At 55.4% G+C, this 115,343-nt stretch carries 97 protein-coding genes and 3 pseudogenes (1 of these 100 running past the window's edge); 66 read left to right on the plus strand and 34 right to left on the minus strand.

Going from position 1 to position 115,343, the window contains the following annotated elements; genetic code table 11:
- The 8 genes and pseudogenes from IXC47_RS19530 to IXC47_RS14455 all read left to right on the plus strand — a co-directional run.
- On the plus strand, positions 1 to 107 hold a 107-nt coding region (locus IXC47_RS19530), incomplete at its 5' end, for an IS3 family transposase (RefSeq protein WP_326838413.1).
- A gap of 121 nt (positions 108 to 228) precedes the next feature.
- Entirely contained in the window at positions 229 to 1,392 is a 1,164-nt protein-coding gene (locus tag IXC47_RS14425; RefSeq protein WP_195876069.1) for a DUF4365 domain-containing protein, read from the plus strand.
- 857 nt (positions 1,393 to 2,249) lie between these two features.
- Positions 2,250 to 2,582: pseudogene (locus IXC47_RS14430) on the plus strand (DUF932 domain-containing protein); the annotation flags it as partial.
- Positions 2,583 to 2,619: 37 nt separating this feature from the next.
- Positions 2,620 to 2,940, plus strand: a complete 321-nt coding sequence (locus tag IXC47_RS14435; RefSeq protein ID WP_326838409.1) for a RidA family protein — start codon at positions 2,620 to 2,622, stop codon at positions 2,938 to 2,940.
- Positions 2,941 to 3,122: 182 nt separating this feature from the next.
- Positions 3,123 to 3,677, plus strand: a complete 555-nt coding sequence (locus IXC47_RS14440) for a tetratricopeptide repeat protein (protein ID WP_195876071.1) — start codon at positions 3,123 to 3,125, stop codon at positions 3,675 to 3,677.
- A 177-nt stretch (positions 3,678 to 3,854) separates the two neighbouring features.
- Positions 3,855 to 4,370 carry a sigma-70 family RNA polymerase sigma factor gene (locus tag IXC47_RS14445; RefSeq protein ID WP_195876072.1) on the plus strand — a complete coding sequence of 172 codons (516 nt, stop codon included), beginning with the start codon at positions 3,855 to 3,857 and terminating at the stop codon, positions 4,368 to 4,370.
- 5 nt (positions 4,371 to 4,375) lie between these two features.
- Positions 4,376 to 5,359 (plus strand): FecR family protein, encoded by a 984-nt coding sequence (locus tag IXC47_RS14450; RefSeq protein ID WP_195876073.1) that lies wholly within the window; start codon positions 4,376 to 4,378, stop codon positions 5,357 to 5,359.
- A 128-nt stretch (positions 5,360 to 5,487) separates the two neighbouring features.
- Positions 5,488 to 7,869: a TonB-dependent siderophore receptor gene (locus IXC47_RS14455; protein WP_195876074.1), complete on the plus strand. Its 2,382-nt coding sequence runs from the start codon at positions 5,488 to 5,490 to the stop codon at positions 7,867 to 7,869.
- 156 nt (positions 7,870 to 8,025) lie between these two features.
- On the opposite strand, the gene IXC47_RS14460 is transcribed toward IXC47_RS14455, so the two are convergent.
- The 4 genes from IXC47_RS14460 to IXC47_RS14475 form a co-directional block, all read right to left on the minus strand.
- A complete protein-coding gene (locus IXC47_RS14460) occupies positions 8,026 to 10,185 on the minus strand; it encodes a TonB-dependent receptor (RefSeq protein WP_195876075.1) in 2,160 nt (719 codons plus the stop codon).
- A gap of 282 nt (positions 10,186 to 10,467) precedes the next feature.
- On the minus strand, positions 10,468 to 12,948 hold the full coding sequence (locus IXC47_RS14465) for a TonB-dependent siderophore receptor (RefSeq protein ID WP_195876076.1): 2,481 nt from the start codon (positions 12,946 to 12,948) through the stop codon (positions 10,468 to 10,470).
- Positions 12,949 to 13,037: 89 nt separating this feature from the next.
- A complete protein-coding gene (locus IXC47_RS14470) occupies positions 13,038 to 14,033 on the minus strand; it encodes a FecR family protein (protein ID WP_195876077.1) in 996 nt (331 codons plus the stop codon).
- Entirely contained in the window at positions 14,021 to 14,524 is a 504-nt protein-coding gene (locus tag IXC47_RS14475) for a sigma-70 family RNA polymerase sigma factor (protein WP_326838410.1), read from the minus strand. Before IXC47_RS14475 ends, IXC47_RS14470 begins: the two co-directional genes overlap by 13 nt.
- A 344-nt stretch (positions 14,525 to 14,868) precedes the next feature.
- Between IXC47_RS14475 and azu the strand changes: the two genes are divergently transcribed.
- Positions 14,869 to 15,321 carry an azurin gene (azu, locus tag IXC47_RS14480; protein ID WP_195876078.1) on the plus strand — a complete coding sequence of 151 codons (453 nt, stop codon included), beginning with the start codon at positions 14,869 to 14,871 and terminating at the stop codon, positions 15,319 to 15,321.
- 78 nt (positions 15,322 to 15,399) lie between these two features.
- On the opposite strand, the gene IXC47_RS14485 is transcribed toward azu, so the two are convergent.
- Complete coding sequence (locus tag IXC47_RS14485; protein ID WP_195876079.1) at positions 15,400 to 15,804, minus strand: group III truncated hemoglobin; 405 nt, start codon at positions 15,802 to 15,804, stop codon at positions 15,400 to 15,402.
- Between the two features lie 94 nt (positions 15,805 to 15,898).
- Positions 15,899 to 16,795, minus strand: a complete 897-nt coding sequence (locus tag IXC47_RS14490) for a LysR family transcriptional regulator (RefSeq protein ID WP_195876080.1) — start codon at positions 16,793 to 16,795, stop codon at positions 15,899 to 15,901.
- A 115-nt stretch (positions 16,796 to 16,910) separates the two neighbouring features.
- On the opposite strand from IXC47_RS14490, the gene IXC47_RS14495 reads away from it, so the two are divergent.
- From IXC47_RS14495 to tadA, 10 genes are all read left to right on the plus strand, one after another.
- Positions 16,911 to 17,651 carry an SDR family oxidoreductase gene (locus tag IXC47_RS14495; RefSeq protein ID WP_195876081.1) on the plus strand — a complete coding sequence of 247 codons (741 nt, stop codon included), beginning with the start codon at positions 16,911 to 16,913 and terminating at the stop codon, positions 17,649 to 17,651.
- 382 nt (positions 17,652 to 18,033) lie between these two features.
- On the plus strand, positions 18,034 to 19,710 hold the full coding sequence (gene cydD, locus IXC47_RS14500) for a thiol reductant ABC exporter subunit CydD (protein ID WP_230089576.1): 1,677 nt from the start codon (positions 18,034 to 18,036) through the stop codon (positions 19,708 to 19,710).
- Complete coding sequence (locus IXC47_RS14505) at positions 19,707 to 21,413, plus strand: amino acid ABC transporter ATP-binding/permease protein (RefSeq protein WP_195876083.1); 1,707 nt, start codon at positions 19,707 to 19,709, stop codon at positions 21,411 to 21,413. The genes cydD and IXC47_RS14505 overlap by 4 nt, the downstream gene beginning before the upstream one ends.
- A 57-nt stretch (positions 21,414 to 21,470) precedes the next feature.
- Positions 21,471 to 23,075 (plus strand): cytochrome ubiquinol oxidase subunit I, encoded by a 1,605-nt coding sequence (locus IXC47_RS14510; protein ID WP_195876084.1) that lies wholly within the window; start codon positions 21,471 to 21,473, stop codon positions 23,073 to 23,075.
- Positions 23,072 to 24,226, plus strand: coding sequence for a cytochrome d ubiquinol oxidase subunit II (gene cydB / locus IXC47_RS14515; RefSeq protein WP_195876085.1), 1,155 nt, complete (start codon positions 23,072 to 23,074; stop codon positions 24,224 to 24,226). Before IXC47_RS14510 ends, cydB begins: the two co-directional genes overlap by 4 nt.
- A gap of 72 nt (positions 24,227 to 24,298) precedes the next feature.
- Complete coding sequence (cydX, locus tag IXC47_RS14520; protein ID WP_012079865.1) at positions 24,299 to 24,424, plus strand: cytochrome bd-I oxidase subunit CydX; 126 nt, start codon at positions 24,299 to 24,301, stop codon at positions 24,422 to 24,424.
- Positions 24,425 to 24,626: 202 nt separating this feature from the next.
- Positions 24,627 to 26,258, plus strand: coding sequence for a Na+/H+ antiporter (locus tag IXC47_RS14525; RefSeq protein WP_195876086.1), 1,632 nt, complete (start codon positions 24,627 to 24,629; stop codon positions 26,256 to 26,258).
- A 203-nt stretch (positions 26,259 to 26,461) separates the two neighbouring features.
- Positions 26,462 to 27,097: a 7-carboxy-7-deazaguanine synthase gene (gene queE / locus IXC47_RS14530; protein WP_195876087.1), complete on the plus strand. Its 636-nt coding sequence runs from the start codon at positions 26,462 to 26,464 to the stop codon at positions 27,095 to 27,097.
- Positions 27,098 to 27,103: 6 nt separating this feature from the next.
- The gene (queD, locus tag IXC47_RS14535) at positions 27,104 to 27,553 is read left to right on the plus strand and encodes a 6-carboxytetrahydropterin synthase QueD (RefSeq protein WP_175625744.1); all 450 of its coding nucleotides are present in this window, start codon (positions 27,104 to 27,106) and stop codon (positions 27,551 to 27,553) included.
- Between the two features lie 8 nt (positions 27,554 to 27,561).
- The gene (gene tadA, locus IXC47_RS14540) at positions 27,562 to 28,041 is read left to right on the plus strand and encodes a tRNA adenosine(34) deaminase TadA (protein WP_195876088.1); all 480 of its coding nucleotides are present in this window, start codon (positions 27,562 to 27,564) and stop codon (positions 28,039 to 28,041) included.
- Here the strand turns inward: tadA and IXC47_RS14545 are convergent.
- Both IXC47_RS14545 and IXC47_RS14550 read right to left on the minus strand, forming a co-directional pair.
- Entirely contained in the window at positions 28,019 to 28,831 is an 813-nt protein-coding gene (locus tag IXC47_RS14545) for a YggS family pyridoxal phosphate-dependent enzyme (protein ID WP_195876151.1), read from the minus strand. The genes tadA and IXC47_RS14545 overlap by 23 nt on opposite strands.
- On the minus strand, positions 28,831 to 30,072 hold the full coding sequence (locus IXC47_RS14550) for a benzoate/H(+) symporter BenE family transporter (protein WP_195876089.1): 1,242 nt from the start codon (positions 30,070 to 30,072) through the stop codon (positions 28,831 to 28,833). The genes IXC47_RS14545 and IXC47_RS14550 overlap by 1 nt, the downstream gene beginning before the upstream one ends.
- 98 nt (positions 30,073 to 30,170) lie before the next feature.
- On the opposite strand from IXC47_RS14550, the gene pdxR reads away from it, so the two are divergent.
- The 7 genes from pdxR (at position 30,171) to nadC (ending at position 38,509) form a co-directional block, all read left to right on the plus strand.
- Entirely contained in the window at positions 30,171 to 31,679 is a 1,509-nt protein-coding gene (gene pdxR, locus IXC47_RS14555) for a MocR-like pyridoxine biosynthesis transcription factor PdxR (protein ID WP_195876090.1), read from the plus strand.
- Between the two features lie 87 nt (positions 31,680 to 31,766).
- On the plus strand, positions 31,767 to 32,567 hold the full coding sequence (locus IXC47_RS14560) for an esterase/lipase family protein (RefSeq protein WP_195876152.1): 801 nt from the start codon (positions 31,767 to 31,769) through the stop codon (positions 32,565 to 32,567).
- Between the two features lie 11 nt (positions 32,568 to 32,578).
- Positions 32,579 to 33,520, plus strand: a complete 942-nt coding sequence (locus tag IXC47_RS14565; RefSeq protein ID WP_230089578.1) for an alpha/beta fold hydrolase — start codon at positions 32,579 to 32,581, stop codon at positions 33,518 to 33,520.
- Between the two features lie 3 nt (positions 33,521 to 33,523).
- The gene (gene ldcA, locus IXC47_RS14570; RefSeq protein ID WP_195876091.1) at positions 33,524 to 34,483 is read left to right on the plus strand and encodes a muramoyltetrapeptide carboxypeptidase; all 960 of its coding nucleotides are present in this window, start codon (positions 33,524 to 33,526) and stop codon (positions 34,481 to 34,483) included.
- Between the two features lie 183 nt (positions 34,484 to 34,666).
- Complete coding sequence (locus IXC47_RS14575) at positions 34,667 to 36,268, plus strand: ABC-F family ATPase (RefSeq protein WP_195876092.1); 1,602 nt, start codon at positions 34,667 to 34,669, stop codon at positions 36,266 to 36,268.
- Between the two features lie 232 nt (positions 36,269 to 36,500).
- Entirely contained in the window at positions 36,501 to 37,640 is a 1,140-nt protein-coding gene (nadA, locus tag IXC47_RS14580; RefSeq protein ID WP_175625751.1) for a quinolinate synthase NadA, read from the plus strand.
- A complete protein-coding gene (gene nadC, locus IXC47_RS14585) occupies positions 37,637 to 38,509 on the plus strand; it encodes a carboxylating nicotinate-nucleotide diphosphorylase (protein WP_195876093.1) in 873 nt (290 codons plus the stop codon). Before nadA ends, nadC begins: the two co-directional genes overlap by 4 nt.
- A 705-nt stretch (positions 38,510 to 39,214) precedes the next feature.
- Here nadC and nadB read toward each other — a convergent pair.
- Positions 39,215 to 40,819 carry an L-aspartate oxidase gene (nadB, locus tag IXC47_RS14590; RefSeq protein ID WP_195876094.1) on the minus strand — a complete coding sequence of 535 codons (1,605 nt, stop codon included), beginning with the start codon at positions 40,817 to 40,819 and terminating at the stop codon, positions 39,215 to 39,217.
- A 413-nt stretch (positions 40,820 to 41,232) separates the two neighbouring features.
- Between nadB and IXC47_RS14595 the strand changes: the two genes are divergently transcribed.
- Positions 41,233 to 42,552, plus strand: a complete 1,320-nt coding sequence (locus tag IXC47_RS14595; protein WP_195876095.1) for a dicarboxylate/amino acid:cation symporter — start codon at positions 41,233 to 41,235, stop codon at positions 42,550 to 42,552.
- 21 nt (positions 42,553 to 42,573) lie between these two features.
- On the opposite strand, the gene IXC47_RS14600 is transcribed toward IXC47_RS14595, so the two are convergent.
- The 3 genes from IXC47_RS14600 to IXC47_RS14610 all read right to left on the minus strand — a co-directional run bounded on the left by IXC47_RS14600 (position 42,574) and on the right by IXC47_RS14610 (position 48,314).
- Positions 42,574 to 45,204, minus strand: coding sequence for a sensor domain-containing protein (locus IXC47_RS14600; RefSeq protein ID WP_195876096.1), 2,631 nt, complete (start codon positions 45,202 to 45,204; stop codon positions 42,574 to 42,576).
- A complete protein-coding gene (gene purT / locus IXC47_RS14605; RefSeq protein WP_195876097.1) occupies positions 45,204 to 46,424 on the minus strand; it encodes a formate-dependent phosphoribosylglycinamide formyltransferase in 1,221 nt (406 codons plus the stop codon). The genes IXC47_RS14600 and purT overlap by 1 nt, the downstream gene beginning before the upstream one ends.
- A 228-nt stretch (positions 46,425 to 46,652) precedes the next feature.
- The gene (locus IXC47_RS14610) at positions 46,653 to 48,314 is read right to left on the minus strand and encodes an MFS transporter (protein ID WP_195876098.1); all 1,662 of its coding nucleotides are present in this window, start codon (positions 48,312 to 48,314) and stop codon (positions 46,653 to 46,655) included.
- 262 nt (positions 48,315 to 48,576) lie between these two features.
- Between IXC47_RS14610 and IXC47_RS14615 the strand changes: the two genes are divergently transcribed.
- Entirely contained in the window at positions 48,577 to 49,011 is a 435-nt protein-coding gene (locus IXC47_RS14615; protein ID WP_195876099.1) for a PaaI family thioesterase, read from the plus strand.
- A gap of 31 nt (positions 49,012 to 49,042) precedes the next feature.
- Positions 49,043 to 49,945 carry an SDR family oxidoreductase gene (locus tag IXC47_RS14620; RefSeq protein WP_195876100.1) on the plus strand — a complete coding sequence of 301 codons (903 nt, stop codon included), beginning with the start codon at positions 49,043 to 49,045 and terminating at the stop codon, positions 49,943 to 49,945.
- 32 nt (positions 49,946 to 49,977) lie between these two features.
- Here the strand turns inward: IXC47_RS14620 and IXC47_RS14625 are convergent, their stop codons facing one another.
- Genes IXC47_RS14625 through ygfZ form a run of 3 tightly spaced genes read right to left on the minus strand, consistent with a single transcriptional unit; the run spans position 49,978 to position 52,081 of the window.
- The gene (locus IXC47_RS14625) at positions 49,978 to 50,712 is read right to left on the minus strand and encodes an NRDE family protein (RefSeq protein WP_195876101.1); all 735 of its coding nucleotides are present in this window, start codon (positions 50,710 to 50,712) and stop codon (positions 49,978 to 49,980) included.
- Complete coding sequence (locus tag IXC47_RS14630; protein WP_195876102.1) at positions 50,703 to 50,990, minus strand: DUF4936 family protein; 288 nt, start codon at positions 50,988 to 50,990, stop codon at positions 50,703 to 50,705. The genes IXC47_RS14625 and IXC47_RS14630 overlap by 10 nt, the downstream gene beginning before the upstream one ends.
- Before the next feature lie 41 nt (positions 50,991 to 51,031).
- Positions 51,032 to 52,081, minus strand: coding sequence for a CAF17-like 4Fe-4S cluster assembly/insertion protein YgfZ (gene ygfZ, locus IXC47_RS14635; RefSeq protein ID WP_195876103.1), 1,050 nt, complete (start codon positions 52,079 to 52,081; stop codon positions 51,032 to 51,034).
- Positions 52,082 to 52,195: 114 nt separating this feature from the next.
- Between ygfZ and mltG the strand changes: the two genes are divergently transcribed.
- From mltG to IXC47_RS14670, 7 genes are all read left to right on the plus strand, one after another.
- Positions 52,196 to 53,185, plus strand: coding sequence for an endolytic transglycosylase MltG (mltG, locus tag IXC47_RS14640; RefSeq protein WP_195876104.1), 990 nt, complete (start codon positions 52,196 to 52,198; stop codon positions 53,183 to 53,185).
- A 28-nt stretch (positions 53,186 to 53,213) separates the two neighbouring features.
- Positions 53,214 to 53,828 carry a dTMP kinase gene (tmk, locus tag IXC47_RS14645; protein WP_195876105.1) on the plus strand — a complete coding sequence of 205 codons (615 nt, stop codon included), beginning with the start codon at positions 53,214 to 53,216 and terminating at the stop codon, positions 53,826 to 53,828.
- A complete protein-coding gene (locus tag IXC47_RS14650; RefSeq protein WP_195876106.1) occupies positions 53,825 to 54,859 on the plus strand; it encodes a DNA polymerase III subunit delta' in 1,035 nt (344 codons plus the stop codon). Before tmk ends, IXC47_RS14650 begins: the two co-directional genes overlap by 4 nt.
- 10 nt (positions 54,860 to 54,869) lie before the next feature.
- On the plus strand, positions 54,870 to 55,247 hold the full coding sequence (locus IXC47_RS14655) for a PilZ domain-containing protein (protein ID WP_195876107.1): 378 nt from the start codon (positions 54,870 to 54,872) through the stop codon (positions 55,245 to 55,247).
- 39 nt (positions 55,248 to 55,286) lie between these two features.
- The gene (locus IXC47_RS14660) at positions 55,287 to 55,784 is read left to right on the plus strand and encodes a GNAT family N-acetyltransferase (protein WP_195876108.1); all 498 of its coding nucleotides are present in this window, start codon (positions 55,287 to 55,289) and stop codon (positions 55,782 to 55,784) included.
- Positions 55,785 to 55,861: 77 nt separating this feature from the next.
- Positions 55,862 to 56,641 (plus strand): TatD family hydrolase, encoded by a 780-nt coding sequence (locus IXC47_RS14665; protein ID WP_195876109.1) that lies wholly within the window; start codon positions 55,862 to 55,864, stop codon positions 56,639 to 56,641.
- A gap of 4 nt (positions 56,642 to 56,645) precedes the next feature.
- Positions 56,646 to 57,344 carry an ankyrin repeat domain-containing protein gene (locus IXC47_RS14670; RefSeq protein ID WP_195876110.1) on the plus strand — a complete coding sequence of 233 codons (699 nt, stop codon included), beginning with the start codon at positions 56,646 to 56,648 and terminating at the stop codon, positions 57,342 to 57,344.
- Positions 57,345 to 57,359: 15 nt separating this feature from the next.
- On the opposite strand, the gene IXC47_RS14675 is transcribed toward IXC47_RS14670, so the two are convergent.
- The 4 genes from IXC47_RS14675 to moaA all read right to left on the minus strand — a co-directional run bounded on the left by IXC47_RS14675 (position 57,360) and on the right by moaA (position 61,608).
- The gene (locus IXC47_RS14675) at positions 57,360 to 58,214 is read right to left on the minus strand and encodes an HDOD domain-containing protein (RefSeq protein WP_195876111.1); all 855 of its coding nucleotides are present in this window, start codon (positions 58,212 to 58,214) and stop codon (positions 57,360 to 57,362) included.
- Between the two features lie 252 nt (positions 58,215 to 58,466).
- Complete coding sequence (gene moeA / locus IXC47_RS14680; protein ID WP_195876154.1) at positions 58,467 to 59,786, minus strand: molybdopterin molybdotransferase MoeA; 1,320 nt, start codon at positions 59,784 to 59,786, stop codon at positions 58,467 to 58,469.
- A 59-nt stretch (positions 59,787 to 59,845) separates the two neighbouring features.
- Positions 59,846 to 60,442 (minus strand): molybdenum cofactor guanylyltransferase MobA, encoded by a 597-nt coding sequence (gene mobA, locus IXC47_RS14685; RefSeq protein WP_195876112.1) that lies wholly within the window; start codon positions 60,440 to 60,442, stop codon positions 59,846 to 59,848.
- A gap of 53 nt (positions 60,443 to 60,495) precedes the next feature.
- The gene (gene moaA, locus IXC47_RS14690) at positions 60,496 to 61,608 is read right to left on the minus strand and encodes a GTP 3',8-cyclase MoaA (protein WP_195876113.1); all 1,113 of its coding nucleotides are present in this window, start codon (positions 61,606 to 61,608) and stop codon (positions 60,496 to 60,498) included.
- A 213-nt stretch (positions 61,609 to 61,821) separates the two neighbouring features.
- Here moaA and apbC point away from each other — a divergent pair, with 213 nt between their 5' ends.
- The 16 genes and pseudogenes from apbC to IXC47_RS14770 all read left to right on the plus strand — a co-directional run.
- On the plus strand, positions 61,822 to 62,910 hold the full coding sequence (gene apbC / locus IXC47_RS14695; protein WP_175625773.1) for an iron-sulfur cluster carrier protein ApbC: 1,089 nt from the start codon (positions 61,822 to 61,824) through the stop codon (positions 62,908 to 62,910).
- A 473-nt stretch (positions 62,911 to 63,383) separates the two neighbouring features.
- Complete coding sequence (locus IXC47_RS14700; protein WP_195876114.1) at positions 63,384 to 63,902, plus strand: DUF3305 domain-containing protein; 519 nt, start codon at positions 63,384 to 63,386, stop codon at positions 63,900 to 63,902.
- Positions 63,892 to 64,506: a DUF3306 domain-containing protein gene (locus IXC47_RS14705; protein WP_195876115.1), complete on the plus strand. Its 615-nt coding sequence runs from the start codon at positions 63,892 to 63,894 to the stop codon at positions 64,504 to 64,506. The genes IXC47_RS14700 and IXC47_RS14705 overlap by 11 nt, the downstream gene beginning before the upstream one ends.
- 32 nt (positions 64,507 to 64,538) lie before the next feature.
- On the plus strand, positions 64,539 to 66,641 hold the full coding sequence (locus tag IXC47_RS14710; protein WP_195876116.1) for a 4Fe-4S binding protein: 2,103 nt from the start codon (positions 64,539 to 64,541) through the stop codon (positions 66,639 to 66,641).
- Positions 66,642 to 66,690: 49 nt separating this feature from the next.
- Positions 66,691 to 67,311, plus strand: a complete 621-nt coding sequence (locus IXC47_RS14715) for a TorD/DmsD family molecular chaperone (RefSeq protein ID WP_195876117.1) — start codon at positions 66,691 to 66,693, stop codon at positions 67,309 to 67,311.
- Between the two features lie 160 nt (positions 67,312 to 67,471).
- Entirely contained in the window at positions 67,472 to 67,672 is a 201-nt protein-coding gene (locus IXC47_RS14720; protein ID WP_195876118.1) for a hypothetical protein, read from the plus strand.
- Between the two features lie 15 nt (positions 67,673 to 67,687).
- Entirely contained in the window at positions 67,688 to 70,651 is a 2,964-nt protein-coding gene (locus IXC47_RS14725) for a formate dehydrogenase subunit alpha (RefSeq protein WP_195876119.1), read from the plus strand.
- Between the two features lie 66 nt (positions 70,652 to 70,717).
- On the plus strand, positions 70,718 to 71,347 hold the full coding sequence (fdh3B, locus tag IXC47_RS14730; RefSeq protein ID WP_124572458.1) for a formate dehydrogenase FDH3 subunit beta: 630 nt from the start codon (positions 70,718 to 70,720) through the stop codon (positions 71,345 to 71,347).
- Positions 71,344 to 71,571: a hypothetical protein gene (locus IXC47_RS14735; RefSeq protein ID WP_195876120.1), complete on the plus strand. Its 228-nt coding sequence runs from the start codon at positions 71,344 to 71,346 to the stop codon at positions 71,569 to 71,571. The genes fdh3B and IXC47_RS14735 overlap by 4 nt, the downstream gene beginning before the upstream one ends.
- 22 nt (positions 71,572 to 71,593) lie before the next feature.
- Complete coding sequence (locus IXC47_RS14740; RefSeq protein ID WP_195876121.1) at positions 71,594 to 72,739, plus strand: formate dehydrogenase subunit gamma; 1,146 nt, start codon at positions 71,594 to 71,596, stop codon at positions 72,737 to 72,739.
- Between the two features lie 12 nt (positions 72,740 to 72,751).
- Entirely contained in the window at positions 72,752 to 73,078 is a 327-nt protein-coding gene (locus tag IXC47_RS14745) for a hypothetical protein (RefSeq protein ID WP_195876122.1), read from the plus strand.
- A gap of 222 nt (positions 73,079 to 73,300) precedes the next feature.
- Complete coding sequence (locus tag IXC47_RS14750; RefSeq protein ID WP_195876123.1) at positions 73,301 to 74,146, plus strand: formate dehydrogenase accessory sulfurtransferase FdhD; 846 nt, start codon at positions 73,301 to 73,303, stop codon at positions 74,144 to 74,146.
- 119 nt (positions 74,147 to 74,265) lie between these two features.
- Complete coding sequence (locus IXC47_RS14755; RefSeq protein ID WP_195876124.1) at positions 74,266 to 74,970, plus strand: ABC transporter permease; 705 nt, start codon at positions 74,266 to 74,268, stop codon at positions 74,968 to 74,970.
- Entirely contained in the window at positions 74,970 to 75,635 is a 666-nt protein-coding gene (locus IXC47_RS14760; RefSeq protein WP_195876125.1) for an energy-coupling factor ABC transporter ATP-binding protein, read from the plus strand. Before IXC47_RS14755 ends, IXC47_RS14760 begins: the two co-directional genes overlap by 1 nt.
- Positions 75,636 to 75,971: 336 nt before the next feature.
- Positions 75,972 to 76,340 (plus strand): annotated as a pseudogene (locus IXC47_RS14765) (helix-turn-helix domain-containing protein); the annotation flags it as partial.
- A pseudogene (locus IXC47_RS14770) lies at positions 76,330 to 76,470 on the plus strand (ATP-binding protein); the annotation flags it as partial. The pseudogenes IXC47_RS14765 and IXC47_RS14770, both read left to right, overlap by 11 nt.
- A gap of 152 nt (positions 76,471 to 76,622) precedes the next feature.
- On the opposite strand, the gene IXC47_RS14775 reads toward IXC47_RS14770, so the two are convergent.
- From IXC47_RS14775 to IXC47_RS14800, 6 genes are all read right to left on the minus strand, one after another.
- Positions 76,623 to 77,222, minus strand: a complete 600-nt coding sequence (locus IXC47_RS14775) for a sensor histidine kinase (protein ID WP_195876126.1) — start codon at positions 77,220 to 77,222, stop codon at positions 76,623 to 76,625.
- Positions 77,223 to 77,224: 2 nt separating this feature from the next.
- Entirely contained in the window at positions 77,225 to 78,853 is a 1,629-nt protein-coding gene (locus IXC47_RS14780; RefSeq protein WP_195876127.1) for a tetratricopeptide repeat protein, read from the minus strand.
- A 99-nt stretch (positions 78,854 to 78,952) separates the two neighbouring features.
- Positions 78,953 to 79,714 carry a translesion DNA synthesis-associated protein ImuA gene (imuA, locus tag IXC47_RS14785; protein ID WP_195876128.1) on the minus strand — a complete coding sequence of 254 codons (762 nt, stop codon included), beginning with the start codon at positions 79,712 to 79,714 and terminating at the stop codon, positions 78,953 to 78,955.
- Between the two features lie 149 nt (positions 79,715 to 79,863).
- A complete protein-coding gene (locus tag IXC47_RS14790) occupies positions 79,864 to 80,526 on the minus strand; it encodes a hypothetical protein (RefSeq protein WP_230089579.1) in 663 nt (220 codons plus the stop codon).
- Complete coding sequence (locus IXC47_RS14795; RefSeq protein ID WP_195876130.1) at positions 80,523 to 81,506, minus strand: MlaD family protein; 984 nt, start codon at positions 81,504 to 81,506, stop codon at positions 80,523 to 80,525. Before IXC47_RS14795 ends, IXC47_RS14790 begins: the two co-directional genes overlap by 4 nt.
- 27 nt (positions 81,507 to 81,533) lie before the next feature.
- Positions 81,534 to 82,349 carry an MlaE family ABC transporter permease gene (locus IXC47_RS14800; RefSeq protein WP_195876131.1) on the minus strand — a complete coding sequence of 272 codons (816 nt, stop codon included), beginning with the start codon at positions 82,347 to 82,349 and terminating at the stop codon, positions 81,534 to 81,536.
- Between the two features lie 137 nt (positions 82,350 to 82,486).
- On the opposite strand from IXC47_RS14800, the gene IXC47_RS14805 reads away from it, so the two are divergent.
- A complete protein-coding gene (locus IXC47_RS14805) occupies positions 82,487 to 83,242 on the plus strand; it encodes a fused MFS/spermidine synthase (RefSeq protein WP_195876132.1) in 756 nt (251 codons plus the stop codon).
- A 64-nt stretch (positions 83,243 to 83,306) separates the two neighbouring features.
- Here the strand turns inward: IXC47_RS14805 and IXC47_RS14810 are convergent, their stop codons facing one another.
- The gene (locus IXC47_RS14810) at positions 83,307 to 83,744 is read right to left on the minus strand and encodes a PPC domain-containing DNA-binding protein (RefSeq protein WP_195876133.1); all 438 of its coding nucleotides are present in this window, start codon (positions 83,742 to 83,744) and stop codon (positions 83,307 to 83,309) included.
- A 381-nt stretch (positions 83,745 to 84,125) separates the two neighbouring features.
- Between IXC47_RS14810 and IXC47_RS14815 the strand changes: the two genes are divergently transcribed.
- Complete coding sequence (locus IXC47_RS14815) at positions 84,126 to 92,906, plus strand: GH36-type glycosyl hydrolase domain-containing protein (RefSeq protein ID WP_195876134.1); 8,781 nt, start codon at positions 84,126 to 84,128, stop codon at positions 92,904 to 92,906.
- Positions 92,907 to 93,107: 201 nt separating this feature from the next.
- On the plus strand, positions 93,108 to 94,040 hold the full coding sequence (locus tag IXC47_RS14820; RefSeq protein ID WP_195876135.1) for a methyltransferase domain-containing protein: 933 nt from the start codon (positions 93,108 to 93,110) through the stop codon (positions 94,038 to 94,040).
- 57 nt (positions 94,041 to 94,097) lie between these two features.
- On the opposite strand, the gene IXC47_RS14825 is transcribed toward IXC47_RS14820, so the two are convergent.
- Together IXC47_RS14825 and hisC are read right to left on the minus strand one after the other, a co-directional pair.
- Positions 94,098 to 94,313 (minus strand): DUF2970 domain-containing protein, encoded by a 216-nt coding sequence (locus tag IXC47_RS14825; protein ID WP_407651143.1) that lies wholly within the window; start codon positions 94,311 to 94,313, stop codon positions 94,098 to 94,100.
- A 108-nt stretch (positions 94,314 to 94,421) separates the two neighbouring features.
- The gene (gene hisC, locus IXC47_RS14830) at positions 94,422 to 95,489 is read right to left on the minus strand and encodes a histidinol-phosphate transaminase (RefSeq protein ID WP_175625796.1); all 1,068 of its coding nucleotides are present in this window, start codon (positions 95,487 to 95,489) and stop codon (positions 94,422 to 94,424) included.
- Positions 95,490 to 95,677: 188 nt separating this feature from the next.
- Between hisC and IXC47_RS14835 the strand changes: the two genes are divergently transcribed.
- Both IXC47_RS14835 and IXC47_RS14840 read left to right on the plus strand, forming a co-directional pair.
- A complete protein-coding gene (locus IXC47_RS14835) occupies positions 95,678 to 96,394 on the plus strand; it encodes a pseudouridine synthase (RefSeq protein WP_175626098.1) in 717 nt (238 codons plus the stop codon).
- 240 nt (positions 96,395 to 96,634) lie between these two features.
- Positions 96,635 to 99,043 (plus strand): DUF1631 family protein, encoded by a 2,409-nt coding sequence (locus tag IXC47_RS14840; protein ID WP_195876136.1) that lies wholly within the window; start codon positions 96,635 to 96,637, stop codon positions 99,041 to 99,043.
- A 6-nt stretch (positions 99,044 to 99,049) separates the two neighbouring features.
- Here IXC47_RS14840 and ppnN read toward each other — a convergent pair whose 3' ends face one another.
- Complete coding sequence (gene ppnN / locus IXC47_RS14845) at positions 99,050 to 100,420, minus strand: nucleotide 5'-monophosphate nucleosidase PpnN (protein WP_175625798.1); 1,371 nt, start codon at positions 100,418 to 100,420, stop codon at positions 99,050 to 99,052.
- Positions 100,421 to 100,597: 177 nt separating this feature from the next.
- Entirely contained in the window at positions 100,598 to 101,575 is a 978-nt protein-coding gene (locus tag IXC47_RS14850) for a DnaJ C-terminal domain-containing protein (RefSeq protein ID WP_195876137.1), read from the minus strand.
- A 301-nt stretch (positions 101,576 to 101,876) separates the two neighbouring features.
- Between IXC47_RS14850 and IXC47_RS14855 the strand changes: the two genes are divergently transcribed.
- The 3 genes from IXC47_RS14855 to IXC47_RS14865 all read left to right on the plus strand — a co-directional run bounded on the left by IXC47_RS14855 (position 101,877) and on the right by IXC47_RS14865 (position 103,647).
- Complete coding sequence (locus tag IXC47_RS14855) at positions 101,877 to 102,104, plus strand: hypothetical protein (RefSeq protein WP_175626099.1); 228 nt, start codon at positions 101,877 to 101,879, stop codon at positions 102,102 to 102,104.
- A 109-nt stretch (positions 102,105 to 102,213) separates the two neighbouring features.
- Positions 102,214 to 103,356 carry a methyltransferase gene (locus tag IXC47_RS14860; RefSeq protein WP_407651144.1) on the plus strand — a complete coding sequence of 381 codons (1,143 nt, stop codon included), beginning with the start codon at positions 102,214 to 102,216 and terminating at the stop codon, positions 103,354 to 103,356.
- Between the two features lie 69 nt (positions 103,357 to 103,425).
- Positions 103,426 to 103,647, plus strand: a complete 222-nt coding sequence (locus IXC47_RS14865) for a hypothetical protein (RefSeq protein WP_175625801.1) — start codon at positions 103,426 to 103,428, stop codon at positions 103,645 to 103,647.
- A gap of 26 nt (positions 103,648 to 103,673) precedes the next feature.
- On the opposite strand, the gene dbpA is transcribed toward IXC47_RS14865, so the two are convergent.
- Both dbpA and IXC47_RS14875 read right to left on the minus strand, forming a co-directional pair.
- Positions 103,674 to 105,068 carry an ATP-dependent RNA helicase DbpA gene (gene dbpA / locus IXC47_RS14870; RefSeq protein WP_195876138.1) on the minus strand — a complete coding sequence of 465 codons (1,395 nt, stop codon included), beginning with the start codon at positions 105,066 to 105,068 and terminating at the stop codon, positions 103,674 to 103,676.
- Positions 105,069 to 105,204: 136 nt separating this feature from the next.
- Entirely contained in the window at positions 105,205 to 106,374 is a 1,170-nt protein-coding gene (locus tag IXC47_RS14875) for a GGDEF domain-containing protein (protein WP_326838412.1), read from the minus strand.
- Positions 106,375 to 106,948: 574 nt separating this feature from the next.
- Between IXC47_RS14875 and aceA the strand changes: the two genes are divergently transcribed.
- Complete coding sequence (gene aceA, locus IXC47_RS14880; RefSeq protein ID WP_195876139.1) at positions 106,949 to 108,271, plus strand: isocitrate lyase; 1,323 nt, start codon at positions 106,949 to 106,951, stop codon at positions 108,269 to 108,271.
- 94 nt (positions 108,272 to 108,365) lie between these two features.
- Positions 108,366 to 109,964, plus strand: a complete 1,599-nt coding sequence (gene aceB, locus IXC47_RS14885) for a malate synthase A (RefSeq protein ID WP_175625805.1) — start codon at positions 108,366 to 108,368, stop codon at positions 109,962 to 109,964.
- A gap of 100 nt (positions 109,965 to 110,064) precedes the next feature.
- On the opposite strand, the gene chrA is transcribed toward aceB, so the two are convergent.
- Positions 110,065 to 111,393, minus strand: a complete 1,329-nt coding sequence (gene chrA / locus IXC47_RS14890) for a chromate efflux transporter (RefSeq protein WP_230089580.1) — start codon at positions 111,391 to 111,393, stop codon at positions 110,065 to 110,067.
- 157 nt (positions 111,394 to 111,550) lie between these two features.
- Here chrA and IXC47_RS14895 point away from each other — a divergent pair, with 157 nt between their 5' ends.
- The 4 genes from IXC47_RS14895 to IXC47_RS14910 all read left to right on the plus strand — a co-directional run bounded on the left by IXC47_RS14895 (position 111,551) and on the right by IXC47_RS14910 (position 113,898).
- Complete coding sequence (locus IXC47_RS14895) at positions 111,551 to 111,967, plus strand: MarR family winged helix-turn-helix transcriptional regulator (protein ID WP_195876141.1); 417 nt, start codon at positions 111,551 to 111,553, stop codon at positions 111,965 to 111,967.
- 46 nt (positions 111,968 to 112,013) lie between these two features.
- Positions 112,014 to 112,406: a tautomerase family protein gene (locus IXC47_RS14900; protein WP_195876142.1), complete on the plus strand. Its 393-nt coding sequence runs from the start codon at positions 112,014 to 112,016 to the stop codon at positions 112,404 to 112,406.
- A gap of 81 nt (positions 112,407 to 112,487) precedes the next feature.
- Entirely contained in the window at positions 112,488 to 112,880 is a 393-nt protein-coding gene (locus IXC47_RS14905) for a VOC family protein (protein WP_195876143.1), read from the plus strand.
- 118 nt (positions 112,881 to 112,998) lie between these two features.
- Positions 112,999 to 113,898, plus strand: coding sequence for a DMT family transporter (locus IXC47_RS14910; RefSeq protein ID WP_175625811.1), 900 nt, complete (start codon positions 112,999 to 113,001; stop codon positions 113,896 to 113,898).
- A gap of 10 nt (positions 113,899 to 113,908) precedes the next feature.
- On the opposite strand, the gene IXC47_RS14915 is transcribed toward IXC47_RS14910, so the two are convergent.
- Positions 113,909 to 115,343 carry the 3' portion of a monovalent cation:proton antiporter-2 (CPA2) family protein gene (locus IXC47_RS14915; RefSeq protein ID WP_195876144.1) on the minus strand. The gene runs 353 nt beyond the window's last position, so the window shows 1,435 of its 1,788 coding nt (coding positions 354–1,788); the start codon falls outside the window, past its right edge; it ends in the stop codon at positions 113,909 to 113,911.

Here is a 115,343-nt window from a genome sequence, read left to right on the forward strand (position 1 = left end):
ATTACATCGAGATGTTCTACAACGTCAAACGACGTCATAATCATGCTGACCGGCTTTCGCCCGTCAACTATGAAAAGCAGTACTTCGAGAGGCTTGCGAGTGTCTAAGAAACTCGGGGCGATTCAGGTTACGTTCATTTAGCTTGTTCGTACTAGTAAATTGGTGGTGGCTGATACATTTACACGATCAATAGTCTAGCCAGTTTTACTGGCCCCAAGATCTGTGCCAATGACTATCCTGATGGCACGGCCCTTGATACTTATCCAATCCGAGAAATATGAATTTACTATTATGAGCCCAGGTGAAAGAGCAATAAGGAAGAAGGAACAAATGCCCAACGAATACCCCATTCGTGCCGACACGCACATCTCCGAGTCGAAATCGCTTGCGCTGCTACGGCAATCCCTGCCGAGCCACTGGGTAATACGCGAGGTAGGTGAACGCGACTATGGCCTGGACGTGTATGTTGAAATTGTCGGAGCGGATAAGCGTCTACGCGGCGATCTCGTCGCTATTCAGCTAAAAAGCCAAACCGAAGTAAAATTCTCCAAACCGTCTCCCAGAAAATATACGACGCTCCATACGGTCAAACGCACCACGCTGAATTATTGGTTGGGTATGCCAATACCAGTGTTCCTATGTTTAGTATGTCTATCCACCGAGCGCTGTTATTGGGTGAATATCAAGCGGCGAAACCGCGAGGGCGCCTATTCCAAAACAACGCGTCCCCGAACAAGGCAGAAACCGACCGAGGCGCCTAATCCCATCATTCGAATCGAAGCGGTCGATATCTTCAAGGCAAGCCACTTAAGTCGCTTCCAGAGATCTTATGAGGTTGAGCGCCGTTGGCCGGAGATCGAGGTTGCTATCGAGAAGGGCCTGACGACATACACTTCGCTCGGTCCGTTGGTACTCATGTGTAAGCGTCGCGATCCGATGAAACATTGTTCGACCACGCTGCAATACCTCATTAACAGCTATTGGGAGACGTTCCAGACTCTCCACATGTACCTGAAGGGCCAGTCACAAGCCGATCTTTCCCATTGGTATAAGGAGAACTCTCGCTATGCCAAAGCGAATAGACTTCCGGAGTCATATACCCTTTACTTCCATACCGTGTCTGCCATGTTCAATGAGATGTTGAGTGATTATCGAGACTACCTTATCACGGTGTACGATATGGTAACTGCGACTCACAAGGAATATTTTGATCAGCGCTTTCCCTTATTGCGCTCACATTTAGAACATCGGCCTTTAACTTTCCTTGCGGACGACTGGTATCCCCGTTATTTCTTTGACGAGCACGAGAGCGAAACAAGATGCCCTGAAAAACTATTCTTCGAAGACTTCGCAGAATATGACAATATGCTGGACGATCTACTCCGCAGTTAAGCCTCGCTTTTGTGAAGACAATAAAATGTTAAGTTGGCCAGTTCTTTTTCGATTCGATCGGCAAACACGGTAACATCCCACCTGGCATACGCTACCGCTTTGCACATCTGCTTATTCAAGACCGGTTCGCCGGGCGCTTAAGTCGTGTTCAACGATGTGCGAGAAATTCTTCCAGTTGGCTTGGATTGGGTCTTTGCGCTCGAAATTGAGATCGAGATTAATGATCGTGCCGTTGATCGGTAATGCCCCAGTACCCTATTCGTAGTCATTCAGCTTGCGGCGCACCTGCACGCCTGAAATTTGTTGCGCCACGCCATGACGCCGAATCTGGAAGGCATGCTTCCTAACAAGTAACCTCGACGCTATCGGCCCACTGCGTTGTGCGTCTCCTGAACGGACCGCGCTGCTCCAGGTTCGCTATTCGCTTATCCCTGACGGCACTGGCTAGCGCCAGCCTTCCCCATCCCTGATGCCTACGGCCCGGATTCTCGATCCGGGCCTGCGCGCTTCGCTTGCGTGCGGTCGGCACACAGGGAGGGCCGTTGCCTGTCCAGCCGTCTCCCCTGACTCCATCACCTTGCTCGCGACTGTAGCCCGCGGCCGTGTGCCGTCAAGGCGCGCAGGGCCGTGTCCTCGGCTACGCCTACGGGCCGCACCAACCCTGCGCTTGTCTCCTTGACGGCCCCCGTCCACGGGCTCCCTTCCGTCGCGGGCGATGAACTCAGGAAAGACGGTGGCAACGAGGCCAACCGGGTTCTTCGTGCCGACCGCACCGAACAGCCGAAAGGCTGGGCTCCGAATCTTGGAACCCGGTGTGCGGTGTGAACAGCCAACCCTTCTTTGCCAGGAGAAAGACCATGCAACTCGCATCCCGTTTCGCTTCCCATTCCCCGACGCTGCGCAGCGATTACCCGCTGTCCGACGACCCAATCCGCCGCGTGGCCCCGTCTATCTTCGCGGACGCCCCGCACGAAAGCCGCTCCGAACGGTACGCCTACATCCCTACCGCCGCCGTGCTGGTAGAACTGCGCAAGGAAGGGTTTGAACCCTTCATGGCAGCGCAAACCCGTGTGCGCCACGACGACCGCCGCGACTACACCAAACACATGCTGCGCCTGCGCCACGCCAGCCAGATCACAATCGCATCAATTGGTGACGCCGAGTGCACAATTGCGCACTTTGACGGTACCAGGACAGGAAATCCCGGGCATATCCGGCGCGGTGGTGGTGCAAGATGGTTTGCTCTTGCTCAGTGGGCACGTGCCTGTTGCAGCAGATGGAAGTGTGTCTGCCACCCTGGAAGGGCAGCTTGAGCAGACCTTCCAGAATCTGGATGCGACCTTGCGCCATGCGGGTAGTAGTCCACAACAGATCGCACGTATGACTTTTTATGTAAGTGACTATAGGCCTGAACAGTTGGAGGCCATACGAACCGCTCGTGATCGCTGGTTAAAGGGGCATGCGCCAGCGAGTGCGTTGATTGGGGTGCAGGCTTTGTATCGGCCGGATGTGAAGGTGGAGATAGATGCGATTGCGGTGCAGCGTTGATGCCCCACAAACGACGGTAGCGACGGTAAGATAAAAGCTTGTGATCTTGCGGGTTTCTTTTTGTCAGGATTGGGTACGGATAGCCTGGTTAGATGATTTACACTCTTGAGAGTGTTGTAGTCTGAAGCATGATTTGTGAGCTATCAGAAAATTTTAATAATAAACCTTCAAAAAGGGTAATCATGAAACTGGCTTTATCTTCCGTGTTTGTGGCTATGTTGGTACTGGCTGGCTGCGCTAATCCGCTTAACCGGGTAACGTCTGATAACTATGCAAGAGATTGCAGTACGGCGGAGAGCAGGGGGCAATTGAAGGTTGCAGAGGAGGCCTGCTACCGCGCTTTGGTCAATGTTGATATTGGTAATCTCGGACAAGAGCTGAAGTCGCAAAGACTTTACAATCTGGCGCGCATCAAGCGGCAATTGGCAAAATTCGCAGAGGCGGAGCAATTGCTGAAGGAATCGCTGCTGATAGAAGAGAAACAGACCCCCGTTTCGGATCAACGTATAGGAAGACGTCTCGTTGAATTATCCGTCAATCTCGCTGGTCAGAATAAGTGGGATGAAGGAACGCAGTATTTACAACGCGTATTGCCGTTGGCAGGGCAATTTTCTGGTTTTGAGCGTGCATATATCGTCGAAGTGCTGAGTCAGTATGCGCAGCATTTCCGTACAAAGAAGAACTCTGCGCTGGCAGAACAATATGAGGCCCAGGCGGAGAAGCTGCGTAAGAGTTAAGTCTCTCTCAGGACGGTTTGAACTTGAAAACGGTTGTCACGGCAGCCGTTTTTTTTCGTCGCATCTTTGCATCATGCGCATCAGGTATAAATTGCTTCAAGGTCTGGCGTTGAATATAATGAGAATCATTATTATTTGAATGCCGCCGATTTAAGAGTGCGGCAAGCGGGAAATCCGATGCCGGCCCTTGAATCCAACCTGCAACAGCAGGTTCATCTCCTCTATAGCGACCACCACGGTTGGCTGTTCGGCTGGCTGCGCAAAAAAATGGGCTGCACGCATCAGGCGGCTGATCTGGCACAGGATGCATTCCTGCAAATCCTCGGGCGTCCGGAAGCATTGACCGAAGTACGTGAACCACGAGCCTATCTGACAACGATTGCGCGTCGGCTGGTGTTTGAAAGCTGGCGTCGGCGTGATCTGGAGCAGGCCTATCTGGCCGAGCTGGCAGCATTACCCGAAGACCTTGCGCCTTCGCCGGAAGACCAGGCGCTGGTGTTGGAGACTTTGCTGACGATCGATCGTTTGCTGGATGGCTTGTCTGTCAAGGCACGTACTGCCTTCCTTATGAGCCAGCTGGACGGGATGACTTATCAGGAGATTGCGACCGAGCTGAACGTTTCTGCCAGCCGCGTCCGGCAATACATGGCACAGGCGCTGACCTGCTGTTATGCAGCGGCATTGCCTGCATGAGTGCCATGGTCGCTACTACTGCTCCTGCTGCGAACGACCCTATAGTCGAAGCTGCCATAGACTGGATTATTTGCCTGCGTTCGGGTGATGCGAGTCAGGCCGAGCATGATGCTTTCAAACGTTGGCGCTTGCTCGATACACGGCATGATGCCGCTATCCGCCATCTTGAGCAGGTGCTGGGCACTTTCGATACCTTGCCGGTTGCTCCCCAGGTGCGCAGTACTGCACGGCGTGCTTTGCTGAACTCACCGGATCGCCGGAAATTATTGCGCAATACATTAGCCATGTTGCTGCTCGGATCGGGAACGGGTTTGCTCGTGCAGCGTGTTACACCGCTGGATACCATGACCGCCGACTTGCGTACCGCGACGGGACAGCGCAAACACATACACCTCGCGGATGGCAGTCAGATTTGGCTGAATGCACGCAGTGCAGCGGATATCGATTTTGACGAAGCGACGCGTCGCATCCATCTGCGTAGCGGCGAGATCATCGTCGACGTTGCGCCAGACGCGCAGCGTCCATTCGTGGTTCAGAGTGCGCAAGGAGGCATGCGCGCACTGGGTACGCGTTTCCTGGTGCGGCAGGAAGAGGGCAGCACGGTCCTCGCCGTATTGCATTCTTCGGTGCGTATAGACGTGGCGAGTGGTGCCAGCAGTACCTTGGTTGCTGGCCAGAGTGCACGCTTCGATCAGAAGCAGATAGAAGCGATTGATATTGCATCTGGCGATAGCGCTGCCTGGGTCGATGGTTTCATAGAAGTACATGACAGACCGCTCAGTGAAGTGATTGCGGCCTTGCGTCCTTATCGTTCCGGATTCTTGCGTGTGACGCCACAGGCCGGAGCCTTGCGAGTGACGGGCGCGTTCCCGCTCGATGATAGTGGCAGGGCGCTGGCAGCGTTGGCGGAAACCTTGCCGATTACCATCCGCAGTCGTACCGATTACTGGGTCAGCATAGAGTTGCGGGAGCCTGCCAAGTCGTCTTGACCATCCTGTCTTCCACCCGCAAAAAATATTTTCAAAATAATGGCGTTCAGCCCTGTCACTTTTTGATCTTCGTTGCACAAACCAGATGAAACCCTCGTTTATCTCGTTTGTATTAGCGGAGAATTACCTTGAATCCATTTTCTAAGCTCCCTTCATTGCGTCCGTCAGTCCTGGCGGTCTGCCTTGCCTTGAGCTCCCCTTTGCTCATGCATAGCGCATGGGCACAAAGCAGCAAATCCGCAACGCAGGTATTTGATATACCTGCGGGACCGCTGGACGTAACTTTGACCCGGATCGCACGGCAAAGCGGGCAGATTATTTCCATCCAGCCCGAGCAATTGCAAGGCCGCACAGCGGCGGCTATCAAGGGTGAAATGAATGCAGAGCAAGCATATCGCCAGGCCTTGCAAGGCAGCGGCCTTGAGTTGTTTGTGACGGGGAGTGGTGCGTTAAACCTGCGCCCGGCACCGGCGGCAGGAACCACTACTTTGCCCGAAGTGAAGGTGACGGCAAATGGAGGGCAGGAAACCAGCACCGGCCCCTTGCTCGGTTATGTAGCCAAACGTACGACGACCGGCAGTAAGACAGACACTGCCATCATAGAGATTCCGCAATCCATTTCCGTTATTACCGCTGACGAGATATCGGATAAAGGCATTACCACGTTGACGGATGCGCTCGCGCAAACACCGGGTGTGACAGTGAACCCGTATGGCTTTGATTCCCGCGCGCTGGATTGGGTGGTCTTGCGAGGTTTTGATGGCTGGTACACAAGTAATTATCGCGACGGTTTGATACAGAACGTAGGGATCAACTTCCTCGGCGTGCAGACCGAAGTCTACGGGCTGGAACGACTGGAAGTCTTGCGCGGACCTTCATCGGTGCTGTTTGGCAAAGGCGATGTCGGTGGTGTCGTGAATCGTGTCAGCAAACTGCCGAGTGTAGATGCACCGTGCGAGGTCGTTGTGCAGACTGGCAGCTTTGGCCGCAAGCAAGTCGCTGCCGACTTTGGTGGCGCACTGGATGACGAGGGAAAGTTTCTGTATCGGGTGGTCGGCGTGGGACTCGATACCGGGACCCAGGAAAAATATCCTAACGGTGAACGTATGGATCAGCAGCGTCAGTATCTGGCGCCATCATTACGCTGGCAGATCTCGCCGAGGACTTCGCTGGTGATGCAAGCCGAGTACTTGCGTGATGACTCATCTGATGACGTGCAGTTTGTGACGGCGAATGGCGTACGAACGAATGTGAAGGAGGGTGATCCCAACTACAGTCGCATCAAGAGCGGGACCGATGCGGTCGGTTACCAGTTTGAACATAAACTGGACGACGGATGGATGGTGCAACAAAAAATGCGTTATGCGCGTCGTACTATGGACAAGCATCATGTTTCCTGGGTACTGGATCCTGATGGCGTTACATTAAGGCGCACAGCGCGTCGTGATGTGGAATCAGTCAATGAGCTGACGATAGACACCTCATTGCAAGGTACGGTGCAGACCGGTTCGGTATCGCATAAGCTCTTGTTCGGACTGGACTGGGATAACAGTCGCGCTGATTCGCAACGATACAGCGGTTCGGCACCCAGTCTGGACATTCGTAATCCTGTATATGGTGTCTACATTCCTGAGCCGACCAACCAGAATACCGATGTGCAAATCAAAACTACGCAGTTAGGTTTGTATGTGCAGGATCAAATCAAGTTTGATAAACACTGGGGACTGACATTTGGTTTGCGTCGCGACCACGTCAAGACCGACACTTCGGATTATCTGAACGCAGAAAAAGCAGCACAATCCGACAAGGCAACGACGGGTCGCATAGGCCTCAATTACCTAGTAGGTAACGGCTGGGCACCGTACATCAGCTACGCAACATCGTTTGTGCCCAACGTCGGTATAGACACGGCTGGCAATAACTACAAATCCAGCAATGGCCGCCAGGTGGAAATGGGTATCAAGTACATGCCGGAAGGCTCGCCGATTTCATTTGCGGCAGCCTTGTTCAATCTCGAAAAGACGAATGTCCTGAGCTACGATCCTGCCGCCGATGAAACACGTCAGATCGGCAAAATCCGTTCGCGTGGACTGGAACTGGAGGCGAAGGCAGCCTTGTCGCGACAATTGCGTTTGACCGCATCATTTACAGCGCTGGACCTGAGCGTACGTGAAAGCGCCAATCCGGATGAAATCGGCAAGACACCGGTATTAACGCCTGAAGTGACCGGCTCGTTGTGGCTGGACTATGTGGTGGCAGATAGCAGCTTGCGTGGACTCAGCTTTGGTTCCGGCTTGCGCTACATCGGCAAGCGCTGGAATGAAGAAACGAACGTAACGTCCGAGCCATCCTATACACTGGTCGATGCGGCCGTGCGGTATGACACCGGGCCATGGCGTTTTGCTCTCAACGCCAGCAATTTGTTTGACAAGCAGTACTTCAACGGCGGCCGTAGTTACTACCGGGGAATGGAGCGCAGCATATTGCTGACTGCGCGTTACCGATTCTAAGGTGTCTTGTTTACACATCGTTGAATGTCGATGCGACGCATCGCATGTTCGTGCATACCTTGCGCTTCGTTGAAATTCTAAGTCTCTTAGACGTATAAAAAAGCCCCAATGACGAAAGTCATCGGGGCTTTTTTATACTCATGCAGTTGAATTGATTCAGAACAAACGATTCACACTCAACAAGAAGTTCCGCGGTGCACCTGGCATGCTGGTAGAGCGCCAGTAACGTTTGTCCGTCAGGTTGGTGACGGCAAGGGTAACTGTCCAGGGTAGCGCACGGTAGCCGACCGATGCATCCCAGCGTGTATAGCCGGAACGTCGCACTTTATTGTCATCGTTGGCATAGGTCGGACCACGATAAGTGACGCCGGTTTCACCATACCAGTTGGCAGTGGGTACGTAGCGCAGGAAGGCGTTGCCGTTCTTGCGTGCTATACCGCTTTTTTGATTGCCAACCAGAGTAGGATCTGCAAGATTCTTGGTGATTTCGGCTTCTTGCAAACCTATGCCGCTACGGATGTACCAGGTCTGCGCCAGCTTGCCCGTCAGGCTGGCTTCTATGCCGCGCGAACGCTCCTGGCGACCGGTCGCCCATGTGTAAGGATCATTGATGGCATCGGGTTGATAACGGATGTTGTATTTTTCCATGCTGTAAACGGCAAGTTGGCTGGAGAGGTTGCCGTTTAACCAGTCACTCTTGATACCGGTTTCTATCTGACGCGAGTATTGCGGTTCGCTATCGTAAATGGCGCTGCTGCCAGTTGCGACAGATATCATTCCACGGCCACCATACGGCGCAAAGTTTTTGCTATACGACAGGTAAATGCTATGTGCTTCTACAGGTTGCCAGATCAAACCTACGCGCGGACTTACGGTGTTGCCGCTGTATTCGCGTTGTTCGTTCTTGATCAGGTTGAGTGAATTAAACGTAAAGCGATCGAAGCGCAGGCCAGCCAGAACTTTCCATTGCGGTGTGATTTCGATCAGGTCCTGCAGATAGAGCGCAGATGCATCTGCTTTGTGGCGGTTCGCTGTTGTATAAGGGCCGGTTGCAGTCTTGTCATGTGTCCAGACAGGATTGTAGGGATCAACTCCGTAAGGGTAGCGGGATGGATTGGAGCCGCTGGCAGGAGCCGTTGTAAAACTTGGATTGCGGTTCTCTTTGGTGAATTCCAGACCGAGCAACACATCATGTTTGATACCGCCGGTCCGGAATTTGCCTGCGAGATCAAAGGAGTTGGTCAGTGAGGTGTTGTCTGCTTCTTGCCAGACGCGGGTAAAGGTTAGCTGGCGCGTTCCTGCATTATAGGTGCCTGCATACAAGTTATCGAAATTCTGGCTGGCCTCATGCAATGCTGAAGTCCATTTAAGCGACCAGTCGTTACCGAAGTCATAGCTCAGTACCGAGCGCAGCATTTGCATTTCATCTTCGATATAGTCTTGTGGATGGGCATAGGCGGTGCGGAAGTCTACGCCTGGTGGCAGTCTGTCGAACGACGGTCCCCGGTCTGGTCGACGCCATACTTTGTCGTAGGTGTACTGTGCCAGCCAGGTGAAGCCGCGCTTGTTGTCGTACAGGATGCTGGGAGAAATCATTTTGTTCTGATTGGCGATACCGCGGCGGAAGCTGTTGGCTTCTTCGTAATCGACGGTAAGGCGAGCGGCCAGATTTGGTGTGATGATGCGATTGAGGTCGATGGTGGTGCCGCGATTTTTCCATGATCCACCGCGCAGGCCGACGCTGCTTGGACTGTCGAAGTTGGCCTGTTTGCTGACGAGATTGACGACACCGCCCCCTTGTCCACGTCCATACAAAACAGAAGCAGGGCCTTTCAATATTTCTATGCGTTCTACGTTGGCAGTGCTACGTCGGATCTGTCCGCTGGCACGCGTGCCATCCCGATAGATATCGCCAGAGCTTGCTTCGAAGCCACGTATCGTAATGCCATCGCCACGCGTGTCGTAAGACGTATCGATGCCCGGTGTGCCATCCAGCAAAACACTTAAATCGTTTTGACCATACACCTTGGATTTGCTCATTTCCAGGGTGTCTATTGTCTGCGGAATATCTTTAATCTTCATCGCAGTTTTGGTCGCGGTACTCACTGTCTTGATGCGTGCATCGTCGTGATCAAGCACGTCCGGCGAGACATTTACGCTAGGAAGGATTTGGTGTGGCACCTTGTTTTTTTCCTCCGCTTCCTTATCAGAGGAAGGTGGTGTTGAGCTTTGTGCTGTCGCTGCAATGTGTACGCAAGCCAAGGTAACTGCCAGTACGATGCGCCTGGTTTTTAGATGTAAATGAATAGGATGCATAAGGTTTTCTCGGATCGTTCTTTAGCGGGGCGGGGCCTGTATCCTGGGAGGAGTGGCAGTTCGCTTTTTGCTGATTAAATCGAGTTATTAATAATGAGAATCATTATTAATAACTGAGTTGGAAATATATCTTGGATGGGTAGCCGGCGTGCTTGAGATATTTCCGTAAAGAGCGGCGAGGTATGTATGGTGATCTGGCGTAGTGGTGCTGAGCTTGACGCAAGCCCATAAAAAAAGCCCCAATGACCAGATGTCATTGGGGCTTTTTATGTCGTTGCTTGTTTACCAGCGATGCGTATAGCTAATCGCAAATGTCGCACCAGTTGCGGGCAGTCGGCTGTTGTTATTGCCACTGCGCATCAATTGGCTATAGAGCGGCAAGTAGTATTTGTTGAACAGGTTTTCTATGCCCAATGTGACGGCATCGTTTTTGTTCAGCTTGTAGCGTGAAACCAGATCCACGGTGTAGTAGCCGTCTACATCAGCACGTGCGAATTGCGTTTTGCCATCGGCCAGGCGATAGTCTTTCGACGCGAACCATGTGAATTGTGCGCGATTGCTCCAGCGTTCGTTGGGCTGATATTGCACATAGGCTGTCACTTTGACCGGTGGGATGCGATAGCCGGTCATTTGCTGATCCTGCTTTGCTCCTTGCGGCAATTCACGTCCCTGCATCCAGGTAAATGTGCCACCGCTCACCCATTTTTCGTTGTCGCTGTAGTAATCGACGGTAGCTTCCACGCCATTGATTTTTTCACTGGTGCGCGCGAGTACGAGTCCATTGTTGAATGATTGCACTGCGCCCAGATCCGAGCTGGAGCGGAATAGTGCGAAGGTGGCTACGGTGTTGCTGAAACGACCGCGCCAACCCAGTTCATAACTATCGGTTTTTACCGGTTCCAGTTGCGATGAGTTGATGTTGAAGCTGGCATTTGCATTGCGCAGGATCACACCGATATCAGGCAAATCAAAACCTTGACTGACGGACGCGTAGAACTCCTGACCTTTGACAGGTTTGAACGTCACTCCTGCATTGTGTACGACTGCGTCATAGCTGACCTTGCCACCTTTGATGGTTGCCGGTGTTGCCAGTTTGGACTGGGACAGGGGCTGGAAGTCATTGAAGGAAGCGCTGGCCTTTTCGTAGCGCAAGCCGCCTTCGGCCGACCATTGTTCATTGAATTTGTATTGCAGTTGCGCGAAGGCACCGATGCTGCGTGTGGTTAGCCACGGCATGTAGGTGCGTTGGCCGGTCTTGCGGAAGACCAGGCCGCCGCTGGCATCGTAAGCGGCTGGATCAAACACATCCAGCGGCATGTTGCTGCGCTCCTGGATGAAGTCGGCACCCCACAACAGCTTGGCTTTTTGGTCGCTGCCCAAAGGCGTGTCCATGGTCAGGCGACCGCCAAAGACTTTGTTATTTTGCATGACCTGGTCGATATTGTTGCCACGGTTAACATTGGCGCGCGCGTCGAACGGTGTGAAGCGCGTGAAGTTGTCGCGGCCATACAGCAAGGCCGTGAGCGAGCTGCCCAGGATGTCCTTGTGCTCGTAGTTGGCGCTCAGCAGTGTGTTTTCCACTTCGTTCTGATTTGCCAGATTCAATCCTTGTATGGCACGCGCGGTCGCCGTTCCTATCGGTGTGCTGGCGATCTTCGGATCAGTGGCGTAGTCGGTTTTCTGTTTTGCGCGCAGGTAGCTGGCCGAAAGTTGCAGGCGTTGATTCGCATCGATACGGAAACCCAGTTTGCCGCCGAGGCTGTAGGTATTCGAGTCAAACAGGTCGCCCTGGCTGGCATCCGGTGCAATGCGGTCACCATGTGCGTCGTAGGAGCCGCCTATACGACGGTAGGACGCATCGACTTCATAGTCGACCACATCACCTTTACCGGAGAAGTAATGCTGTACTTGAGCGCCCAAACCGTCTTTGCTGAGTCTGGACAGTGAACCGTTCATCGATATCGTAGTTTCTGCAACAGGCTCGCCACCCGGTGGACGTGTGGTGACCGAGATGATGCCGCCGCTGGCGCCACTGCCGTAGATGGAGCTGCTGCCGCGCAATACTTCGATGCGGTTGATACGTGCGGGATCAATATTGACCAGGTTGCGTGATGAGTCGCGATTGGTATTGAGCGGGATGCCGTCTACCAGTATCAGGGCGTTACGACCACGCAGCGTTTGACCGTAGTCGGTCAGCGAGCGACTGGAATCCGACAAGCCCGGCACCGCCTTGGTGAGCATGCTGCCTATGCTGTTGGGGGAAATCGCGCGCAGGTCGTTCAATTCCTGGCCTTCGATGACGGTGATCTGGCGCGCCGGTTGCGCCAGGCTGCCGCCGCTCATGCGCTCGTCGGTGACGACGACGGTGGGCATCACGGTAGCGTTTTCAGATGTGTTGGCATCGCTGATTTCGCTTGCGCTTTTACGGCGGATGCTAAGCGCACCGCCAGGGGTCGTTTCGGTCGTCAGGTCACTACCCGCCAGTGCTTGTCGTACTGCTTCGCCGGAAGAGATGCGGCCATTGATGGCTGGCGCCTGGCGTCCGCTGATTAGAGCAGGGTCGGCAATGATGGTGCGGCCGCTGAGCTGGCCTATACGGGTAAGGGTGGTACTGAGTGGTCCTGCCGGGATGTTGAGCTGTACCGCGCTAGTCGCGGCAGTTGTCTCGGCGGCTTGAGCCCAGGCACCGGATTGGGTGCAGGCGATAGCAACGGCAAAGGCGATGCGGCTCAGCTTTAAGCGAGGAAGGTGTAGATGCTGCATGTGTAAGTCCCTTAAGGTTGGTTTTCACTAACCATGTGGAACGAAGCAGAAAAACCCCTCATGTTTTTTAAAATAAATTTTTGCTCGGGTCAGGCAGGCATGAGATCGATGGTGATCAGCCAGTTGCCGTACTGCTGCATTTGTAACGGCAAGGCATGTACCAGCGTGCGCAAAGTGTGGGCTGGATTGTCGAGCGGGAAGACGCCAAAGGTACGTAAGGCGGCGGCTTGCGGTGAGATGCGGATGTAGCCGCTGTAATACGGTTTGAGCGCCGTAATGATTTCTGCAAGGCTGGCATTTTCCACGGCCAGCATGCCGTCGGACCAGGCGGCCAGGGCGCTGGCATTGCCGTCGATGCGATTGACGGTCGCTGCATCGAAGACCGCACCTTCACCCTCGCGCAGGCGCAGTTGCTGGCCGTCGCGCGTGCGCAGGTCTACGCTGTGTTCCAGTACGACTACCTGCGACAGGGTATCGCGTTGCTGGACCAGGAAGCGGGTACCGAGTGCACGCATCATGCCGTGTGCAGTCTCGACGATGAAAGGGCGGTTGCTGTCAGGTGCGACGCTGGCGATCAATTCACCGGCGCGCAAACGCAGCTGGCGGGTATGCTGATTGAAATCGACGTCGACGGCTGAACGAGCGTTCAGTTGCACGCTACTGCCGTCTGCCAGTGCAAATGTCTGCCTTTGTCCGGTACCGGTTTGCAGGTCGGCCATGAGTTGGCCTATGGCGAACTGACGCTCCGCTAGTAAAGCGCTACCACCACTTACGCCTGCGAATACGAGTGCGCCGCGCAGCAGTTTGCGGCGGCGTGTACTGAGCAGGGTGCGTTGTGCAGCCTGCATTTGCCCCGGCGCACGCAAACCGGCATCGCGCACCACGGCAAATGAATCATTCAGCAAACCAGCGACGCGTTTCCATGCCTGCTCATGTGCCGGATCAGCAGCTTTCCATAATTCAAAGGCACGTTGCTCGGCCTCGGTGATGGTGTTGGATTCAAACCGTATCAGCCAGTCGACAGCTGCATGGACGATGCGGTCGTTGGATGGATAGGTGCTGCTGGCCGTATTCATGGTGCCCATTGCAAGCATTCCAATATGGCGCGTTTCATATGGCGTTCGACCGTCGCGAGGGAGATGCCCATGCGTTCGGCGATTTCCGGATAAGTCAGTCTATCCAGGCGGCTATACAGAAATGCGGTTTTAACCGGCAGCGGGAGGGCGTCCAGCGCACGATCGATTTGTTCTATGGCTTCTATCAGTAGAGTGCGTTCTTCGGGCGACAGGGCGACCGCTTCAGGTTGCAGCATCAGCGATTGCAGATAGGTCTTTTCCAGATCCTGTCGCCGCCACAGATGAAACAGCACGCGTTTGGCGATGGTCGTGAGAAAAGCACGGGGCTCTGCTATGGCTTCAGGGTGTTTGCTTTCCACTACCTGGGCGAAGGTCTCCGCCGTCGCATCTTCCGCATCGGCACGGCTGGACAAGCGACGCTGCAGCCGGGCGAATAACCAGGGCTGATGTTCGATGTAGAGCTTCTCGACGATGGAAGTGGGCGGAAGTAGATGGGTCACAACGGGATCCGGGTGCGGAATGGCAGATCTGTCTGAATAAAGTCTGTAAATGAGAATGATTATTATTGCACGGGATGGCGCTTGGGCTCAATATCTGGATGGTCTGATCAGGACATCTGACTGAAAGTGTTGCTAATCGTCCGCATGCGTATTTTGTGAACCTTTGGGATTTATTTGATATGGCGCAAACCACCCGTTGCCTATATTCGGCACAATCCATATCAGATTGCATATGTCCGACATAAGGAATCGCATATGTGTATATCGGCCTGCAATGTGAGAATCGGAAGCCTGAGGAAGGTCACAGCTCCGATGCGATGAACCAATAATTGAAGGAGAAGAGAATGAAAGTATGGAAACCAGCACTCGTATTGATGATGGCAGGCTTGAGCAGCCATGTAATGGCGGCAGATTGTTCCGTCGAGATCAGCAGCAATGATGCTATGCAGTTCGATAAGACCAGCATTTCGGTGCCGCAAAGCTGCAAACAATTTACCGTCAAGCTCAAACACAGCGGCAAGATGGCTAAAAACATCATGGGCCATAACTGGGTGTTGACCAAGACAGCCGATATGCAAGGTGTGGCCAGCGACGGTATCGCGGCAGGACTGGACAAGAGTTACCTGAAGGCGGGTGATGCACGTGTGATCGCGCATACCAAGGTGATCGGTGGCGGCGAGAGCGATACGATCAGCTTCGCTCCATCCAAGCTGAAAGCAGGTGAGGCTTACTCCTTCTTCTGCTCCTTCCCTGGTCATTCGGGCATCATGAAAGGCACAGTACAGGTAACGAAGTAAGTTAGTCTTTACAGGTCGCTGACGAATACAAATTTGTCAGCGACATATCATCCCGCTTTATTTCAAAAGCAAATCCACTCAGTTAAACGTCAGGTCGGCCGGTATGCTGTTCGGGCTGCGCGACATTTGGTAGCTATACCAGAGACTCTGCGCGATTCTTTGTGCCGAAGCATACGCGCGCTCACCCATGGCCTGATTCGGCTGTTCTTTTGTAGTTTCCAGAAATAAGGCCAGCCAGCGCTGGAACAATGCTTCGTCCAGATGCGGCAAGGCGATGTGTTTTTGCATAGGTGTACCGCTGTAGCGCCCGGTACCGCGAAGTATGGATGACCAGAAATCCACCAGTTTGCTCAAATGATGATCCCAGTCATCGACCAGGCCATTGAAGATGGGGCCGAGTACTTCATCGCGCCGGACTTTGGCGTAAAAAGCGTGTACCAGTGTTGCGACCTCGTCGTCAGTGCATAGATCTTCTGCAGGCACTTTATTCTCCAGATGGGTGATGGTTAGATATGATAGACCGCGTACTCTATTAACGCTCAGTCGGACGCGGTTGGAATTGATCTGGCGCAAACTTTTATGTCTGACCGGCAGCTTTGAATATGTCCTGCATCCATTCGGTAAACACGCGTATACGGGCTGATAACTGGCGGTTTTGCGGATAAAGCACCGAGAGTGGCATGCCGGGAGGTGGCGTCTCAGGCAGGATCAGTTGCAGGCGACCATCCTGTATTTCCTGTTCGATGTGATAACGCGGCATTTGCACAATACCTATGCCGGCCAGCGCGCAACCGGTGTAGACCTTGGTGCCGGTCACCGAGATGGCGGTCGGCAGTACGATGGATTGCATGCGGCCGTCCACCATGAATTCCAGCGGAAAGGGTTTGCCGCTGGCGCTGGAGATGTAGTTGACTGCCTTGTGTTGTGCCAGATCTTCGATGCTGCGCGGCTGGCCGTAGCGGGCCAAGTAAGCCGGGCTGGCACAGGTCACTTGTTCCAGCATGGCGATGCGACGTGCGATCAGCGATGAATCCTGTGGTGTGCCGCCGCGCAGTACGCAATCTATGCCTTCGCGCACCAAGTCGACCAAGCGGTCGCTTTCATCCATATGCAGCTCTATACCCGGGTAGCGGGCGAAGAAGGCGGGCAGGGTAGGCACCAGAAAGTGGGCTGCCACCGTGCCCTGCACGCCGACGCGCAACAAACCTTTAGGCGCCGTATTACGGAACGCGCCATCCGCTTCTTCGATATCGGTTAACAGGCGTACGCAGCGGGTGTAATAGGCGTCGCCATCCAGCGTCGGCGTTACCAGCCGTGTCGTGCGATTCAGCAGGCGTGAGCCCAGGCGTTCTTCCAGGCGTGTCATTGCATTAGTGACGGTGGCGCGTGGCAGCTGCAAGTCTTCGGCAGCCTTGGTAAAGCTGCGGCGCTCCATGATGCGCACGAAAATCTGCATTTCCTGGAATCTATCCATGATTTACGGCCTTATTGTTGATAAATATCGAATAATGATGTCGATTCTAGCCGGATTATCTTTTGTTTGCTTTGTTGCACACTCTCGTCACTCCCACTCATTAAGGAAGAAGACCATGAGCAAGCAAGCAAAAAAAGTAGCCATCATCACCGGCGCATCACGTGGCATAGGTGCAGCGATAGCAGAGCGCCTGGCGAATGACGGGTTTGCGGTTGTCATTAACTACGCAAGCAGCGCAGGCGAGGCCGATGCCCTGGTCGCCAAATTGCAGGCAGCGCAACATGAGGCGATCGCAGTGAAAGCAGACGTCGCGAACTCGGCCGATGTGCGCCGCCTGTTTGATGAAACAGAACAGAAGCTGGGCAAGGTCGATGTGCTGATCAATAACGCCGGGATTTTGCAGATGGCTGCATTGGCCGATACCAGCGACGAATTGTTTGAGCGTACGTTCAGTATTAATGTGCGCGGCACCTTCAATACCTTGCGCGAAGCAGCGACGCGTCTGAACGATGGTGGCCGTGTGGTGAATTTTTCCAGCACGACGGTGGCGATGAGTTTGCCTAACTATTCGGTGTATACCGGCAGCAAGGCAGCGGTCGAAGTGTTGACTCCTATCTTCGCGAAGGAAATGCGCGGTCGTAATATCACCGTCAATGCAGTGGCACCGGGACCGGTTGCGACTGATCTGTTCTTCAATGGCAAAACCGAAGCGCAGATACAGCAGCTCGCCAACATGCCACCGCTGCAAAGACTGGGACAGCCGGATGATATCGCGGCGGCTGTGTCCTTTCTGGTAGGGCCTGATGGTGGCTGGATTAACGGTCAGGTCTTGCGTGCGAATGGTGGCCTGGCATGAAGTTGTAATCGCCGGATCAGTGCTGCGGAGTTATTCACGATCTGCGTGCGACGCTAAACAAAACGTGAAGATGAAAAACATCGCTTCCTGTCGGAGGCGATGTTTTTTTTATGTCTCTCATTCCTGAAATGAATATGTGGTAAAGCACATAAATTTGATGTGGCGCAAATGTTGAAATTTTTGGCGCGCCATAATGCTTGCCATGTTGTGACGCCGTCAACGGCTGTGCATGACGCAGAACTGATATGGCTAAACCATCCCCATCTGATCCTGTTTATGCAGGAAGGCCGGGCGTATGCTGTGTTCCACCCCATCGAATACGATGTAACGAAAGAAGTAGTGTCACACAAGAGTGTGGCAATGCGTAATAATGCAAAGCACTATGCATACCAAACCAGCCGCTTTCCAGCGATTGCGATCCGGTACAGGATTCGAGGTCGGAAGTTTGCTGCAAGTCTTTGCATCCTTGCTGTGGTTGCCACAAGCCGGTCTGTTGGCCTATGCACTGCAGCGATTGATGGATGGTGCTGGTATTGCCGCTGTCTATCTTCCCGCCGCCCTGATTTTTATCCTTGGTTTAATCCGTTCTGTTTGTGATGCCGTAGGTGTGCGTCGCATATTCAAAACCGCACGTGCTGAACTGTCCCTCATGCGCGAGCAAGTCGCTGCATCACTCGCGGCACGCTCACCACTGGATGCCGCCAGGCCTGCATCCGGCCTGGCTGCCAGTGTGATGGCAGAGCAGGCGGAAGCTGTCATCCCTTATCTCACCCGTTATCGTCCGGCCCGCTTGCGCACTATGATCGTGCCGCTCGCCATCCTCATCGTCGTGACTCCTTTGTCCTGGATCGCGGCACTGGTTCTGCTGGTCGCGGCACCGCTGATTCCTGTTTTCATGGCACTGGTCGGCTGGCGCGCCAAAGCGGCGAGCGAAGCGCAGATGGTGGAGATGGGTGGCATGAATGCCTTCTTGCTGGATCGCCTGCGCGGCCTGGCGACCTTGCGCACATTGGGTGCGATCGAAGCGACCGCCTTGCGTTTGCATGCGTCAGCACAGGCGTTGCGCATGCGGACGATGGCCGTGCTGCGCATTGCCTTCCTGTCGTCAGCGGTGCTCGAATTGTTTGCCGCACTCGGTGTTGCCATGGTGGCGGTGTACATCGGATTCCATTTGCTCGGACAGCTCGAATATGGTGCCTGGGGTACACGCCTGACCCTGGGGCAAGGGGTGTTCATCCTCTTGTTGTCACCCGCTTTCTTTGAACCTTTGCGTGAGTTGTCTGCGGTCTGGCATGACCGTGCAGCAGGTGAAGCTGCGCTGGATGCTCTCGACAATTTAACTGCAGACGGTTTGCTATTGCCGGATGCAGCAACAGCTTCAAATACTGCAGCAGCGACAGCGCGAGCTGCGCCGACAGTCCTTATTCAGCAACTGTCCTTTGCACATCAGGGCAGCAGTACATCTGTGTTTGATCGCTTGGATTTGCAGATTGCTGCCGGGGAGCGCGTTGCCATCATGGCCGCCAGTGGTGGCGGTAAATCCAGTTTGCTGGCGCTGATCGCTGGTCTGTTACCGCTAGCACACGGAAGCATCACTATTGATGATGTGCCTTTGTCGGCAAGCAGTGTGCGTGGCCTGCGCAAGCGCATGGCATGGATAGGGCAGAAGCCACACATCTTTGCTGGTTCGGTGCATGCCAACGTGGCATTGCGTCGGGATGGTGTAAGCGCAACTGATGTTGCTGCTGCGTTGAAGTTTGCGGAGCTTGAAGGTGTTGCACAGGCACGTCCCGGTATCGCACTGGGCGAGGGTGGTGGCGGTTTGTCCGGTGGCGAAGCAGTGCGCCTGGCACTGGCGCGTGCAGCAGCGGATGCACATGCGGATTTATTGCTGGTCGATGAACCAACTGCGCATCTGGATCAGGCAACGGCACAACAGGTGACGGAAGCTTTGCTGCAACTCGCGCAGGGTAAAACCATGATCGTGGCGACGCATGATCCGGTACTGGCAGCGCGCATGGATCGCGTGATCCTGCTGCAGGCTGAGGAGCAAGCATGACGATCTGGCGTGATCTCGCTCCGGTGCTGCGTTTGTTTGCTGACGCCTGTCGCAATAAATTGCTATTGGGTGCGCTGCTGGCAGCGACCACCGTATTGTCCGGCATGGCTTTGCTGGGTTTGTCGGGCTGGTTTATTACAGCGACTGCGATCGCTGGTTTGAATACGACACTGGCATTTACCTTTGATGTTTTCATGCCATCGGCTGGTATACGTCTGTTGGCACTCGGGCGCACTGCAGCACGCTATGGCGAGCGACTGGTGACGCATGATGCGACGCTGGAAGTGCTGGCGAGTTTGCGCGTGCGTCTGTTTCGCGCCTGGGCCAGGCCGCAGGCAGCGCGTCGTTTGCTGGCGCGACCAGCGCAGTTGTTGTTTCGCCTGACAGGCGATATCGATGCACTGGATTCCTTGTACCTGCGCGTACTGGTGCCGCTCGCGTCCGCATTGTGTGCGGCGCTCGCGCTCGGCGTGGCGCTGGGCTTGTTGCAATGGTGGCTGGGCCTGGCACTTGCAGCGTGGCTGATTGTCACTGGTTTGTCGATTGCACTGCGGGTGGCGCAGAGGGCGAAGCCGGATGCACGTCGTCGCAGCTACGCACTGGAAGCCTTGCGCGCACGCAGCATCGATCTGGTTGCAGGGCAGACCGAATTAATCATGGCCGGGCAACTGGATGCGCAGAAGCAGGCATTGGCCATCGCCGATCAGCACCTGGCACGCGCGGATGATGCCTTGAACCGACTTGAGGCGCAGGCTGGTATGGCTTACAGCATAGTCGGCACCATCACGCTGACCGCCACCTTGCTGCTGACGGCAGCGCTGGTCAGTAAGGGTGTGCTGAATGTGCCGCTGGCGGCGCTGGCCTTGTTACTGGTGCTGACCGCGACCGAGCCTTTTTCGGCGCTACGACGTGGTGCACTGGAGCTGGGGCGTACCGTATTGGCAGCGCGCCGCCTGGGTGCACGCATACAGGCTGCCGACGAAAAAACTGCTGTTGCGCCGCAGCCGCCTGCTGGCCTGGTACTGCAGTTGACGAATGTCAGCGCCCATCCTGCTGGTGCAGACGCCGATGCCCAAGAGGCCAATATCCTGAAGAATATTTCGCTGGCATTGTCAGCTCATGAGCGGGTGGCGCTGATCGGTGCCAGCGGTGCCGGTAAATCCACTTTGCTGGCCCTGATCGCTGGCGAACTGTCGGCACGCTCCGGCAACGTTTGCGTCGCCCCACATAGCTTGTTGACGCAGCGCACCGAATTATTCCAGGACAGCTTGCGCGACAACTTGCGCGTGGCAGCTCCGGATGCAGACGATGCGCGGCTGTGGAAGGTGCTGCACAGCGCCGGGCTGGCCGACGATGTTGTAAATATGCCAAACGGGCTGGATACGCGCCTGGGCGAGGGTGGCCTCGGCTTGTCTGGTGGCCAGTTGCGTCGCCTGGCGCTGGCGCGCCTGTTACTGAGAGATGTATCGCTGTGGCTGCTGGACGAGCCTACCGAAGGGCTGGATCAGGCCACGGCGCACGATGTTTTACTAGGTCTGGATACGCAAGCCGCAGGGCGCGCTTTCCTTTTGGCAACCCATGTCCGGCGTGAAGCTGAGCTCGCGGACCGCTTGGTTTGTTTGCAACATGGGCGTATTGTTGCCGAAGTGAAGCGTAGCGATGCAGATTTTGTAGGTGTGTTGAACAGTTTGCGGCCGGATTAAACACGGTGAGTAAACAGTTGAATACGACGAAGAATTCAAGTCATTAAAGGGAGCTACATGGAACTCGATATTGTTTCTTTATCACGGCTACAGTTCGCCGCCACGGCGCTGTATCACTTTCTCTTCGTGCCCCTTACCCTGGGGCTGTCCATCCTGCTGGCTATCATGGAGACGGTCTATGTCATGACCGGCCGCGTCATCTGGCGCGACATGACCAAATTCTGGGGCACGCTGTTCGGGATTAACTTTGCGATGGGTGTTGCCACCGGTATCGTGATGGAGTTCCAGTTCGGCATGAACTGGAGCTACTACAGCCACTACGTCGGCGATATCTTCGGTGCACCGCTGGCGATTGAAGGTTTGATGGCCTTCTTCATGGAAGCTACCTTTGTTGGTCTGTTCTTCTTCGGCTGGGACAAGCTATCCAAGGTCGGACATCTGATCACGACCTGGGCGGTTGCCATCGGTTCCAACTTCTCTGCATTATGGATTCTGATTGCGAATGGCTGGATGCAAAATCCGGTCGGTGCCGTCTTCAATCCCGACACCATGCGTATGGAAGTCAGCGACTTCTTCGCAGTGCTGACCAATCCGGTGGCACAGGCCAAGTTTGTGCACACCGTATCGGCTGGCTATGTCGCAGCGTCGATTTTTGTGCTCGGTATCTCGGCCTGGTATGTGTTGAAGGGACGTCACCTCGATATCGCCAAACGTTCGATGACGGTTGCTGCTTCATTCGGCCTGGCTGCATCGCTGTCGGTCGTGGTGCTGGGCGACGAGAGCGGTTATCTGTCGACTGAACATCAAAAGATGAAACTGGCTGCGATCGAGGGCATGTGGGAGACACAGGATGCACCGGCGTCTTTCACCCTGATTGGATTCCCGGATCAGGAAGCGCGTGAAAATCATTACGCGATTCATATTCCATTCATCATGGGCCTGATCGGTACCCGTTCGCTGGATACCACTATCCCCGGCATCATTGAATTGGTCGAGCGCGCCGAAGGTCGTATTTCGAACGGCCTGAAAGCCTACGACGCCTTGCAACAGATACGCGCACAGGGCGGGACAAAAAACATCTCGCATGAGCTGCGTGCGCAGTTCGAAGACAACGGCGGCGATCTTGGTTATGCCTTGCTGCTGCGGCGCTATGTCGACGATCCGCTGAAGGCGACGCCGGAGCAGATCGAGAAGGCGGCCTGGGATACGGTGCCGCATGTGTGGCCGCTGTTCTGGAGCTTCCGCATCATGGTGGCGATCGGCATGTTTATGATCGCGCTGACCGCAACTTTCTTCGTGTTGTCGGCACGTCGTCAGCTGGATCGTCATCGCTGGTTGCTGAAGGTCGCTGTATGGGCGATACCGCTACCGTGGATTGCGATTGAAGCAGGCTGGCTGGTTGCAGAGTTTGGCAGGCAGCCGTGGGTGATTGAAGGCGTATTGCCGACCGCAGTAGCGGTATCCAATCTGGGTATCAAAACGCTGCTGATCACGCTCGCCGGTTTCGTCGCGATATACACGGTGTTGCTGATCATCGAGTTGAAACTGCTGTTCAAGATCATCCGCAAGGGGCCCGTAGATGAGCATGTGCCTGATGAAGGCGTCAATATTGTTCGCGCCAATCCGCCATCCGCACCAACTTCTGTCGTGGAGCCATCATGATTTTGCATACACTTATCGACTATGACATTTTGCGTCTGATCTGGTGGGTCCTGATCGGGGTACTGCTGGTCGGCTTTGCCGTGACTGACGGCTTTGATCTGGGCAGCGGTATTTTGCTGCCTTTCGTTGGACAAACCGATCTGGAGCGACGCGTCGTCATCAATAGCGTGGGACCAGTGTGGGAAGGCAATCAAGTCTGGCTGATCCTGGGTGGCGGTGCGATTTTCGCTGCCTGGCCGCAGCTATATGCGGTCGCTTTCTCCGGCTTTTATCTGGCGATGTTTGCCATCCTGACCGGGCTGATCCTGCGTCCGGTTGCGTTCAAGTTCCGCAGCAAGCGCGAAGATCCGTCATGGCGTGCCCGCTGGGACTGGGTCTTGTTCTTCAGTGGCTTTGTGCCGACGCTGATCTTTGGTGTAGCACTCGGCAATGTGCTGCAGGGCGTGCCGTTCCGGCTTGAACCCAGCATGCATATTTTTTATGACGGCAGCTTCTTTGGTTTGCTGAATCCGTTTGCCGTGCTGTGCGGGCTGGTCTCTATCGCGATGCTGGTCATGCATGGTGCTGCATGGTTGCAACTGAAAACAGACGGCGCAGTAGCAGGGCGTGCTCGTAACTATGGCAGCGCAGCAGCACTCGCTACCATCCTGTTCTATGCAGTGGCTGGCTTGCTGTTGTGGAAGTACATCAATGGTTATCGCATCACTAGCGAGATCGATCCGTTCGGACCATCGAATCCATTGCTGAAAACCGTCGAAGGTCATGCCGGTGCCTGGTTCGCCAATTACGCCGCGCATCCGTGGACGATGGCGGCACCAGCCGCTGGCTTTACCGGTGCGCTGGGTGCTTTCTTTGGCTTGCGTTTCCGTCGTGAAATCTTTGCCTTGTTGTGCAGCAGCCTGAGCATCAGCGGCATCATCCTCAGCGTAGGCGCTTCGATGTTCCCGTTCATCCTGCCTTCATCGATCGATCCGCGCGCCAGCCTGACGGTATGGGATTCATCATCCAGCCATCTGACGCTGTTCATCATGCTGGTGGTAACCGCAGTCTTTATCCCGCTGATCGTCGCTTACACCACCTGGGTGTATCACGTGCTGTGGGGCAAGGTGGATGAAAAAGAGATACGCGAGGAAACCGGACACGCTTATTAAAGCGCGGGCATTTCATCGTTGCTGCCACCTGCGGGTGGCAGCACAGACGAATTAACGATAAGGAAAAATATTATGTGGTATTTCTCATGGATGCTGGGCTTGCCGCTGGCGGCCGCTTTCGCAGTATTGAATGCGATGTGGTACGAACTGATGGACGATGAGGCGATTCGTAAAGAGAAGCTGAACAAGCCGTCCTGATTTGCAGTACACGAATGGACATGAATTACGCGCTTATCACGCGGCAATTGATGTCCATTTCCGCCAGACGGCGTAAAATCGATACCCTCGCGTATCCGTTCAGATCGGTCTTCGTCCGACACGGATAGGCGCTCATACTCAGGCGTTGCATGATATGCGGCAGCGCTTTAGCTGATTTGGCTATTCTTGAAACCAGGGTTAGATGCACACCGTCACGATCATCCTCATTTTGCTTCTTGCCGTGGTGGCGAGCGCCTTCGTAGCCCGCCTGCTGCCGATTAAAGTCCCATTGCCGCTGGTCCAGATTGCCACCGGCATCGTGTTGTCCTACGGTTTTGGCATCAGCGTGCCGCTGGATCCGGAATTCTTTTTCCTGTTCTTCATTCCGCCATTGCTCTTCCTCGATGGCTGGCGCATCCCCAAAAGTGCGTTCTTCCGTGACGCGCGTCCTATCGTGACGCTGGCGATCGGCCTGGTGCTGTTCACGGTCGTTGGCATGGGTTACTTCATCCACTGGATGATACCGGCGATACCGCTGGCTGCCGCGTTTGCCCTGGCCGCCATCCTGTCGCCGACCGATCCGGTTGCTGTCTCTGCGATCGCATCGCAGAGTCCTATCCCTTCGCGCCTGATGCATATCCTGGAAGGCGAGTCGCTGCTGAATGATGCGTCCGGCCTGGTGTGTTTCCGCTTTGCGGTGGCGGCGGTGATTACCGGTAGCTTTTCCTTGCTCGATGCTTCGCTGGAATTCCTGCAGGCGGCTGGCGGTGGTTTGCTGGTTGGTATTGCTGTGGCCTGGCTGATTGGTATCCTGAATCGCTGGCTGGTGGCGGCCGTGGGCGAAGATCCGGGCACACAAATCCTGATCAGCTTGCTGGTGCCGTTCGCCGCTTATCTGGGTGCCGAGCATATCGGCAGTTCCGGCATCCTGGCCGCTGCTGCCGCCGGTATCACCATGCACTATGCCGATCTGGTCGGGCGTCGCCTCGCGGCTACCCGCATGCAGCGGCGTGCGGTGTGGGACACCATACAAATGGCCTTGAACGGCGTGATCTTTGTGATTCTGGGTGCGCAGCTGCGCGCGACGGTTGAAGGCTTGCCGGGGATCGCGATAGAAATGGGTTTGAGCACTGCATGGTGGCTGGCTTTCTATGTGCTGGCGATTACCGTGGTATTGGCGGTGCTGCGCTTCCTGTGGGTCTGGGGCTCGCTGAAATTTACCGTGTTCAAAGGCAAGCGCAATGAAGACGAAGAAATCGTCAAACCGCCGTTCAAACTGTTGCTGGTGACGGCATTTGCCGGGGTACGCGGGGCGATTACGCTGGCCGGTATTTTGACTTTGCCTTTTCTGTTGCCGAACGGCGCGGAATTCCCGGCGCGCGATTTGCTGATTTTCCTGGCCAAGGGTGTGATCCTGCTGTCCCTGCTAACGGCCAGTATCGCCTTGCCTTTGCTGACCAGTGACCTTGAATTTTCACCAGAACCGCTGGTGGGGGCGGCCGAAGGACAGGCGCGGGCAGCGGCAGCAGAGGCGGCGATACGCCGTATCGAGCAATTGACGCAAACCATGAGCGCGAATGATGCCTATTCGGAGGCAGCAGCACGCATTACTGAGCTGTATCAGCGCCGTCTCGATTACGGCAATGAGGGCGACGAAGCAGCGCGTTTTCAGGCGCAAGCAGAAGCGGAGCGTAGTCTGCGGCTGGAAGCGATACGGGCGGAACGGGATGAATTGTTCCAGATGTGGCTGAATGACAAGCTGGACGATTCGGTGCATCAGCACCTGTTGCGCGAACTGGACCTGATCGAGGGTGCATTATCACGCGCGGACTAAGTCCGGTATTTGTCTGGCATAAGGCGTGAAAAGGTCGGCTGGTCTATAATAGCGGCCTTCGACCATGCCATTAAAACCACATCTGACAGCCAATTGAGCTGTCCGGATAGTCCGGTTCAGCCATCGTGACGGTGGCAGCAAGTCCTTCATTTTCGCGAACTATGCTGGCTTCTGCCGCATATTTAATTACATCGGCACACACAGTGACTTACAGCGTAAAAGAGATTTTTTATACACTACAGGGCGAGGGCGCGCACGCCGGACGGCCTGCGGTGTTTTGCCGCTTTTCCGGTTGTAATCTGTGGACCGGACGTGAAAGCGACCGCGCGACTGCGGTGTGCCAGTTCTGCGATACCGACTTTGTCGGCACCGATGGTGAAGGTGGTGGCAAGTTTGCCAACGGCGCCACGCTGGCAAACACGATCAACGCCTTGTGGCCGGAGTCGTATGCGGCGAGCAAGTATGTCGTCTTTACCGGTGGCGAGCCTTTGTTGCAGCTGGATACCGAGCTGATCGATGCCATGCATGCAGTCGGCTTCGAGATTGCCATCGAAACCAATGGCACCTTGCCGGTGCCGACAGGTGTCGACTGGATCTGCGTCAGCCCAAAAATGGGTTCGCAACTGGTGGTGCGCAAAGGCAGTGAATTGAAGGTCGTGATCCCGCAGGCAGAGCAATCGCTGGCGGCCTATGAAGGACTGGATTTCGAGCACTTCTTTGTGCAACCGATGGATGGCCCGCTGGCCGAACAAAATACCAAGCTCGCGATTGATGTCTGCAAACGCAATCCGAAATGGAAGCTGAGTTTGCAGACCCATAAACTTTTACAGATACCGTAAGCCCTTATGTTGACTATTACACGCAAGCTGGAATTCGATGCCGGTCACCGCATTCCCGATCACAAAAGCCAGTGCCGCAATCTGCACGGCCACCGCTATACGCTGGAAATCACGCTGCTGGGCGAGGTGATCGATGTCGAGGGTAGCTCCGATAACGGCATGATCATGGACTTTTCCGATATCAAGGCGCTGGCGAAAGAGCATCTGGTCGATGTCTGGGATCACGCTTTCCTGGTGTATGAAAAAGATGCCAAGGTGCGGGAGTTCCTCGAAAGCATACCGGGTCACAAGACCGTCATCATTGACCGTATTCCTACCGTGGAAAACCTGGCACAGACCGCCTTCAACATCTTGAACGCGGCGTACAAGGATCGCTACGGTACCGGCTTGCGCCTGCATAAACTGGTGTTGCACGAAACACCAAACTGCTGGGCTGAAATCACGGCTGAAGGCTGATCCCGACCATGCAAGACGCACTCTACATGCAACAGGCGCTGGAACAGGCGCGCCATGCATGGGCGCTGGGTGAAGTTCCGGTCGGTGCTGTGGTGGTCAAGGATGGCGTTGTCATCGCAACCGGCTATAACCAGCCTATCGGCAAGCACGATCCGACTGCGCATGCAGAGATCATGGCCTTGCGTGCGGCAGCTACTGTCCTTGGTAACTACCGTTTGCCGGGGTGCGAACTCTACGTCACGCTGGAACCTTGCGTGATGTGTTCCGGTGCGATGATGCATGCGCGCCTGGCACGGGTAGTGTTTGGTGCGCCGGATCCCAAGACCGGTGCCTGCGGTTCCGTCCTCAACCTGTTTGAACAAAACCAGCTCAACCATCACACGCAGATCACTGGCGGCGTACTAGCCGAAGAATGCAGCAGCTTGCTGAAAGAATTCTTTGCCGAACGCCGCAAGGCAGCCAAATCTATTCCTGCCGAGTCAGACTGACTTCTCCCGGCCAGTAGTAACTATCCGGCATAGGCCGCGCGCCAAAGATAGCCTGGCCGACACGTACCACCGTAGCGCCTTCCTCGATCGCAATCTCGTAATCACCAGACATACCCATGGATAGTTCATCCAGACTGATGCCTACGGGTACGCTTTGTCGCAGTTGCTCGCGCAGCGTACGTAGCAGGATGAAGCACTGACGTACCCGTTCTGCTTCACTGGAGAACAGTGCCAGTGTCATCAGGCCGCGTACGCGCAATGCGCTGTAGTTTGGCAATGCCTGCAGAAAGGCAGCGACGTCGGCCGGAGCCAGGCCGTATTTGCTGGCTTCACCGGAAGTGTTGACCTGTACGAACACGTCCAGTGAGCGGCCTTCGATTTGCAGGCGTCTATCCAATGCCTCCGCCAGCCGCAAGCTATCCAGTGCCTGGAACTCGGTAGCGAAGCGCGCGACCAGTTTGGCCTTATTGGTCTGCAGATGGCCTATCACTGACCAGTGCAGGTCTGTCAGGTCCTGCATCGCTTCCCATTTGTGATGCGCTTCCTGCACCTTGTTCTCGCCCAATGTGCGGCAACCGGCAGCGTAGGCCAGGCGCAGGCTGGCTTCCGGCTTGGTCTTGCTGACGGGGAGGAGACGTACTTCGGCAGGATCACGTCCGACACGACGGCAGGCCTCCGCTATACGCTGCTGCACCGCCGTCAGCTTGTGTGCAAAATCTTCTACCGTGGTGGCTTCCGGATAGCGTCCGTGCTGGTCGTGATTTGTGAGTGTGTCGACTGAACCGGACATCATTTGCTCCTCTTGTTGACAGATGTAGCAGTGAAAGCGGAACTGTATATTTTTTGCGGCATGCGGCCATTCAATATCGCATACGCGAGCAGCCCGATGACCAGTCCCCAGAACGCACCGCCTATGCCGAGCAGGTTGATGTTGGCCGCGGCAGCGAGGAAGGTGATCAGCGCAGCTTCACGCGTTTGGGCATCGGCCATCGCGCTGGCGAGGCTGCTGCCTATGGTGCCGAGCAGCGCGAGTCCCGCCAGTGTGGTGATGAAGCTGGCTGGAAAGGCCATGAAGACCGCGGCCAGCGTCAGACCGAATACACCGACCAGGATGTAGCACACACCAGCAGCAATGCCCGCGATCCAGCGCCGCGACGGATCTTCATGCGCTTCGCGACCGGTACAGATGGCGGCGGTAATCGCGGCAATGTTGAATGCATGGGAGCCAAACGGTGCCATCAGCAATGAACCGAGACCGGTCATGGTCACAATGGGATTGGCACTGGTGCGGTAGCCATCGTTGCGCAGTACCAGCATGCCCGGCATGTATTGGCCAGTCAGCGTGATCAGAAACAGTGGCAATGCCACGCTCAATAAGGCATTGAGCGAGAACATCGGCATCGTGAAAACCGGTGCTGCCAGCTTCAGGCTCAGGTCTGACAAATCAACACGATCCTGCAGCAGCAGGAAGGCCAGTCCCAGCAGCAGGATGGCGACGACTGCATAGCGCGCAGCACAGCGTTTGAACAGCAGATAAGCCACGATCAGCAAGCCAGTCAGCAGCGGGTCCACGCTCATACCGCCGAACGCGCCTATGCCGAATTGCAGCAGGATGCCAGCCAGCAGCCCGGCCGCTACGCCGGGAGGGATCAGGCGGATGACGCGCTCGAACCAGCCAGACAGTCCCAGCAACACGAATGCTGCGGCAGAAATCATGTATGCACCTACCGCTTCAGCATAGGGAGTGGTTGCCAGTGCGGTGACCAGAAATGCGGCCGCCGGGGTAGACCAGGCAGTGATGATGGGTTCGCGCGACATCCAGCTGAGGATGAGTCCGGTTACGCCCACACCTATCGAAATCGACCATACCCAGGACGCTGTCAGTTCCGGACTGAGGTTGGCCGCCTTCGCTGCCTGAAACACCAGGATGAAGGTGCCGCCGTAATTGACGATGACGGATATCAGTCCGGCGACGATAGGGTGGCTGAGATCGTTCCAGCTGAAGGATGAGCGGGTAGGGATGGATGACATGTCTGCTTACTGATTTCGGAGAGTGTATGAAGGACCGTAGTTATAGCTTTAAAATGGCCGTATATTCCCCACCATTTTTTCGATGAAATACAGACCAATTGTTTAAGCATGCACAACTTGAATCCGTCAAAACCTGGCTGATAGACCCGGCGCACGCAGGTTTGCCGCTGCATGCGCGGGTACAGCGTGCGATACGACAGCTAATCCTGGACGGCGTCCTTGATGTGGGCAGACCATTGCCTGCCACACGTGCGCTGGCGCAGTCATTGGGCGTGTCGCGGGATACGGTGGAGTCGGCTTATGGGCAGTTGCATGCAGAAGGCTTTATCGAGCGACGCGTCGGTAGTGGCAGCTATGTGTCCGAGCGCATGCAACGCTTGCCGGGGCGGGGCAGGCCACGACGCACGGTAGTCGAGCGCGGCACGACTGCGCGTCTCAGTCAGCGCGGCAAGGCGATGTTGCAGGGCGGTGGTGTGCGTGATTTTTTTACGCCGCGCCCGTTTGCCCCGGGTGTGCCGGAAACGCGCAGCTTTCCGCTCCAGACCTGGGAACGTTTGCAGCGGCAGGTCTTGAAGGAATACGGCACGCAAGCATTGCTGCACAGTCCGCCACAGGGTATGGAGCAGTTGCGGCGCGCTATCGCCGATTACGTCAATCTCGAACGCGGTGCACGCGCCACGCCCGAGCGCGTGCTGGTGCTGACCAGTTCACAGCAGGCGCTGACCTTGTGTGCGACGGTGCTGCTGGATGCGGGTGAACGCATCTTCATCGAAGACCCGGTCTACCACGGCGCGCGCAAGGCCTTTGATGCGGCCGGGCTGGAGTGTGTGCCAGTGCCGCTGGATGCGGATGGCTTACGAGTGGAGCGCATGCTGGAGCTGGCGCAGACGACAGAGGAGGCAGCGCGGGCCGTGTTCCTGACGCCTTCACATCAGTTTCCTACCGGCGCGACGCTGGCGCTGGACCGACGCCTGGCCGTCATCGAATGGGCGCGGCAACAGCAGGGCTGGATCATCGAAGACGATTACGACAGCGAATTCCATTACGCAGGCAAACCGACCGCCTGTGTGCAGGGACTGGATCCGTATGAGCGTACGATCTATATCGGCACCTTTACCAAATCCCTGTTCCCGGGTTTGCGCATAGGCTATATGGTGCTGCCGTCGCAACTGGTGGCACCTATGACCGTGGCGCGCACTTTGCTGGACGGGCATAGCGCACCGATACCGCAACTCACACTGGCGCGCTTCATTGAAGGCGGCCATTTTGGTGCCCATATCCGCACCATGCGCGCAGTCTATGCCGAGCGTCGTGATGTGCTGGTGCGTCTGGTAGGGCTGCATTTGTCTGATTTCGTGGAGGCGCGGGTACCGACAGGCGGCATGCAAATGCCCTGTGTTTTCATCCGTGACATTCCGGAGCGTGCAGCGGTAGATGCGGCGCGCAAGGCTGGTATCGACGTGCTGGGTTTGACCGAGCTACATGCATCCAAACGGCACAAGGCCGGTTTGCTAATGGGTTTTGCCGCGCATGCACCACATGAGCTGGAAATCGCTGTCAAGAAACTGGCGCAGGTGCTGCGCGCCTTGTGCCCCAGGGATAAATAGGATTTGCCAGGCTTGCCGGGGGCAAGGGTGGAACCATAGGCCTGCTCTGCAATCCTATCCTTGAACCCTAGCTGAGGAGTGCGCATGATGGAAGCAAATCGTTACACTGAAGCAAGCAATGAGGGCAATACGCTGAAACCGCCGAGTATGTTGTTGCTGGCGCTGGAGGGGCGGGCCCCGTGGGAACTGGGCGCGGCTTTGCTGGCAGCGCCTATGCTAAAGGATGTACCGGCCGGGGACGGCCACCCGGTCATGGTATTGCCGGGTTTGATGGCGGGCGATACCTTGACCTTCTTCCTGCGCAGATTCCTCGACAAATGCGGCTATCAGGCTTATGCCTGGAAGCAGGGCTTGAACCTGGGTCCGCGTGATGGCTTGCTTGAGCGCTGCATAGCCCGTACCCGGGAGTTGAGCGAGAAGCACGGACAAAAAGTCAGCCTGATAGGCTGGAGTCTCGGTGGCATCTATGCGCGTGAAATCGCCAAGGCCTTGCCGGATCATGTGCGCTGCGTGATCACACTAGGTTCGCCATTCACCGGTCATCCAACTGCGACCAATGCCTGGCGCTTGTATCAAATGGTCAGCGGCAAACCAGCGATCGATGAAGTGCAAATCGCCGAACTGAAGAAAACACCGCCCGTGCCGACTACCTCGATTTTCAGTCGTACCGATGGTATTGTGTCGTGGCAATGCTGCGTAGAGCAGGAGACCGATTTATCGGAAAATATCGAAGTGCACGGCAGTCATACCGGCATGGTTGCCAATCCGACCGTCTTGTACGCATTGGCCGACCGGCTGGCGCAGCCCGAAGGTCAATGGCAACGTTTTGATCACCGTGGTCATCAAGGTGTTAAAAAAATCATTTATCGTGATCCGCAACGCACTTAGTGCATACCTGATTGCATCAGTTTTTATTTGAAAGCGCCGCCTTGCCGACCATCCATGTAAACAATGTAGACATTGCATACGAAACCCAGGGCGACCCACGCAATCCGACCATCCTGTTGATCATGGGATTGGGCATGCAGCTCATCTCATGGCCTGCTGCGTTCTGTGATGGCCTGGAACGCCAGGGTTTTTATGTCATCCGCTTCGACAATCGCGATAGCGGCCTGTCCAGCAAACTGCATCATCTGGGCAAACCAAACACGCTGCTGGCCTTGATCAAGATGGCTTTCCACATACCGTTGAAGGCTGGTTACACGCTCGATGACATGGCGGCGGATGCGATTGCTTTGCTGCAGGCATTGGAAATTGAACGTGCGCACATCGTCGGTGCTTCTATGGGTGGCATGATTGCGCAAATCATTGCTGCCAAATATCCGGAACATACCATCAGCCTGACCTCCATCATGTCCACCAGTGGCAGACGTGGTTTGCCGGGTCCGACCAAGGCGGCACGCAAAGTTTTGTTCAGTCGTCCGCCTGCGGCCAACGATCCGCAGGGCGTGATCAATCATTTCGTGCATACCATGCAGGTGATCGGCAGCCCGGCTTATCCGGTCGCACATGAAGTCTTGCAGGAACGTATTGCCGAAAGCGTGCAGCGCAGTCTGGAACCCATCGCAACCAAGCGTCAGCTACTGGCGATAGGGGCTTCCGGTGATCGCGTAGCCTTGCTGAAAACAGTGCGCGTGCCGAGCCTGGTGATACATGGTTCCGATGATCCTTTATTGCCGGTCGCCTGCGGGCGCGAAACGGCTGAACTGATACCGAACGCAGTGATGCAGGAAATCGATGGCATGGGCCATGATTTACCGGATGGCCTGAACGATCATCTGTCACAACTGATCGCTGAACATTGCCATGCAGCGGCCAAGCTGTATGGCCCTACTGAATAAAATATGAACGCTGAATTGAATCAGGCTGTACGCATGCTGAATGCGAGTGTGGACGGATCACTGATAGTGATAGGGCTGGTTGCCCCCAGCGGCTATGCGGTGAATCCGGATGCGGTTACACGCGGCATAGAGAACTTGCAGGCGCAAGGCTGCATAGTGAAAAACTTCAGCGACTCCGAGCGCAAATTCCAGCGCTTTGCTGCGACCGATGATGAACGCATCGCGCAATTGTATGCAGCAGCAAAAGACCCTGAAGTCGATATTGTGCTGGCGCTGCGTGGTGGCTATGGTTTGACCCGCTTGCTGCCGGAACTGGATTTCAAATTGCTGGCTGACAGCGGCAAACTATTCGTCGGACATAGCGACTTCACTGCATTGCAAATGGGTTTGCTGGCGCATCGTGGTGCCAGTAGTTTTTCCGGGCCCATGTTATGCGATGACTTCGTGCGCGAAGAATTGAGTGCCTACACGCTGAACAGTTTCTGGCGATGCATTTCCCAGTCTGAATACACGCTGACCGCACAAGTTACTGGCAATCCGGAGCTGGAAGTCAGCGGCACCTTGTGGGGCGGTAACCTGGCGATGCTGGCGCATCTGGTGGGTTCGCCTTATCTGCCGCGAGTGAAGGGCGGCATCCTGTTCGTCGAAGATGTGAATGAACATCCGTATCGCGTCGAACGTATGATTTTGCAGTTATTGCATGCGGGTGTACTGGACAGTCAACAAGCGCTGCTACTTGGTGATTTCTCTGCCTACCGCCTGACTGATTACGACAATGGCTACGACTTCGAGCAAATGGTGGCTTACCTGCGTACCCATTTGCCCATACCCGTGCTGACCGGCTTGCCATTCGGACATGGTCGCGACAAGGCAACGCTGGTCGTGGGGGCACAGGCGACGCTGCACTCGCAGGCGGATGGTTTCAGCCTGAGCATGCAGGGTTATCCCTCGCTGAAAAGATAGCAACTTCAGATAGCAACTTCGCTATTTTTCAGCTTCGAATCTTGCCTGGAAAGCAATAAATTCCATCTGCAAACTGCTTCATGCGAGGCCGCTGCGGCCTTGCTCTCCCGCGTACACGGCTGTTTACCCCCTGAGATGGTAGAATAGACGGTTATTCGATTTATATCCGCAAAGGCTTTATCAGTGTTATCTACAGCTAATATCACCATGCAGTTCGGCCCCAAGCCGCTGTTTGAAAATATTTCCGTCAAATTCGGCGATGGCAATCGTTATGGCCTGATTGGTGCCAACGGTTGCGGTAAATCCACTTTCATGAAAATCCTCGGTGGCGATCTCGATCCGTCGTCGGGTAACGTCATGCTTGATTCGAACGAACGCCTCGGTAAATTGCGTCAGGATCAGTTTGCGTTTGAAGAAATGCGCGTACTCGATGTGGTCATGATGGGCCACACCGAAATGTGGGCCGCGATGTCTGAACGCGATGCGATCTACGCCAATCCGGATGCGACCGACGACGACTACATGAAGGCGGCCGACCTGGAAGCGAAGTTTGCCGAGTACGACGGCTATACCGCAGAAGCACGCGCTGGCGAATTGCTGCTGGGCGTCGGTGTTTCCATCGACCAGCACCAGGGCCCTATGAGCGCGGTTGCGCCGGGCTGGAAGCTGCGTGTCTTGCTGGCGCAGGCCTTGTTCTCGAACCCGGACATCTTGCTGCTCGACGAACCAACCAATAACCTGGACATCAACACCATTCGCTGGCTGGAAGATATCCTGAATCAGCGCAACTCGACCATGATCATCATTTCCCATGATCGTCACTTCCTGAACCAGGTATGTACGCACATGGCCGATATGGATTACGGCACGCTGAAAGTCTATCCGGGCAACTACGATGACTACATGCTGGCTTCGTCGCAGGCTCGCGCGCAGCAACTGGCGAACAATGCGAAGGCCAAGGACAAGGTCGCCGAGTTGCAGGACTTCGTACGTCGTTTCGCGGCTAACAAATCCAAAGCGCGTCAGGCAACCTCGCGTGCCAAGCAGATCGAAAAGATCAAGGTGGAAGACGTCAAGCCATCCAGCCGTGCCAACCCGTTCATCCGTTTTGACGGTGAAAAGAAACTGCACCGCCTCGCAGTTGAAGTGGAAGGTCTTAGCAAAAAATACGACCGCGTCATCTTCAATGACTTCAACCTCATGGTGGAAGCAGGTGAGCGCATCGCCATCATCGGTGCCAACGGTGCCGGTAAAACGACTCTGCTGCGCAGCATCGGTGGCGCTGACATCACCGGCCTGGCTCCGGATCACGGCCAGGGCAAATGGGCAGAAAACGCCAACGTCGGTTACATGCCGCAGGATCCGACCGAAGACTTCGCCAGCGATAAAAACCTCACCGACTGGATGGGCCAATGGACCAAGGAAGGTGATGATGACCAGGCTGTGCGTTCCATCCTCGGCCGTTTGCTGTTCGGCGGCGACGATGTGAAGAAATCGGTCAAAGTCCTGTCCGGTGGTGAAAAAGGTCGCATGACCTACGGCAAGCTGATGCTGGGTCGTCACAACGTGCTGCTGATGGATGAGCCGACCAACCACATGGATATGGAATCCATCGAATCGCTGAACATCGCACTGGAAAAATACGCCGGTACCTTGATCTTCGTTTCGCATGACCGTGAATTCGTCTCGTCGCTGGCAACCCGTGTGCTGGAAGTGAAGGACGGTGAAATCGTCGACTTCCAGGGTACTTATGAAGAGTATTTGACCAGCCAAGGCATCGAATAAGATTGCGATTGCAAAAAGCGCGACGTGGATTCTTCCCCGTCGCGCTTTTTTACATCCGCATTCCCTGTGCCATTGTGAGGTCGATAACAACCCTCAGCCGAAAATGGCGCTACAATTCGTAGCTCACCGCCACGTCTGCCAGAGCAGGCGCAAACGGATAATAGATTTTTGTTCATGCGCAAGCATGACCCCTAGCAACAGATAAACATCGCATTCAATTATTCGATCAGCCATGCAAATCCAGCCAATCAAAACCGTTGAATTCGAACGTCCTGCCATGCAAAGCGGCACCAGCTGCACAGCACAAGCCTGGGCGCGGACCCCGGCCGTACCATCGCCGGAAGAAAAGATTGCACTCAAGGAACGCATCAAGCGTTTGTTGAAGGAGCGCGAAGCCGTCCTGGTCGCGCATTACTACGTTGATTCGGACTTGCAGGACCTGGCCGAAGAAACCGGTGGTTGTGTTTCCGACTCGCTGGAAATGGCACGCTTCGGTCGCGATCATCCGGCCAAGACCCTGGTCGTCGCCGGTGTGAAATTCATGGGCGAAACCGCCAAAATCCTGAGCCCGGAAAAAACCATCCTCATGCCTGATCTGGATGCGACTTGCTCGCTCGATCTCGGTTGCCCGACGGATGAATTCTCCGCATTCTGCGATGCGCATCCGGATCGCGTCGTCGTGGTCTACGCAAATACCAGTGCAGCAGTCAAAGCGCGCGCTGACTGGATGGTCACTTCCTCCATCGGTTTGAAAATCGTCGCGCACCTGCACGCACAAGGCAAAAAAATCCTGTGGGCACCAGACAAGCATCTTGGTGGTTACATCCAGAAGCAAACTGGTGCCGACATGCTGCTGTGGCAAGGTTCCTGCCTGGTGCACGATGAATTCAAAGCAGTGGAACTGGAGCTGCTGAAAAAAGAACATCCACTCGCCAAAGTACTGGTGCACCCTGAGTCGCCAGCTTCGGTAGTGGCATTGGCAGATGCGATCGGCTCGACTTCGCAACTGATACACGCAGCGCAAACCATGGATGCGCCTGAATTCATCGTGGCGACCGACAACGGCATCCTGCACAAGATGAAAGCAGCGGCGCCCGGCAAAATCTTCATCGATGCGCCGACCGCAGGCAACAGCGCAACCTGCAAGAGCTGCGCGCATTGCCCATGGATGGCCATGAATGGTTTGCAAAACCTGGCAGACGTACTGGAATCCGGCCGCAATGAAATCCACGTTGATCCGGAAATCGGCCGCAAGGCGACCGTCTGTATCGATCGCATGCTCGACTTCGCCGCGGCAGAAAAAGCCAATGTGCGTCCATCCAGCGATCTGGCAAAAGAACAAAAACTGTTTTCAGGAATAGGCCCGGCATGAGTTTGTTGCGTAATCCCTTCGCGCCGTTCGATGCAGACTTGGCTGCAGCATTTGAACGGAATATCGAAACAGCACTGGCGGAAGACGTCGGTACTGGTGACGTCACCGGCAAGCTGGTACCAGAACAGGAAATCGTCCATGCACGCGTGATCGTGCGTGAGTCTGCGGTACTGTGCGGTGCGCCGTGGTTTGAATGCGTGATGAAGCGGCTGGATGCGCGCATCAACATCACCTGGCACTATGCCGAAGGTGATGTGATGACGGCTGATAGCGAAGTATGTGCGATAGAAGCACCAGCGCGTGCCTTGCTGACAGCCGAACGCTCGGCACTGAACTTCCTGCAATTGTTGTCAGGTGTTGCCAGTGCGACGCGTCAATACGCAGGTATCGTGGCTGGTACCAAGGCAGCCATCCTGGATACGCGTAAAACGCTGCCAGGACTGCGTCTGGCGCAGAAGTATGCGGTACGGGTAGGTGGTGGTAAAAATCAACGCCTGGCGCTGTATGACGGCATCCTGATCAAGGAAAATCACATTGCGGCAGCGGGTGGTGTTAGTGCCGCGATGAAAGCGGCTTTGGCGTTGAATGCGGGTGTGACGATACAGATCGAAGTCGAGAATCTGGCTGAATTGCAGGATGCACTGGATGCTGGTGCCAAGTCTGTCTTGCTGGATAACTTCTCGCTGGATGATATGCGGGCGGCAGTGGCTTTGACGGCTGGGCGTGCTTTGCTGGAGGCTTCGGGTGGGGTTAGCCGGGAGTCAGTGCGGGCGATTGCTGAGACTGGGGTTGATCGGATTTCGATCGGGGCGTTGACTAAGGATGTACGGGCTACGGATTATTCTTTGCGGATTGTGGGGAGTAAGTAGTCGTAGTTTGGATGTTTTATAAAAAGCCGCTTTTTAGCGGCTTTTTTGTTGGTTGGGTTCGCGATTTTGTTGCTGATGCTGTTGGCTCTCCGTGGAGAGCGGGGTTGCCGGGGGTAGCCCGGCAGCTACTCACTTTCTTTGCTTCGCCAAAGAAAGTAAGCAAAGAAAGGCGACCGCAAGAGCCGTTGCACACTAAAGTGTGTCACCCAAGTCCAGCGAGCGCCAGCCGGGGTCGCAAACAAACTCGCTACGCTCAGACAAGTTTGCGCCCTTAATCCGTCTGACACTCACTGGCCTTGGCAACGTCAGATGCGGAACGTCAAAAGCAGCAGCCTTGTTGAAGAGAAGTATGTGCGTTGTTCGCAAAGAGGCTGTGGTTGGTAGTCCACTGTGACGATGCCGTTTGTGCGGGACAGAAAATGGAAAAAGAAGTGGGTGTGTCTGAGCGCAGCGAGTTTCGCCCACTTCCCATTTTTTGTCCCGCACAAACGGGAACCCCGCAGGGGCAGCGGTGCCGTGGTCGCCTTCTTTTGCTTACTTTTCTTGGCGAGACAAGAAAAGTGAGTGGCTGCCGGGCCACCCCCGGCAACGCACCTCTCCACGGAGAACAAACGCCATCAGCAACAAAAATACGCAAACCATCCCACCAATAAAAAATGCCGCTCAGTCAAAAACTGAACGGCATTTTTATTAATCCAAATAATCTTACTTCTTGCGATCCGGCGATAACACGCTCGGCAAAGCCTTCGGCAAAGTATCCGGATAATCCCGGCTGTAGTGCAAGCCACGGCTCTCACGGCGCGACAGCGCGCTGTTGACGATCAGCGATGCTACTTCCACCAGGTTACGCAGTTCCAGCAGATCTGGTGTGATGCGGAAGTTGGCGTAGTATTCGTCGATTTCTTCCTTCAGCAAACGGATGCGATGCTGCGCGCGTTCCAGGCGCTTGGTGGTACGCACGATGCCGACGTAGTTCCACATGAAGCGACGCAGTTCGTCCCAGTTGTTGGCGATGATGACTTCTTCGTCTGCATCGGTGACGCGGCTTTCATCCCAGGCGGGCAGGGCGCTGGCTTTTTGCGGAGCTTGCTCGTCTATGTATTTCGCTGTGGCGCGACCCAGTACCAGGCATTCGAGCAAGGAGTTGCTGGCCAGACGGTTTGCGCCGTGCAGGCCGGTGTAGGTGGCTTCGCCGACGGCGTACAGACCAGGCAAGTCGGTACGACCCGAGAGGTCAGTGATGATGCCGCCGCAGGTGTAATGCGCTGCTGGCACGACTGGTATCGGTTGCTTGGTCATGTCTATACCCAGCTCCAGACAGCGCGCCATGATGGTCGGGAAGTGTTCCTTCAGAAACTCCGGCGATTTGTCGCTGATGTCGAGGTCGACGTAGTCCAGACCGCGTTTTTTCATTTCCGCATCGATGGCACGCGCGACGATGTCGCGTGGTGCCAGTTCGGCGCGTTCGTCATGCGCAGGCATGAAGCGCTTGCCGCCGTCGCGACCGGCGCTGGCTGGCAGCTTGAGTACGCCGCCTTCGCCGCGTACCGCTTCCGTGATGAGGAAGGATTTTGCGTATGGGTGATACAGGCAGGTCGGGTGGAATTGGATGAATTCCATGTTGGCGATACGGCAGCCGGCACGCCATGCCATCGCGATGCCGTCGCCGGTCGCGGTGTCAGGGTTGGTGGTGTAGAGGTAGACCTTGCCTGCGCCGCCGGTTGCCAGCACTGTGTGTTCGGCGGCGATGGTGATGACCTTGCCGCTTTTGACGTCCTGTACATACAGGCCTAGGCAGCGTGGGCCGTTTTTCTTTTGGTCCAGCTTGTCGGAGGTGATGACGTCGATCGCGTAGTGATGCTCTAGCAGCGTGATGTTCGGATGTGCACGTACTTTTTGTTCCAGCGTGACTTGTACGGCGTGGCCGGTGGCATCCGCTGCGTGGATGATGCGGCGCTGGCCGTGACCGCCTTCGCGGGTCAGGTGGAAACCGAGTTCGGCGGTCGGATCAGGGGTGAATGGCACGCCTTGCGCGATCAGCCATTCGATCGCTTCGCGGCCATGTTCGACGATGAAGCGGGTGGCTGCCTCATCGCACAGGCCGCCGCCAGCGACCAGGGTGTCGGCTACGTGTTCGTCTACGCTGTCATTCGAGTCAAGTACGGCGGCGATGCCGCCCTGGGCCCAGCTGCTGGCGCCGTCTAGCAATGCACGTTTGGAAATGACCGCAACCTTACGGGTTTCGGCGAGGTGGAGGGCGACGGAGAGGCCTGCCAGTCCACTGCCGACAATCGCGACATCAAATTTCATAGATATTCTTAGTAAAAATAAGTTTGCCCATGAATATATTCGATTTGGCTAAATGTCGTGCATTTAGTGCGCCAAATGCGGATTGTCCCGGGGCGTAATGTGAGGAAGATGTTAAAACTGCGAGCCTGACCTTATGGGCGGCTATGGTGCTTAACGGTTTTTGCTATGTTACCGCAATGTGACCGAACTTAAATAGCGTAAATACGCTTGTTTACCAAGGCCTGTCAACGTTGGGGGGGTAAAAACAGCGGGAATTATTTGTCTTGTGCAGGTGAATCTTTTTACACGCCGACTGCCTAAAAGAGGTCTAGCATGGCATTTTTCTAGGCATTCATAGGCAGACATTGAGGATGTGCCTGTCAGCGACGGACATAGGCTCAATCGGTGTGTTCAACTTTCACGAAAAGAACAAAATGAAAAAGCCTCCTCTTTATAAATCCCTGTATGCACAAGTTATCGTCGCCATCATTATCGGTGTCCTGTTAGGGCACTTCCTGCCCGAGACCGGTACTGCAATGAAGCCTCTGGGTGATGGTTTCATCAAACTGATCAAGATGATCATCGCACCTGTCATTTTCTGTACTGTGGTGATTGGTATCGCCGGTATGGAAGATATGAAAAAGGTCGGCAAGACCGGTGGCCTGGCGCTGCTGTACTTCGAGATCATGAGTACGGTCGCCTTGCTGGTAGGCTTGATTATTGTTAACGTTTTGCAACCTGGCGCTGGCATGAATGTCGATGTCAGCACGCTCGATACCGCCAGCCTCGCTTCCTACACCGCGCCCGGCAAGCTGGAAACGGTGACCGAGTTTGCGATGCATATCATCCCGATGAGCATGATAGATGCGTTCGCCAAAGGCGATGTGCTGCAAGTCTTGCTGGTGTCGGTGCTGTTTGGCTTCGCTTTGCAAAAGCTCGGTGGCCGCGGCACGCTGGTGTTTGATTTCATCGAAAAAATCTCGCACGTATTGTTCACCATCGTCGGTTTCATCATGCGCGCAGCGCCTATCGGTGCCTTCGGTGCGATGGCCTTCACCATCGGCAAGTACGGCATCAGTTCATTGCTGTCACTGGGCAAGCTGATGGGGGCGTTCTACCTGACCTGCCTGTTCTTTATCTTCGTGGTGCTGGGCATCGTCACACGCCTGCATGGCTTTAGCGTCTGGAAGTTTGTGAAGTACATCAAGGAAGAGTTGCTGATTGTGCTCGGTACTTCTTCATCTGAATCGGTGCTGCCGCGCATGATCGCCAAGATGGAAAACATGGGGGCGAAGAAATCGGTGGTCGGCCTGGTGATACCTACCGGTTATTCGTTCAATCTTGATGGCACGGCGATTTACCTGACGATGGCTGCGGTGTTTATTGCGCAGGCTACCAATACGCCTATGACCCTGATGCAGCAAGTGACCTTGCTGGCGGTACTGCTGCTGACGTCCAAGGGCGCGGCAGGGATTACTGGTAGCGGCTTTATTGTGCTGGCAGCGACCTTGTCAGCAGTCGGCCACGTGCCGGTTGCGGGGCTGGCGCTGATCCTGGGTATAGATCGCTTCATGTCTGAGGCGCGTGCACTGACCAATACCATCGGTAATGGTGTGGCGACCCTGGTGGTGGCGAAATGGGTAGGGGATCTGGATATGGATAAGCTGCATGCCGAGCTGGATAATGAAAGTCCACAGGCAGCGGATCAACCGGAAAAGATACTCGACCAGACCAATACCAAACTGGGTGCCTGATGCATTAGTTGCCTTGCCCGCCTAGACCACCACCAGCGGGTAACGATGCGCATGACAGATCAGGGCTTCCGCTTCCTGTGCCGTTAATGGTGCAGAGAACAGGAAGCCCTGTCCCAGATTGCAGCCCATCTTCTTCAACTCGCGGATTTGCTCGAAGTTTTCCACGCCTTCAGCGGTCGTTTGCAGGTTCAGTGTTTGCGCCAGCGCCATCATCAGGCGCATGATTTCCATATCGCTTTGATTGTGGCCTATGCCGCGCACAAAGGCTTTGTCTATCTTGAGAATGTCGATAGGCAGTTTTTGCAGGTAGGCCAGTGATGAGTAGCCGGTGCCAAAATCATCGAGCGCCAGACGCACGCCCAGCTTCTTCAGCATGGATAGGTTTTCCATGGTCTGCAATGGATTCGCCATTGCAGAAGTCTCAGTCAACTCCAGTTCCACCATTTGCGGAATCACGCCGCTGCTGTCGAGTATGTCGCGTACCTGGCTGAAGAAGGAAGCTTGCAGCAGTTGGCGCATCGAGACATTGATGGCCATGGTGATGTTGCCCATTTCCGGGTACTGCTGTTGCCACGCTGCGAGCTGTTTGCATGCCTGTTCCATCGCCCACATGCCGATAGGCACCACCATGCCCGAGGTTTCGGCTATCGGTATGAATTCATTCGGCGAAATCATGCCGTATTCCGGGCTATTCCAGCGCAGCAGCAATTCAAAGCCTTGCACGCTGCCGTCTGCCAATACCACCTTGGGTTGGTAGGCCACCGATAACTCATTGCGTTCCAGTGCGAAGCGCAGTGCCACTTCCATGCGCGCATGCTTGGTGGTTTTGCTTTGCAGTGCGGCGTCGTAAATCTCGGTACGGTTGCGTCCTCGCTCCTTCGCCTGGTACATCGCAGCGTCGGCATCGCGTATCAAGTCTGCCGGGCTTTGATGGCTGGCATTGAGTTGCGCTATCCCTATGCTGGTTTGTATCTTGACGACGACGTTGTCGAAGATCAGGCGTTCGGATACCACCGCCATGATTGCATTGGCCTTGATGGTGGCTTCCGCCAGTGATGAGTTGGTGAGGATGACAAATTCATTGCCGCCGAAACGTGCGACGAAGTCGTCGGCAGGCAGGGCAGCGACTATGCGCTTGCTGATTTCGATCAGGCATTGATCGCCGAAGTCATGTCCGTGCGTGTCGTTCACGCTCTTGAAGAAGTCGAGGTCGCAGAACAGCATGGTCAGGCTGGATTGCCGTTGACGACTGTTCTCCATCGCCGTGCTTAATGTATTCACCAGGAAGCGGCGATTCGGCAGGTCGGTCAGCATATCGTGCATGGCCTGGTATTCGATCTGCAATTCTGTCTGCTTGCGCTTGGTGATGTCGCGCGTGACGCCGAGTACGCCTATGGTCTGGCCGCTCACATCCGGCAGCGGATATTTGCTGGTGTGGAACCAGCGATCCATATCCTGGCGCCAGAAACCACGGACTTCGACATCTTGTATAGGCACGCCGGTCTGCATGATTTGCATGTCCTGGCGCTGGATTTCATCTGCAATTTCCTGCGCGCTCAAGTCGTCGTCGGGATTCGCCATCTTCTCGCACAGGTCATGCGCAGTTTTGCCGCGCAATTCACTTTCGCTATTGAAGCCAAAGCGTTTCTGGAAGCTTTGATTGCTGATGGTGAAACGACCTTCGTTATCCTTGGCATAAATCATCGAAGGATTCAGGTCGAGTACGGAGCGTAGCAGGGCGGTTTCTTCCAGCAGCTTTTGTTCTGCTTCCTTGCGCAGCGTAATGTCTTCTATGCTGAAGACCAGGCCATTGATGGCGGCATCATGCAGCATGTTGTAGCCGCGTGTTTCCAGCCAGATCCAGTGACCATCCTTGTGGCGTGTACGGTGACACGAAAAAACCGTGCTGTGCGGCGTGTCGCGCAGCTCACGCAGCTTGGCCTTGTGTTGCGCCTCATCTTCGCTATGCAGTACCGGCTTCATCGCATGGCGGATGATTTCATCGATGCTATAGCCTATGACTTCCTGCAAGGCAGGGTTGGCAAATTTGATCTTGTAGTGGGCGTCGGTGATGATGAAGATGTGGCGTGTCACCCGCGCGATCGCATTGAAGCGACGCTCATTGGTATGCGCCTGGTGCAGCGTGACGCGGTTCAGGTTCAGCGTCTTGGCCAGTACAACAGAGAGCCAGCCTATGCAGGCAGTGGCAAAGAAGTCCGGCAGCAGGTCTATGGTTTCTGCACCGAGCTGATTGCCGAGGAAGTAACCGAGTACTGCGAGTATGGCAATCGCGATGACCGCGCTGCGTGTGCGCAGCACCAGCGGGAAGATACCTGCGACCGCTATCAGCCATGGCATGGGGTGATAGCTGGCGAGCACCACGATGACGCAGCTTGCCAGCGCCATTTCAAGCAGATAGATGGATTCCCTGAAGGTTTTGGTACGGAACCAGAAGTAACGCACAAAAGCAGCGAGCAGCAAGGCGGTCAGTACGCCGACCGCGCCGAGGCCGACAGGGGCCAGGCTGAGTTCGCTGTCGTAGATCAGTACGACGACGTTAAACAGAAGTGCCGCATACAGTAGCAGGGAGACGGTGCGGAAAATATCACGACCGACAAAAAAATCTATGCCACTGATATGCGGCGTCTTCATTAGCTGGAGGTGACCGGATTAACCTTCGCGGCGGCAGCTTTGGCATTCTTGCGTGCAGTCTCGACATCGGCCGCGCTGGCCAAGGCGACACCCATGCGACGGCGGGCGAAGGATTCCGGTTTGCCGAACAGACGGATATCGGTACCGGGGATGTGGAGCGCATCTGCCACGCCTTCAAAGGACACCACTTTAGCGTCGTGGCGGCCATAAATGACGGCAGATGCGGCCGGTGTTTTCAATGCGACATTCACAGGCAGGCCGAGGATGGCTTTGGCATGCAATTCAAATTCGCTTTGCTCCTGGCTGGCCATGGTGACCATGCCGGTGTCGTGCGGACGCGGGCTGACTTCGGAGAACCAGACCATATCGTCCTTGACGAAGAGTTCAACACCGAACAGGCCGAGGCCACCCAGGTTGTCGGTGACGCGTTTGGCGATCTCGTGCGCTTTTTGCAATGCGCCAGGATGCATGCGTTGCGGCTGCCATGATTCGACATAGTCGCCATTCACTTGCACATGACCTATCGGTTCGCAGAAGTGCGTATGGACCGCGCCATCTGCACCCAGTGCGCGTACCGTCAGCAATGTGATTTCGTATTCAAAGTCGATGAAACCTTCCACGATGACGCGACCTGAATCAACACGGCCGCCAGCAGCTGCGCACTCCCAGGCCGCTTCGATATCGGCGCTGCTGTTGAGCTTGGACTGGCCTTTGCCGGACGACGACATGACTGGTTTGACCACGCATGGATAGCCGATCTCGGCACATCCGGCCTGCAGCTCTTTCAGGCTGTCGGCAAAACGATAAGGAGAGGTGGCGCAACCGAGTTCTTCAGCGGCCAGGCGACGTATGCCTTCGCGATCCATCGTCAGCCAGGCGGCACGCGCGGTTGGGATGACGCGCACGGTACCGGCGTTTTCCAGTTCGACCAGCTTGGCGGTGGCGATTGCTTCGATCTCCGGCACGATCAAATCCGGTTTTTCCTGATTGATCAATTCCGCCAGTGCGACCCCGTCGGTCATGTCTATGACGTAGGAGCGATGCGCGACCTGATGACCCGGGGCGTTGCTGTAGCGGTCGACCGCGATAACTTCCACGCCCAGGCGTTGTAATGAAATGATGACTTCTTTGCCCAGCTCGCCGGAGCCAAGCAGCATGACCTTGGTTGCAGTGGCAGACAAGGGGGTGCCGATACGATGGATGGTGTTGCTTTTAGTCATGAAGGGAATGATAGAGATGGTGCATTCTCGAGTGGGCGAGAACGAGATTATTGACGTACAGACAATAGCAAATCTTGTCAGCTTTGGACAGCGCAAATTATAGGATGGTTGCGCATTTCCAGAGGGAAATTATTTAAAAATAACGGCTGAAAACATAAGGGAAATAAAAAAGCTGCCAGTGTGAGTGGCAGCTTTTTATGCAAGACAGATGTCTATGCGTGGCGATGTTTAGTCGTTGGCATAAATATCATTGTCTTTGGTTTCCCGGACAAACAGCATACCGATCACGAAGGTAATCAGTGCGATGATGATTGGGTACCAGAGGCCGTAGTAAATATCGCCCTTGAATGCGACCAGAGCAAATGCTGTGGTTGGCAACAAGCCACCGAACCAGCCGTTACCGATATGGTATGGCAGGGACATCGATGTGTAGCGGATACGGGTCGGGAACATTTCAACCAGCATGGCAGCAATCGGACCGTACACCATCGTGACGTAGAGCACGAGGATGAACAGCAGCAAGAGTGTCATACCGTAGTTGATTTGGTTCGGATCGGCTTTGGTTGGATAACCGTGAGCCTTGATGGCATCGCCCAGCTCTTTCGAGAAGGCTTTGTCTTTTGCAGTTGCTTCTTCTTTCGACAGGCCTTTGGCATCGTAGGATGTCAACAGCGTATCGCCGACCTTAACAGTCGCAACTGTACCTGCTGGTGCTACTTCATTCGAGTAAGCAACCGAAGCGGCCGCCAGTTTGGCTTTCACGATGTCGCAAGACGAAGTGAATTTTTTGGTGCCGGTTGGGTTGAACTGGAATTGGCAGGTAGCAGGATCAGCAACCACGACCACTGGCGAATTTTTCAGAGCTGCTTCCAATGCCGGATTGGCATAGTGGGTCAGCGCGCCAAAGATCGGGAAGTAGGTCAGTGCTGCAATCAGACAGCCCGCCATGATGATAGGTTTGCGGCCGATTTTATCGGACAGGATACCGAAGATCACGAAGAACGGAGTTGCCAGCAACAGCGACGCTGCGATCAGGATGTTGGCGGTCGGGCCGTCAACTTTCAGTGTTTGCGTCAGGAAGAACAACGCATAGAACTGACCTGTGTACCAGACCACTGCCTGACCTGCGGTCAGACCGATCAGTGCCAGGATAACGATCTTCAGGTTGCCCCATTTTGCAAACGCTTCGGTCAGCGGTGCCTTCGAAGCTTTACCTTCCGATTTCATTTTCAGGAAGGCAGGCGATTCGGACATCGACAAGCGAATCCAGACCGAGATACCCAGCAGGAAAACCGAAACCAGGAACGGAATGCGCCAGCCCCAATCGGCAAATGCTTCTTCGCCCATCGCAGTACGTGTACCCAGAATCACCAGCAGGGACATGAACAGACCCATGGTCGCGGTGGTTTGAATCCACGAGGTGAATGCGCCACGTTTGCCGTGCGGTGCATGCTCGGCAACGTAAGTTGCCGCGCCGCCGTACTCACCACCCAGAGCCAGACCTTGCAAGATACGCAGGATGATCAGGATGATAGGAGCAGCGATGCCGATGGAAGCATAATTCGGCAGCAGGCCGACGACGAATGTCGACGTACCCATAATCACGATAGTGACCAGGAAGGTATATTTACGACCAATCATGTCGCCGAGTCGGCCGAACACGATAGCGCCGAAAGGACGAACAATAAAACCGGCAGCGAAGGCGAGCAGGGCGAAAATAAATGCCGTGTTCGGATCGGTACCAGCAAAGAACTGCTTCGCGATAATTGCAGCTAGTGAGCCGTATAGATAAAAGTCATACCATTCAAATACGGTACCCAGCGAAGAAGCGAAAATAACTTTCCGCTCCTCCGGCGTGATACCGCGATCAGTTGTGGATACTGTCGCCATGTTCGTCTCCTTAATAATTATTAATATTCGACGCACGAGTAGGTTCGTACATCGGGTACGCAAATGCAGTGTGCGACGAGAAACTTACGTGGGACTTGCGTGAAACTTACGTAACGCTTACATGCTTGAATTGCAACAAATTAGTAAGTTCATGGCTGTAAACAGACGTGCGACAGGTGCCGGAACAAGGAGAATTTCACTGCCTGGCTTGCGGCAGCCGGGGATGGCTTAAAATGACGCCCTTTAGTAAAGAAAAGCAGCAATGAATAATATTTCCACTTTGTCTACCCAGCCCGTCATTCCCTTCCTGCAGGAACTTGGTGTTGAAATTGTCGATTTTGGCGGCGGAGAAGGCCAGATCGCTTTGACCCTGGAAGCACGTCATTTGAATGGCTGGCACGTCGCGCACGGCGGCGTTGTCATGACCATGCTGGACAATGTGATGTCGCTGGCCGGTCGCTCGCTCGAGCCAGGCATACGTGGCGGCGTCACGATAGAAATGAAAACCAGCTTTATGCAGCCGGGTGGTGTCGAAGGCGACCGCATGCTGGCCAAAGGCAAAGTGCTGCACGCGTCTGCCAGCATTTACTTTTGCGAAGGCGAACTATGGAACGCAGACAAGCTGGTGGCCAAAGCAAGCGGCACGTTTAAATTCATCCGTCGCACCGACGTCGCCAAAAAATTGCAGCAAGCCTGAGCGCTCGCACAGACCTTAACCGAAAGCAGGCATGAAACAATTCAAGGATAGGGTAGCGGTCATTACCGGTGCCGCCAGTGGCTTTGGCCGTGAGTTTGCCTATGCAGGTGCGAAGCTGGGCATGAAGCTGGTGCTGGCCGATGTGCAGCAGGATGCGCTGGCTGCACTGGACGCCGAGTTAAGCGGGCAGGGCGTGGCGGTGCTGCCAGTGCATTGTGATGTCAGCAAACCGGAGCAGGTGCAGGCACTGGCTGATGCGACCATGGCGCGCTTTGCTGCAGTTCATCTCTTATTCAATAACGCCGGTGTCGGTTCGGGTGGCCTGATCTGGGAAAACTCGGCCAGTGACTGGGACTGGGTGTTGGGCGTCAACCTGTTTGGCGTGATCCATGGTGTACGCATCTTTACGCCGCTGATGCTGGCATGTGCGAAGGACGATCCTGATTACCAAGGACACATCGTCAATACCGCTTCGGTTGCCGGTTTGCAGAACGCGCCGACCATGGGGATTTATAACGTGTCCAAACATGCGGTCGTGTCAGTGACGGAAACCCTGTATCAGGATTTGCAATTGATAGAAGCGCCTATTGGTACATCCTTGCTGTGCCCATACTTTGTGCCTACCGGCATCCATCAATCGGAACGCAACCGTCCGGCCGAGATGCAGAACGAGGCAGCACCTACCACCAGCCAGCGTGCCGCACAGGCGTTCTCGGAAAAAGCAGTCGTGTCAGGGAAAATTTCAGCTGCACAGGTTGCACAGCTGACGTTTGATGCGATACGCGAAGATCAGTTTTATATTTATTCGGATCTGGAGCCTTTGGCCAGCGTGCGCAAGCGTATGGAAGACCTGGTGCAGCAGCGCAATCCTTATGATCCGTATGAAGAAGTACCGCATATCAAGCAATTGCTGCGGGCAAAGCTGAAGCGCTGATACCTCTCTGCTGCCTGCTCAGGCAGCAGCCCTTAACGCATCGCCAGTGTCGGTCTTTCTATCAGCACGGGTTGCGTGCCGCCATTCAGTTTGACCAGCGTGGAAACACGCGTGCCATAGTCGGGTGATTCGATGCAAACGGCTGACAACAAACGTTCGCGTTCTATGCTGACGCCGGTTTTTGGCAGACGGCAATCCGATGCGCAAGTGGTGTCGGTCAACATCTCAAAGTAAGCATCTTCCGGCGCGCCCTGGCACAGCAGGCTGGCGAATTGTGCCTTGGTGCGTACCACCTTGGGCCAGGCGCAATCGAGCAGCGAGTTGGATAAGCCGTAGATGCCAGGTCCCAAGGCCTTGCCATTGCGTTCATCGCCATCGCCGCGATTCGAGTACCAGACCAGTTGTTTGCTATCGCCTATCAGCAGGTTAAAGCCGTTGTATTCCTGTTGCTGGGTTTTGAGTTCGCTGATGTATTCATCCGGGCTCATCGTGCCTGCCAGGAAGTTGGTCACCAGTGCACCACGCGATGGTGCATCGTCGCGCATCTCGGATGGTGCGCGGATATTCGTCAATGCGGCAAAGCGTCCTTCACGGGTTACGCCTATCCAGGTGCCGCCACCTTGCAAATCACGACCTGCGTAGATCTGCGGATAATCTTCCCACCAGTCTGCCGGTTTGGCCGGACGGTCGTAGAACTCATCGCGATTACCGGCGGCGATCAGGGGCATGTCCGGTATCACATGCCATGCAAAGACGATTAAGCACATAAAGATAAATCCAAAAAATGTTCCGTATGGCGTTTGCCATCTATCAAGCCAGCTAACTGGCTGGCGCTTACCGCCTGTTCCAGTTCTGCTGCAAAACCTTCGGCCACATCCAGATAGACCTCCATCCAGGTATGCATACCATCCTGCGCTTCCGGACGTCGCTTGAGCGCAGTCTGTATGCCATGCAGCCGGGCGAGATTATCTTGCATAGTCAAAACTTTTGCACGCAAGTCTGTCGCATCGGCCACTGCCACCCGATAGTAGATGTAGAGATCCATGGTTATTGTCCGTGATTTATCCGGAGTCTGCTGGCAACGGCTCAGGCCGCCGGGTCGGTCAGTGGATATGGCAGCGGCTGGAAGGACAGCAGCGGGCCGCTGGCACTACCCAGGTGTACGGCGCTGTCGGTAGCGGCCAGTTTGATCTCTACCAGGCAATCGGTGGTGTCGGCACCGGAACGCTCGGCATTGACCACCATGCCGCAAGGCTGGTCCGGATCGTCGACGGAAAAGATTTCGGTACCGGCTGCGACCTGCGTTGCAGTGACGCTGGCATGCAGCATGCGGCGTTTGAGTTTGCCGAGGTACTGGCTGCGGGCGACGATTTCCTGGCCCGGATAGCACCCTTTTTTGAAGTTCACGCCACCCAGCAATTCAAAATTGATCATCTGCGGCACGAATTGCTCTTGCGTGGCAGCGGTGATGTGCGGCACGCCGCCATCGATCTCGGCCAGCTGCCAGGCATCCGCACCGCTGGCTTGCAGGATTTCAGTCAGGTGCGGCCACGCTTCGATGGCTTGGTCGACCGTGGTGATCCATTGGTAGCGTGGCACATCGAATGCATTCGAATGACGGATCACGGTACCGGCTTCATTGTCGACCTTGCCATAGATGGCTACGGGCAGCGTCGGGAACCATGGCATCAGCGCGCTGGCAGCCGCAGGGCCGGCTACACCCAGCATCACGTATTCTTCGCTGACGTCGGCCAGCTTGGCTTTGGCGCGCAAGATGAACATTTGCAAACGCTTCTGTATCGTTGCCTGCAATTCGCGTGGCAATTGCAGCATGATGCGATCAGCAGTCTGCCAGATCAGGAAGCTGGCCAGCAGCCGGCCTTTGGGCGAGCAATAGCCTGCCAGTCGTGCTTCTTTGCTGCCGAGGTGTTCAACGTCGTTAGTCAGCTGGTTGTGCAGGAAATTGGCGGCATCTTCACCGCTGGCAGCGATCAGGCCGAGATGGGTAAGCGGGGTGACAAAGTTGGTTTTAGCGGTTTCCCCGGGTATTTCTGCACCGAAAGACGAGACGCGCGGAGTCGCGTCGTCACTGATATTTGCGCCTTGGTCAGCCAGAAAAGTAAGCCATGTAGTCATAATTTCAATCAATAAATTGGAGCGTAAGGTGGTTCAGCGATTATCATTAGGGTCTGATTATAGTGGCGTGGGAAAAACGCGTCGGATTGTGTTGGATTTCACTGAGACCTTGTTTTGAAAAAATTATTCAGACGCATCATCCTGCTGGGCATCATCCTCGGCGCATCTTTCATGTTTTGGGCCGAACAGCCGATACTCCCGGCTGAACAAACCTCCGGTGTCGAGTTCACCATCGCTGCTGGCAGCGGTCTGAAAAGCAGCATGCAGCAAATTGAAGCGGCCGGTGTGCCTGCCAATCCCTTGCTCATGATTGCGCTGGCGCAGATTACCGGCAACAGCACCAAGTTGAAAGCCGGTACCTATGAATTGAAACCCGGCACCACACCGACCGGCCTGATCAAGCAAATCGTGCGCGGCGAGTTCGTGCAGGAAGCGCTGACCGTCATCGAAGGCTGGAATTTCCGCCAGATGCGCCAGGCGATAGATAAACATCCTGGTCTCAAGCACGACACCGCCGGTTTATCGGACCGCGACCTGATGGCGAAAATTTCGACCGATTTCACAACGCCTGAAGGCTTGTTTTATCCGGACACCTATCTCTTTGCCAAAAATTCCAGCGACCTGCAAATTTACAAACAGGCGCATAGCCTGATGCTCAAGCGCCTGAATGAGGCATGGCTGGCGCGCAGTCAGAATCTGCCGTATGCATCGGCATACGAAGCATTGATCATGGCTTCCATCGTCGAAAAGGAAACCGGTAAGAAATCCGAACGCGACATGATCGCTGGTGTCTTCGTTAATCGCCTGCGTCAGGGCATGCTGCTGCAAACGGACCCGACCGTGATCTATGGCATGGGTGAAGACTTCAAAGGCAATATCCGCAAACGCGATTTGCAGACCGATACCCCGCACAATACGTATACTCGCCTGGGCCTGCCGCCTACGCCTATCGCCTTGCCGGGCGCTGAATCGCTGCATGCAGCGATGAATCCGGCGCAAACCGATGCCTTGTATTTTGTCGCGCGCGGCGATGGCAGCAGCCAGTTTTCGGCGACACTGGATGAGCACAACAACGCGGTCAACAAATACCAGCGTGGCAGATAATAATCATATTCATATAGACGGTTCGCTTATGACGACAGGGAAATTCATCACATTTGAAGGCATAGACGGGGCCGGCAAGTCCACCCACTTGTCCTTCGTCGCCGAGCTGTTGCGCGCGCATAAAAAGACAGTTGTTGTCACGCGTGAACCGGGTGGCACCAGCCTGGGCGAGCAGCTGCGCGAAATCCTGTTGCATGAAAAAATGCATCTGGAAACTGAAGCGCTGCTGATGTTTGCCGCACGCCGTGAACACATCGCGCAAGTGATCGCACCGGCGCTGGAACGCGGTGACTGGGTGATCTCGGATCGTTTTACCGATGCCACTTTTGCCTATCAGGGCGGTGGTCGCAAGCTGGAGCGCGCCAAGCTGGAAGCGCTGGAGCAATGGGTGCATCCACATTTGCAACCTGATCTGACCCTGCTGTTCGATGTGCCGCTGGAAGTTGCCCGTGCGCGCCTGGATGCGACCCGTACGCTGGATAAATTCGAACAGGAAAAAGCGGACTTCTTCGCCGCCACGCGCGCTGAATACCTGCGCCGCGCCAGCGAATTCCCGCAACGCTTTCACGTCATCGATTCGACCCAGGCCATTTCGACTATTCAGGAACAGTTGCGTGCCATCGTAGCGGGGATAGACGCTTGAGTACGACGCTCTATCCGTGGCAGCAGGCATCGTGGCAGCAATTGCAACAGCTGCGTGAGCGCCTGCCGCATGCCATCCTGTTTCATGGTGCTGAAGGCATAGGCAAGACGGCTTTTGCCGAAGCCTTTGCGCAATCCCTGCTGTGCGAAACGCCAGGCCCCGATGGCCATGCCTGTGGCAGCTGTGACGCTTGCGGCTGGTTTGTGCAATACAGTCATCCTGATTATCGTCGTGTACGTCCTGAAATCCTCGATGACGGTGATGCCGCCGAGGGTGAGGATGGCGAAGCGGCAGACACGAAAAAAGCCAAGACGACCAAAGCACCATCCAAGGAAATCAAGATCGACCAGATTCGTGCGCTGGGCGACTTCATGAACATTTCCACCCATCGCTCCGGCATGCGTGTGATCGTGCTGTATCCGGCAGAGGTACTGAATACGGCCGCTGCCAACTCCCTGCTGAAAATGCTGGAAGAGCCGCCGCCGCAAACCATGTTCCTGCTGGTCAGCAATAGCCTGGATCGTTTGCTGCCGACCATCCTGTCGCGTTGTCGTAAATTCGCGCTGGCGATGCCGGGGCATGATGCAGCCTTGCAATGGCTGAAATCGCAGCAAGTCAGCGATGCCGATGGCTGGCTGGCCGAGCAGGGCGGTGCACCGCTGGCTGCATTTGAAGCGTCGCAAGCCGGTACCCGCGAAACCATGGATGACTTCCTGCGGCAACTGGCGCAGCCGGGCGTAGATAACGCGTTGAAGGCGGCCGACCGCTTGCAAAAGACGCCGGTGCCGGATTTAGTCGCGTGGTTGCAACGCTGGTTGTATGACGTGCTTTCCGTCAAACTTTCCGGCACAATCCGTTACTACCCGCGCTACAAAAAAGAGCTGGGTGCATTGGCATCAAGAGTCGAGACCGCAGCCTTGCTGCAGGAGATCAAGGCAGTCAATGACAGGCGGGCAATCGCCGAGCATCCATTGGCGCCCAAGCTCTTTATCGAAGACATGTTGCTGGAATATTCGACGATTTTCTCCTGAAAGGTTAGAGATGGCAGATAACTCGCTGGCTACAGGCAGCCCGGTCGTTGGCAGGCCGTCGGTGCTGTCCTTGCCGATCAAGGAAAAATCCGCGCTGTACGCGGCGTATATTCCATTCCTGACCAATGGCGGCATCTTCGTGCCATCGACCAAGTCCTACAAGATAGGCGATGAAATCTATCTGATCCTGACCCTGCTGGATGACCCGACCAAATATCCTATCGCGGGCAAGATCGCCTGGATCACCCCGGCGGGCGCGAATAACAACAAGGCGCAAGGCATAGGCGTACAGTTCTCGGCTGACGAAAGCGGCCAGCGCATCAAGCAGCGCATAGAAGAATTGCTGGGCGCTGCACTCGGTTCTTCGCGCGCCACGCATACGCTGTAATTCACACACTCTCATTTGCAGGAGCAAGGTTTCCACTCTATGTCGTTGCCGTATCGCCTTGCCACCCTCGATGATTTGCCTGCCATCGTCGCCATCTACAACAGCACCATTCCATCGCGTCAGGTGACAGCTGATATCGAACCGGTCACGGTCGCATCACGCCAGGCCTGGTTTCTTGAGCACACACCGGAGCAACGTCCGATATGGGTAGTGGAAGAGCAGGGGCGTATTCTCGGCTGGCTGTCCTATTCCAATTTCCACGCACGTGCTGCTTATGCGGCGACGGTCGAGCTTTCCATCTATCTGCACGAAGATGCGCGCGGTCAGGGGCTGGGCGCTTATCTGCTGCAGGAAGCGATGGCGCATGCGCCCAAGCTGGGCATACATACGCTGGTCGGGCTGATTTTTGGACATAACCTGCCCAGCCTTAAATTGTTTGAGCGTCATGGCTTTGAGCGTTGGGCCAATATGCCGCGCGTGGCCACGCTGGATGGCGTCGAACGTGATCTGGTGATAGTCGGCAAACGGGTCGCCTGATCCTGCTGCCCGGCAGCAAGTTTTCGCCGCAGTACGTGTGGATGCAGTAAAGCCGCTGTACGCGTACAATTCGGCCTATGTTTATCGATTCCCACTGCCACATTAATTTCCCCGAACTCGCTGCGCGCATGCCTGAAATCCTCGGCAAGATGGCCGAGAATAAAGTCAGCCATGCACTCTGCGTGTCGGTCGACCTGCCTGATTTTCCCAGCGTGCTGGAACTGGCGGAACGCTATCCGCACATCTACGCTTCGGTAGGAGTACATCCTGATTACGAAGATACGCCTGAGCCGTCGGTCGAAGACCTGATCCGCTTGTCAGAGCATCCAAAGATTGTCGCCATCGGCGAAACCGGTCTCGATTACTACCGCCTCGAAGGCGACCTCGAATGGCAGCGTGAACGTTTCCGCCGGCATATCCGTGCCTCGCGTGCGACCGGCAAGCCGCTGATCATCCATACCCGCGCCGCCTCGGAAGACACCATACGTATCATGCGCGAAGAGGGTGCAGGTACTGATGCTGGTGGTGCGGCTGGCGTCATGCATTGCTTTACCGAATCGCTGGAAGTCGCACGTGCTGCGATGGAGATGGGTTTTTATATTTCCTTTTCGGGCATCGTCACTTTCAAAAGCGCGAAAGATTTGCAGGCCGTCGCACGTGAAGTGCCGCTCGAGCAAATGCTGATCGAAACCGACTCGCCCTATCTGGCACCGGTGCCATTCCGCGGCAAGGTGAATGAGCCTGGTCTGGTACGCCATGTTGGTGAATACCTGGCGACGCTGAAAGGCGTGCCGCTGGAACAGCTGGCGCAACAGACCAGCGATAATTTCTTCAATCTCTTCAAGATCGCACGTTAATCCTATGCCGGATATCAGAATGCAGGCCGCTGAATTTTTACCTATGCGCAGGCTGACGCTGGCGGTATTGCTGAGTGCGGCTGCCTGGTCCTTGTGTCCACCACTGGCGCGTGCTGGTGCGTATGAAGATTACTTCCGTGCGGTGTCACTGGATGATGCGCAAACGGTAACGGCTCTGCTAAAACGCGGCTTTGATCCGAATACGATAGAAGGCACACGTGGCGATAGCGGTTTGATCCTCGCGATGCGAGAAGGCTCGATGAAGGTATTCCCGGTGCTGCTGAATGCGCGTGGCATAGACCTCGAACAACAGGCGCGCAATGGTGATACTGCCTTAATGATCGCTGCCTTTAAGGCGAATATGCCCGCAGTGCAGGCCTTGCTGGCGAAGGGTGCCGCCGTGAATAAAAGCGGTTGGTCGGCGCTGCATTATGCGGCTGCTTCCGGCGATAGCGAAATTGTGAAAGTGCTGGTCAAGCAGGGTGCTGAACTGGATGCGCGCTCACCGAACAACACGACGCCCATGATGATGGCAGCGCGTGGCGGCTTTATCTATTCGGTGAAGGTCTTGTCGGATGCCGGTGCGGATGCCAGCCTGAAGAATGATGTCGGCATGAGCGCGATTGATTTCGCACGTGAGAATGGCAGCAACGATATCGTTGAGGGACTGACTTATCGTTTGAAAAAGGCTGGCAAGCTCTAATTCTCAGTGATCACTTCAGGACATGAGGGGGCTGGAAAAACGCGCCTTCAGGTCGACACAAATCTGTTCCACTTCTTCGTCCGATAAATTCAGGATTTCACGCGCCTGATGGCCGCCTTCCTTCCACTCGACCGAGCTCGCATGGCGGTGCTCCTGTATCGCTTTATCCACCAGATAAAAAACGGCTATCAGTTGCCTCAGCTTTTCTGAAAAGCTGAGGTCGTTGAGGATGCTGTGCGTATGGTGTTTCTTGATGGCGAGTACGACGATGGGATCCACACTCCAGTGCTCGGCCAGCATGCCGCCGACGATCGCATGGTTGATGCGATGGCACTGGTTTTCCAGTTCGATGAAACCACTGGCTTCCATTTTGTTGGCTGCATTCAGCGTCTCGGCGTAGTTTGGAAACGAAGCCATCATCAGCGGTATGCCGATATCGGAAAACAGGCCAAAGTTATACGCCAGTTCCGGCGTGCTGACGCGGGTCAGCTTGGCGACATACATCATGCCCCAGGAACGCTTTTCTGACACATCCCAGAAGCGCGGCATCATCATCTTGCCGTGCGATAGCGTGCGTCGCATCATCAGGCTGGTCATCAATGCATTGCAGTTGTTCAGGCCGATCAGCGTGAGCGCATCTTCGACGGTTTCTATATGACGTCCCAGATTGAACATGGCCGAGTTCGCGATCGCCAGCAGATTGCCGGAGATGGCAACGTCGCGATTGATCAGGCGCGAGATTTTTTTGAGATGCGGTTCTTCCTTGTTCATCTCGTGCTGCACGGCGATCAGCAGGGCCGGGCGCGGCGGGATGTTAACCGGACGGGCGAGTTCAGTCGTCGAAGCAGATGTTCCAGATGATTTATCCACGACTCCCCCTTCCTGACCTGGCTAAGCTGCGCGGCTTTTGGTTCTCGCTTTTGTTTTTTATTAAGGCGAACGCGCAAAGTGATTACTTATATGCAAGACAGGATAGACGAAATGTTCCCATTTGCATCATTTCTTGTAAGCAAAATGACACATGTTTACATTCGTTTTGATGAATATAGGGAAATACTGCGATAAACATTTCCATGTGGAAATATTTAGTGCCCCGCGCAGAGATACGCGGGGCGGAAGAGATTAAATCAAGCCTTCAAACAGGATGACATTGACCAGGTCACCCGCTTTGACTTCGGCACGATCATGTTCCAGTACCACCATGCAGTTGGCTTCCGACATCGAGCGCAAAACGCCCGAGCCTTGCGAGCCGGTGATACGCACTTCCTGTATGCCGTCGCTATTGAGGCTGAGGATGCCGCGCTGATATTCAGTACGGCCCGGACGTTTGCGGATCGCTGCCTTGGATACCACGCGCAACATAGGCGGTGCTTCCACTGCCGATGCGCCTGCCATGTGCAACAAGGCCTGACGTGCCAGGAAGTAGAAGGTCACCATGACGGCAACCGGATTGCCCGGCAGGCCGAACAGATAAGCTTCCTTGCCGTGCGACTGGATCTTGCCGAAAGCCATCGGGCGCCCCGGACGCATACCTATTTTCCAGAAGGTGACATCGCCCAGCTCGGCCATCATTTGTTTGGTGTAATCAGCGGCACCGACCGAGACACCGCCCGAGGTGATGATGGCATCGGCGTTTTCGCATGCGGTACGGAAGGCAGCTTCGAGTGCAGCCGGATCATCCTTGATCACGCCCATGTCGACGATGTCGCAGCCGAGGCGGGTCAGCATGCCGTGCAAGGTGTAGCGATTGCTGTCGTAGACACAGCCTTCGTCCAGTGTTTCGCCGATGGAGCGCAATTCATCACCGGTCGAGAAGAAGGCTACGCGCAAGCGACGTTGTACCGGGACTTCGCCGATGCCGAGTGAAGCCAGCAAGCCGAGGTCAGCCGGGCGCAGGATGCGGCCTTTTTGCAGGGCAGGTGTGCCGATGGCGAGGTCTTCACCTTTGAGGCGACGGTTGTCACCAGTACGTACCACACCTGCGGGTATGGTCACGCCTTGTTCACTTTCGTCACGCGTAAATTCCTGCGGGATGACGGTATCGCATTCAAGCGGCATCACGGCGCCGGTCATGATGCGTACGCATTCACCGCTGGCGACGCTGCCTTCATAGGCGCGACCGGCATAGGCGGTGCCGACTATCTTGAGCGGCAGGTCCTGTTCCTTCTGCAGGTCGCTGCCACGGAAGGCATAGCCATCCATCGCCGAGTTGTCATGCGAAGGTACGTTGATAGGGGAGACGATATCTGCTGCCAGCACGCGGTCGAGCGCGCTGCGTATCGCGACTTTTTCTACCGCATTGATAGGCTGGATGAACTGGCGAATGATGGTTTGTGCATCCGGTACCGGCAAGGCATCGGGATCGTAATCCGACAGGCAACTGATGACATTCGACAGTGTCGTACGCGTGGTTTCGGATTCTGCTGGAGTGTCGTTCGGCATGAGTTCGTCTAGATCATTAAGTGCGGCATCGCGCAGGATGTGTGAATAGCGCAGATTCATTATGCGGTGGTCTCGTATTTACGCAAGTCGTCGAGCGTATTGATATTGCGGAAGGCATCTTCATCATCGAAGTGGACTTCGGCCACCGCCAGCGACGAATACCATTTGTCGAATTTGCGACCGCCTTCCTGCAGGTACAGCGTCAGGTGCGGTAGCAGCGATGCCTTGACCAGGCAGAAGACCGGATGCGCCTGCTTGGTGTCGCCCTCGCCAGTGACGGCTACTGCAATGTCCGCATTGTTTTGTTTCAGGCCATCCGCCAGTCGCTCGACCAGATCCTTGGGCAGGAAAGGGGAGTCGCACGGCGAAGTGACCAGATAATCGGTTTCGCAATGGATCAGTCCGGTTTGCAAGCCAGCCAGTGGCCCGGCAAAACCTTGCATTTCATCCTGCCAGACGGGTACGCCGAACGCTTCGTAGGGCGCGATGTTTTGATTGGCATTGATCATGATGTAGCCGACCTGTGGTGACAGGCGCATCAGCACATGCAGGGCCATGGGTGCATCACGGAACAGCTGCAAACCTTTGTCGACGGTGCCCATGCGGGTACCGCGTCCGCCTGCCAGTATGAGTCCGGTAATTTGACTGCTATCCATTTTCTTGTCTTGATCCGATATCAGTTGTGTGGGGTGTGCTGAAGCTGGCTGACTTAGCCGCCGATGTAAGACATCTCTACCTTGCGCTCGGATTGCAAGCCATCGGTATTGGCAGTACGCAATTCGGAATAGCGATCAGTACGCGCGCGCCAGATGTGCGCGATCGCGGTGGAGATTTCTTCATCGGTATTGCCGCCGCGCATCAGCGCACGCAGGTCGTGACCGCCGGTGGCGAACAGGCAGGTGTAGAGCTTGCCTTCAGTTGACAGGCGTGCACGGCTGCAATCGCTGCAGAAGGCTTGCGTGACACTGGAGATGGCACCGATCTCGCCGCCGCCATCAACATAGCGCCAGCGTCCTGCGGTTTCGCTGACGTAGTTGGGCGCAATTGCTTCGAGCGGCATTTCGGCACTGATGCGACGTATCACTTCCGACGAAGGGATGACTTCATCCATCTTCCAGCCATTGGAAGCGCCGACGTCCATGTATTCGATGAAGCGCAGGATGTACGGGCTGCCTTTGAAGTGGCGTGCCATCGGTACGATTTCCTGATCGTTCATGCCGCCTTTGACGACCATATTGACCTTGATTGGGCCGAGGCCGACGCGATGTGCTGCTTCTATGCCTTCCAGCACATCGGAGACGGCGAAGTCGACATCATTCATTTGCTTGAAGACTTTATCGTCCAGCGCATCCAGCGAAACCGTCACACGTTTGAGTCCGGCATCTTTCAATGCCTGTGCCTTGCGTGCCAGCAGCGAACCGTTGGTGGTCAGCGTCAGGTCGAGTTCACGGCCATCCGGTGTGCGCAGTGCGCTTAGCATGGCGATCAGTTTTTCCACATTCTTGCGCAGCAGCGGTTCGCCACCGGTCAGGCGAATTTTCTCCACGCCATGGGCGACGAACAGGGAGGTGATGCGGGTGATTTCTTCAAACGAAAGCAAAGAGCTTTGCGGCAGGAAGGCGTAATCCTTGTCGAAGACTTCCTTGGGCATGCAATAAACGCAACGGAAATTGCAGCGATCCGTGATCGAGATGCGCAAGTCCTGCAATGGACGCGCACGGGTATCCGCCAGCAAGCCCGTCGGTGCTTCAAGGCGTGCAGGTATGACCGGTATCTTGTTCTGATAGCGGAGGTCTGCGAGCGGAATGATTTTTTCAGTCATGGGGAAAGTCTTCTAAGTACGCCATTGTAAGTCGTACAGCTAGGGCGTGTCGAATCGGTATCGACTGTACTTACTGCTTCATATCGCATTATTTGGCGGCGGAATCGGCTTTTCTCAAGGCGGGAAGTGAAAATATGACCATGCCGGGCGGCAAGTCCGCAGCGTAGGACGGGCAATTAGTTTAGACTTGCGCTATAAAATTCAGGAGAACCAATGAGTATTACGATAGATGCAGTAAAAGCAGCGTTGACCGGTGTTATCGACCCGAATACGGGCAAGGATCTGGTCAGCAGCCGTTCCGCAAAAAATATCCAGATCAATGGCGATAACGTCATTTTTGACGTGGAATTGGGTTATCCGGCAAAAAGCCAGATCGATGGCATCCGCAAATCAGCGATTGCTGCGGTGCGCACCATCGAAGGCATAGGCGCGGTCACTGCCAATGTGCACTCGAAAATCGTCGCCCACTCCGCACAACGCGGTGTGAAGCTGATGGCCAATGTCAAAAACATCATTGCTGTCGCGTCCGGCAAGGGCGGCGTCGGCAAATCCACCACTTCCGTCAACCTGGCGCTGGCGCTGGCCGCCGAAGGTGCGCAGGTCGGTATTCTCGATGCAGATATTTATGGCCCATCGCAACCGATGATGATGGGCATCTCCGGCCGCCCTGAAACCATGGACGGCAAAACCATGGAGCCGATGGAGAACTACGGTTTGCAGGTGTCGAGTATCGGTTTCATGATCGATCCGGACGAACCTATGGTCTGGCGCGGTCCTATCGTGACGCAAGCCTTGTCGCAATTGCTGGAACAAACCAACTGGCGCGACCTGGATTACCTCATCGTTGATATGCCGCCAGGTACCGGTGACATCCAGCTGACCATGTCGCAAAAAGTACCGGTTACCGGCGCCGTCATCGTGACCACACCGCAAGACATCGCCTTGCTGGATGCGCGCAAGGGTTTGAAGATGTTTGAAAAAGTCGGTATTCCGATTCTGGGTATCGTCGAAAACATGAGCACACATATCTGCTCGAACTGCGGCCACGCTGAAGCGATCTTCGGTGAGGGCGGTGGTGAAAAAATGTGCGGCGAATACGGTGTTGATTTCCTCGGCGCCTTGCCATTGACGATGTCGATACGTCAGCAGGCCGATTCCGGCAAGCCGACCGTGGTCGCAGATCCGGATGGTCCTATCGCTGTTATCTACAAACAGATCGCACGAAAAATCGCGATCAAGGTGGCAGAAAAAGCGAAGGATATGTCGTCCAAGTTCCCAACGATCGTCGTCAAAAACGATTAATTTTTCTCTCCGCTTCACTTGATACCTGCATAGTTTGCAGGTATGGTTGCTTCGAAGTTATTTTCTCTGGTGTGGATACTTAGAACTCATTTCACAAATATCCGCGAGTGCGAACGCGGCTATTTGGGAGGTAGTGCAAGGCGTGTCGCGCCGCCAAGGGTGGTCCCTTGGCAAGCGGCGCAACGCAGCAATACGCCCAAATAGCCCGTTCCCTCCGGGTTCTTACCAAAAGCGGCGCTGGCCGCGTTGTGCTCCTTGCGCATAGCCCGCTATGCGACGCGTCGCACGCCTTGCCAGCACCGCTTTTGCTAAGAACGCATCTCACGGATATTTATGAAATGAGTTCTAGGTGTCCACACAAGTTTACTCATCGTTCCAATCCGCGATAGCAGTTCTGATCCGGTTTGCAATTTCGGCGCACAATATACCGTGTGCCCCTATCCGAACAGGCAAGCTTGCCGTCATGAGGAAACATGGAGACTGAAGCAATCAGCGTTGGTGTCATCATGCAACGCACACCACTTGCCAATCGCTGGCAACCGTTTCAATGGCTACCCATTGAAATTGTCGGCGCTATTGTTTCCCACGACCACGGCCCAAGCTGCCTGCGCAATGATCCCGACGATATGCGCTGGTTGTTCAGCGGCATACAGGTCAATCTCTCCAGTAGCGAAGCTGAAGGTTACTTCCTGAACATCAGTGCGCCTGCGCCTTGCTGGTTCATCATGTGGCGCATCGAAGAATGCGATGGCGTTGAACTGGCGGTTCCGAAGTCGGTAACGCTTTCCTATAATGAAGCAGCACGCCTGATGGATGGTGGCGAGCGTGTCGATACGCTGCCCGCGTCGCCGGAAGTGATAGAGCTCCTGACGAGTTTTACCGGCGAGTATTACCATCCAGAACCGAAACGCAAACACAAAAAACCTTCGTTTGAGGGTGGTGAGGGCGTAGACAAGATGGCGCGTGCGGAAGGTGACGCAAATGGCCGCTGAAGAATTTTTTGCGCGTTGGGCGAAGAAGAACGCCGAGTCCGCCAAGGCGAGCGAAAGCTTGCCGGATACCGATGCTGGCGCGCTTGTGCCGGAGAGCGCAGCGTCGCCAGATGCCGCACAGGAACCGCAAACGCTGCCGACCATGGATGACGTCGCCAAGCTCACGCACGACTCGGATTACTCTGGCTTCATGGCGCAGGGCGTAGACGAATCGGTCAAGCGTTCAGCCATGAAGAAACTATTCACCGATCCGCATTTCAACATCATGGATGGGCTGGATGTCTACATCGAAGACTTCAATAAATTTGAGCCGATGACGCCAGCCTTTATCGCGGGTCTGAGTCACGCAAAGGGTTTGATGGATCCATTGGCGCAATTGAAGTCGCCGTTGATGAAGTTACTGGATATGCCGCAGGATGAGGCCAAGGCTGAAACTGAGCAGCCCGTTGCCGAAGCCATCGAACAGACAGATGTTCAGAACGCAGCAGATGAAGAAGTGCAAGACCAGTCGTCCGAAGAGGCGGCTGAAAGCAGCGATACAAAAATAAAGACAACAAATACAAACAGGGAGCCCAACGTGTCTTCGCACGTTGATGAAACTTAAATCGTAGTCCCAGCCAGCATAGAAGCCAGCCAATGACCACAGAATTCAAAGTATGTAACTGCAATCGCACGATGCCGCTGGATGCACAGGCGGGTGCGCAGATGGCGCAAGCACTCGGTGCCGATGCGCCGTTGACCATGCATAGCGAGTTATGCAGGCGTGAAGTGACCTCTTATATGCAGGCACTCGACGGCGTTGATGATGTCGTGGTTGCCTGTACCCAGGAACGCAGTCTGTTTGGTGAAATCGCGCAGCAAAAAAATTCCGTCGCACCACTACGATTCGTCAACATCCGCGAGACTGGCGGCTGGGGCGCACAAGCTAAAAATTCTGTGCCTAAAATGGCGGCCTTGCTGGCCGCTGCAGCGTTGCCAGATCCTGACCCGGTTCCGACCGTGGACTATCAATCCGGCGGTCACGCATTGCTGATCGGCCCGGCAGATCGCGTCTTGCCATGGGCGACGCGCCTGGGTGAGCAACTGGATGTCAGCGTATTGTTGACCGCCAGCGAGACGGGGGAAATGCTGCAAGAGCATAGCTTCCCGGTTTTCTCCGGCAATCGTATTGCGATCAATGGCTGGCTCGGTGCATTCACGGTGCAATGGCAGCAGGCCAATCCTATCGACCTGGAAGCGTGCACCCGCTGCAATGCCTGCGTCGATGTCTGTCCGGAAAACGCGATCGACCTGACTTACCAAATCGATCTGAGCAAATGCAAATCACATCGCGATTGCGTCAAGGCTTGCGGCACCATAGGCGCGATAGATTTCTCGCGTAGCGCGGCGCAACGCAGTGCGGAATTTGATTTGATTTTTGATCTGTCGGACACGCCGGTCCTGACCCTGCATCAGCCACCGCAAGGTTATTTCGCGCCGGGTAGCGACACGCAACAGCAGATGACGGATTCCTTGCGCATCACGCAAATGGTCGGTGAATTCAGCAAGCCTAAATTCTTCCTCTACAAAGAGAAATTATGTGCGCATGGTCGTAACGGTAAGGTCGGCTGTACTGCGTGTATCGATGTGTGCTCGGCGGAAGCGGTCAGCCATAACGGCGACCAGATTAAGGTCACGCCTAATCTGTGTGTTGGTTGCGGAGCGTGTACAACGGTATGTCCATCCGGGGCGCTGGCGTATGCCTATCCGCGCATTGCCGACACCGGCACCAGGCTGAAGACTATGCTGACGACGTATGTCAAGGCCGGTGGTACGCAACCTGCATTGCTGATCCATAACCAAGAGCAGGGCGCCGGGCTGGTTAATCAGTTGGGGCGTCTCGCCAAAGCGAATGGCAAGCTCAAGGGTTTGCCGGCCAATGTGATTCCGCTCGAGCTGCATCACATCGCTTCAGTCGGCATCGATTTCTGGCTGACGGCGGTTGCTTACGGCACTACTCATATCTCCATCCTTGTGACGCAGCAGGATGCACCGCAATACGTCGCGGCATTGAATGCGCAGATAGACATCGCGCAAACCATATTGAGCGGTCTCGGTTATACCGGTGTGCACCTGTCGCTGATACAGGCGCATACGCCAGCGCAGCTGGATACCGGCCTGTCCACCATGCAGGCGGCACAAGTGCCACAACAGCGTGCCTTGTTCAATATCGCTGCGGATAAGCGCAGCGCGCTGGAACTGGCGATCGATCATCTGAAAAAACATGCGCCGCAGCAGGTTGAGCAAATCGCTCTGCCAGCTGGTGCACCTTTTGGTCTGGTGACCGTCAATAAGCAAAGCTGCACTTTGTGCATGTCTTGTGTCGGTGCTTGTCCGGAATCTGCGCTGACCGATAACGCCAATCTGCCGCAGCTGCGCTTCATAGAAAAGAATTGCGTGCAATGCGGCCTGTGTGAAAAAACCTGTCCGGAAAATGCGATCAGCCTGACGCCGCGCCTGTCGTTGACGGAGGCGGTGAAGCAGCCGGTCGTATTGAATGAGGCGCAACCTTTCCACTGCATCAGTTGCAACAAGCCTTTTGGTACGGCGCAGATGATAGAAAACATGGTCAGCAAGCTGTCTTTGCACGGCGCGTTTGCAGGCAACGTAGACCGACTCAAGATGTGTCCTGATTGCCGTGTGGTTGACATGATGGCGAACAAGCACGAAGCGGTCATCACCGATTTGAAGAGACGGTGAGTGCGATGACCCGTCATTCTTTTGAACAATTCATTTACCCAGGAATGCCATGACGACTGCCCAGGCTATCAAATTCGAATCCCAGGATCAGGGCGAAGAAACCGCGCGTGCCGATATCTACGGCTTGCTGGCGACGCTCTTGTATGCGCCGCCATCGCAGACTTTGCTGGATACGATAGCTGCCGCGCCAGTGCAGGGCGATAGCGGGCTGGAGCTGACATGGGCTGAGCTGGTTGCAGTCTGCAAAAGCGCGCAGCAGGAAGCAGTGCGTGAAGAGTACGAACAACTGTTTATCGGCGTCGGCAAGCCAGAAGTGATGCTGTATGGCTCCTACTACCTGTCCGGCTTCTTAATGGAAAAACCGCTGGCGGAGCTGCGTACCGATCTGATGCAACTGGGTTTGCAGCGCTCGGATGATGTGGTCGAAAGCGAAGATCATCTGGCGACCTTGTGCGAAGTCATGCGCTATCTGATTGCATCCGATGACGTGGTGAATGCCAACCTGATCACGCAAAAGAAATTTTTCAGCGACCACATGCAAGCCTGGGTTGTTGAATGTTGCAATGCAATAGAGGCTAGCCCTAATGCGCGCTTTTATAAGCCAGTAGCGCGTCTGGCGCGGCAATTCTTTGAAGTGGAAATGCAGGCTTTTGATATGAGCCTGGATTGACGCGCGTAAAGATTCTGAATAACAGGCTTTAACGGAAATTTAATTTCCATTTCCATTGTTTTATGGATGCAAGTTGCCAAAATGTATGCTAAGTTCTTATTCAGTTGTTATAGGAATTAAAAAGCATATTACGTCCTGACTCAATTTACAGGAGACGATCATGTCTGAGCAGTCCAAAACTCCCCGCCGTAATTTCCTCGCAGGTATAGGTGTGGTGGCCGCTGGTGGCGTTGCCGCCAAATTGGCTCCCGAGTCAGTCACCACTGCAGTTTCCAATGTATTTACTACACAAGATCCTGATGGCAAGAGCTATCGGCTGACTGAACACGTCAAAAAATACTACCGCAGCACCACAATTTAAATACGGGGTGACAACATGCTGTTAACTCGCAAAAGCAACGCTGTAGAGCGTTCGTCTGCACGTTTCTCATCCAGCCTGGCCGACAGTTTGTCGCGTGCGCTGCCGACCATGGATAGACGTGGTTTCCTCAAACGTTCGGGTATCGGTATCGGCGCAGGTATCGCTGCCGCGCAACTGGGCCTGATCCAGAAAGCCAAGGCGGCTGATGGTGCCAAAGGTGGCGATGGCAAGAAGATAGAAGTCAAACGCACTGTTTGTACCCATTGCTCGGTGGGCTGTGCCTCCGATGCGATCGTGGAAAACGGTGTGTGGGTGCGCCAGGAGCCAGTGTTCGATTCGCCTATCAACCTCGGCGCGCACTGCGCGAAAGGTGCGGCGCTGCGTGAACATGGCCACGGTGAATACCGTTTGAAGTATCCGATGAAGCTGGTCAACGGCAAGTACCAGCGCATGAGCTGGGACCAGGCATTGAATGAAATCTCGGCCAAGATGCTGGAGATCCGCAAAGCCAGCGGCCCGGATTCGGTTTACTTCGTAGGCTCGTCCAAGCACAACAACGAACAGGCTGCGCTGATGCGCAAATTCGTTTCCTTCTTCGGCACCAATAATACCGATCACCAGGCGCGTATCTGTCACTCGACCACGGTTGCTGGCGTTGCCAACACCTGGGGTTATGGCGCGATGACGAACAGCTATAACGACATGCAGAACTCCAAGGCTGCGTTATACATCGGTTCCAACGCTGCCGAAGCGCATCCGGTATCCATGCTGCACATGCTGCATGCGAAAGAAACCGGTACCAAGATGATCGTCGTCGATCCGCGCTACACACGTACTGCGGCCAAAGCAGACCAATACATCCGTATCCGTTCCGGCTCCGACATCCCATTCCTGTGGGGCGTGCTGTATCACATCTTCAAAAACGGCTGGGAAGACAAGAAGTACATCAATGACCGCGTCTACGGTATGGACAAGGCCAGGGAAGAAGTCATGAAATGGACGCCGGAAAAAGTCGAAGAGGCTTGCGGCGTACCTGAAGCGGAAGTGTATAAAGCCGCTGAAACCATGGCCATGAATCGTCCTTCGACCATCGTCTGGTGTATGGGGCAGACCCAGCACAGTATCGGTAATGCGATGGTGCGCGCCTCCTGCATCCTGCAACTGGCTTTGGGCAACGTCGGCAAATCCGGCGGCGGCACCAACATCTTCCGCGGCCACGATAACGTGCAAGGCGCGACCGACGTCGGTCCTAATCCTGATTCGCTGCCGGGCTACTACGGCCTGGCAACCGGCTCGTGGAAGCACTGGTGTGCAGTGTGGGGCGTCGATTACGAATGGGTCAAGAAACAATACGTCTCGCAAGAGATGATGGAAAAATCCGGCACCACCGTATCGCGCTGGGTCGATGCCGTACTCGAAAAGAGTGAGAACCTGGATCAGGACAATAGCGTGAAAGCAATGCTGTTCTGGGGCCATGCTCCTAACTCGCAAACGCGTGGCCTGGACATGAAAAAGGCATTCGACAAACTCGACCTGCTGGTCGTGATCGATCCTTATCCGTCGGCGACCGCTGCAATGGCGGCGATGAAAGTCGATGGCCAGGAATTGAATCCGAATCGTGCTGTGTACCTGCTGCCCGCGGCGACGCAGTTTGAAACATCAGGTTCGGTGACTGCATCCAACCGTTCTATCCAGTGGCGCGAAAAAGTGATCGAGCCGCTGTTTGAATCGCGTACCGATCACATGATCATGTATCAGCTGGCGGAAAAACTCGGCTTCGGCAAAGAGCTGGTCGCCAAGATCAAACTGGTACCTGGCAAGGGCGGCATGATGGAGCCGGAACCGGAAGCCATGCTGGAAGAAATCAATCGCGGCACCTGGACCATCGGCTACACCGGTCAATCACCGACGCGCCTGAAAGCGCACATGCGCAATATGCATCTGTTTGATGTGAAGACCTTGCGCTGCAAATCAGGCAAGGATGCGGCGACCGGCTACGACATGTCGGGCGATTATTTCGGCTTGCCATGGCCATGCTACGGCACACCGGAGCTCAAACATCCGGGTTCGCCGAACCTGTACGACACCTCGAAGGCAATGATGGATGGCGGCGGTAACTTCCGTGCCAACTTCGGCGTCGAGCGTGACGGCGTCAGCCTGCTGGCGGAAGACGGTTCGCATTCGCTGGGTGCTGACATTACGACGGGCTATCCGGAGTTCGATCACATTCTGCTGAAGAAACTCGGCTGGTGGGACGATCTGACCGAAGCAGAGAAAAAAGCGGCGGAAGGCAAGAACTGGAAAACCGATCTGTCCGGCGGTATCCAGCGTGTCACGATGAAAGTGCACGGCGTGCATCCATGGGGTAACGCCAAGGCGCGTGCCGTGGTCTGGAACTTCCCGGATCCGGTGCCTCTGCATCGCGAACCTATCTATGGCACACGTCCTGATCTGGTTGCGAAGTATCCGACGCATGACGACAAGAAAGCATTCTGGCGCATGCCGACCCTGTACAAAACGCTGCAGGACAAAAACGTCGAGGCCAAGCTGTACGAGAAATTCCCGATCATCCTCACTTCGGGACGTCTGGTTGAGTACGAGGGTGGTGGTGAAGAAACCCGTTCGAATCCTTGGCTGGCCGAGCTGCAGCAAGAGAACTTCGTCGAGATCAATCCTAAGGCAGCGGAGGCCAGGGGCATACGCAATAACGAGTATGTCATTGTCTCCACACCGACTGGTGCGCGCATCAAGGTCAAGGCTTTGGTGACGGTGCGGGTGGCAGAAGACACAGCCTTTATTCCGTTCCACTTCTCCGGCTGGTGGCAGGGCAAGGACATGCTCGATTCCTATCCGGAAGGAGCGCATCCTATCGTGCGTGGTGAAGCGGTGAATACGGCGACCACCTATGGTTATGACTCGGTGACCATGATGCAGGAAACCAAGACCACCATTTGTAATATTGAAAAAGCGACTGCATAGCCGCGCTATCTGGCAATAACGGTGAAATAAAAAACTGACAGATAACCAGGCTAAGGAGAAATCAAAATGGCACGAATGAAATTCATCTGTGATGCAGAGCGCTGTATCGAATGCAATGGCTGCGTAACGGCCTGCAAAAATGAAAACGAAGTCCCTTGGGGCGTGAATCGCCGTCGCGTGGTCACCATCAACGACGGTGTGATCGGCCAGGAAAAATCGATCTCGGTGGCCTGTATGCACTGCTCGGATGCACCTTGCATGGCGGTGTGCCCGGTCGACTGCTTCTACCGCACCGAAGAAGGTGTGGTGCTGCACGATAAGGACATCTGCATCGGTTGCGGTTACTGCTCGTACGCCTGTCCGTTTGGCGCACCGCAATTCCCATCCAACGGTACCTTCGGCCTGCGCGGAAAAATGGATAAGTGCACCTTCTGCGCCGGTGGCCCGGAAGAGAACGGTTCCAAAGCCGAGTTTGAAAAATATGGCCGTAATCGCCTGGCAGAAGGCAAATTGCCAGCCTGCGCAGAGATGTGCTCGACCAAAGCTTTGCTGGGTGGCGATGGTGATGTGATTGCCGATATCCTGCGCACGCGCGTACTGCGACGTGGCAAGGGCAGCGAGGTCTGGGGTTGGGGTACCGCCTACGGCAAATCGCATAACCCTGATGCCAAAGCACCGAACGGAGGCAAATCATGATGCGTACCTTATTGCTCTCAGTGATGGCGCTGGCCTTGTTCGGTTGTGGCGAGAAGGTGCAGTCGCAGGCGAATGCACGCGACGCTGGTGACGCTGCACCGTGGACCGGCGCGAAGAATGATCCCTACGTGATCAAAGGCTGGACCGCCGGGAATAAAACCGAGTGGGAAACGCAAATCCGTAATCGTGCGCAAACGCAGAACGAGTACGTGAAAGTCAACTAATGCAGCCGCGAGGGGATTTATCATGAAAACATGGTTTGCCAAACTCGCCGCCGGACTGACGCTGCTGGCAGCGACTTCCGGCCTGGCGCTGGCCCAGGCGGGTGACCCTGCTGCGGCCAAGCCTGCGGCACCACCTGCCGTGCAAAGTATGTCGAATATTGAGTCTGACGATATTCTTTACATGAAGCAGAACCAGGCTGAACGTACACAGGTGCAACCAGGTAACCTGGCACCGGTCTATCGTCAGGTGAAGGAGGGTGGTGAGCATTACTCCAGCTTGCCGGCACTGGAAGCCGGTGTGCTGATCCAGCCTAAGGCGCAGTTCCCGGGGCAGGCACGTGCGACCACCGCAGGTGAAGCCTGGCGTCTGTATCGCAACGGCCCGCTGACCACTTATGGTGGCTGGCTGATTATCGTGGCGGTACTCGGCATCACCGCGTTTTACTTTGCCGTCGGCACCATCAAACTGAAAAGTGGCCGTACCGGTCGCCTGATCGAACGCTTTACTTCACTTGAACGCATCACCCACTGGACGGTGGCGATCAGTTTCCTGACGCTGGCTTTCACCGGCTTGCTGATGTTGTTCGGCAAGTACATCGTCTTGCCAGTGTTTGGCCATACGGTCTTTGGCTGGCTCGCTTACGCCTGTAAAAACATACACAACTTTGTCGGTCCGGTTTTCACGGTTTCGATCATCGTGATGTTTGCGATCTTCGTGAAAGATAACTTCCCGGGCAAAGGCGATCTGCAATGGCTGAAAAACCTTGGTGGTGCACGCGGTCACGCCAGTGCAGGGCGCTTTAACGCAGGTGAAAAACTCTGGTTCTGGGGCGGCATGGTCTTCCTCGGCCTGATTGTGAGCGCTTCCGGTTTCGTGCTCGATATGCTGGTTCCGGGCATCCTGTACACCCGTGGCAATATGCAGATAGCGCATGTCATCCACCTGGTGGCAGCAGTGCTGGTCTTCAGCGCTTCGCTGGCGCACATCTACATCGGTACGCTGGGCATGGAAGGCGCCTATAAAGCGATGAAGACCGGCTACGTCGATGATGCATGGGCCAAAGAACATCATGACCTCTGGTACGCCGATATCGAAAGCGGCAAGATCCCTCGCGTGCGCACACCCGAAGAAACAGAAAAAGCAGGCACACCGATCAAGGCTGTTTAAGGAGATATGCAGATGAAAAAAATACTGATCGCATTGCTCGGCACCATGGTCATGGCCAGTGCCAGCGCCAAATTGCCGCCGCTGAGTGATGAAGCCAAGGCAAAAGCTGCGGAAGCCAAAAACAAGGCTGGCTGGTCGGATAAGGTTGCTGCCTATCAATTGTGTGAATCACAAAACAAAGTGGCAGCGCAATACTTCAAACGTACTGGCAAGGCCAAGCCGGATATAGTGGTACCGCCATGCACCAATCCCGGACCTTATGTCGCACTGCAAGTCGCCACCTCCACAGTCGGTGTGGCCGATTCCAAGCCGGTACCTGCTGCTGGCGCCAAGAAGTAAGTCCGCTCTCTGTCTTCCTGCCGCATACGCCCGCCCGGGCGTATGCGCGTTATCTGCTGAAAACAGCCTGATCGCGCGCATACCGTTATAATCCCACCTGCAACACTGAATACCGGCTAGTCGAGCCGACTATTTGCTATTTCATACCTTAGCGCATCATGTTTTGCATGATCCCGATAATGGAACAGCGGCGTTTTGCCCTGTCCAAGATGAGTTACCGCCATGTCGTATCGCCCCGAATTTTCCAGTACACCGGTCAAGTTGACGTATGAAGTCAATGCGATCGATGAAACCGCGCGGACAGCACCGCTGGCGATTCCGGCCGAGCGTCCGTTGACGGTGTACGTGGATCAGCGCGAGCTGGTGACGCTGATGACGCTGGGTGCGGCACCGGAAGCATTGACGCTGGGCTATCTGCGCAACCAGCGGCTGGTGCAGTCGATAGAAGAAATCGTGTCTGTACATGTGGACTGGAACCAGCATGCGGTCTATGTCACCACGCGTGACGGTATCGCCAATATTGAGGAACGCACGGCCAAACGGGTGGTGACTACCGGTTGCGGCCAGGGCACGATGTTTGGCGGTCTGATGGATGAAATCGACAGCATCGTGTTGCCGGCAGATGCAAGACTCAAGCAATCGACCTTATGTAAAATCGTCAACACCATACGGACGCAGGATTCGGTCTATGCCAAAGCGGGCTCGGTACACGGCTGCGGTTTGTTTACGGCTGAAGGCGAGCTGGAATACTTCATCGAAGATGTAGGCCGTCATAATGCGGTCGATTCGATCGCCGGCATCATGTGGCTGGAAAATATCAGCGGTGCCGACAAGGTGTTCTATACCACCGGTCGCCTGACTTCAGAGATGGTGATCAAGGGCGCGCAGATGGGCATGCCGTTTTTGATTTCGCGTTCCGGTACGACACAGATGGGTCATCTGGTCGCAGAAAAAGTGAACATGACTTTGCTGGCGCGCTGCACCGGCAAGCACTTCCTGCTGGTCACCGGCAAGGAACGCATGATCTACGAGCCGCAGTTGCTGGATAGCTCGCTGCGCGTCGCCTGATTCCATTTCCAGTACGTCCGGGCTGCATTATTTCGGTGCACGCCTGTGGCTGGGTTAGAATTGCGGCTACAAAAATGAATTAGCGACGCTGCAGTCGCATCTGCTCTTCTTATCTTCTTATGTCCCTTATAGACGCTACCCAGGCTGCCTTTGGCTTGCTCTTTTCGGGCGATGCTGTGCTGTGGCGCATCATCTGGATCTCGCTCAAGACTTCCATCATCGGCCTGCTGATTGCCACGCCGATCGCCGTGCTGATTGGTTACCTGATTGCGACCCGTGAATTCATCGGTCGTCGCATCGTGATCTGGATCGCGCAGGCGGCCTTGTCCCTGCCTACCGTATTGATCGGCCTCTTGCTGTACCTGATGCTGTCGCGTCAGGGGCCTATGGGTTCGCTTCAATGGTTGTTTACCCAGTCCAGCATCATCCTCGGCCAGGTACTCATCGTGTTACCGGTCTTGATCGCCTTTACCTTGTCGGCAGTGCAGGCAGCTGACCCGCGTCTGGCAGAAACCGCGATCGTGCATGGTGCATCGAACTGGCGCGTGATGCTGACGGTGCTGCATGAAGTTCGTTTCGGCGTGATGGCAGCTGTTATCAATGGTTTCGGCCGTGTCATTTCGGAAGTCGGTTGCGCGATGATGGTGGGCGGGAATATCGCCGGTGAAACGCGCACGATTACGACTGCGATCGCGCTGGAAACCAGCAAAGGTGAATTTGCGCAGGGTATCGCACTCGGCATCGTCCTGATCGCTTTCGCCTTGCTGATCAATGCCGCGATGATGTTGTTGCAGGGCGATACGCGACCAGCGAGGAATATGTAATGGAAGCACTCTTATCTATCCAGCGTTTGCAAAAGAGCTTTCATCAGCGTCGCCTGCTTGATATTCAAGACTTGTCGATAGCGCAGGCTCAAGCGTATGTGCTGACTGGTTCCAACGGCTCGGGCAAGAGCACGCTGATGCGCATACTGGCCGGGCTGGAATCGGCGGATACGGCTGAAGTGAAGTTCCAGGGCGAGACCGTCCAGTTGGCACCGTATCCGCGCATGATGCGTGATGCGATTGTGTATGTGCACCAGCATCCGGTCATGTTTTCCACTAGCGTCGAAGAAAATATCGCCTACGGTTTAACCGTACGCGGCGTGGCGAAAAACATCATCGCAGAGAAAGTGGAAGAAGCGATTGCATGGGCAGGCATAGCGCACTTGCGTGCCAGCATACCGAACTTCCTTTCCGGTGGTGAGAAGCAGCGTGTAGCGCTGGCACGTGCGCGCGTGCTGTCGCCTAAGTTGTTGCTGCTGGATGAGCCGACCGCCAACCTGGATGGTGCGGCGCGTGAACAAGTCATTGCCTTGATTCCGACCCTGCTCAATGAAGGTGGCAGCGTCATCATGGCTTGCCATGACCGGGATTTGATCGCCTTGCCGGGTGTGCAGCGCCTGAAAATCAGAGATGGTAAGTTGGAAGTCCGAGCGGCGAACTTGTAAAGTAGGTCATTGGCATTCACCTCTTTCATTGAGCTGATATTGGTTTTTCGTGTTCAATCTCTGAATGAAAAGTCAGGATATGGTATTTATAAAATGTCTAAGCCTGGTGGGGCCTATCCAGCGATTTATGCGGAAATCATAATCTCGGCCTTGTTCTATTTTTCGCTGTAGCTGTTTTTTATCCCATAAAAACGAGATGGTTCGGCATTCACTTCTATGCCAGCATAGCCTGTTGATTTGCATCGAAAACTGACCCACTTAGCCGCATAATTTGCATCCAAAACTGACCCACGTTTAGAACACAATCCTACTTACCAAAGTGAGTGGGAGATTGGAGTGATCGACGTGGCATTACTTGGAATTATTCGACGCTGGCACCTTCGTGACCACGTGTCTTTAAGGGAGATATCCAAACGATTGGGGATATCTCGAAACACCGTTCGGCGCTATCTACGTGCTGAAACCATAGAGCCAGCCTACGCTGACCGACGTTCCTCGACATCCCTGGACAAATACGCGTTCAAACTTTCCGTCTGGTTAAAGACCGAGGCGACAAGGTCGCGCAAGCAACGACGGAGCTTGAAGCAGATGCACATTGACTTGTGTGCGTTGGGGTATGAAGGGTCGTACGACCGGGTCGCAGCCTTCGCTAGACAGTGGAAGGTGGATCAGTTAGAGAGGGTCAACTCTGCGAGCAAATCAACAGACAGCGATGCTTGATCGCCTCACTCATCACTGCCATATTATTGAAACAGGGAACGATAGCTATCGTTTCAAGAACAGTTCAACGCAAGTAGGCCAAAAGGAGAACACGACCGGATTATCAGCTACCTAGCCTCAAAATTAAATTAATTGGGTGGGTCAGATTTCGATGCAAAAACCGGGTCAGATTTCGGTGCAATTCAACAATGATGATGGGAGACGCTTATATTGAGGAAAATATCGTATCGGTTATGACGGCTTGAACTAGCCATTAGCTATATATTCTTACGGCAAATAAAGGCAGAACAGCGCACCACCTTGCGGCAGGTTATGCAAGCGGGTGCGTCCTTCTCTGTCCCCATTCTTATGGGCAGCGGCGATGGCAGAGCATAAGGCCATACCCATGCCAGTTGATTGCTTTTCTTCTTCGGTGCCGAGACCCGGCCCGTCATCCTGCACGGTAAACACGGTTTCCTCAGCCACGGTTTTGCAGCCGACCACGATAGTTGATTTGGCGAAGCGCAAGGCATTTTGTAATGCCGCATCCAGCGCCAGTCCCATCAGGTTCTCATCGAAAAAAGCTATCGGCGGCATGTCGTCGGTATCCAGCGTGATGCTGATCGCAGCTTTGCTGTGATTGCGCAACAAGCCTTTCAGGAAGTCTTCCGGATTGACCGCTTCTATACGTGGGTGCAAGCCTTGTTCCGACGCTTTGTATAAAGTGAGGAAGCCCACCATCTTGTCGCGCAAGTTCTGGCAGTGGTGGTGTGCTTCGGTGGCTTTGCCCTGATCCAGGTCTAGCGTCAGCGCGGAGAGTTCGCCTTCCAGTTCGCCCAGCGCATTCTTCAGGTCGTGCACGATGATGGCGGCCAGTTGCGGATCCATACTTATGCCTCCACGCTGGCTTTGACCAGGGTTTCACGCAGAAAGCGATACATCTTGGCGACGCGTTCGCTATTCGGCATCAGCACATCGAGCTGCGCCAGATAGGCGTTCACGCGTTCGACGTAGTTGCGATCCAGTCCTTTCTGGCTCATCCACAGCAAATGCAATTGCGCTGCGGCCAGCAGCACGCCGGTGTTTTCGGGTGTTGCGGTGAGTGCTTCTTCCAGCTTGGCCAGCGATTCATCGAATTGACCGGCACGCATTAATTGTGTTGCCTGCTCAACGATGAGTGCACCTTCGCTGATCGATTCTTCGACGACTTTTTCTATCAGTGCTTCATTGCCGGTATCTTGCAGCACGCGGCGAGCGAAGGCGACCAGGCGGGTGTTTTCATGATCAGCCTTGATGGCCTTGGCCACGATGCGTGCACCTTCTTCATCCAGCCCGACGCAAAATGCCGCTTTCGCCAGCGTCAATGTATGGATGTCGGCACGTATGCCATCGGCCAGTTCTTTGGCTGAAGCGAAAGCTGCTTGTGCCGAGTTCATATCACCAAGGCGAGCGAAGGCTTGTGCTGCTATCGTGGCTTGCCGTGCGGCGAAGTAGGGATCGTCCTGATGATCCTGCGCTGCTGCGCTGAGTACGGCGAGTGCATCCGCTGCTTCACCGATATCGACCTGCACCTGTGCCAGTGACAGCGCATCGGAAGCCTGGGCAGTGAGCGAGCCGCGCGTGTGCGTGAGTGCCTTGTTGAAGGCCTGCTTGGCCTGTTCCAGGTTGCCGACACGGTAGGCGGCATCGCCCATCAGGCGACTGCGTCGTGCGGAGGGGATGACTGCATAGGATTTATTGAAGGCGTCGAGCACTGCTTCTTCATTGCCCTGCGCTTCGGCGATCTGCGCCAGCAAATCATAGGCGCCGACGAATTGAACATTCGTTTCCAGTACTTCGTTGACCAGTTTCTTTGCCTGCTCCAGTTGACCCGCAGCCTGATCGCAGCGGGCAAGTCCCAGCCTGGCCCAGACCAGATCGTTGCGCAAAGTCAGCGCTTTGTTATAAGTCGCACGCGCCTGTTCGATATTGCCCAGTTCCAGCGCGGAGCTGCCCTTGATTTTAAGGATGTCGACTATCCACTTGGGTTCGGCCGCGAGTACGGTATCGCATTCGGCGATGGCACCTGCCAGGTCTTTCATTTGCAGGCGGTCGGTGATTGGTTTCAATGCCTGTTGGCGATCCAGCAGGCGTTCCAGGCGATCGGCGATTTTGCCACCGGTCAGTGGCTTCACCATATAAGCATCAGGCTGGAATTCGGCAGCGCTGGCTACGCTGTCGTAACTGCTTTCAGCCGTCACCATGAAGAACATGGCAGTCGGCGACAGCAGCTTTTGCGAGCGCAGGTACTCCAGTACTTGCTGACCGTTGGTTTCCTTGTTCAGGTTGTAGTCGCAGATGATGACGTCGTAGTTGGTATTGCGTATGCGTTTGATCGCATCATTCGGCGTAGCGGACTGGTCAACTTGCTCGATACCGAGTTGGCCGAGCTGGGTGCGGATGTTTTGTCGCATCGTCTGCATATCGTCGACGACGAGTGCGCGCAGCCTGGCAAGACGGGTATTGAGGATGGTGGCCATTGTGGGGCATGGAATTGGGATACCCCATCATACGGCTATGTGTGCGTGCTTGCCATTAAAAAATGTTTTCTATGCAAGTGTTTGCAACGCCCACACGGATTAAACCGGTAATGCTGCGCGATGCCGTGCTGCGGTTGCTGCCAGCGCGGAGTGTGCAATGGTGTAGGACGGCATTTCGAATACCGGCGAGCTCAGGGAACGGGCGACGCGTGGGCGCTGGATGACGGCTGGTACCGCCAGCGGCAGGACGATAGGTTTGCAGTGCACCGGGCCGCGACGCTTGATGATTTCTACCGACATGCGGCCATCAGTAGCAGCTTGGCACAGCATGCGCAAAGGAGCTGGCGAAGACTGGTTTTGTGCGTCCAGCGGACGGAATACGAAAGTCAGGCCATCGTTGGCCGCGGCCATCAGTTGCAGGCGACGCAGATGATCGGGACGGGCTTCCGGCAGCCAGCACAGCAGGGCGCCGAAATGTACGTTTTTGACTGCTTGTTCGACCGCCCAGATGCGGTCCATGGGCTTGTCGGCTTCGATCAGGATCAGGTGGTTTTTATCCAGGCCGAGGTCAGACAGGGCGGCGGAAATATGCGCCGGTGCCAGCAAAATCACGGTTTTGCCTTCTTGGGTCAGGCGCGTCAGGGTTGGAGCCAGCAGGCGCAGTTCGCCGATATCAGGTTGCGCCAGCAGCAATTCGATCAGTACCGAAGCAGGCCAGCCACCATTCGGCAATTCCAGGTCCAGCGCGCGATAAGCGGACGGCTGCGGGTGCGCACGAGCGGCTTGCGCGGCTTCTGCGGACCATGCGGATTCTGGGAAGGAAGCTGCTGGGAAAGTGAAATTGCTTGCGACTGCGGCCATAAAACCTCCAAATGCTGTTTGGGATAACGCACCCGATGAACAGGTGAGTTAGCAATATACTGTATAAACATACAGTATAAAAGGTTTTTTTATAAAAATTTGCTGACAGTCGTTTTATACGGCTTTCATGCTTTTCTGGCCTTGATCTATTACTTGCTGCCTTCCACCAGCGTCATTTTCCGGCGTAAACGCAGGGCTTCAGCCATATCCCCGGCTTGTTCTGCGCGCATGGCCTGTACTCCCAGCCAGGCCAGCAAAGGCCGTCGCCAGCCCTGTGCCGATGCGGTTTCTACCGCCGCGCTAATGACTGCGGGAGACGCGCGCTTGCCTTGCAAGAGGACGCCAGCGGCAACGAGGCGGGATAGCGGATCTTCGATGCTGAGCATGGCACTGGCAGCGGCATTGTCCGAGCTGGCTCCGGCTACCGCCCGGTGCTGGGCCGGGAGTTGCGCGATCTCTGAGGACTGGACTTTGCCAGCCAGGTAGTTGGCATAGGCGACTTCGGCGGCGGGTGCATCCAGGCGCAGTTTTTCAAATCCGGTGCAGTCATCCAGTACCAGACTCGCGACCTGGGCGGCGCAGCGTGTGAGCTCCACGCGTGCCAGCAAGTCTATGCGCCCGGTACGGGTGACTTCATTGCGGGCATACAGGAATTCCTGATCGGCGACGCGGGTATTGCCGGTGAGGTAGGCATTGCTGGCGCGCTCGGTCGCATCCTTGGCGTTGACTTGCCAGTCAGGGACAGGCTTGCCCGCGCATGCGGCTAACAGCAGGGTAGCGAATAGAACAGGGGCGAGACGGATAGTCTTCATGGCAGGTTCAACTCCGTATCGCGGGCAAATGGCCATTTGCGGTTGATTTCATTCACCAACTGTTCGACTTTGCGCAGGCTGCGGTCCACATCGGCGCGCAGTGAGCCGAGGTCGCCGCTGGCGGCTTTGGCATTGCCGCTGATGACTTGTGCGTCGGCCAGCACGGTGTCGATTTTCTTCAGACTGTTGCGCGCTTCGCCCAGCATGGCGTTGAGTTGGACGATGGTGGCCTGGCTATCGCCATCCTTGCCGAAGACTTGCTTGTCGGTTTTCACCAGCAAGCCGTCGACTTTGGCCAGTACATCGTTGGCGCGATCCAGTGTTTGCAGGATTTTTTGTGCATCTTTGTTGCTGCCTACCAGCGCACCCAAAGCGCCATGCTTGCCATTCAGTTTGTCGGTCAGGCCTTGCAGATTGGTCAGGCTGGCATTCAGCGCGGATTCGGCCGAGGTCAGGTTGTTGACGTTGTCGATTAATTGCTTGGCTGCAGATACCAGCAGTGGTATCTCTGCTGCGACGTCGCCGACCAGCAAGGTGCGCTCGGCACCGGCTTCCAGCGGCGGATCAGCGGGGACGCCGGTAAAGGCACGGATACGCGGGCTGCCGACGATGCCGCGCTCCATCGTGAAGATGCTGGAGTTACGCAACCAGTGCGCATCCTTTTTGGCGATTGCGACCAGGATGCGCGCCTTGCCATCCTTGCCCAGTTCGATGCGATTGATACGACCTATCGGGAAACCGGAGAAAGTCAGGTCCATGCCGACGCTGACGCCGTCCGAGTCATCCGCCAGCAATACCAGCTCCTGCGTAGCTTCGAATGCACCGCGTGCATACATCAGATAGGCGACCGAGCCCGCGATCAGGGCGACCAGGAAGATCAGCAGGATGGCGGCCTTGAATTCAAGGTTGTGCGGCACCACCGCGCGTAGTTGCGCGTTTGGTGAGGCTGGATTAGGTGTCTGTTCTGGTGGTACTTGCATGGCAATCAGGCGCAGCCTTTATCAGGGTTAGAAATAATTGCCCATCAGGGAAGCAATCTGAATCAAGAGGATAACGAAGAATAGCCTGACCATGGCAGCCAGTTCGCTGGCGGCCTTGAGACGGCTGGCGAGTGGTTCCCGCGGATTATCGTATAGCGATGAAGCCATGGGAATCAACGATACAGCAAGACTGAAGAATAAAGTCTTGAGCAGGAAAATCATCGAGACCGAGGGATTGAAGATTTGTCCGACCACGCGGGTGTAATCCGCCAGAGCCCATTGCGTGAAACCGTAGATCGACAGATAGGTCAGGATCAGCGCCAGTATGCAGCTGACAGCGGCCAGCATCCAGACCGAGAAGATACCGGCGATAGCCCGCGGGAAGAATTCAGCGCGTATCGGATCCACGCCTTGCTGGCGCATCGCCAGCAGGTCACCGCGCCTGCGCATTTCCGCCAGCTCCACGCCATCCGGTAAAGTACGGCGCAATGCGACGAAGAGGGCGGCGGTCAGCGGGATCAGTTCCAGCACTAGCATGCGCACCACCATATCCAGTGCGTATTTGGAGAGGCCGTAACTCAGCGCGGTAACCATCACGATGCGGATCAGGATCACGCTGATCAGTGATGACAGCAGTGAAAACCAAATTAGATTGGTCGTGGTGCCAAGCACCAGCTGGTGCGCAATCGCATAGCGATGCTCACGCTTATAAGTGGTGGGAGAGAAGGTCAGCGACAGCACAATGACGCCGAACAGCATTATGCGCCAGCCACCCAGCAGCCAGCTGAAGGCTGCGCCACCGGTACGTACTACGGATTGCGGGACGGGTACTTTTACGCTCATGCGAATATGGTAGCAGTGAATTGCCTGCATATCTTGATCTATAGTCATACACCAGCAGAAAGGATGCATAGTAGTCTTGTATCCGGCACGCAATGCCGTAAGCTTGCATCTTGTGATCCACAGACAAATAAACTTATATGGATTTCTTCAAGCCGGAACGTATCGCCCAGCTCAAAGCCATGTCACACGGCGGCAAGCCCTTTGTCTTTGATGATGGCGATATACGTACGCTGCAATTTGATGAACGGATAGTGCAGAGCGCGATGCGTTTGTCCGCGCCGGATGAGCTATTGATCCCTTACACGCAGGCGATGACGGGTTTCCTGCTGTTTAATCCTGTGCCTGCACATATCCTGCTGATAGGTCTCGGCGGTGGTTCACTGCTCAAGTACTGCTACCGGCATTTGCCAGCGACCCGGCTCACCGTTCTCGAGATAGACGCTGACGTGATCGCCTTGCGTGAGCAATTCATGATTCCTGCGGATGATGAACGACTGCAAGTCGTGCATGCGGATGCGCGCAGCTATTTGCGCCAGATGGCGGACGCAAGTGTGGATGTGATTTTGCTTGATGGCTTCGATGCTGAAGGTGCGGTAGCAGAATTGAATAGCCATGCTTTCTTCGATGACTGTCGTCGCGTGCTGCGCGATGGTGGTGTCTTGCTGATGAATATGGCCGACGATATGAACACGGCGACGCTCGCATTGACCGCTGGTCAGTCGCTGTTCACGCTGGGTCGCCTGTGGTGGCTAAAGACGGTGGACGGCAATAGTCACCTGGCTGTGATGTTGAAAGTGGCTGACACGGTGCCAGATGCAGATTTGCGCGACACCATGATGCGTATGTGCCGACAATTTTCGCTGGAACTGATTTATCCGCGCCACCTGTTGTGAGGAATGCGCGCAAAAAAATCGGCATTTGAAAATAATGCCGGTAATTTTTACAAAGCTACACGCTTCAGCATTCGAGATTGATTAAAGCGAGCCCGCTTTCCGGATCAAAGCTGCGTTTCAGATAGCCAGGTGCTTCGGTCAATACTACTTCGAGTGTGGGACGCACATAGGCTTCCAGCAAATGTCCGCCGTGTGCGCTGCCATCACGTTTGCCGACGACCACATGCGCATGTATCTTCGCCTCGCCATCCTGCAGTGCGATATCACCTATCAGTGACAGCACTTCAACCTGCTCATTGACAGGGATTTTTTCATAGTCCTTCTGGCTCCAGTCGAAATAGCCCAGAGTCGCGCTGCTAAACGCTCCTATCGCCGTGAAGCGGCTGGCATTCAGATTATTTTCCCGGGCGAAGCGCTGGATTTGTGACACGACTTCTTCACCGGTTTCGAGTATTAGTACATAAGTCTTTTCCGGGGCGTCGTTAATGATTTTGCTTTGCATGTTAAGCTAACCTCACATTGTTTTTGATCCTGTTTGTCAACAGCTGTACAGTTTCAGTTCCCTCGCACCAGCAAGCTGCAATTTGAGACGTCTCTTCGGCACCTGCCTGTCATCTGCTTAGTGCACATCTCTGAAATAGTTGGGAACTCTTGTTTGTTCTACATCTCCAACTGAGCAAAATACGGACCACCATGTCAATCTAAAAACCGCCTTAGCGGGGAGGAAGAAATATGGTCAGTACTACCTGCACGCATGCTCGTACCTTATGCGGGACGCACGTTATCCCTACGCAGCGTTTCATCTGTAAACAGCCTGGTTGGTACCAGGTCAAGTCTCTAAATATCAGCCCGAGTTTTTCCTGCAAGCAAAGCGAGGTTCGCTTTGCTTAAAAAACTGCTCAAACGGGATCTGAATTTTTCTTTTTCTGATGATGCGACTGCACCATCCGACGAACCTGTACGTGTGGAAATATTCAGTGCAGAAAGACTGGAAGCACACGCCGCACATCTTGCCGCCATACAAAAGATAGGGTCTGCATCTGGTGCCGCCAGTCTGGTAGCGGCAGCACGTGAAAACGGCAAGATACTGACTGCTGCCCATGCCGCGATCGAACGCGCAACCGCAGAGCGCCGTGCGATCACATCGGCGGCGGAATGGCTGCTCGATAACCTGCACGTCATCGATGAAAACGTCGCCAGCGTGGTCGAAGGCTTGCCGCGGCGTCTGTATCGCGGCTTGCCCAAGCTGGTGGGTGGCGATCATGCCGGACAGGTACGCATCTATGCGCTGTGCTGGGAGTTCGCCGCACATACCGACAATCATTTCGATCCAGAGATCTTCCTGCGCTTCGTGCGCTCATATCAATCCGTGCAACGTTTGACGATGGCAGAGCTGTGGAGTCTGCCGGTGGTGATGCGTGCAGTGCTGCTCGAACATTTGCGTCGCGTCGCGGTGCGCGTCGTGAAGGCCCAGGCGGCACGTGAAGCTGCGGATGATTTTGCGAATGACCTGATCGTCATCGCACAAAAAATGCCGGAGAACGAACAACCCGGCATCGTCCTGCCACCCGGGCGTTTGCTGCAACCATTTGTGGTGCAACTGGTACAGCGCCTGCGCTACCAGCAGCCGGGTTTCACTCCCTTGCTGGATGCATTAGGTGCGCGCCTGCTGGATCAGGGGCCGACCATCGATGACATCGTCCTGCGTGAACATACGACACAGGTGGCATCGAACCAGACCATACGCAACATCATCACCAGCATGCGCACGATAGCGGCCTATGACTGGCGTGTCTTCTTTGAATCCGTCAGCCTGGTCGAACAGAAGCTGCTGACCCTGGCCAATTATGCCGAGCTGGATTTCCTGACGCGTGATCGCTATCGCAAGATCATTCAGCACATCGCACTGAACGCTCGATATTCGGAGCAGCAAATTGCCGACGCGCTGGTGCGCAAAATAGAATCGCATCGCAGCCAGATGTCGCCAGAGGACATCGTGGCAGACGAACGCGCGCTCGACCCTGGTTACTACCTGCTGGGACGTGGTCGCAGCGATCTTGAAGCAGAGCTGGGTTACCAGCCGCACCTGACACAAAAATTGCGCCGCCATTACATCGCGCATGCCAGCCTGTATTACCCGCTGACCATACTCTCGATGGCAGTGCTGATACTGGCGTTTCCATTGTGGACCACCTATGGCAAGGAGGTATCGTCCATATGGCTGACGCTGCTGGTCATTGCCGGTCTGTTTCCTGCTGTCGACATCGCCGTGACTTTCATCAACAAAGTCTTGATGCGGCTGTTCTGGCCGCGTCATTTGCCACGTGTTGAGCTAGCCGATATCACGGACAAAATGCGCACCTTTGTGGCGGTGCCTATCATGCTCACCAGTGAAGAAGGGCTGGAAGAAGAGATACAGCAACTGGAAACGCATTACCTGTCGAATCCGGACGGCGAAGTGTATTTCACCTTGCTATCCGACTGGGCCGATGCGAAGCAGGAACACATGCCGCAGGATCTTCCTTTGCTGGAGAAAGCGCGACGTTGCATCGCGGAGCTGAATACGCGTTATGGCCCGAGCAAAAGCGGGCAGACACGTTTCTACATCCTGCATCGCCGCCGCTTGTGGAATGAGAGCGAAGGCAAGTGGATGGGCTGGGAACGCAAGCGCGGCAAGTTGCACGAGTTCAATCGCTTGCTGCGTGACGCGCAAGACAGCTCCTTCCTGCTCGACGACATCCCGGTGCCGCGCAATGTGCGCTATGTGGTGACGCTGGATGCTGACACCCGCTTACCGATAGGTGCGTTACGTGCGCTGGTGGGTGTCGCCGTGCATCCTTTGAACCAGCCGCGACATGATCCTGACACCATGCAGGTGATTGAGGGCTACGGCATCCTGCAGCCGCGTATCACGCCGACCTTGCCTATGCAGCAGGAACGTACCTTGTACCGTCGTTTCTTCTCGGCGCGTGGCGGGGTGGACCCCTACGGCGGGGCGGTATCGGACGTGTACCAGGATGTATTCGGCTGGGGCAGTTATTCCGGCAAGGGGCTGTACGACGTCGATGCCTTCGAGCGTGCCTTGTCCGGCAAGGTGCCGGAAAACACCATGCTCAGTCATGATTTGTTTGAAGGTGCGCTGGCCCGTTGCGCGCTGGTGAATGACGTCGAGCTGTTTGAAGATTTCCCGTCGCATGTGGAAGAGGCGGCCGCACGCCAGCATCGATGGACGCGTGGTGACTGGCAGTTGTTGCCGTGGTTGCTGCATACCGGACGCGTCTCTATGTCGACCATAGACAGGCTCAAGATCGCCGATAACATGCGGCGTTCGCTGACTGCACCGGCCATCCTGTTGACCCTGCTTGCCAGTTTCTTCCTGACCGGTGCTCCGGCCTGGCCGTGGCTGTTGCTGGCCATAGTCGGTCTGGCGCCGCCTGCGGTATTCCGCTTTTTCTCCGACTTGCTGCCGCATCGCGATGACCTCAGCTTTAAAGCACACTGGCGACGCGGGCTGGCAGTACTGCCGGATACCATCGCGGTAGTCTGTATCTCGCTCGCGATGCTGGCGCAGTATTCGTGGCTGATGCTGGATGCGATAGTGCGCACGCTGGTGCGTCTGGTCTTTACACGGAAGAAATTGCTGGAGTGGATTACTTCGGCGCAGGTACGGCGTGCGAAGAAATATTCATACAGCAGCTTCTTCTGGCGCGGCCGCATGGGCATGGTCATTGCGGTAGCGATCATCGTTGCACTTGCCGTGTTTGATCCGGCCGGTTTGTGGCTGGGCTTGCCGTTCTGCCTGCTATGGCTGGCTGGTCCATTGATCGCGCGTGCTATCAGTTTGCCGCCGGTCGATACCAATGTCGAAGAACTGGATGTGGCAGAAGAGACAGAATTGCGTCTGGTGGCGCGTCGCACATGGCGTTTCTTCACGACCTTTGTGGTCGCGCAGGATAACTTCCTGCCGCCGGATAATTTCCAGGAAGACCCACAGCCGGTGATCGCGCATCGCACCTCGCCTACCAACTTCGGTTTGTATCTGCTGTCGGTGGTGAGCGCGCGCGATTTTGGCTGGATCGGCCTGACGGACATGATGCACAGGCTGGAAGCGACGATGGAGACGCTGCAGAAGCTGCCGCGCTATCACGGTCATTTCTATAACTGGTATGAGACCGAGCGGCTGGAAGTGTTATCGCCGCGCTATATCTCGACGGTAGACAGCGGCAATCTGGCCGGACATTTATTTGCACTGGCACAAGCCTGCAAGGATGCGAAGGAACAAAGCGTATTGCGGCCGACTATCGTGGCGGGCATGCGTGACGCTGTGCTGCTGTTGCGCCTGGCGATAGACGGCATAGGGCATGAACTGCGCACGCAGGCGGTCAGCATTAATGAGTTACGTAAAAGCGCTGAACAGTTCAGCGACTTCCTGCTGACCACGAATGCGGTATCTCCCACGTATGCGTTCTGGGAAAAAATGGTCGAGCGCTCAGAGCATCTGTTCGACCTGGCGCAAGCATTCTCGGTGGAGGTCAAGAGCCCCGACAATGAAGTGCTGACCTGGGCCAATGAACTACGCGCTGCGGTACGCATGCATTGCAATGATTTGGTCGTGATGATGCCATGGGTGCATCTGGAAGCGCAGGATGGCAGCAACAATCCTGAGTTGTGGCAGATCATCAATGGCAATATCAATATCCACATCGCACTGGAAGATTTGCCTGCGGCTTATCTGGCAGCGCGACGCGACATCGCACGCCTGTTCAATGCACAGAACCGGCTCGATCCCGACGTCATCCCGCAGCAATTGTTCGATGCACTGGATGGCGCGCTGATGCAGGCCGCGGTACTGGCGGTGGAGTGGCTGGACAGGCTGGAGAAAATGGAAGCGACTGCACGCGAGATGGCGATGGAGATGGATTTCCGTTTCCTGATGTCGCCGGAGCGGCAATTGTTTTCGATTGGTTACAACGCGGACGAAGGCAGGCTGGACGATAGCTATTACGATTTGCTGGCGTCGGAAGCACGCCTCGCCAGCCTGGTCGCGATCGCTGAGCGCCAGGCTTCGCCGTCCCACTGGTTCCGGCTCGGACGTCGTATGCTGCCCGGCATTAACGGGCCGGTCCTGGCCTCATGGTCGGGCTCCATGTTTGAGTACCTGATGCCATCGCTGGTGATTTCGTCGCCACGCGGCAGCATGCTGGACCAGACTTGTCGCGACATCGTGGCGCGCCAGATTCAGTACGGCAAGGAGCGTCATGTGCCGTGGGGCGTATCCGAGTCCGCGATGAATGTGCGTGATCGTGCCTACACTTATCAGTACTCTGCATTTGGTGTGCCGGGCTTGGGTCTCAAACGCGGGCTGGAGAAAGACATCGTCATCGCGCCGTACGCAACCGGACTGGCAGCGATGTATATGCCCAAGAGCGCGGTCGCCAACTTCCGTCGCCTGGCAGAGATAGGCGCACTGGGGCGTTATGGTTTCTATGAAGCGCTGGATTTCACCCCGGGACGCCGTGCGGAGAACCAGACCATGGCTACTGTGCGTGCCTATATGGCACATCACCAGGGCATGCTGTTGGTGGCGCTGGGGAATGTGATCAATCGTAATGTGATGCGTCATCGCTTCCACCACGAACCTATCATTCGTTCTGCCGAACTATTGCTGCACGAATCACAACCGCGCTGGGTGCAACCAGCGTCGCTGGCACTGCGCGAAGAACGCGAGCGGCCGACTGTGGTGATGCCGGAATCCGGCGTAGCGCGGCAATTCGACAGTGCAATGACGGCGACGCCGGAAACCCAGTTGCTGTCGAACGGTCACTATGCGGTGATGATGACGGCGGCCGGTTCCGGCTACAGCTTGTGGAATAAACTGGGTGTCACGCGCTGGCGTGAAGATGCGACCCGCGATCACTGGGGCAGTCACATCTATCTGCGCGATTCCGAAAGCGGTACGTACTGGTCGGCTGGCTTCCAGCCAACTGCGGTCGAGCCGGATTCCTATCAGGTCAAGTTCGCCGAGGACAGGGTGCGTATCTCGCGTGCCGATGGTTCTATCTCCAGTATGCTGGAAGTGATCGTGTCGCCGGAAGACGATACCGAGTTGCGCCGCCTGACCCTGACCAACAACGGTACCCGTACGCGCCACATCGAAGTGACTTCGTATATGGAAGTGTTGCTGGCTCCGGTCGCGGCTGATATTGCGCATCCGGCATTTTCCAATCTGTTTGTCGAAACCGAGTATCTGCACGAGATACGTGGCTTGCTGGCCTCGCGTCGGCCACGCAAGGATGGTGAACCCCGGCCGTGGGCGGCGCATGTAGTCGCGCGTGGTGAGGGCAGCGACAGTGCGGTTGGTATCGAGTATGAAACTGACAGAGCCCGTTTCATAGGCCGCGGCCAGGGCGTGAGCAATCCTTTATCCATCATCGATGGCCGCCCGTTATCGAATACGGTAGGCGCGGTGCTGGATCCCATCTTCAGCTTGCGTGTTCGGGTACGACTGGAACCCGGTGAAATTGTGCATCTGGTGTTCTCGACGATGGCGGCTAACTCACGCGAAGAAATCCTCAGCCTCGCCGATAAGTACCATGACGGCTCTGCCTTCGCGCGGGTTTCGGCGCTGGTGTGGACGCATGCGCAAGTGCAATTGCATTACCTGCGTGTCGAGCATTACGAAGCGGAACTGTTCCAGCATCTGGCCAGTCGCATCCTGTTTTCCGATCGCAGCGCGCGGGCCAGTGGCCGGGTGATACGTTCGATGCGCCTGAGTCATGCCGGCTTGTGGGGGCAGGGCATCTCGGGTGATAGGCCTATCGTCCTGCTGCGCATGGCCAAGCAGGAAGACTTGCGTCTGGTGTCGCAATTGCTGCGCGCGCATGAATACTGGCGCATGAAGCAATTACCAGTGGATCTGGTGATCCTGAATGAGAAAGGCGCGTCCTACGCACAGGAGCTGCAGGCAGCAATGGAAGGCATGGTACGTGCAGCGCAAGCCTTCTCGGCGCAGCAGGAGCAGGCTGAGCGTGGCGGTGCATACATCGTCAGGGCAGATGTCATTACCGATGATGAGCGTACCTTGTTGCTCGCTTCTGCACGTGTGGTGCTGGAAGGCGGGCAGGGTAGTCTGGCTGAACAATTGCAGGCGCGTCCTGAAGTGGAAGAGAATCCGCCGTTCTCGTGGCTTAAACGTGAAATTCAGGGGCCGCGTGCCGGACCGCCTAGCGTGCCGCCGCAACTGACGCTGTTCAACGGCCTCGGTGGTTTCGACAAGGATGGCCGTGAATATGTGATCGTGCTGGGGCAGGATCAGGTCACACCAGCTCCGTGGATTAATGTCATTGCCAATCCGACTTTCGGTTTCACCGTATCCGAGCGGGGTGCGGGCTATACCTGGAGCCAGAACAGCCGGGAAAACAAGCTGACGCCATGGTCCAACGATCCGGTCTCTGATCCTTCCGGTGAGGCCTTTTATATACGTGATGAAGAAAGTGGCGCACTGTGGAGTCCGACCATCTCACCTATCCGCGTACCGCATGCGATTTACACGACGCGGCATGGGCAGGGTTATAGTCGCTTCGAGCTCAATTGCAGTGGCATCGTCAGTGAATTGCTGCAATTCGTCAGCTGGGATGATCCGGTCAAGATCTGTCGTTTACGCCTGAAAAATGTATCACGTGGTGCGCGTCGCCTGTCGCTCAGCTCCTATATCGAATGGGCGATGGGTGCGACCCGTGCCGACAACGTTCCTTTCATCGCGACTGAACGTGATGCCGAGAGTGGTGCATTGTTTGCGCGCAATCCGTGGAATATCGAATTCGGCCACAGGGTGGCTTTCATGGATTTGTGTGGCAAGCAGACTGCGTGGACCGGTGATCGCAAGGAGTTTATCGGCCGCAACGGCAACTTCCAGAAGCCTGAAGCCCTGACGCACGGCAGCGTGCTGTCGAATCGCGTCGGTGCCGGTTTCGATCCTTGCGGTGTACTGCAGACCCAGGTCGAGATTGCAGTCGATGGCGAAGTCGAGATCGTGTTCCTGATGGGGCAGGCCGATGATGCAGATACGGCGCGTGCGCTGGTGCAACGTTATCGCGCCGCCAATATTGAAGAAGTATTCGCAACCAGTCAGCGTAACTGGCACAACATCTTGCACAAGGTGCAGGTAGAAACACCCGATCGTTCGATGGACTACCTGCTGAACGGCTGGTTGCTGTATCAGACCCTGAGTTGCCGCTTCTGGGCGCGTACGGCGTTCTATCAGGCTGGTGGTGCTTATGGTTTCCGCGATCAGTTGCAGGACACGCAAGCACTGGCACTGGTCGCGCCGACCCTGGCGCGTGAACAAATCCTGCGTGCGTCATCGCGCCAGTTCCCGGAAGGCGACGTGCAGCACTGGTGGCATCCGCCCAGCGGGCGCGGCGTGCGTACGCATATCTCGGATGATTTGATCTGGCTGCCGTACTGCGCTGCGCATTATGTCGATGTGACGGGCGATGCTCAGATTTACGATGAAATGCAGCCTTTCCTTGAAGGCGATCCTTTGCCATTGGAGAAGGAAGACGCTTATTTCGAAGCGCATATCTCCGAACAAACCGCGAGTGTGTATGAGCATTGCGCGCGTGCACTGGATCACAGCCTGCATACCGGGCCGCATGGCTTGCCGCTGATGGGCGGTGGCGACTGGAACGATGGCATGAACCGGGTCGGGCATGGTGGCAAAGGTGAAAGCGTGTGGCTGGCGTGGTTCCTGTACGCCACCTTGCTGCGTTTCGCACCAGTAGCGGAAGCACGCAAGGACAAGGCGCGCGCGACGCGCTGGCGCAAGCATGCAGAGAAACTGAAGAAAGCTACCGAGCAGCATGCGTGGGATGGTGCATGGTATCGCCGCGCCTATTTCGACGATGGCACGCCGCTGGGTTCGGCCAGCAATGCCGAGTGCCGTATCGATTCGATCGCACAGAGCTGGTCGGTCATTTCCGGCGCGGGCGAGCCGGAGCGTAGCCAGCGTGCGATGGACTCAGTGGATCAATATCTGATCCGGCCGGGCGATGATTTGATCCTGCTCTTCACACCGCCGTTCGACAAGACGCCGCTGGATCCAGGCTACATCAAAGGCTATTTGCCGGGCGTGCGGGAAAACGGCGGACAGTACACGCATGCCGCCGTGTGGTGTCTGATCGCTTATTCAAAAATGGGCAAGGGCGGGCAGGCGCATGACTTGTTCAAGATGATCAATCCGGCAAATCGCAGCAGTTCGCGCACCGGCATGGCCGCATACAAGGTCGAACCGTACGCAGTGGCTGCCGATATCTATGCGGAGTCGCCACATGTCAGGCGCGGCGGCTGGACCTGGTACACCGGTGCCGCAGGCTGGCTGTACCGGGCCGGGGTAGAGTCGATACTGGGCTTGTGCGTACAGGCGGATCGGCTCAGCCTCGATCCTTGTCTGCCGAATGAATGGCGGAATGCGAAGCTCCATTATCGCTATGGTGCGACGGTCTACAACATCACGATCCAGAATCCGACCGGTATCAGCAAGGGTGTGCTGCGGGTAGAGCTGGATGGTGTGGTGATGCCGGATCAATTCGTCACCATGCGTGATGATGGCGCAGCGCATACCGTTACCGTGCTGATGGGCACGCCGGTCTTGCCGACCGTCTGACTCATGTCCGGAAGCAGTGGGTGCCGAGCCGGGCATCCGTTGCTTTGCATCATCAGCCAGATTTTTCCAAACCGCGAATAGCTATCCAAAAGCCTCGCATCTCGGCTCTTAGCTTCTGCATCCAATCACGATAATGGTGTTCCATGCCGTCATACCCATACCGGGTACGAACGCTCACCGACTATCCATAAGGATGAAACGATGCTGACCGAACGCGAATTAGAAAGCTGTTACCTGGGCCAATTCATTCCTGTCCACTATCACCACAATATGCTGATGGACAACCGACGCATGTCGGGCTTCAAGGCAGCGATCACGCATCTGGTTGCGCCGGGCGCCAAGGTGCTGGAGCTGGGTGGCGGTACTGGTGTGCTGTCATGGTTTGCCGCGGCCAAAGCAGAAAAAGTCTGGTGCGTCGAGTACAACCCGGACCTGGTAGCAGAAGCGAAGCGTTTCCTGGCGCAAAACGTAAACGGTGACAAGGTGGAAGTGATACAGGGCGATGCCTTTGAATACCTGCCGCCGGAGCCGGTCGATGTCGTCATCTGTGAAATGATCCACGTCGCCATGCTGCGTGAGAAGCAGGTGCAGGTGATTGAGTCCTTCAAGCAGCGCTATCTGGAGAAATTCGGTGGTCCGCTGCCACTCTTCATCCCGGAAGCGATGATCATGGCGGTCCAGCCTTTACAGCAGGATTACTGCTTCGAGGGTTATAACGCGCCTATCGTACAGTTCCAGGAACCGACTTTCATCCAGCCTGGCAGCGTTGAGCTGGCGCAGCCTTCGGTTTATTCCCTGCTGGATTTCACCCAGGCCGTACCGGCGCAAATCGCGTGGCAAGGTGTGTTTGCGATCGAACACGACGGCACGGTGAATGCCCTGCGTTTTGTGACCAAGAATATCCTGGCCGTCGTGATGGAACAGTCAACGACAGTTGATTGGCTGAATCATTACCTGGTCTTGCCGTTGGCGGAACCAGTCAGCGTACAAAAAGGCGATCAGCTATACGTCAGCCTGGAGTACAAGGCGGGCGGTTCGATCCCGTCGCTGCAAGCTTCGTTGCGTGCCCAGCATTTGCATGTGGTGGAAGCGGAATGGACGGCGCAGAGCCAGCATGTGGCGGCATATGCCTGATAAGTAACGCGGGGCAGGACAAGAAGCAAAATAGCGAGCGCAGCAGGCTCGCTATTTTTATTTGAGCACGAGGGAAACGACCAGCAGTAGGATGCCGATAAAGATAGCGACGCCCAGCAGCGCGGCAGCCAGCACATAGAACGGATTCAGGCTGGTATTGTCCTTCTCGTAATCCGAGCGGCGGCGCAAGCCGATGAAGGACCAGAAAATCGCACCCATGGTCGCGAAAAACGACATTTTTTCGGGTTCCTGCTTGATCGGTTCCGACATCATTTTCTCCTTCAGGTCAGCAAAAGCATACTCCTGGTATGCCCGGCTACACAGCATCAGATGCGACGATATTTCCCGTAGCAGACACGTGCGTACGGGAAATTCTGCCGGTTAGTGCTCGGATGTCAACAAACGCATGGTCTGGATCAGTGCCTTGCATTCATCCGGATTGCCTATGCTGATGCGCAGGTATTGGTTGATACGCGGATGGTTGAAGTGGCGCACGATAATCGCACGTTCACGCAAACCGGCTGCCAATTGGCTGGCGGGCAGCGACGCATGGCGCGCAAAGATGAAGTTGGCAGTTGATGGCAGCACCGAGAAGCCGAGCTTTTCCAGTTCCTGCGTCATATGTTCACGGCTGTCGATAATCGCCTTGCGGGTTTGCTGGAAGTAAACTTCGTCGCCATAGCTGGCAACCGCACCGGTCAGCGCCATACGATCCAGCGGATAGGAGTTGAAACTGTTCTTCACGCGTTCCAGCGCTTCTATCAGCTTGGGATGGCCCATCGCAAAGCCGACGCGCAAGCCAGCCAGTGAGCGCGACTTCGAGAAGGTGCGGATCACCAGCAGGTTCGGATATTTATGGATCAGCGGCAAGGCAGTCTCACCACCGAAGTCGACATAGGCTTCATCGATAGCAATTACCACATTCGGTTGCTTGATCAGCAGTTCTTCGATTGCAGCCAGTGGCAGGGCGATGCCGGTCGGTGCGTTCGGGTTCGGGAAGATGATGCCGCCACAGGACTGGTCGTGGTAGTCGGCCAGCTTAATGCCCATTTGCTCATCCAGCGGGATTTCCTGATAGTCGATGCCAAACAGTTTGCAATAAACCGGATAGAAGCTATAGGTGATGTCCGGGAACAGCAAAGGTGCCTGGTGCTTGAGCAAGGCCATGAAGACAAAGGCCAGCACTTCATCGGAACCATTGCCGATGAAAATCTCATTGGTCGCTACCTGATGATAATCAGCCAGCGTCTGTTTCAGCGCGCTGGAGTCCGGATCGGGGTAGAGGCGCAGCGTTTCTGCGGTGACCGCGTGCAGTGCCGACATGACGGTTGGTGACGGCGGGTATGGGTTTTCGTTGGTATTCAGCTTGATCAAGCCCGGCAATTTCGGTTGCTCACCCGGTACGTACGGCGTGAGTGTTTGCACTATAGGGCTCCAGAACTGGCTCATGACTGCTTTCCTTTTTCGATAGATATGCGCATTTTATCGTGAGCGGTGGCTAAATAGAAAATCGCCAAGTGGTGGGGACGGAAAGATCCTTGCGCTTGTGACAAGGAAAGCGTGGCCGGGGCAAGGATTTATGCATGTCTGCACGCGCCACGGCTGATAAATCGGCCTCATTCTGGTACAGTGCCGCCATGAGTAAATTGACCCTAGACCGTATCCTGCAATCGCAGGGATTCGGCACCAGAAAATACTGCCGCAACCTGATAGAAGACGGCGAAGTCAGCATTAATGGCGAGAGCGTGACCGATTACCGCGCCGCTTTCGATACCAGCGACCTCGAATTCACGATTTTTGATGAAGTCTGGCGTTATCGTGAACACGTCTACATCGTGTTGAACAAGCCAGCCAACTTTGAATGCTCGCGCAAGCCCAGCCATCATCCCGGTGTGTTGACGCTGCTGCCTGAGCAATTCACCTGGCGTGAACTGCAACCGGTCGGACGACTGGATCACGATACGACCGGCATGCTGCTGATGTCGGACGACGGACCTTTCATCCATGCGCAATCGTCGCCCAAGCGCCATATCCCGAAAGTCTATGTTGCCACCACCGCGGATCCGGTCACGCCGGAGCTGATCGCGCAATTGCTGGGCGGCGTGCAGTTGCACGATGAACCGGCGCCGCTGGCTGCGCAAACCTGCCGCATGCTGAGTGCGAATGAACTGGAAATCGTGCTGGAGCAGGGTAAATACCACCAGGTCAAACGCATGCTGGCGGCGGCAGGGAATCATTGCTCGGCTTTGCGTCGCGTTGCCATCGGCAGCCTGACACTGGAATCGCTGGAGCTGGAAGAGGGCGAGTGGGCCTACCTGAGTGAAGCGCAGCTGGCTTTGCTGGCTCCGGTTTAATCCAGATCGGCACCTGAGTCCTGCCACGAACGGGCTTGCTGAACTTGCCGTCAGCAAGCCCGTTTGTTTTCAACTGTATCTGCAATTTGTAAATTAGCGTTAAATGTGTGTAATGAGAGACAAATGTCAGGTTAAATCTAACATTTGCAACACGCCTTGCAGCGCGGTCTCGTCACATTCCATGCATTACGCTATGATCAAAAAAATACACACAAACCCTCGTCGGAGACGGTCACTGTAATGCACGCGATTAAACCTGTTATCCAACTGGCCAAAGAGCGCGCCTTATTCCGATTCTCTGCCCTCGCAGAGCACATGCTGCAAGATGCCAACGTCAGCCTGGCACAACAAATTCCGACCGCCGGTTCAGCCAATGAACAAAAATGGATATCCGCTTCACGCGACTTCCTGGGCACGCATGGACAAGAGTTCCTCAAACGTTTAAATCTCAGTTACATCGGCTACATAGAGCGCGGCATGCAAACCATGTATCGCGACTTGCGTATGAGCCTGCAGGATGTCTCGGCGGATACGCTGGCCCTGATGGACGACGATACCGTGACACGTCAGATTGAAGTGGAGCGCCGCGTGCTGCGTCTGCGTGAGGCTGACCAGCAAAGCCTGGGGCGGCTGAACCTGATGATCGCGCAATTGCACGATGAGCATGATGTGCGTGAACGTGAGAACCCGTTCCGTCCCTACCTGATGGCGCGCGCACTGCATGATGTGCTGTGCGAAATGAATAGCAATAGCAATGTCTGCGCAATGCTGTTCGATCATCTGTCCGGTGCACTGGCTGAACAACTGCCAGAGTATTTTTCCGCGATCCGCGATGTGTTTGAGTCGAATGGCGTGCATGCACGCCTGCTGGCGCGTCCGAGCGCATTGAGCAAGCGCGAACGTGAAATGCTGGCGCTGGCGAACCAGGGTGCCTATCGCGCGACAGCTGTTGACGCGGGTTTGTCTACCGGGCTGGTGAGTGGCATCACGACCGGCGTGGTCAACGGTTTTCCGACTTTGCATGAAACGGTACCGGCGTCACCTGCGCTGGAGCGCGTACTCTCGCAATTACAAAAGCAGGGTAAGCAGGGCAATAGCATGCCGGTCTTGCCGTCGGATGGGCAAATTGAATTGCAAGATTTTGTCTGGAAGATCTTTAACCAGTCCGCGCCGGGTCGCATACCACCCAATTTACGTTTCCCTGATGGTGCACCCAATGCGCCAACAGTTAAAGCTGCAGGTCAGCAAGCCAACGCCCATCCCTTGTTTAAACAACTGCAGCAAATGCAGCAGGCAGGTGTGGCAACACAGGGCGGTGCTGTCGCAGCTGATGCGAATGAAGCAGTAGCGGATTTGCGCGAAGTGCTGAATCTGGATCAGGTCAGTGAGATCGACAGGGTGGGACTGGATGTCACCACCATGCTGTTCGAATATATAGCTGCTGACGAAATGCTGTCTCCGGCTTTCCGTGACTTGCTGGCGCAATTGCGGATTCCGTTTGTGAAAGCTGCGATGCTGGATGCCGATGTCCTGCAGCTGGCGCATCATCCGGCGCGCCAATTCCTGAATCGCGCAGCCTCGATTGCGAGTGGCCTGAATGCGAGCATTACACCGGGGCAAGAGATTTATGCCGGCATGGCGGAAGCGATCGCCTGCATCAATAGGGACTTCAATGCGGATATGCAGGTGTTTACAACCGCCAGCCTGCATCTGAACCATGCAGTGGCAGATGCCTTGCATGCTGGTGACGCCGAAGTCCTGCGCGCCATTGATGCATTGGAAAACGCGCAAAAGAATCCGCAGCAGCATGATGTACTGGTGGTGCAAACCGTGAATGCCTTGCGCGAACGCTTGTCATCGATAGAGACCGACCAGCGCGCTGTCGATTTCCTGATCAAGGTGTGGAGTCGGGTACTGGTGTATGTCAGCGAACATGACAGCATGGACATAACGCCATATCGTGAAGTCGTGGCCGACTTGCTGTGGAGTGTGCAGGAAGAGCTCGATGCCAGTGAGCGCAGTGCGCTGATGCGGCTCTTGCCCAAGCTGGTGCAAAGAATCAAGACCGGCCTGCAATTGCTGCTGATGTCGGACATCGAAAGCAAGCAGGTGCTGGATCAACTGGTCGCCATGCATGCCGAAGTACTGCGCACGATACAGGGCAACCAGATCAAAGGTGCACGCTCATTGCTGAGCCTGCAGCAACACTTCTCTACGCTGCATATAGGCAGTGCGCTGGCAGCGCAACCTACCGAGATACACGCACCTACCGTGCCGCATGAACGCCTGCAAACAGCGCTGCAACAATTCCAGGTGCAGGCGCACCTGCATCTGGATAGCGACCTCGGCACCTTGCAGAGTTCGGATGCCAAATGGCTGGGTGGCATGCATGTGGGTACCCAGGCCGAGTGGTGGCACGAAGGTGCTTATCAGCCTGCGACCTTGCTGTGGATAGATGCGGCGCAGTCTTTCTATCTGTTTCGGATCAATGCGCCCGAAGCACGGCCACGCCTGCTGGTCTACTCCTCGATTGCGCTGATCAAGGGTTTGCGTGAGGGATCGGTGGGGATGGTGGAGTCTGTGCCTATCTTCGACAGGGCTATGGAATCACTGCTGAATGCCAGTGGCACCCAGCAGTATGCTGCCTGATTCTTCTTACTTGATGACGCGATAGCAGGGCGTGTAAGCCTTGCCCGGCAGTTTCATGCGTCCCTGTGCGACGAAGGCCGCCAGCAATTTATCCATAGGATCCATGATGCTGAGGTCGCCGCTGATTTCAAAGTGGCCATGCTCTTCTATTGCGCGTATGCCGCTTTCCTTGACGTTACCTGCCACCACACCAGAAAACGCCCGGCGCAGATTGGCCGCCAGTTCATGCCGTTCCTGATTCTGATGCAGCGATAGATTGCGCATGTTTTCATGGGTCGGGAAAAACGGCATCTGGAACGCATGGTCTATCTTCAGACCCCAGTTGAAGTAGTAAGCGTCGCCCTTGCTCTTGCGGAACTCACGCACCGCCTTGATGCCATCCTGCATTTCCTGCGCTACTTGTACCGGATCATCGACGATGATTTTGTACAGCTTCTGCGCTTTTGGTCCCAGCGTCACGCCGATGAAATGGTCGATCTGCTTGAAGTAGTCGGCTGAATTGGCCGGGCCGGTAAATACCAGCGGGAATGGTTGGCCAGCATTGTCCGGGTGCAGCAGTATGCCCAGGATGTAGAGAATTTCTTCCGCCGTACCCGCACCGCCCGGGAATACGACGATGCCGTGACCGATGCGCACAAATGCTTCCAGGCGCTTCTCGATGTCCGGCAGGATGACCAGGTCGTTGACGATAGGGTTAGGCGCTTCCGCCGCGATGATGCCAGGCTCGGAGACACCGAGGTAACGGCCGGTCGGGATGCGTTGCTTGGCGTGACCGATAGTCGCACCTTTCATAGGGCCTTTCATCGCGCCTGGTCCGCAACCGGTGCAGATGTCCATTTCGCGCAAGCCGATTTCATAACCGACTTTCTTGGTGTAATCGTATTCTTCGCGCGAGATCGAGTGACCGCCCCAGCATACGACCAGTTTCGGGTTGAGGTGCGGGTGCAGCACATTCGCATTGCGCAGGATGTGGAAGACCGAGTCGGTAATGCCGGCCGACGACTCGAGGTCGAAGGTCGGATTCGAAATCACTTCATCGTGGGTGAACAGGATGTCGCGCAATACCGAGAACAGATGCTCGTGTATGCCCTTGATCATCTTGCCATCGACAAAAGCGCTGGCCGGTGCATTCTTGATGTCGAGCTTGATACCGCGCTCACGCTGGATGATGCTGATTTCAAAGGAGCTGTAACGGTTCAGCAATTCCTTCGCGTCATCGGTGTCATTGCCGCAGTTCAGTACCGCCAGTGCGCAGTTGCGGAAGAGTTGGTATAAGCCGCCGTTGCGGGTGTCCAGAAGCCTGTGTACTTCGGCCTTAGACAAGATATCAAGACGGCCGTCAGGAGAGAGCTGTGTATCGACTACTTCATATGCCATAGAGTGCTTAACTTCCGAATGAGTTTATATTTTTTAGATGGTGTTTTCAGGCAAGTATAGCGTCTGTGTCGCGCCGCAGATAGTGTGCTGCAGAAATGCGTGCGAGGACTAATCCGTTTTCATGCCTGTAGGAATGATCAGACCATGAAAACGGTGGTTTGTTGCAAAGGCAGGAGATTAGCGCTCGGTGTCGGTACGCGGCGCAAAGTCGAAAGCAGCCTTTAATGCGCGATACGCTTTTTGTGCGACCGCAGTATGGATGGGCTGGCTCAGCTTGGTAATGACCGCATACATATCACCGGCCGGATCGCCGGGTATCCCTTTACCCTTGAGGCGCAGCTTGCGTCCTATGCTGGAGCCGGGCGGGATCGCCAGCTGGACTGAACCTTCCGGTGTCGGCACATGCACGACCGTGCCTTGTTCGGCATGGTCGCTGGTGAGCGGTACATCGACATAGATGTCACGCCCATCGACCCGATAGCGGCGGTGCGGGCGGATCACGATTTCCAGGTACAGGTCACCGGCCTTGCCGTCGCCGGTGCCGGGGAAGCCCTGGCCCGTCAGGCGCAGCGTCTGGCCCGAGCGCATGCCTTTGGGAATGCTGACTTTCAGTGTGCGTTTGGAGACGATAGGCATGCCGTATTCGTCGGTCATATAGGTCGGCATCGATACATTGCGCGTAGTGCCATGGAAGGTGTCTTCCAGGTCTATCTGCACTTTGGTGTGCTGGTCGCTGCCGTGGATGTGCACACCGCGCGGCTTGGGCGGTGGCGAACCCGGGCGGCCCATCATTTCATCCAGGATGTTGCTGAAGTTTTCTTCAGCGCGTGGTTTGGCGGCTGGTGGTGGTTCTGGTGGCGCGCTGCGGCGTGTGTTTGCGCCCGGCTGCGGCCGCGCCTGTTCCTGCGCACGTTGGGCTGAGGCTTCGCGATAGCTGAAGGCAGGACGGTATTCCTGGTCGTAGGCCATGCGCTTGGCGGTGTCTTTCAGGATGGCATAGGCTTCGCCGACTTCCTTGAAGCGGACTTCGGCATACATCTCCCGGCTCACGTCAGGGTGATATTTACGCGCGAGTTTGCGGTACGCATTCTTAATTGCGTCTTGCGTCGCATCGCGCGGGATGCCCAGGGTTGCGTAATGATCCTTGAATTTCATCTGCTGTTTTCGTCACTTGCCTGCGTCGATTTTGCCGGAATTGGTCCGTTTTGGTGCTGAAGGCGGTTTATGGCAGGGTCATTTTGACATGATCATGTCACGGCTGATTGGATGAATAAGGCGAGTATTGTTTGTCAATTTCCAAGCTAGGCGAAATGCCTGAATACTTTCAATATAGTCAATATTTCCTGTCGTTGTTGCCTAAATTGAAAGCAAACACTGCGATACAGCTAGGTCGCTGACAGTTTGAAGGGCATACTCTCAACTTCGTTCAATAAACCGCATTATTAAGATGAAAAGCATGACCTACGAAGAGTATCTGGACGAAGTGACGACGCTCATGACCGAAAGATTCGACCTCAGCGACGCCGCTGCCATCAAGTACGTGATGCGCGCCCAGGCCGCAGATTACTTCACTTTGCACGACGATGATCCGGCCATGCGTACGCAGGACAGGGCGGAAAAAGACGCCAAAACCATCTTCGAACAACGCAATAAATCCAAGCCGGAAATCTACAAAAAGAAATAAGGCTGGCTGCGACACACTTTTCACTCCAGGCGGCGCATCTAAGCTGGCGTCGCCTTTGCAACATCGGAATAACCATGCATTTTAACCTTCCTGCCACCAGGGCTGCTGTATGCCTGTCACGGACACCATTTTGAGCACGCCTGCACAGATCACCTGGAATGAAGCCGGTGCCGACCGTACGGCGCGCTGGCAATCCGAGAGCGGTCATGCGGCGCCCAAGCGCGTCATGATCGCCGACGACAAGTTGACGGCTGATACCGCTTTTCGCCTCGCCAGTGAAGGTACTGCCTTGCTATGGCGCGGTGACTACCAGAATGCACGTCAACTGCTGCAAGCACTGGCACGTCGTATCGAGCGCAAACCGCGCAAGGCGGCGACGACACCGATAGATGCATTCAATTTCCACCGTCAGGCGCAATCACAACGTGCACGTACGCTGGGCATGGTGCTGCTGGAAGTCGATGCGGACTACAGTATAGGCTTGCGCCGTGCGCCGGATATCAAGCTGGCGTGCAATGAAGCGTATGGCGCAAGCACCGGGCCGTTCGTGGTTTCGCTGCGCGAAGTGCTGGGTTTGATCGGTGCGCATGAGTGGCGCAAGAACGGCGTGGAAATTCCTGCGCTGGGTGCGCGTATCCATCCTTATTACGGTGTGTTTTCACCTGTGCGCGGTGAATACCTGAACCTGATTGCGGAAGCGCCGCTGCCATCGAAGAAGCTGGCCTTTGATATCGGTACCGGTACTGGTGTGATTGCGGCTCTGCTGGCGCAGCGCGGCGTCGAGAAAGTCATCGCTACTGATCAGGATGCGCGCGCACTGGCCTGCGCCAAAGAGAATTTGTCGCGCCTCGACCTGCGTGATCGTGTGCAAGTACTGGAAGCCGATTTATTCCCGGAAGGCAAAGCACCGCTGATCGTCTGTAATCCGCCTTGGATACCGGCACGCCCAAGTTCGGCTATTGAATACGCAATCTACGATCCGGACAGTCGCATGCTGCGTGGCTTCCTCAACGGACTGGCGGCGCATCTGGAAGCCAAGGGCGAGGGCTGGCTGATCCTGTCGGACCTGGCCGAACATCTGGGTTTGCGGACAAGGGAAGAATTGCTGCAGATGATAGAGAGCGCAGGATTGAAGATCATCGCCCGCATCGATACCAAGCCGGTACATCCACGCGCGGCAGATGCCAGCGATCCGCTGCACCATGCACGCGCGGCTGAAACCACATCCTTGTGGCGTCTGGCCGCACGCTGATCTTTTATAATAGCGGCGCTGCAGCTCACGCAAAGTGCAGTGTCGTACTCACATCATTCAGGAATTAATATGGCTAACAAACCGGCCCGCATACTGACGTTCAAGTGCAAGAAGTGCACAAAATCGGTACAGGTATTTTTGCAGAAAGTCTCTGCCTGCTCACACATCCAGCCGTATCAGGGCATCTGCACCTGCGGTGAAATCACACGTTACGCGACTGGCCAAAAAGACGCGGTCGAGTCCTTTATGAATTCGGAAGACGGTAACTGGTCACATCACCATCATCATTGATGTGCAACAGCATCGGTACCGCGGGCTTAATTGTTATCGGTATCGATGAAACGCATTTTGAAATTACGTCCCTTGATGTTGCCATTGCTTAAACGCGCATAAGCCTTGTCCGCCACCTTGCGATCCAGCGCGACATAGGTCATGAATTCAAACACATTGATCTTGCCGACCTGTTCCTTGGTGAGGCCAGCATCGCCGGTCAGTGCGCCGAGCAAATCGCCGGGACGCAGCTTGTCTTTCTTGCCGCCCATAATGCACAGCGTCACCATGGGTGCGTGCAAGTCGCCACCTTCAGCTACTTCGAGTTCGTTCAGCTCATACCATTGCACCGGCTTGTTCTGATATTCCTCTATCAGCTTGACCCATTTCTTTTCATTCGGCGCGCACAGGCTCAGCGCCAGGCCCTTGTCACCACCACGACCGGTACGGCCGATGCGGTGGATATGTACTTCGGTATCTTTCGAGACATCGACGTTGATCACCGCGCCCAGCGACTGGATATCGAGTCCGCGTGCAGCGACGTCGGTGGCGACCAGTACCGAGCAACTTTGATTCGCAAACAGCACCAGGATCTCATCACGTTCGCGTTGTTCCAGTTCACCGTATAAGGCTAGCGCGCTGAAACCTTGTGCGCGCAACTCGGCTGCCAGTTCGCGGCAATGGATTTTGGTATTGCAAAAAGCCAGCGTGGACACCGGACGGTAGTGCTTCAGCAGCGTCGCAACAGCGGCATTGCGGTCGTCATAGTCGACCGCATAGAAACGTTGCTCGATCTGGCTGTCATCGTGTTGTGCTTCGACTTTGATCTCGACCGGATCGCGCAGGAACTCGGCGCTGGCGCGGCGTATATCGTCGGGATAGGTCGCGGAGAACAGCAAAGTCTGGCGACGTGTCGGACAGGCGCTGACGATGCCTGCAATCTCTTCATAAAAGCCCATATCGACCATGCGATCAGCTTCATCCAGCACCAGCGTCTGTACTTTGGACAGATTGATCGTTTCGCGTGAGATGTGATCACGGATACGGCCAGGTGTACCGACCACGATGTGTGCGCCATGCTCAAGCGAGGCGATTTGCGGACGCATCGGAGCACCACCGCACAGCGTGAGTACTTTGATGTTTTCGGTGGCGCGCGCGAGGCGACGCAGTTCATTTGATACCTGATCCGCGAGTTCACGCGTCGGACAAATCACCAGTGCCTGCACCGCAAACCAGGTCGGGTTCAGCTTTTGCAGCAAGCCTATGCCAAACGCTGCGGTCTTGCCGCTGCCGGTCTTGGCTTGCGCAATCAAATCGCGTAACTCCAGTATCACAGGCAGGCTCTGCGCCTGTATCGGCGTCATCTCGCGATAGCCGAGCGATTCCAGATTGCTCAGCATGGCAGGTGAGAGGGCGAGACTGGAAAAGGAGGTGGCGGTCATGGATTTTGAAGTAATGCGGCAAAGGACACGCAGTCTAACAGGCATGGGCGGCAGATGCGGAATTCAGCTGCATAAAGCGCCAATAAATTCATGCAAGCGTGGCGACTTGCATATTGGCATCACATTGCGAGCAAAATCAGGCAGTCAATCTTACCGAGCTGGCGAGTGTGCAACCACGTCCTTGCGACTTGGCTTCGTATAGTGCGAAGTCGGCTCGCTGCAACATGGCGTCTATGGTGTCTTCATCGTGCAAACGCATGGCAATACCGGCGCTATAAGAGAGGTTGAATCCCAGCTCCTGGAGGGAGTGCTGCGCCAGCCACTGGCGCATGCGTTGATCATATGCCATCACCGCGTTGAGATCCGCACATTTGAGCAGCACACAAAATTCCTCACCACCGTATCGACAGAATACGTCCCCGGTACGGCTGACAGCCCGCAATCCGCTCGCAAAAAGCTGGAGCGCGCCGTCGCCCACAGTGTGGCCGTGTGTGTCGTTGATTTGCTTGAAATAGTCGAGATCTATCATCAGCAAGGCAATAGGCTGTCGGTAGCGCATGCTGCTGGCGAAGTCGATGCCAGCCTGCAGCAGCCAGGCGCGACGATTCAGGACACCAGTCAGGCCGTCCAGTGTGGCCAGCCGTTCCAGCTCGCGTGCAGCTTCGTCACGATGAGCGAGCAGGATAGCGACGACTGACAGCACCATCATCGAATTCGATGACAAGGCAAATATCTGGTTGACCAGATAGGGGCCAAAGAAATTCGGGAATTCGGCAGTGTAGAACGCACCCAGCACCGCGCGGCAGGCCAGCACGATCATTTGTATGGTGAGGCAAATGGCCAATAGCCAGCGCCAGCGTCCGACTGCTACCGTTGGTGGGCGACACAGTTCAACGATCACCGTGGCGATCTGCAAGGCCAGCAGGGCGTTGGCCCAGCCCACGCGGAATGGATAGTTGGCAAAGCCTATGCTGTAGCCGACGGTCATTAATACGGCAATGGCCGCAGGCGTACGTGCACTGACCTTGCGGCCGCACCATATCTGAAAGGCCATGGCATTGAATACCATGCCACTCGAAACACAGCCCATCGCTATGGTAGACAGCAGTTGGTCGGCCCATCCGCCGGGTACGGTTGCGCTCGATGAAAACAGCGAAATCCAACCTGCCGTTTGCAGCACGATCCCGGTTTGCGCGTACCGTGCGGCACGATTCACCCGACCCATAAAGTACGGCAGTGCGACGGCCATGATGCACAAATTGAGTGTCATGGCGACAAACAGGGAAAAGACGTCGATTTTTGGCACTGGCTGTACTCTCAAAAAATAAGCGTTTGAAACGCAGCGCCCTGGGCCGCTTGCTGAAATAGTCGGGAAACATGCCATCCGGAGCAGGCCCCAGAGACAGAGATGAGTTGCGTAAAAGCTTGTGCGATGCGGCATGCATGCCGCAACAACATGGGTGACATCTTACCGCCTTGCAACTCAAGTTGGAAGGTTGCTAACGGCTGTGCACTTTGATGCACGTGTGCGGTGGTTTGTGTAGCGTTCGCGTCCGGATCGCCACTCCTTCATTCCTTCACATCGCTTATTTGCCCAATTGAAATCATGTAAACGCCTGAAAAGCGCTGATTTTTCACGACCAAATATATGTTTTCATAATACGGAATATTAATATCGCGCTGCATCAATAAAAAATTCCAAAGGGTAGAATATCGTTTCACATTCAGAAAAATACATTATAAGTATGTGATAAATAACGAAAATAAAAAATTAAAATATCTTATATAAGACATTGTTGCTGTGCGCAATATCGCCTATGATTAAGTCAATGTTTTTTCTTGTCTTTGTTATTTCACGCATTTAACTGAGGAGAATCATCATGGCAAACCGCGAACAGCAAATCGAAGCACTCAACCGGGACTGGAAGGAAAATCCGCGCTGGAAAGGCGTGACACGCAATTACACGGCTGAAGACGTGGTGCGCCTGCGTGGCTCGCTGCAAGTCGAACACACACTGGCACAACGTGGTGCCGACAAGCTGTGGGAGATGTGCAATAACGAACCCTTCGTCAATTCGCTGGGTGCGCTGACCGGCAATCAGGCGATGCAACAGGTAAAAGCAGGTTTGAAAGCGATCTACCTGTCGGGTTGGCAGGTCGCCGGTGATGCCAATGTCGCCGGTGAAATGTATCCGGATCAATCCTTGTATCCGGCCAATTCGGTACCGCTGGTGGTCAAGCGCATCAACAACACCTTCCAGCGCGCCGACCAGATCCAGTGGTCGGAAGGCAAGGGTGATGTCGACTTCTTTGCGCCTATCGTGGCAGATGCGGAAGCTGGTTTCGGTGGTGTGCTGAATGCCTATGAGCTGATGAAAGCAATGATAGAAGCGGGCGCTGCCGGCGTGCACTTCGAAGATCAGCTGGCTTCGGTCAAGAAATGCGGACACATGGGCGGCAAGGTACTGGTGCCTACCCGTGAAGCAGTAGAGAAACTCAATGCGGCGCGCCTCGCTGCTGACGTCTGCGGTACACGCACGCTGGTGATCGCGCGTACCGATGCCGAAGCAGCTGACTTGCTGACCTCGGATGTCGATGCCAACGATAAACCTTTCCTCACTGGTGAGCGTACGGTAGAAGGTTTCTACAAAACCCGTTCCGGCTTCGACCAGGCAGTCTCGCGCGGTCTCGCTTATGCGCCGTATGTCGATATGTTGTGGTGCGAAACCGGCAAGCCGGATCTGCAATTCGCCAAGCAATTTGCAGATGCGATTCATGCCAAATTCCCCGGCAAGATGCTGGCCTATAACTGCTCGCCATCGTTCAACTGGAGAAAAAACCTCGACGACGCAACCATTGCCAAGTTCCAGAAGGAGCTGGGCGCGATGGGCTACAAATTCCAATTCATCACACTGGCCGGTTTCCATTCGTTGAACTATTCGATGTTCAACCTCGCACATGGTTACGCCCGCAACCAAATGTCGGCCTTCGTCGAATTGCAGGAAGCCGAGTTTGCAGCTGCGGACAAAGGCTTCACCGCCGTAAAACATCAGCGCGAAGTCGGCACCGGCTATTTCGATGCGATCACCCAGGTCATCCAGCAAGGTCAGTCTTCGACTACCGCCTTGCATGGCTCTACCGAAGACGAACAATTTTTTGACAGCAAAGTAGCCAAGGTTTGTATTGCAGGGCGCGCAGCTTAGTGTCTTGTAAAAGGAGGCCGCACCCGTGGGGGTGCGGTTAGTTTGAAGTTATAACAAAGTAGACCATCACTGATTTAATTATACGGAGACAAGCATGACTGAGAGCACGATAGACATCCCGGCAGGTATCGAAATTGAAGGCGAGTTCAAAGCGGACTACGAACAGGTGTTGACGCCTGAAGCGCTGGCGTTGGTCGTCAAACTGAGCCGTAGCTTTGAAGCGCGCCGTCAAGAATTGCTGGCGATACGAGTCCAACGTGCCAAGCGTATCGACGCCGGTGAACGTCCGGACTTCCTGCCGGAGACTGCCGCGATCCGCGCAGCCGACTGGCGCATCGCACCGATACCGGAAGCACTGGCTTGCCGCCGCGTCGAAATTACCGGCCCGGTCGATCGCAAGATGGTGATCAATGCGCTTAACTCGGGTGCCGATGTGTACATGGCTGATTTCGAAGATGCGAATACACCGAACTGGGAAAACCAGATCGAAGGCCAGCTTAATTTGATCGATGCCGTGCGCAAAACCATCACCACCGAGCGCAACGGCAAGCAATACAAACTCAACGACAAAATCGCGACCCTGCTGGTGCGCCCGCGTGGCTGGCACCTTGACGAGAAACATGTGCTGGTCGATGGCAAACGCGTATCCGGCGGTATCTTCGACTTCGCGCTGTACATGTATCACAACGCGCATGAATTGCTGAAACGTGGCTCAGGCCCATTCTTCTATCTGCCTAAACTGGAGTCGCATCTGGAAGCGCGCCTGTGGAATGACATCTTCGTCATGACGCAACGTGAACTGGGCCTGCCTCAGGGTACGATCAAGGCGACCGTGTTGATCGAAACCATACTCGCTGCTTTCGAAATGGATGAAATCCTGTACGAACTGAAAGACCACAGCGCAGGTTTGAATGCGGGGCGCTGGGACTACATCTTTTCGTGCATCAAAAAATTCCGCCTGGACAAAGACTTCTGCCTGGCCGATCGCGCCAAGGTTACGATGACCGTGCCTTTCATGCGTTCCTACGCTTTGCTGTTGCTGAAGACCTGTCACCGTCGCGGTGCACATGCAATGGGTGGTATGGCCGCGCTGATCCCGATCAAAAACGATCCGGTCAAGAATGAACTGGCGATGAATGCGGTGCGCATAGACAAGGAACGTGATGCGATAGATGGCTACGACGGTGGCTGGGTCGCGCATCCGGGCCTGGTCGATCTGGCGATGACAGAATTCAAAAAAGTCCTGGGTGACAAACCTAATCAGATCAACAAACAGCGTGATGATGTGCATGCAACGGCGGATGATTTGCTGGCCTTCCAGCCGGAAACGCCGATCACCGAAGCAGGCCTGCGCTACAACATCAACGTCGGTATCCACTACCTCGGTAGCTGGCTGGACGGCAATGGCTGCGTGCCTATCCACAACCTGATGGAAGATGCGGCAACTGCAGAGATCAGCCGCTCGCAAGTCTGGCAATGGATACGTTCGAGCAAGGGCGTACTGGATGACGGCCGTAAAATCACCGCAGAAATGGTGCGGCCTATGATTCAGGAAGAGCTGCTGAAAGTGAAGCAGGATGCGCCTAACGGCAGCAGCCCCAGCTATGCGCGCGCAGCGCAAATCTTCGAGGAAATGTCGACGGCAACTGCATTTGCAGAATTCCTGACACTACCTCTATACGAAGAAATTTGAAGCACAGAAAGTTAAAGCGAAATAATTGATGTGTCTGGGATAGCGCTGAAGAGTGCCTTCTCTTGCGCCGGAGTTGCCCTGCAAGGTAACTCCGGCTTTTTTACAGGGCCAGTGTTTTCAGCAGCAAACCGATAACGGCACTGGCAGCAATGACGTGAATGACATTGCGTTTATAGCGTACCAATGCAATCACTGCGACGATAGCCATGCATGTCGCGATCCAGTCAAAGTCTCCGGCAAATCCCTTCGGCCACAACACGTGATAGGCAAAGAACACCGCCAGGTTCAGGATTACGCCGACGACTGCGGCGGTAATGCCGGTCAGTGGCGCGGTGAATTTCAGGTTGCCATGGGTGGATTCAACCATTGGGCCGCCAGCAAAGATAAAGATGAACGAGGGCAGGAAGGTGAACCAGGTCACGAGTATTGCCGCCGTACAACCCGCAATAAACTGCAAGTCCGGGCCGAACACGGATTGCACATAGGCGCCGACAAAACCGACAAAAGCCACCACCATAATCAGCGGCCCCGGATTGGCTTCGCCCAGCGCCAGGCCATCTATCATTTGCGTAGGTGTAAGCCAGTTGTAATGACTGATTGCACCCTGATAGATATACGGTAGCACCGCGTAGGCACCGCCAAAGGTCAGCAAGGCGGCCTTGGTAAAGAACCAGCTCATCTGTGTCAGCGTATGATCCCAGCCCAGTTGCAGGGTCAGGATCGTCATCGGCACGCACCACAACACGGCTCCAGCCAGCAGGATTTTGATCAGCCTGGACCAGCGAAATTGCGCATGGGCAGGCGTCGGTGTGTCGTCATCGATCAACGCCGGGCCATACGATTTATCGGCCTGCTTGTGCCCGCCGCCAACCGTGAATTTGGCCGGCATATAACGGCCGCCGAGAAAACCGGTCAGTGCTGCTGCGGTGACGATGATAGGGAAGGGCACATTTAGCGCAAAGATCGCGACAAACGACGCGGCCGCTATCGCCCACATCCAGCCATTCTTCAGGGCGCGCGAGCCTATGCGATGGACTGCATGTACGACCACAGCCGTAATCGCCGGTTTGATGCCGTAAAACAGACCCGCTACCAAAGGCACATGACCGTAGGCGATATACAACCAGGACAGCGTGATCAGGAAAAACAAGGAGGGCAGCACGAAGAGCGCGCCAGCGGCGATGCCTCCTTTGCTCTTGTGCAGCAGCCAGCCCATATAAGTGGCCAGTTGCTGTGCCTCGGGGCCGGGCAGCAGCATGCAATAGTTAAGCGCATGCAGGAAGCGCTTTTCACTGATCCAGCGTCTTTGTTCGACTAGCTCCCTGTGCATTAGCGAAATCTGCGCCGCCGGACCACCAAAGCCGATAAAGCCCAGCTTGAACCACAGGGCCAGTGCCTGCATGAAACTGACTGGGGCGGGAGTCGCCATAGCTGCTGCGGCAGGGGTGCCAGGTTCTGGGTTCATGTCGGATGGAAGGGTTGTGTACTGGAGTGGCAAGACTATTACATAGAGCAGTTGTGTACGGAGCATAAAATAAATCAAATATTTAGTTGCATAGCGAATTAGTTTGATCTATGCTGCAGTCATGTTTGATTACTGCCTCTATTTCAATACGACAGCCCTGGCCCGCGTACTCGAACGTGAATGGGCCAAGGCTTTCAAGCCGTTTGGCCTGACGCCGGCGCAGGCTTTCATGCTGCGGGCAGTGTTGGTGAATCCAGGGATGTTGCAGAGTGAAGTGGCGGCTACTTTGGCGATTTCCCGTTCAACCGCGACCCGTACGCTGGATGGTTTGCAGCAGATGGGCTTGTTGCGGAGGGTGGCGACCGAGCGTGATGGGCGCGAATCGGCGATCGAACCAAGTGCTGCGGGTATCGCATTAAGGGAACAGCTGGACGCGGCCAGTGGGGAAGTAAGTAAGCGCCTGAAGAAGGAGCTGGGTCAGGCAAATTTTGATGAAACCGTTAGTAAAGTTAAAAAAGTTCGCTCAGTCATCAGCTGAGTTTTTTTAAATAAGTAGTTGTATAGCAAACTAAAAGGAGCTGAAAATGCCTATCCTGAACGTGAAAGTAAGTGCAGAAAAAACACCGGAACTGACCAGACAAATTGCCGAGTTATTGCTGGACCTGACGACCCGCATCCTGAAAAAGAAGCGCGAAGTCACGGCGATTGCTATCGACTATGTGAGCCACGATAGCTGGGTGGTAGGCGGGCATCTCTTGAGCGAGCAAAAGAAAAACAGCTTTTACTTCGACATCAAGATTACAGATGAAACCAACACCAAGGATGAAAAGGCGCAGTACATCAGGGAAGCGTTTGCCGGTTTCGAGCGCATCCTGGGCAACCTGCATGAAGAAAGCTATATCTATGTGCAGGACGTGAGGGCGGCTTCGTATGGTTATGGTGGTTATACGCAAGAGTATCGTTATCAGCACGGTTGAGCGATAGTCAGGGCGAGGTATTTTTCACCTGAAGGGTTTTGGCACATAATGGAGCTCTATTAATTTCCATGTGTAGTCGCCATGAAACTGGATCAACTTGATCACCTCGTCCTGACGGTCAAGGACATAGAAGTCACGATCGCGTTCTATCAGCGTGTGCTGGGAATGGAAGTCGTTATCTTCGGTGCTGGCCGCAAGGCGCTGACTTTTGGCACGCAAAAAATCAATTTGCATCAGCACGGCAAGGAATTCGAGCCCAAGGCCGAACATCCGACACCGGGTTCGGCTGACCTTTGCTTCATCACCAGCGTACCGCTGGATGATGTGCTGCAGCACTTCAACAACTGCGGCGTCACGGTACTGGAAGGGCCGATACGTCGCACCGGTGCCACCGGCCCCATTCTGTCGCTTTATCTGCGCGATCCCGATTTCAATCTGATTGAGGTATCGAATCGCATCGTCGATGCCGGTTAGCGTTAAAGCTTGAATAAGGCGGCGTCAGATACAAGTCAGCCTTATCAAGTATCCTCTCGGATTGTTTACTTCTGCCTTTGCATAGTCAGGACTTGCAAAGGCTTTCTCTTTTCTGTTCATGACTCACAAGATTACGCCATCGACTGTATTACTGCTAACGCTCGCGCCCATGATGTGGGCCGGGAATGCAATTGTTGGCCGCTCGGTGAATGCGATGGTGCCGCCGGTTACCTTGAATCTGTTGCGCTGGTCGATTGCTATGCTAATCCTGTTGCCGCTGGCAAGCTGGATCTTCCGCCGTAACAGTCCGTTCTGGACGCACTGGCGACGGTTTTCGATATTGGGGCTGCTCGGCGTCGGCTTGTACAACACGCTGCAATACCTGGCGTTGCAGACTTCTTCACCGATTAACGTGACGCTGGTAGCGGCCAGTATGCCGGTGTGGATGTTGCTGATAGGGACGCTGTTCTTCGGCGTGCGCGTATCGTTCAAGCAGGGCTTGGGCGCAGTGCTATCGATAGTAGGTGTGCTGATTGTGCTGAGCCGGGGCGAGCTGCGACAACTGCTGGCTTTGCGCCTGGTGGCCGGTGATATCTTCATGATCATCGCCGCCATCGTCTGGTCTTTCTACAGCTGGTTGCTGACGTTGCCAAAAGACCCGGAAGAGATACGTAGCAACTGGGCGGCTTTCCTACTGGCACAGGTTGCTTTCGGCGTGGCCTGGTCTTGCATGTTTACAGCTGGCGAATGGGCGCTAGGAGATCTGCATATAGACTGGGGCTGGCCATTGATCGCGGCGCTGATCTTCGTCGCAATCGGCCCAGCCATCATCGCTTTGCGTTGCTGGGGCATAGGCGTGCAAAGGGTGGGGCCGACGATCGCTGGCTTCTTCAGCAACCTGACGCCGTTGTTCGCCGCATTGATGTCATCAGCATTTCTCGGCGAAATGCCGCATCTGTATCATGGCGTCGCCTTCATATTGATCGTGGGCGGGATCGTCGTTTCTTCACGGCGCTAATCAAGCGAGGTTAGCCATCCTTAGGCTCATCTTCTTCGGCTCGCGGCGGCGGGATATATTCAATATTCCCCAACACCAGTGCACGACCGGCAAACAGCCCGCCGGTAGTCTCCAGCGCAAAGCGCTCTGCGTCGCGGCTACGTACTTCGCTAATCAAATCTTCCGCTTCCTGCGGCTCTGAGCCCAGCAGGACGACCGCGTGTTTGGCCATTTGCAGCGATGCTTCAAAGGTTTCGCGCACGACGAAGTCGGCATTGTGCTTGACCAGTTCGAGAGCGTGTTCACGGTCGAAAGCACGCACCACGAGTTTGGTGTGCGGGCATTCCTGCCGCGCCGTTTCCACGATGCGGGTGACAGCGTGTTTGTCATTGATGCAGACCAGGATGACTGAGGCTTGCAATGCGCCCGCAGCGTGCAGGATCTCCGGGCGTCCGCCGTCACCATAAAAGACCTTGAAGCCATAGGGCTCAACCGCGCGGATGACGTCCGGATCGCTGTCGATGATGGAGAGTTTGGCTCCCTTGGCCAGCGGGCCTTGGCTCGCGATCTGGCCGACCCGGCCAAAGCCGATGATGAGGACGCTGGCTTGCACATCCCTTGGTTCTTCGACGCCGTCGAGTGAGGCAGTTATTTTCCCGCCTAAGCGTTTGTGTAGTACCACTACCATCGGCGTCAGAGCCATCGAGAGCACAACGATGGCAGTGATGTTTGCATTGATTTCAGCTGAAATCACATTCAACTTGAGTGCTTCAGTGAAGAGTACGAAGGCGAATTCGCCGCCTTGTGCCATGAGGATGGCGCGGTCGATGGCTTCCGAGTGATTGCTTTTTGCCAGTCGTGCGACGCAGTAGATGCAGAAGGCTTTGGTCATCATGAGTGCTAATACACCAGCCACAACGATGCGCCAGTTCTCGCCGACCACATCCAGATTCAATGCCATGCCGACGCCGAGGAAGAACAGTCCCAGCAGCAAGCCGCGGAACGGTTCTATATCTGCTTCCAGTTGATGGCGGAAGGTGGATTCCGACAGCAGCACGCCTGCGAGGAATGCGCCCATTGCCATCGACAGGCCACCGACTTCCATCAATAGCGCTGCACCGAGTACGACGAGCAGGGCGGCTGCGGTCATGACTTCACGTGCCTTCGCTTTTGCCAGTACACGGAATAGCGGATTAAGTAGCCAGATGCCTGCGCCTATCAGTATGGTCAGAGAGAGGGCGGCGAAGATGATTTTTTGCAGTACCGGTGCGCCATGCGTAATGGTGGCGTCAGGCGGCGCAATGAAAGCGACGATCGCCAGCAAAGGGACGATCAGCAAATCTTCAAACAATAAGATGGAGACTATGCGTTGTCCGCGCGGCGTTTGCATGTCGCCGCGTTCGCTGAGTACCTGCATGACGATGGCGGTCGAGGTCAGCACGAATCCTGCGCCAGCAATAAATGAC

It is taken from the genome of Herminiimonas contaminans (assembly GCF_015645465.1).
Lineage (GTDB): Bacteria > Pseudomonadota > Gammaproteobacteria > Burkholderiales > Burkholderiaceae_D > Oxalicibacterium > Oxalicibacterium contaminans.

What these genes read in the sequence shown, in the direction of transcription:
- IXC47_RS14745 (WP_195876122.1), top strand. Translation starts at nt 72,752, where the DNA reads ATGAAAAAAATACTGATCGCATTGCTCGGCACCATGGTCATGGCCAGT.
- fdh3B (WP_124572458.1), top strand. Translation starts at nt 70,718, where the DNA reads ATGGCACGAATGAAATTCATCTGTGATGCAGAGCGCTGTATCGAATGC.
- IXC47_RS14895 (WP_195876141.1), top strand. Translation starts at nt 111,551, where the DNA reads ATGTTTGATTACTGCCTCTATTTCAATACGACAGCCCTGGCCCGCGTA.
- IXC47_RS14700 (WP_195876114.1), top strand. Translation starts at nt 63,384, where the DNA reads ATGGAGACTGAAGCAATCAGCGTTGGTGTCATCATGCAACGCACACCA.
- IXC47_RS14425 (WP_195876069.1), top strand. Translation starts at nt 229, where the DNA reads ATGACTATCCTGATGGCACGGCCCTTGATACTTATCCAATCCGAGAAA.
- IXC47_RS14710 (WP_195876116.1), top strand. Translation starts at nt 64,539, where the DNA reads ATGACCACAGAATTCAAAGTATGTAACTGCAATCGCACGATGCCGCTG.
- IXC47_RS14735 (WP_195876120.1), top strand. Translation starts at nt 71,344, where the DNA reads ATGATGCGTACCTTATTGCTCTCAGTGATGGCGCTGGCCTTGTTCGGT.
- ppnN (WP_175625798.1), bottom strand. Translation starts at nt 100,420, where the DNA reads ATGGCATATGAAGTAGTCGATACACAGCTCTCTCCTGACGGCCGTCTT.
- dbpA (WP_195876138.1), bottom strand. Translation starts at nt 105,068, where the DNA reads ATGACCGCCACCTCCTTTTCCAGTCTCGCCCTCTCACCTGCCATGCTG.
- IXC47_RS14715 (WP_195876117.1), top strand. Translation starts at nt 66,691, where the DNA reads ATGACGACTGCCCAGGCTATCAAATTCGAATCCCAGGATCAGGGCGAA.
- moaA (WP_195876113.1), bottom strand. Translation starts at nt 61,608, where the DNA reads ATGACTGAAAAAATCATTCCGCTCGCAGACCTCCGCTATCAGAACAAG.
- IXC47_RS14550 (WP_195876089.1), bottom strand. Translation starts at nt 30,072, where the DNA reads ATGTCATCCATCCCTACCCGCTCATCCTTCAGCTGGAACGATCTCAGC.
- IXC47_RS14450 (WP_195876073.1), top strand. Translation starts at nt 4,376, where the DNA reads ATGGTCGCTACTACTGCTCCTGCTGCGAACGACCCTATAGTCGAAGCT.
- IXC47_RS14910 (WP_175625811.1), top strand. Translation starts at nt 112,999, where the DNA reads ATGACTCACAAGATTACGCCATCGACTGTATTACTGCTAACGCTCGCG.
- IXC47_RS14610 (WP_195876098.1), bottom strand. Translation starts at nt 48,314, where the DNA reads ATGGCGACAGTATCCACAACTGATCGCGGTATCACGCCGGAGGAGCGG.
- hisC (WP_175625796.1), bottom strand. Translation starts at nt 95,489, where the DNA reads ATGAGCCAGTTCTGGAGCCCTATAGTGCAAACACTCACGCCGTACGTA.
- IXC47_RS14705 (WP_195876115.1), top strand. Translation starts at nt 63,892, where the DNA reads ATGGCCGCTGAAGAATTTTTTGCGCGTTGGGCGAAGAAGAACGCCGAG.
- azu (WP_195876078.1), top strand. Translation starts at nt 14,869, where the DNA reads ATGAAAGTATGGAAACCAGCACTCGTATTGATGATGGCAGGCTTGAGC.
- IXC47_RS14800 (WP_195876131.1), bottom strand. Translation starts at nt 82,349, where the DNA reads ATGAGCGTAAAAGTACCCGTCCCGCAATCCGTAGTACGTACCGGTGGC.
- nadB (WP_195876094.1), bottom strand. Translation starts at nt 40,819, where the DNA reads ATGAAATTTGATGTCGCGATTGTCGGCAGTGGACTGGCAGGCCTCTCC.
- IXC47_RS14825 (WP_407651143.1), bottom strand. Translation starts at nt 94,313, where the DNA reads ATGATGTCGGAACCGATCAAGCAGGAACCCGAAAAAATGTCGTTTTTC.
- IXC47_RS14660 (WP_195876108.1), top strand. Translation starts at nt 55,287, where the DNA reads ATGTCGTTGCCGTATCGCCTTGCCACCCTCGATGATTTGCCTGCCATC.
- ygfZ (WP_195876103.1), bottom strand. Translation starts at nt 52,081, where the DNA reads ATGACTACATGGCTTACTTTTCTGGCTGACCAAGGCGCAAATATCAGT.
- IXC47_RS14615 (WP_195876099.1), top strand. Translation starts at nt 48,577, where the DNA reads ATGAATAATATTTCCACTTTGTCTACCCAGCCCGTCATTCCCTTCCTG.
- imuA (WP_195876128.1), bottom strand. Translation starts at nt 79,714, where the DNA reads ATGGCCGCAGTCGCAAGCAATTTCACTTTCCCAGCAGCTTCCTTCCCA.
- nadA (WP_175625751.1), top strand. Translation starts at nt 36,501, where the DNA reads ATGCAAATCCAGCCAATCAAAACCGTTGAATTCGAACGTCCTGCCATG.
- IXC47_RS14775 (WP_195876126.1), bottom strand. Translation starts at nt 77,222, where the DNA reads ATGGATCCGCAACTGGCCGCCATCATCGTGCACGACCTGAAGAATGCG.
- purT (WP_195876097.1), bottom strand. Translation starts at nt 46,424, where the DNA reads ATGACTAAAAGCAACACCATCCATCGTATCGGCACCCCCTTGTCTGCC.
- IXC47_RS14600 (WP_195876096.1), bottom strand. Translation starts at nt 45,204, where the DNA reads ATGAAGACGCCGCATATCAGTGGCATAGATTTTTTTGTCGGTCGTGAT.
- IXC47_RS14490 (WP_195876080.1), bottom strand. Translation starts at nt 16,795, where the DNA reads ATGGATAGATTCCAGGAAATGCAGATTTTCGTGCGCATCATGGAGCGC.
- IXC47_RS14445 (WP_195876072.1), top strand. Translation starts at nt 3,855, where the DNA reads ATGCCGGCCCTTGAATCCAACCTGCAACAGCAGGTTCATCTCCTCTAT.
- IXC47_RS14760 (WP_195876125.1), top strand. Translation starts at nt 74,970, where the DNA reads ATGGAAGCACTCTTATCTATCCAGCGTTTGCAAAAGAGCTTTCATCAG.
- queD (WP_175625744.1), top strand. Translation starts at nt 27,104, where the DNA reads ATGTTGACTATTACACGCAAGCTGGAATTCGATGCCGGTCACCGCATT.
- IXC47_RS14865 (WP_175625801.1), top strand. Translation starts at nt 103,426, where the DNA reads ATGGCTAACAAACCGGCCCGCATACTGACGTTCAAGTGCAAGAAGTGC.
- IXC47_RS14440 (WP_195876071.1), top strand. Translation starts at nt 3,123, where the DNA reads ATGAAACTGGCTTTATCTTCCGTGTTTGTGGCTATGTTGGTACTGGCT.
- IXC47_RS14805 (WP_195876132.1), top strand. Translation starts at nt 82,487, where the DNA reads ATGGATTTCTTCAAGCCGGAACGTATCGCCCAGCTCAAAGCCATGTCA.
- IXC47_RS14840 (WP_195876136.1), top strand. Translation starts at nt 96,635, where the DNA reads ATGCACGCGATTAAACCTGTTATCCAACTGGCCAAAGAGCGCGCCTTA.
- moeA (WP_195876154.1), bottom strand. Translation starts at nt 59,786, where the DNA reads ATGCCGAACGACACTCCAGCAGAATCCGAAACCACGCGTACGACACTG.
- IXC47_RS14560 (WP_195876152.1), top strand. Translation starts at nt 31,767, where the DNA reads ATGGAAGCAAATCGTTACACTGAAGCAAGCAATGAGGGCAATACGCTG.
- IXC47_RS14630 (WP_195876102.1), bottom strand. Translation starts at nt 50,990, where the DNA reads ATGGATCTCTACATCTACTATCGGGTGGCAGTGGCCGATGCGACAGAC.
- IXC47_RS14750 (WP_195876123.1), top strand. Translation starts at nt 73,301, where the DNA reads ATGTCGTATCGCCCCGAATTTTCCAGTACACCGGTCAAGTTGACGTAT.
- IXC47_RS14850 (WP_195876137.1), bottom strand. Translation starts at nt 101,575, where the DNA reads ATGAAATTCAAGGATCATTACGCAACCCTGGGCATCCCGCGCGATGCG.
- IXC47_RS14790 (WP_230089579.1), bottom strand. Translation starts at nt 80,526, where the DNA reads ATGAAGACTATCCGTCTCGCCCCTGTTCTATTCGCTACCCTGCTGTTA.
- IXC47_RS14505 (WP_195876083.1), top strand. Translation starts at nt 19,707, where the DNA reads ATGACGATCTGGCGTGATCTCGCTCCGGTGCTGCGTTTGTTTGCTGAC.
- nadC (WP_195876093.1), top strand. Translation starts at nt 37,637, where the DNA reads ATGAGTTTGTTGCGTAATCCCTTCGCGCCGTTCGATGCAGACTTGGCT.
- IXC47_RS14655 (WP_195876107.1), top strand. Translation starts at nt 54,870, where the DNA reads ATGGCAGATAACTCGCTGGCTACAGGCAGCCCGGTCGTTGGCAGGCCG.
- IXC47_RS14810 (WP_195876133.1), bottom strand. Translation starts at nt 83,744, where the DNA reads ATGCAAAGCAAAATCATTAACGACGCCCCGGAAAAGACTTATGTACTA.
- tmk (WP_195876105.1), top strand. Translation starts at nt 53,214, where the DNA reads ATGACGACAGGGAAATTCATCACATTTGAAGGCATAGACGGGGCCGGC.
- IXC47_RS14835 (WP_175626098.1), top strand. Translation starts at nt 95,678, where the DNA reads ATGAGTAAATTGACCCTAGACCGTATCCTGCAATCGCAGGGATTCGGC.
- IXC47_RS14820 (WP_195876135.1), top strand. Translation starts at nt 93,108, where the DNA reads ATGCTGACCGAACGCGAATTAGAAAGCTGTTACCTGGGCCAATTCATT.
- IXC47_RS14495 (WP_195876081.1), top strand. Translation starts at nt 16,911, where the DNA reads ATGAGCAAGCAAGCAAAAAAAGTAGCCATCATCACCGGCGCATCACGT.
- tadA (WP_195876088.1), top strand. Translation starts at nt 27,562, where the DNA reads ATGCAAGACGCACTCTACATGCAACAGGCGCTGGAACAGGCGCGCCAT.
- IXC47_RS14620 (WP_195876100.1), top strand. Translation starts at nt 49,043, where the DNA reads ATGAAACAATTCAAGGATAGGGTAGCGGTCATTACCGGTGCCGCCAGT.
- IXC47_RS14545 (WP_195876151.1), bottom strand. Translation starts at nt 28,831, where the DNA reads ATGTCCGGTTCAGTCGACACACTCACAAATCACGACCAGCACGGACGC.
- IXC47_RS14855 (WP_175626099.1), top strand. Translation starts at nt 101,877, where the DNA reads ATGACCTACGAAGAGTATCTGGACGAAGTGACGACGCTCATGACCGAA.
- IXC47_RS14665 (WP_195876109.1), top strand. Translation starts at nt 55,862, where the DNA reads ATGTTTATCGATTCCCACTGCCACATTAATTTCCCCGAACTCGCTGCG.
- IXC47_RS14470 (WP_195876077.1), bottom strand. Translation starts at nt 14,033, where the DNA reads ATGGGCACCATGAATACGGCCAGCAGCACCTATCCATCCAACGACCGC.
- IXC47_RS14525 (WP_195876086.1), top strand. Translation starts at nt 24,627, where the DNA reads ATGCACACCGTCACGATCATCCTCATTTTGCTTCTTGCCGTGGTGGCG.
- IXC47_RS14720 (WP_195876118.1), top strand. Translation starts at nt 67,472, where the DNA reads ATGTCTGAGCAGTCCAAAACTCCCCGCCGTAATTTCCTCGCAGGTATA.
- IXC47_RS14465 (WP_195876076.1), bottom strand. Translation starts at nt 12,948, where the DNA reads ATGCAGCATCTACACCTTCCTCGCTTAAAGCTGAGCCGCATCGCCTTT.
- IXC47_RS14780 (WP_195876127.1), bottom strand. Translation starts at nt 78,853, where the DNA reads ATGGCCACCATCCTCAATACCCGTCTTGCCAGGCTGCGCGCACTCGTC.
- IXC47_RS14905 (WP_195876143.1), top strand. Translation starts at nt 112,488, where the DNA reads ATGAAACTGGATCAACTTGATCACCTCGTCCTGACGGTCAAGGACATA.
- cydX (WP_012079865.1), top strand. Translation starts at nt 24,299, where the DNA reads ATGTGGTATTTCTCATGGATGCTGGGCTTGCCGCTGGCGGCCGCTTTC.
- chrA (WP_230089580.1), bottom strand. Translation starts at nt 111,393, where the DNA reads ATGGCGACTCCCGCCCCAGTCAGTTTCATGCAGGCACTGGCCCTGTGG.
- IXC47_RS14725 (WP_195876119.1), top strand. Translation starts at nt 67,688, where the DNA reads ATGCTGTTAACTCGCAAAAGCAACGCTGTAGAGCGTTCGTCTGCACGT.
- IXC47_RS14625 (WP_195876101.1), bottom strand. Translation starts at nt 50,712, where the DNA reads ATGTGCTTAATCGTCTTTGCATGGCATGTGATACCGGACATGCCCCTG.
- aceA (WP_195876139.1), top strand. Translation starts at nt 106,949, where the DNA reads ATGGCAAACCGCGAACAGCAAATCGAAGCACTCAACCGGGACTGGAAG.
- IXC47_RS14510 (WP_195876084.1), top strand. Translation starts at nt 21,471, where the DNA reads ATGGAACTCGATATTGTTTCTTTATCACGGCTACAGTTCGCCGCCACG.
- aceB (WP_175625805.1), top strand. Translation starts at nt 108,366, where the DNA reads ATGACTGAGAGCACGATAGACATCCCGGCAGGTATCGAAATTGAAGGC.
- IXC47_RS14740 (WP_195876121.1), top strand. Translation starts at nt 71,594, where the DNA reads ATGAAAACATGGTTTGCCAAACTCGCCGCCGGACTGACGCTGCTGGCA.
- IXC47_RS14755 (WP_195876124.1), top strand. Translation starts at nt 74,266, where the DNA reads ATGTCCCTTATAGACGCTACCCAGGCTGCCTTTGGCTTGCTCTTTTCG.
- apbC (WP_175625773.1), top strand. Translation starts at nt 61,822, where the DNA reads ATGAGTATTACGATAGATGCAGTAAAAGCAGCGTTGACCGGTGTTATC.
- IXC47_RS14795 (WP_195876130.1), bottom strand. Translation starts at nt 81,506, where the DNA reads ATGCAAGTACCACCAGAACAGACACCTAATCCAGCCTCACCAAACGCG.
- IXC47_RS14595 (WP_195876095.1), top strand. Translation starts at nt 41,233, where the DNA reads ATGAAAAAGCCTCCTCTTTATAAATCCCTGTATGCACAAGTTATCGTC.
- cydD (WP_230089576.1), top strand. Translation starts at nt 18,034, where the DNA reads ATGCATACCAAACCAGCCGCTTTCCAGCGATTGCGATCCGGTACAGGA.
- ldcA (WP_195876091.1), top strand. Translation starts at nt 33,524, where the DNA reads ATGAACGCTGAATTGAATCAGGCTGTACGCATGCTGAATGCGAGTGTG.
- IXC47_RS14900 (WP_195876142.1), top strand. Translation starts at nt 112,014, where the DNA reads ATGCCTATCCTGAACGTGAAAGTAAGTGCAGAAAAAACACCGGAACTG.
- mobA (WP_195876112.1), bottom strand. Translation starts at nt 60,442, where the DNA reads ATGGATAGCAGTCAAATTACCGGACTCATACTGGCAGGCGGACGCGGT.
- IXC47_RS14670 (WP_195876110.1), top strand. Translation starts at nt 56,646, where the DNA reads ATGCCGGATATCAGAATGCAGGCCGCTGAATTTTTACCTATGCGCAGG.
- cydB (WP_195876085.1), top strand. Translation starts at nt 23,072, where the DNA reads ATGATTTTGCATACACTTATCGACTATGACATTTTGCGTCTGATCTGG.
- IXC47_RS14460 (WP_195876075.1), bottom strand. Translation starts at nt 10,185, where the DNA reads ATGCATCCTATTCATTTACATCTAAAAACCAGGCGCATCGTACTGGCA.
- IXC47_RS14860 (WP_407651144.1), top strand. Translation starts at nt 102,214, where the DNA reads ATGCCTGTCACGGACACCATTTTGAGCACGCCTGCACAGATCACCTGG.